Origin of the sequence: Aquimarina latercula DSM 2041 (genome assembly GCF_000430645.1) — a bacterium.
Lineage (GTDB): Bacteria > Bacteroidota > Bacteroidia > Flavobacteriales > Flavobacteriaceae > Aquimarina > Aquimarina latercula.
Genome location: NZ_AUMK01000013.1, coordinates 1 through 115,343, shown reverse-complemented (window position 1 = coordinate 115,343; position 115,343 = coordinate 1). Strand labels below are relative to the sequence as shown.

Annotated in this window: 92 protein-coding genes and 2 tRNA genes (1 of these 94 running past the window's edge); 43 read left to right on the top strand and 51 right to left on the bottom strand. The window is 33.3% G+C overall.

Annotated features, from left to right (window positions below; genetic code table 11):
* From H526_RS29140 to H526_RS0113220, 12 genes are all read right to left on the bottom strand, one after another.
* Window positions 1-704 carry the 5' portion of an energy transducer TonB gene (locus H526_RS29140; protein ID WP_027393452.1) on the bottom strand. Its footprint begins 40 nt before the window's first position, so the window shows 704 of its 744 coding nt (coding positions 1-704); its start codon is at window positions 702-704; its stop codon lies beyond the left edge, outside the window.
* A gap of 109 nt (window positions 705-813) precedes the next feature.
* Window positions 814-1,557 (bottom strand): energy transducer TonB, encoded by a 744-nt coding sequence (locus tag H526_RS0113270; RefSeq protein WP_027393451.1) that lies wholly within the window; start codon window positions 1,555-1,557, stop codon window positions 814-816.
* A gap of 112 nt (window positions 1,558-1,669) precedes the next feature.
* On the bottom strand, window positions 1,670-2,395 hold the full coding sequence (locus H526_RS0113265) for an energy transducer TonB (protein WP_027393450.1): 726 nt from the start codon (window positions 2,393-2,395) through the stop codon (window positions 1,670-1,672).
* Window positions 2,396-2,548: 153 nt separating this feature from the next.
* Window positions 2,549-2,899 carry a VanZ family protein gene (locus H526_RS29135; RefSeq protein ID WP_211237838.1) on the bottom strand — a complete coding sequence of 117 codons (351 nt, stop codon included), beginning with the start codon at window positions 2,897-2,899 and terminating at the stop codon, window positions 2,549-2,551.
* Window positions 2,900-2,933: 34 nt separating this feature from the next.
* Window positions 2,934-3,314, bottom strand: coding sequence for a glycine cleavage system protein GcvH (gene gcvH / locus H526_RS0113255; protein ID WP_027393449.1), 381 nt, complete (start codon window positions 3,312-3,314; stop codon window positions 2,934-2,936).
* Window positions 3,315-3,476: 162 nt separating this feature from the next.
* Window positions 3,477-10,607 carry a T9SS outer membrane translocon Sov/SprA gene (gene sov, locus H526_RS0113250; RefSeq protein WP_027393448.1) on the bottom strand — a complete coding sequence of 2,377 codons (7,131 nt, stop codon included), beginning with the start codon at window positions 10,605-10,607 and terminating at the stop codon, window positions 3,477-3,479.
* Between the two features lie 38 nt (window positions 10,608-10,645).
* A complete protein-coding gene (gene ruvA / locus H526_RS0113245; RefSeq protein WP_027393447.1) occupies window positions 10,646-11,227 on the bottom strand; it encodes a Holliday junction branch migration protein RuvA in 582 nt (193 codons plus the stop codon).
* Between the two features lie 132 nt (window positions 11,228-11,359).
* A complete protein-coding gene (locus H526_RS0113240; RefSeq protein WP_027393446.1) occupies window positions 11,360-13,672 on the bottom strand; it encodes an NADP-dependent malic enzyme in 2,313 nt (770 codons plus the stop codon).
* A gap of 139 nt (window positions 13,673-13,811) precedes the next feature.
* On the bottom strand, window positions 13,812-15,668 hold the full coding sequence (locus tag H526_RS0113235) for a trehalase family glycosidase (RefSeq protein ID WP_342667688.1): 1,857 nt from the start codon (window positions 15,666-15,668) through the stop codon (window positions 13,812-13,814).
* A gap of 102 nt (window positions 15,669-15,770) precedes the next feature.
* Complete coding sequence (locus tag H526_RS0113230) at window positions 15,771-17,489, bottom strand: sodium:solute symporter (protein ID WP_027393444.1); 1,719 nt, start codon at window positions 17,487-17,489, stop codon at window positions 15,771-15,773.
* Between the two features lie 199 nt (window positions 17,490-17,688).
* Window positions 17,689-18,615 (bottom strand): tRNA epoxyqueuosine(34) reductase QueG, encoded by a 927-nt coding sequence (gene queG, locus H526_RS0113225; protein ID WP_035085553.1) that lies wholly within the window; start codon window positions 18,613-18,615, stop codon window positions 17,689-17,691.
* Between the two features lie 228 nt (window positions 18,616-18,843).
* Entirely contained in the window at window positions 18,844-19,287 is a 444-nt protein-coding gene (locus H526_RS0113220; protein WP_027393442.1) for a GNAT family N-acetyltransferase, read from the bottom strand.
* An 88-nt stretch (window positions 19,288-19,375) separates the two neighbouring features.
* Here H526_RS0113220 and H526_RS0113215 point away from each other — a divergent pair, with 88 nt between their 5' ends.
* The gene (locus tag H526_RS0113215; protein ID WP_027393441.1) at window positions 19,376-20,008 is read left to right on the top strand and encodes a hypothetical protein; all 633 of its coding nucleotides are present in this window, start codon (window positions 19,376-19,378) and stop codon (window positions 20,006-20,008) included.
* A gap of 26 nt (window positions 20,009-20,034) precedes the next feature.
* Here H526_RS0113215 and H526_RS0113210 read toward each other — a convergent pair whose 3' ends face one another.
* From H526_RS0113210 to H526_RS0113160, 11 genes are all read right to left on the bottom strand, one after another.
* Entirely contained in the window at window positions 20,035-21,363 is a 1,329-nt protein-coding gene (locus H526_RS0113210; protein WP_035085551.1) for a cytochrome P450, read from the bottom strand.
* Window positions 21,364-21,388: 25 nt separating this feature from the next.
* Window positions 21,389-22,411 (bottom strand): Holliday junction branch migration DNA helicase RuvB, encoded by a 1,023-nt coding sequence (gene ruvB / locus H526_RS0113205; RefSeq protein ID WP_027393439.1) that lies wholly within the window; start codon window positions 22,409-22,411, stop codon window positions 21,389-21,391.
* A gap of 183 nt (window positions 22,412-22,594) precedes the next feature.
* Entirely contained in the window at window positions 22,595-23,296 is a 702-nt protein-coding gene (locus H526_RS31805; RefSeq protein WP_155839691.1) for a hypothetical protein, read from the bottom strand.
* Window positions 23,297-23,462: 166 nt separating this feature from the next.
* On the bottom strand, window positions 23,463-25,283 hold the full coding sequence (locus tag H526_RS0113195) for a cytochrome c oxidase subunit I (protein WP_027393437.1): 1,821 nt from the start codon (window positions 25,281-25,283) through the stop codon (window positions 23,463-23,465).
* A gap of 48 nt (window positions 25,284-25,331) precedes the next feature.
* Window positions 25,332-26,408 carry a cytochrome c oxidase subunit II gene (locus tag H526_RS0113190; protein WP_027393436.1) on the bottom strand — a complete coding sequence of 359 codons (1,077 nt, stop codon included), beginning with the start codon at window positions 26,406-26,408 and terminating at the stop codon, window positions 25,332-25,334.
* A gap of 33 nt (window positions 26,409-26,441) precedes the next feature.
* Window positions 26,442-27,788: a hypothetical protein gene (locus H526_RS0113185; protein ID WP_027393435.1), complete on the bottom strand. Its 1,347-nt coding sequence runs from the start codon at window positions 27,786-27,788 to the stop codon at window positions 26,442-26,444.
* A gap of 40 nt (window positions 27,789-27,828) precedes the next feature.
* Window positions 27,829-28,476 carry a c-type cytochrome gene (locus H526_RS29130; RefSeq protein ID WP_035085547.1) on the bottom strand — a complete coding sequence of 216 codons (648 nt, stop codon included), beginning with the start codon at window positions 28,474-28,476 and terminating at the stop codon, window positions 27,829-27,831.
* 5 nt (window positions 28,477-28,481) lie between these two features.
* Complete coding sequence (locus tag H526_RS0113175; RefSeq protein WP_027393434.1) at window positions 28,482-29,021, bottom strand: DUF3341 domain-containing protein; 540 nt, start codon at window positions 29,019-29,021, stop codon at window positions 28,482-28,484.
* A gap of 4 nt (window positions 29,022-29,025) precedes the next feature.
* Window positions 29,026-30,774, bottom strand: a complete 1,749-nt coding sequence (gene nrfD, locus H526_RS29125) for an NrfD/PsrC family molybdoenzyme membrane anchor subunit (RefSeq protein ID WP_081415621.1) — start codon at window positions 30,772-30,774, stop codon at window positions 29,026-29,028.
* 34 nt (window positions 30,775-30,808) lie between these two features.
* Window positions 30,809-33,922 (bottom strand): TAT-variant-translocated molybdopterin oxidoreductase, encoded by a 3,114-nt coding sequence (locus H526_RS0113165; RefSeq protein WP_027393433.1) that lies wholly within the window; start codon window positions 33,920-33,922, stop codon window positions 30,809-30,811.
* Between the two features lie 60 nt (window positions 33,923-33,982).
* Window positions 33,983-35,299 (bottom strand): c-type cytochrome, encoded by a 1,317-nt coding sequence (locus tag H526_RS0113160; RefSeq protein ID WP_027393432.1) that lies wholly within the window; start codon window positions 35,297-35,299, stop codon window positions 33,983-33,985.
* A gap of 223 nt (window positions 35,300-35,522) precedes the next feature.
* Here H526_RS0113160 and H526_RS0113155 point away from each other — a divergent pair, with 223 nt between their 5' ends.
* Window positions 35,523-35,975, top strand: coding sequence for an SPOR domain-containing protein (locus H526_RS0113155; RefSeq protein WP_081415620.1), 453 nt, complete (start codon window positions 35,523-35,525; stop codon window positions 35,973-35,975).
* 85 nt (window positions 35,976-36,060) lie between these two features.
* Here the strand turns inward: H526_RS0113155 and infB are convergent, their stop codons facing one another.
* The 3 genes from infB to rimP are packed head-to-tail and all read right to left on the bottom strand — an operon-like array spanning window position 36,061 to window position 40,629.
* Window positions 36,061-38,871 (bottom strand): translation initiation factor IF-2, encoded by a 2,811-nt coding sequence (infB, locus tag H526_RS0113150; RefSeq protein ID WP_027393430.1) that lies wholly within the window; start codon window positions 38,869-38,871, stop codon window positions 36,061-36,063.
* Between the two features lie 45 nt (window positions 38,872-38,916).
* A complete protein-coding gene (gene nusA, locus H526_RS0113145) occupies window positions 38,917-40,149 on the bottom strand; it encodes a transcription termination factor NusA (protein WP_027393429.1) in 1,233 nt (410 codons plus the stop codon).
* Window positions 40,150-40,161: 12 nt separating this feature from the next.
* The gene (gene rimP / locus H526_RS0113140) at window positions 40,162-40,629 is read right to left on the bottom strand and encodes a ribosome assembly cofactor RimP (RefSeq protein WP_027393428.1); all 468 of its coding nucleotides are present in this window, start codon (window positions 40,627-40,629) and stop codon (window positions 40,162-40,164) included.
* Between the two features lie 272 nt (window positions 40,630-40,901).
* Between rimP and H526_RS0113135 the strand changes: the two genes are divergently transcribed.
* Complete coding sequence (locus tag H526_RS0113135; protein ID WP_247666455.1) at window positions 40,902-41,735, top strand: universal stress protein; 834 nt, start codon at window positions 40,902-40,904, stop codon at window positions 41,733-41,735.
* Window positions 41,736-41,790: 55 nt separating this feature from the next.
* On the opposite strand, the gene H526_RS0113130 is transcribed toward H526_RS0113135, so the two are convergent.
* Window positions 41,791-41,863, bottom strand: a tRNA-Gln gene (locus tag H526_RS0113130).
* Window positions 41,864-42,077: 214 nt separating this feature from the next.
* On the opposite strand from H526_RS0113130, the gene H526_RS0113125 reads away from it, so the two are divergent.
* Complete coding sequence (locus H526_RS0113125; protein WP_027393426.1) at window positions 42,078-45,380, top strand: glycosyltransferase family 117 protein; 3,303 nt, start codon at window positions 42,078-42,080, stop codon at window positions 45,378-45,380.
* A gap of 33 nt (window positions 45,381-45,413) precedes the next feature.
* Complete coding sequence (locus H526_RS0113120) at window positions 45,414-46,061, top strand: polysaccharide deacetylase family protein (RefSeq protein ID WP_342667687.1); 648 nt, start codon at window positions 45,414-45,416, stop codon at window positions 46,059-46,061.
* A gap of 27 nt (window positions 46,062-46,088) precedes the next feature.
* Here the strand turns inward: H526_RS0113120 and H526_RS0113115 are convergent, their stop codons facing one another.
* Both H526_RS0113115 and H526_RS0113110 read right to left on the bottom strand, forming a co-directional pair.
* A complete protein-coding gene (locus H526_RS0113115; RefSeq protein WP_027393424.1) occupies window positions 46,089-46,385 on the bottom strand; it encodes a thioredoxin family protein in 297 nt (98 codons plus the stop codon).
* 82 nt (window positions 46,386-46,467) lie between these two features.
* The gene (locus H526_RS0113110; RefSeq protein ID WP_035085545.1) at window positions 46,468-47,706 is read right to left on the bottom strand and encodes a metallophosphoesterase; all 1,239 of its coding nucleotides are present in this window, start codon (window positions 47,704-47,706) and stop codon (window positions 46,468-46,470) included.
* A gap of 402 nt (window positions 47,707-48,108) precedes the next feature.
* On the opposite strand from H526_RS0113110, the gene polA reads away from it, so the two are divergent.
* Together polA and H526_RS0113100 are read left to right on the top strand one after the other, a co-directional pair.
* Complete coding sequence (gene polA / locus H526_RS0113105; protein WP_027393422.1) at window positions 48,109-50,931, top strand: DNA polymerase I; 2,823 nt, start codon at window positions 48,109-48,111, stop codon at window positions 50,929-50,931.
* 64 nt (window positions 50,932-50,995) lie between these two features.
* Window positions 50,996-51,820: a TerC family protein gene (locus H526_RS0113100; protein WP_027393421.1), complete on the top strand. Its 825-nt coding sequence runs from the start codon at window positions 50,996-50,998 to the stop codon at window positions 51,818-51,820.
* A gap of 82 nt (window positions 51,821-51,902) precedes the next feature.
* Here the strand turns inward: H526_RS0113100 and H526_RS0113095 are convergent, their stop codons facing one another.
* The 3 genes from H526_RS0113095 to H526_RS0113085 all read right to left on the bottom strand — a co-directional run bounded on the left by H526_RS0113095 (window position 51,903) and on the right by H526_RS0113085 (window position 56,460).
* The gene (locus tag H526_RS0113095) at window positions 51,903-52,355 is read right to left on the bottom strand and encodes a lipocalin family protein (protein WP_027393420.1); all 453 of its coding nucleotides are present in this window, start codon (window positions 52,353-52,355) and stop codon (window positions 51,903-51,905) included.
* Window positions 52,356-52,488: 133 nt separating this feature from the next.
* Complete coding sequence (locus H526_RS0113090) at window positions 52,489-53,685, bottom strand: serine hydrolase domain-containing protein (protein WP_027393419.1); 1,197 nt, start codon at window positions 53,683-53,685, stop codon at window positions 52,489-52,491.
* A 78-nt stretch (window positions 53,686-53,763) separates the two neighbouring features.
* Window positions 53,764-56,460: a DUF5916 domain-containing protein gene (locus tag H526_RS0113085; protein ID WP_027393418.1), complete on the bottom strand. Its 2,697-nt coding sequence runs from the start codon at window positions 56,458-56,460 to the stop codon at window positions 53,764-53,766.
* Window positions 56,461-56,733: 273 nt separating this feature from the next.
* On the opposite strand from H526_RS0113085, the gene rplM reads away from it, so the two are divergent.
* From rplM to asnS, 9 genes are all read left to right on the top strand, one after another.
* Entirely contained in the window at window positions 56,734-57,189 is a 456-nt protein-coding gene (gene rplM, locus H526_RS0113075) for a 50S ribosomal protein L13 (protein WP_027393417.1), read from the top strand.
* On the top strand, window positions 57,189-57,575 hold the full coding sequence (rpsI, locus tag H526_RS0113070) for a 30S ribosomal protein S9 (protein WP_027393416.1): 387 nt from the start codon (window positions 57,189-57,191) through the stop codon (window positions 57,573-57,575). The genes rplM and rpsI overlap by 1 nt, the downstream gene beginning before the upstream one ends.
* A gap of 132 nt (window positions 57,576-57,707) precedes the next feature.
* Window positions 57,708-58,553: a 30S ribosomal protein S2 gene (gene rpsB, locus H526_RS0113065; protein ID WP_027393415.1), complete on the top strand. Its 846-nt coding sequence runs from the start codon at window positions 57,708-57,710 to the stop codon at window positions 58,551-58,553.
* 163 nt (window positions 58,554-58,716) lie between these two features.
* Complete coding sequence (tsf, locus tag H526_RS0113060; protein WP_027393414.1) at window positions 58,717-59,679, top strand: translation elongation factor Ts; 963 nt, start codon at window positions 58,717-58,719, stop codon at window positions 59,677-59,679.
* Window positions 59,680-60,134: 455 nt separating this feature from the next.
* Complete coding sequence (gene pyrH, locus H526_RS0113055; RefSeq protein WP_027393413.1) at window positions 60,135-60,842, top strand: UMP kinase; 708 nt, start codon at window positions 60,135-60,137, stop codon at window positions 60,840-60,842.
* Between the two features lie 58 nt (window positions 60,843-60,900).
* A complete protein-coding gene (gene frr / locus H526_RS0113050) occupies window positions 60,901-61,464 on the top strand; it encodes a ribosome recycling factor (RefSeq protein WP_027393412.1) in 564 nt (187 codons plus the stop codon).
* A gap of 87 nt (window positions 61,465-61,551) precedes the next feature.
* Window positions 61,552-63,993, top strand: a complete 2,442-nt coding sequence (locus tag H526_RS0113045; RefSeq protein ID WP_027393411.1) for a DUF5686 family protein — start codon at window positions 61,552-61,554, stop codon at window positions 63,991-63,993.
* Window positions 63,994-64,078: 85 nt separating this feature from the next.
* Window positions 64,079-66,481 carry an efflux RND transporter permease subunit gene (locus H526_RS0113040; RefSeq protein ID WP_027393410.1) on the top strand — a complete coding sequence of 801 codons (2,403 nt, stop codon included), beginning with the start codon at window positions 64,079-64,081 and terminating at the stop codon, window positions 66,479-66,481.
* 680 nt (window positions 66,482-67,161) lie between these two features.
* Window positions 67,162-68,604, top strand: a complete 1,443-nt coding sequence (asnS, locus tag H526_RS0113035) for an asparagine--tRNA ligase (protein WP_027393409.1) — start codon at window positions 67,162-67,164, stop codon at window positions 68,602-68,604.
* Between the two features lie 9 nt (window positions 68,605-68,613).
* On the opposite strand, the gene H526_RS0113030 is transcribed toward asnS, so the two are convergent.
* From H526_RS0113030 to H526_RS0113015, 4 genes are all read right to left on the bottom strand, one after another.
* Entirely contained in the window at window positions 68,614-69,195 is a 582-nt protein-coding gene (locus H526_RS0113030; RefSeq protein WP_027393408.1) for a hypothetical protein, read from the bottom strand.
* Entirely contained in the window at window positions 69,195-69,659 is a 465-nt protein-coding gene (locus H526_RS0113025) for an ankyrin repeat domain-containing protein (RefSeq protein ID WP_027393407.1), read from the bottom strand. Before H526_RS0113025 ends, H526_RS0113030 begins: the two co-directional genes overlap by 1 nt.
* A 126-nt stretch (window positions 69,660-69,785) precedes the next feature.
* Window positions 69,786-69,974 (bottom strand): LytTR family transcriptional regulator DNA-binding domain-containing protein, encoded by a 189-nt coding sequence (locus tag H526_RS32650; RefSeq protein ID WP_027393406.1) that lies wholly within the window; start codon window positions 69,972-69,974, stop codon window positions 69,786-69,788.
* A gap of 243 nt (window positions 69,975-70,217) precedes the next feature.
* Window positions 70,218-70,976, bottom strand: a complete 759-nt coding sequence (locus H526_RS0113015) for a helix-turn-helix domain-containing protein (protein WP_027393405.1) — start codon at window positions 70,974-70,976, stop codon at window positions 70,218-70,220.
* Window positions 70,977-71,301: 325 nt separating this feature from the next.
* Between H526_RS0113015 and H526_RS0113010 the strand changes: the two genes are divergently transcribed.
* The 12 genes from H526_RS0113010 (at window position 71,302) to H526_RS0112950 (ending at window position 83,418) form a co-directional block, all read left to right on the top strand.
* The gene (locus H526_RS0113010) at window positions 71,302-71,697 is read left to right on the top strand and encodes a type III secretion system chaperone family protein (protein WP_027393404.1); all 396 of its coding nucleotides are present in this window, start codon (window positions 71,302-71,304) and stop codon (window positions 71,695-71,697) included.
* A 4-nt stretch (window positions 71,698-71,701) separates the two neighbouring features.
* Window positions 71,702-72,415, top strand: a complete 714-nt coding sequence (locus tag H526_RS0113005) for a PspA/IM30 family protein (RefSeq protein WP_027393403.1) — start codon at window positions 71,702-71,704, stop codon at window positions 72,413-72,415.
* A gap of 65 nt (window positions 72,416-72,480) precedes the next feature.
* Window positions 72,481-72,795 (top strand): YbjQ family protein, encoded by a 315-nt coding sequence (locus tag H526_RS0113000; protein ID WP_027393402.1) that lies wholly within the window; start codon window positions 72,481-72,483, stop codon window positions 72,793-72,795.
* Window positions 72,796-72,950: 155 nt separating this feature from the next.
* The gene (locus tag H526_RS0112995; protein WP_027393401.1) at window positions 72,951-73,682 is read left to right on the top strand and encodes a hypothetical protein; all 732 of its coding nucleotides are present in this window, start codon (window positions 72,951-72,953) and stop codon (window positions 73,680-73,682) included.
* Window positions 73,679-75,754: a flotillin family protein gene (locus H526_RS0112990; protein ID WP_211237837.1), complete on the top strand. Its 2,076-nt coding sequence runs from the start codon at window positions 73,679-73,681 to the stop codon at window positions 75,752-75,754. Before H526_RS0112995 ends, H526_RS0112990 begins: the two co-directional genes overlap by 4 nt.
* Before the next feature lie 212 nt (window positions 75,755-75,966).
* Window positions 75,967-76,218, top strand: coding sequence for a hypothetical protein (locus H526_RS0112980; RefSeq protein ID WP_155839690.1), 252 nt, complete (start codon window positions 75,967-75,969; stop codon window positions 76,216-76,218).
* Window positions 76,219-76,220: 2 nt separating this feature from the next.
* Complete coding sequence (locus H526_RS0112975; RefSeq protein ID WP_027393398.1) at window positions 76,221-76,475, top strand: hypothetical protein; 255 nt, start codon at window positions 76,221-76,223, stop codon at window positions 76,473-76,475.
* An 11-nt stretch (window positions 76,476-76,486) separates the two neighbouring features.
* On the top strand, window positions 76,487-76,846 hold the full coding sequence (locus H526_RS0112970) for a DUF3592 domain-containing protein (protein ID WP_027393397.1): 360 nt from the start codon (window positions 76,487-76,489) through the stop codon (window positions 76,844-76,846).
* 65 nt (window positions 76,847-76,911) lie between these two features.
* Window positions 76,912-77,391: a hypothetical protein gene (locus H526_RS32355; RefSeq protein WP_027393396.1), complete on the top strand. Its 480-nt coding sequence runs from the start codon at window positions 76,912-76,914 to the stop codon at window positions 77,389-77,391.
* Between the two features lie 30 nt (window positions 77,392-77,421).
* Entirely contained in the window at window positions 77,422-82,287 is a 4,866-nt protein-coding gene (locus H526_RS0112960) for a DNA repair ATPase (protein WP_027393395.1), read from the top strand.
* A 4-nt stretch (window positions 82,288-82,291) separates the two neighbouring features.
* Entirely contained in the window at window positions 82,292-82,861 is a 570-nt protein-coding gene (locus tag H526_RS0112955; protein WP_051336148.1) for a hypothetical protein, read from the top strand.
* A 254-nt stretch (window positions 82,862-83,115) separates the two neighbouring features.
* Window positions 83,116-83,418 carry a GIY-YIG nuclease family protein gene (locus H526_RS0112950; RefSeq protein WP_027393393.1) on the top strand — a complete coding sequence of 101 codons (303 nt, stop codon included), beginning with the start codon at window positions 83,116-83,118 and terminating at the stop codon, window positions 83,416-83,418.
* 465 nt (window positions 83,419-83,883) lie between these two features.
* Here the strand turns inward: H526_RS0112950 and H526_RS30900 are convergent, their stop codons facing one another.
* Window positions 83,884-87,072 carry a DUF5060 domain-containing protein gene (locus tag H526_RS30900; RefSeq protein ID WP_051336147.1) on the bottom strand — a complete coding sequence of 1,063 codons (3,189 nt, stop codon included), beginning with the start codon at window positions 87,070-87,072 and terminating at the stop codon, window positions 83,884-83,886.
* Between the two features lie 349 nt (window positions 87,073-87,421).
* Here H526_RS30900 and H526_RS0112940 point away from each other — a divergent pair, with 349 nt between their 5' ends.
* The gene (locus H526_RS0112940) at window positions 87,422-87,901 is read left to right on the top strand and encodes a MarR family winged helix-turn-helix transcriptional regulator (RefSeq protein WP_027393392.1); all 480 of its coding nucleotides are present in this window, start codon (window positions 87,422-87,424) and stop codon (window positions 87,899-87,901) included.
* A gap of 5 nt (window positions 87,902-87,906) precedes the next feature.
* Entirely contained in the window at window positions 87,907-88,380 is a 474-nt protein-coding gene (locus tag H526_RS0112935; protein ID WP_035085536.1) for a GNAT family N-acetyltransferase, read from the top strand.
* Between the two features lie 67 nt (window positions 88,381-88,447).
* Here H526_RS0112935 and H526_RS0112930 read toward each other — a convergent pair whose 3' ends face one another.
* A complete protein-coding gene (locus H526_RS0112930; protein ID WP_027393390.1) occupies window positions 88,448-89,302 on the bottom strand; it encodes a carbohydrate-binding protein in 855 nt (284 codons plus the stop codon).
* A gap of 28 nt (window positions 89,303-89,330) precedes the next feature.
* A complete protein-coding gene (locus H526_RS0112925; RefSeq protein ID WP_027393389.1) occupies window positions 89,331-90,146 on the bottom strand; it encodes a carbohydrate-binding protein in 816 nt (271 codons plus the stop codon).
* A 649-nt stretch (window positions 90,147-90,795) separates the two neighbouring features.
* Between H526_RS0112925 and H526_RS0112920 the strand changes: the two genes are divergently transcribed.
* The 5 genes from H526_RS0112920 (at window position 90,796) to H526_RS0112895 (ending at window position 95,925) form a co-directional block, all read left to right on the top strand.
* Window positions 90,796-91,527: a hypothetical protein gene (locus tag H526_RS0112920; protein ID WP_035085535.1), complete on the top strand. Its 732-nt coding sequence runs from the start codon at window positions 90,796-90,798 to the stop codon at window positions 91,525-91,527.
* Between the two features lie 647 nt (window positions 91,528-92,174).
* Window positions 92,175-92,969, top strand: coding sequence for a sensor histidine kinase (locus H526_RS0112910; RefSeq protein WP_027393386.1), 795 nt, complete (start codon window positions 92,175-92,177; stop codon window positions 92,967-92,969).
* A 41-nt stretch (window positions 92,970-93,010) separates the two neighbouring features.
* The gene (locus H526_RS0112905; RefSeq protein ID WP_027393385.1) at window positions 93,011-93,649 is read left to right on the top strand and encodes a response regulator transcription factor; all 639 of its coding nucleotides are present in this window, start codon (window positions 93,011-93,013) and stop codon (window positions 93,647-93,649) included.
* A gap of 210 nt (window positions 93,650-93,859) precedes the next feature.
* Window positions 93,860-95,320: an RNA polymerase factor sigma-54 gene (gene rpoN, locus H526_RS0112900; protein WP_027393384.1), complete on the top strand. Its 1,461-nt coding sequence runs from the start codon at window positions 93,860-93,862 to the stop codon at window positions 95,318-95,320.
* Complete coding sequence (locus H526_RS0112895; RefSeq protein WP_027393383.1) at window positions 95,320-95,925, top strand: hypothetical protein; 606 nt, start codon at window positions 95,320-95,322, stop codon at window positions 95,923-95,925. Before rpoN ends, H526_RS0112895 begins: the two co-directional genes overlap by 1 nt.
* On the opposite strand, the gene H526_RS0112890 is transcribed toward H526_RS0112895, so the two are convergent.
* The 12 genes from H526_RS0112890 to H526_RS0112835 all read right to left on the bottom strand — a co-directional run bounded on the left by H526_RS0112890 (window position 95,920) and on the right by H526_RS0112835 (window position 104,356).
* Entirely contained in the window at window positions 95,920-96,651 is a 732-nt protein-coding gene (locus H526_RS0112890) for a porin family protein (RefSeq protein WP_051336146.1), read from the bottom strand. The genes H526_RS0112895 and H526_RS0112890 overlap by 6 nt on opposite strands.
* A gap of 116 nt (window positions 96,652-96,767) precedes the next feature.
* Window positions 96,768-97,247 (bottom strand): ExbD/TolR family protein, encoded by a 480-nt coding sequence (locus H526_RS0112885; RefSeq protein ID WP_027393381.1) that lies wholly within the window; start codon window positions 97,245-97,247, stop codon window positions 96,768-96,770.
* 20 nt (window positions 97,248-97,267) lie between these two features.
* Complete coding sequence (locus H526_RS0112880) at window positions 97,268-97,885, bottom strand: ExbD/TolR family protein (protein ID WP_027393380.1); 618 nt, start codon at window positions 97,883-97,885, stop codon at window positions 97,268-97,270.
* Window positions 97,886-98,305: 420 nt separating this feature from the next.
* On the bottom strand, window positions 98,306-98,788 hold the full coding sequence (locus tag H526_RS0112875) for an ExbD/TolR family protein (RefSeq protein WP_027393379.1): 483 nt from the start codon (window positions 98,786-98,788) through the stop codon (window positions 98,306-98,308).
* A gap of 21 nt (window positions 98,789-98,809) precedes the next feature.
* The gene (locus H526_RS0112870) at window positions 98,810-99,418 is read right to left on the bottom strand and encodes an ExbD/TolR family protein (RefSeq protein ID WP_027393378.1); all 609 of its coding nucleotides are present in this window, start codon (window positions 99,416-99,418) and stop codon (window positions 98,810-98,812) included.
* 1 nt (window position 99,419) lies between these two features.
* Window positions 99,420-99,914: a phosphoethanolamine transferase domain-containing protein gene (locus H526_RS0112865; RefSeq protein ID WP_027393377.1), complete on the bottom strand. Its 495-nt coding sequence runs from the start codon at window positions 99,912-99,914 to the stop codon at window positions 99,420-99,422.
* Between the two features lie 114 nt (window positions 99,915-100,028).
* Entirely contained in the window at window positions 100,029-100,823 is a 795-nt protein-coding gene (locus tag H526_RS0112860; protein WP_027393376.1) for a MotA/TolQ/ExbB proton channel family protein, read from the bottom strand.
* Between the two features lie 82 nt (window positions 100,824-100,905).
* A tRNA-Ser gene (locus H526_RS0112855) sits at window positions 100,906-100,993 on the bottom strand.
* A 66-nt stretch (window positions 100,994-101,059) separates the two neighbouring features.
* On the bottom strand, window positions 101,060-102,094 hold the full coding sequence (locus H526_RS0112850) for an asparaginase (RefSeq protein ID WP_027393375.1): 1,035 nt from the start codon (window positions 102,092-102,094) through the stop codon (window positions 101,060-101,062).
* A gap of 59 nt (window positions 102,095-102,153) precedes the next feature.
* The gene (locus tag H526_RS0112845) at window positions 102,154-102,942 is read right to left on the bottom strand and encodes a TatD family hydrolase (protein ID WP_027393374.1); all 789 of its coding nucleotides are present in this window, start codon (window positions 102,940-102,942) and stop codon (window positions 102,154-102,156) included.
* Between the two features lie 92 nt (window positions 102,943-103,034).
* Window positions 103,035-103,772 (bottom strand): tetratricopeptide repeat protein, encoded by a 738-nt coding sequence (locus H526_RS0112840; RefSeq protein ID WP_027393373.1) that lies wholly within the window; start codon window positions 103,770-103,772, stop codon window positions 103,035-103,037.
* Window positions 103,769-104,356 (bottom strand): RNA polymerase sigma factor, encoded by a 588-nt coding sequence (locus tag H526_RS0112835; protein WP_027393372.1) that lies wholly within the window; start codon window positions 104,354-104,356, stop codon window positions 103,769-103,771. Before H526_RS0112835 ends, H526_RS0112840 begins: the two co-directional genes overlap by 4 nt.
* A 131-nt stretch (window positions 104,357-104,487) precedes the next feature.
* Here H526_RS0112835 and H526_RS0112830 point away from each other — a divergent pair, with 131 nt between their 5' ends.
* From H526_RS0112830 to H526_RS29115, 8 genes are all read left to right on the top strand, one after another.
* Window positions 104,488-105,531, top strand: a complete 1,044-nt coding sequence (locus H526_RS0112830) for a hypothetical protein (protein ID WP_051336145.1) — start codon at window positions 104,488-104,490, stop codon at window positions 105,529-105,531.
* Window positions 105,532-105,689: 158 nt separating this feature from the next.
* A complete protein-coding gene (locus tag H526_RS0112825) occupies window positions 105,690-107,669 on the top strand; it encodes a PKD domain-containing protein (RefSeq protein ID WP_035085524.1) in 1,980 nt (659 codons plus the stop codon).
* Window positions 107,650-110,253, top strand: coding sequence for a CHAT domain-containing protein (locus H526_RS0112820; protein WP_027393369.1), 2,604 nt, complete (start codon window positions 107,650-107,652; stop codon window positions 110,251-110,253). The genes H526_RS0112825 and H526_RS0112820 overlap by 20 nt, the downstream gene beginning before the upstream one ends.
* On the top strand, window positions 110,250-110,687 hold the full coding sequence (locus H526_RS0112815) for a retropepsin-like aspartic protease (protein WP_027393368.1): 438 nt from the start codon (window positions 110,250-110,252) through the stop codon (window positions 110,685-110,687). Before H526_RS0112820 ends, H526_RS0112815 begins: the two co-directional genes overlap by 4 nt.
* Before the next feature lie 223 nt (window positions 110,688-110,910).
* Window positions 110,911-111,870, top strand: coding sequence for a methionyl-tRNA formyltransferase (locus tag H526_RS0112810; RefSeq protein WP_027393367.1), 960 nt, complete (start codon window positions 110,911-110,913; stop codon window positions 111,868-111,870).
* 8 nt (window positions 111,871-111,878) lie between these two features.
* Window positions 111,879-112,256 carry a hypothetical protein gene (locus H526_RS0112805; RefSeq protein ID WP_027393366.1) on the top strand — a complete coding sequence of 126 codons (378 nt, stop codon included), beginning with the start codon at window positions 111,879-111,881 and terminating at the stop codon, window positions 112,254-112,256.
* 32 nt (window positions 112,257-112,288) lie between these two features.
* Window positions 112,289-112,861, top strand: a complete 573-nt coding sequence (locus tag H526_RS0112800; RefSeq protein ID WP_027393365.1) for a phage tail protein — start codon at window positions 112,289-112,291, stop codon at window positions 112,859-112,861.
* Between the two features lie 67 nt (window positions 112,862-112,928).
* Window positions 112,929-115,343, top strand: a 2,415-nt coding sequence (locus H526_RS29115; protein ID WP_035085522.1) for a beta strand repeat-containing protein, incomplete at its 3' end; no start/stop codon positions are given.

Sequence of the window (115,343 nt, the reverse complement as noted above, 5' to 3'; positions counted from 1 at the left end):
ACCTTAACAGGCTCTTTTCCTATCTTCCCAGGTCTCATATTCGAGAATTTTTTCACTACTCTTCTTGCTTCTTTTTCTAAAGCCGGGTGTGGCGCTCTAACCATAACCTCATTTATAACACCATCTTTATCCACTTGAAACTGAACGTGAATCCTTTGCAAACCCTTAAGACCATAAATTGCTCCTAGATCAGCATTAAACTTTTTTGAAACGATTCGTTTAATTTTACCAGAAAGACAAGATATTCTTTCATCATTAGTACTTAAACCTTCACATCCTGGATAAATAGGTGCTATTGCAACTTTATCAATGTCATAAATAATTTCCTCTTTATCAACTACATCAGAAATAGAATCAACCGGAACTTCTTTAGAGTTTGAATCACCTCCTTCTTCGATTAGTGCTTTTTCAAACTTTTGCAAAACAATATCATCATCGACCTTTTTTAGCTTTATCCAATCCGGCTCTTTTATCGTTTTTGTTTTAACTACAACCTTTTTCTCAGTCTTTTCTTCGACCTTAAAAACATCCATTGTAAAACTTACATCTTCCTTTTCGTTAGAGGCAACATCAGGAGGATCTACAACAGAAATAGAAGTATATGTCTGGAACATCACATAAGTGAATAATAGGCTTGCTATAAGCCCAATTTGAAAGTTTACCAATGTACTTTTTCGTACATTCGCATCATGCTTGTTACTCATACTATTTAGTTTTAACGTTACAATTAAAATCTGGATCAACAAGCATACCAAAAAAGAATCCCGTTTACGATTATCGTAACGGGATTCTCATATTATATATCAACTATACTTAATCCTGAATCTTAAATACTATAGGCAATTGATATTTTACCGTCACTGGTGTTTGACGTTGTTTTCCAGGAGTCATTGTTGGAAATAAACGAATTACTCTCTCTGCTTCTTTTTTTAGTTTTGGATGTGGGGCTCTTACTTGTATATTCTGAATCGTACCATCTGCTGCCACATCAAATAAAGCATATATTCTCTGCACTCCACTAAGTCCATAATCACTTCCTATACCCGTATTAAATTTTCTAGAAATGATTTTACTAATCTTCTCAGAAAAACAGGCTGCTTTTTCTTTATTCGTTTTTAAGCGTTCACAACCAGGAAAAATAGGCACATCCTCTACTACTGAAAAAGGTACATTCTCAGGAATTTCCTCCTCTTCCTTATCCTCTATTGCATCCGGATTAAATGAAGCTGTCTCCTCAGGCTCTTCATTCTTAAACTCTTCCGCTACATCATCTAAAGTCACATCATCTTCTACAACTTCAAAATCCGTTGGATCCGGAATAGGCACAGGTTTCTTTTGTGCAACCACTTTTTGCTCTGGCTCTTGATAAACCTCAAATGCTCCATCCCAAACAAATGACTCATCTTCTAAAACTACTTCTTTATCTGAAGCTTTATTGATAGGCTGTGAGGTGTACACCTCAAACATCACATAAGTGAATAATAGACTTGCTACAAGTCCAATCTGAAAGTTTACCAATGTACCCTTTCGCACATTAGCATCATGCTTGTTACTCATATTATTTAGTTTTAACGTTACAGTTAATTCTAAACACAACAAGCATACCAAAAAAAGAATCCCCTTTGCAAAAATTACAAAGGGGATCTAATATTTTAAAAAAGTATTTTACTTAATCCTGAACCTGGAAAACAATCGGTAAAGAATACAGTACACCTACTGCTTTACCTCTTTGCTTACCTGGTGTCATTTTAGGTAACATTTTTATAACTCTTTGAGCTTCTTTTTCTAATCTTGGGTGTGGTCCTCTCGCTTGAACACCAACAATCTTACCAGTTCTATCAATTTTAAAACGAACATATATTCTGTTCACTCCAGAAAGACCTAGTTCACTTCCTAATTCTGTATTAAATTTACGGTTAACAAATTTCTTAACCTTATCACTCATACATTTCTTCTTTGCAGTATTACCAGCTTCTTTTTCACAACCTGGAAAAACTGGTACGTTTTCAATTACAGCAAAAGGAACGTCCGCAATTTCTTCTTCCTCTTCAACATCTTCTACTTCTTCTACCTCAACAATCTCTTCTTCCTGATTAGTTTCCGTAGATTCTATAATAGTTTCCTCTACCTCTTCTTCATCCTCAACAACATCAATAATTTCTGGTGCTGGTGGTGGAGGTGGTGGAGGTGGTGGAGTATTTAAATTTTGAGTAATAGGAACTTCCTCTTCCTCTAATTCATCAAGGTTAACTTGACCTATGTCGATATTACTTCTATCATAGGTTTTCCACTCTATACTTTGCCAAGTGACAAACAAAACTAAAATTAGTCCCAATTGTAAAAATAAGGCACTTTTTTTGGTCAAATCTGCTTTCGGATTTTTCTTCGGTTCCATACTACAATGTTATTATATGATTGCTAAAATAGCTAATTTCTTTTGTAATTTCCAATTAAACGTAAAAATGTAAACCTAAAAATCCATTTTTTAACTTTTAAGCACACATCATATCTACTTCATAAAACGTGTAAAATGCCACAAAATCAATATTTACGACACTTTCATCCTAAAGCTAACTAATTTATTTTTAAGCACTACCATTACTATTACTGCCAAAATAATGCCAGAAGTATTTGCTAAAACATCATTCCAATCAGAATTTCTGTAGCTTGTTAATACAGCTTGAAAAAATTCCATTAACAATCCAAACAGGAATCCAAAAATAGCTGATAACCATAAACTCTTTGAAAAACTCATTGGTTGCTTTCTTGAAAAAAAGAAAGGTAAAAACCAAACAATTGCAAATACAAAATATGCTAAAAAGTGTCCGATTTTATCACTTCCTTCAACCTTAATATCAATTGGAATAAAAACTTTTGCTAAAGATAACCAAGTTATCACACAGGTATACAATACCGCTAGCACAAGCAAATATCTACGCACCGATAAGCTCTTTGTACCCATCAGCAGATAAAAGATCATCTATTTGAGATGCGTCTGCTATTTTAATTTTTACCATCCAACCATCACCATATGGATCATTATTAACTAATTCAGGATCGCTCTCTAAAGTCTCATTGAATTCTGTGATTTCTCCTGTTAATGGTAGAAATAAGTCTGAAACTGTTTTAACAGCTTCTACTGTTCCAAAAACTTCTTCTTGCTCCAGCTCTTCACCAACTGTCTCAACTTCTACATAAACGATATCACCTAATTCACCTTGTGCAAAATCAGTAATCCCTACTGTAGCTATATCTCCATCAATCTTGATCCATTCGTGATCTTTTGTATATTTTAATTCTGAAGGAATATTCATCCGAAATAGTATTTATATGTTGTTATTATTTTGAAGACGAAAATAAATTTATTTTATCAAATTTTAGAAAAACAGCTTTAAAATTTATAAAAATTTAATTATTCACTGATTGAATAGAAAAAAAGCAACAAATCTTTTCTAATATATTACAATCTATCCTTATTAGTTTCCAAAATTATACCTTAATGTAAAACCTCCTCTAATTGTAGTTTGCGGGAAAGCTGTAGAAATTGAATACTTAGAAAAAGTATGATCATAAAACAGTAACGCCGTTAAGTTTTTACTTAATGCGTAATCTGTGGTAAACTTAATACCATATATATCCTGTCCCGCAGTAACTTGCGTATTATCTATATCTAAATATCTAATTATCGTTTCATTCTGACGCAATGATAAATCAGCTCTAAAATTAAGATCACTTTTTAAAGTAGTCTTTTTCCCAGCAATCTTAGTAACAAAAGTTAGATCTTGCACCCTATACCCAAGACCTATAATATATTCATTACCCTGAATCTCCGTAAGTAAATTATTATCAAAACTTAGTGAAAGCGCTCGATCTTTTTTCCATTCGGCAAGAATTTTTATAGAATTTTTCATTTCCATATCTAGCCTAATCAATGGACTAAATTGCTCCGTAAGATTAACATTAGCATATAATTCAGGATTCTTAAAATTATCTCCTTGATCTAATTCATCTGGATTATTAGGATTAAATTCTAGGTTTGTCTGAAATTGATTAATCGTATAATTAGCGCGATATCCGTGTGCCATTGAGAACCTCTTGAAACGTTTTTTAAACCATTTTAAGTTCATCAAACCAGTATATTTAATATCCCAATTAGGTAGAGGAACATCTCGGAATGCTCCTTTCTGAACATTTTGAGGATCTGCTCCTGTATACGCTGCTAGGAACGCAGGCAAAAGAACCGCTTGATTCGTAGGACCTAGACCAACCGGAAAATTATTTCCAGTTCCTGGATCTATTCCTCTTTCCAGCGCTAAACGCCTTGCTATAATGAGCCTATTTTCTCGAAACTTATCGAAAGTTTCTGAGTTAAACTCGTCACTTTTCTTAAACGCAGTCCCAATTAACAAAGTGGAAACAGTATAGTTACCAAAAGTATTACCTGTTAAAGACGAATATGGATTATCTAAATTCATGTTCCCATCAAAATTATCCTCTACATCTAAATTAACTCTATAATTCTCCGTATATGTTTCGGAATAATTTCTATTGGCACTAATATCTATCTTAAGATCCTTAAGCAAGTCTACTGAAGCCTGTATATTCAATTGTCTTCCTTCTACCTCTCGATATTGCTGATTAAAATCCTGATACAAGGTTAACCATCCATTTCTTGCAGCTAAATCCCTTATCTCTGCTTGACTACCAAATGTAAAACCAACCGTAGGTTTTAAAGTTCCAACAAATCCTGGTTCACGAACATAACCTGGCAAGAAAATACCGTTATCCTGTTGATAATTAATATTAACTTTCTTAACCGCAGTCACCAGACCTATTGCAGTATTAAGCACTTTATCTCCTATAGTAAGTTTACCAGATTTCTTTTTAGTTCTTTTCTTGGAATCAGCTAAAGCCGGTTTAGCAGTATCTTTACCATCAGCTTCTTTTGATTGCTTCTTTTTCTTTGCTCTATTCCTTCCAGGTTTCTTCTTGGTTAAACCAACATATTTATACAAGGTTCCCATATCTAAAGAACCATTTACAGTATGAATATTTGCATTCTGTATTGTATTACCCAAATCAGGTATCCCATCCAGATTCTTCAGAGCTTCACTTCCTTTAGTCCACTGAAAATCTGCAGAATAAGAATATGTTGTTCTCAAGAATTTTAACAATGGAATTTTATTAAAAGGAATCTCATAATTAACCTGCAACTGTTGACTATGGAAGTTGGGATCTCCTACATCAAACAAACCACTCCAAACACCAATAGAATCATCTACATTACCATCATCATCGATAAAATTCTTTACAATTCTATTATTCGCCGAATTAAAACTAAAATTAAGTGATTTTGTTAAGTTGTAATTAATACCGAATTGCCAATCAAACAAGAAATTACGTTGAGTAAGTGCAGGCAACCTTAAATCATTTGGGCCTAGTGTTATATCTCTAAACACTTGCTCATTAAACTGTCTGGTAATATTAGAGTTAACTGAAATACTAGTCGGCAAAAGATTAAAGTTAAAATCCTTAATTAAATCAAAATACTTACTCCTACCTAAAAACTTTATCTTTTTAAAAGGTTCAACTTCTTTCGGCTGAAAACTAAAATCATATGTTCCACCTAAACGAACACTCTGATCCAATGAATTTTCTATTTCAAAATCATGATGATCAGTTTGATTGTATGTTCCCGAAAAAGCTAAATTTTCTACATCATAAGGCATTGGCTTACTATCACCAGTTCTATCTTTTCTAAGCCCTATAACATTAAAACTTTGTCTTTTTGTATAATTTACAGATTGTCTTCTTATTCTTTCTTTTTCTTCCGGATCTGTCTCATTATCCAACCTATCTTGTAATTCTAAATCTAAAAATTCTGGATCATATTGTGGTGTAATTAACTCTTCTCCTCTACTATAGTTAAAAGGCACTTGTAATCCCCATTTCTTAGGTAGTAATTGACCCAAGTTTACATTGGTAGTAAGATCGTACTGTTTAACATCTTCAATACTTCGTTCGTTTGGTCCTTGTTCTATACCCCCAAAACCTATTGTACTAATCCTACCAGAAGCACTAACGGTTGCAAAATCAGCTATATTAGCATCCATACTACCCACAGTAGCCCAACCTCCACGGTTTTTAAGATCACTTAAACGCATTTCGTTAAACCAAACAGAACCAGATTCATTTGTATTACTAGCGTTCTTAACTCCAACCATCATCACCTGAATATCACCAAAATTTGGATTTCCTTTTATTCCAACTCTTAGATTATTTGGTCCATCAAAAAAGTTAAGATTTGAACTATTTAAAGAACCATCTCCTATTACTGTGGCTTTTACTTCCTGAAGGAATTCTAAAGGAAGGTTTAATCTATTCCCTTCAGGCCATACTTGATCAGGAACCCTTGTATTCAAATCAGAAACTTGAAGCGGTAATTCTATCTGATAAAAGTTATTCGTAAAGTCATTACCCATCCTTACAAAAGCGACTAACTCATCATTTGCTAATGAAGATTGCCCAGAAAGGTTTTCTGCATGTAAGAATAGCTCAAGGTTTTCATATTGACGCATGTCTACATTAAAATTCTTGTAAACACCTCTAGAATCATCAGTTTGTAGATCATTTACTGTTAAAGCTAATGATCTTTCATCTTCTCTTATTGTGGTATTATTATTTATCAACTCTTCCCTTCTTACTCCAGGAGGAGTCACATAATTAAAAGTCTCTTCCTCACTAACAGAAGTTACCAAGACTTCATTATCCCCAAAAATATTTAATCCACTTGTAGGATCATTCGTAACATTTCCAAGCTGAACGTACCTTCTATAATCTCCTCGAACAAGATCCAACGTCGCAAATCTTAATATTACCGGCTCATCAAAATCAGTAACTACCATACGCATAAACCTGATAGACCTAAAATCACTAATATTCCTAGCATTCGTAGGCTCATAAATTGGAACTTTAAAACGAATCCACCTAGTTCGTCTATTTACACCATTAAGAATTGATCTTTCATTTATATCAGGTACATCATTACCTACACCCATGCCAGGGAAGATTGGTATTTCGTACTCAAAATAACTATCGATAGTATTCATAGTATTATCGCGATTCACATCCTCTGCTGTTGGAAACGTAGTATTACCCCTATCTTCATTAGAAACGCTGGTTGGCGAGTTCCCTTGTGTACCATTATAATCATTATAGCGCTGCACTATATCTCCTTCCGCTTGCAAAAAATATCTGTAATTATCATTTGCCGGATCATTAGGATCGAAATTGGGAAATGAAGCTATTTCTTCTGCATCACTCAATCCGTCATATCCAGCATCTTGATTTACTCTTGCTTGACCTTCTGAATCAAACGCATAAATCAAAGATTGACTAACCGGAACCTTACCAAAATCCGTAGGAGAAGTATCAGTATCCGTGCCATCTGCAGGGAGTCCATTTTCGTATTGCTTTCTTCCATCTTTTAAAACATCCTCACTAATATTACCAAGGTTAAAAACAATTGTACCACTTGTAGCTTGAGTTAATGGCTCTTGACCATCTCCCGGATCAAAAAATGGATCCATCAACCAAAATTCTATAAACTCAACATTAGATTGTTCAAAATTAGTAGATGTCAATTGACGAGTTATTCCTGCAAAATTATCTTCAGGATTCGGTAATATATTATCAGAAGCAGCTTGATCATTATAATTATAAGGACCACGTTCTGATGGTCTATAATGAAGATCTAAAGGGAATAACGACAATGTCTGTCCAGGCGGCCTATCTGTTTCAGGGAAAATTTCATCTAAAAAAACCCTTCTTGCTGGATTAAATTCTTCATCTTCATCGGAAATACCACTAGGCCTATCATTTGTATAAAATATGGGATCAACTGTATACCAAGATAAATCTGCTCTTCTAAATCCTGATTCAATTCCATCTAGAACTGCATCACTACTTCTAGAATCAAAACCAATTGGCACACTAGATAATTCCCAAGATAATGCAGAACTCACATCAATTTGTGTCTGCGCTCCTTCAAAATCATCTATATAAGTCGTTACTTTCCCTCCAAAATCCGCACCTTTGGGAGCACCAGCAATCAAATAAGCACCTTCTGCTCTAACAGAAACATTAGAAGGTACATCTGTATCTATATTAGGTAACTTATTAACCATCCTAGTTAGGAATGGAACTTCCGTAGAGTAATTAACATTAAAACCTAACAAGGTATTGTTTATAGGTTCAAAGTCGTAACTAGATTTCTGAGTAATCGGCCTTTCATTAAGATTTAAATAGGTTCCACCAAGAATAAAATTATCACTGAATTTATGCTCTATATTAACTCCTGTAAAACGTTTAGTTTGCTGTCCAAACACAGCATTATTTTCGGTAGAAACCTGAATTGGAGTATTAGAAGCCAATAGGGCTTCATCTAATATATTAACCCTACCTAATTGATAGTTTACAGTATAATCTACACCTTCTTGTAGCGTTCTTCCACCTGCAGTAACCGTAACAGATCCCTGCGGAACATTAAATGCTCCTAAAGGTATTCCATCTTGCCCAGAGGATTTATACCTACCTTTTAGTTGAAAATATTTATTTTCGGCAGCTTGTTGATCTGCTATTACTTTTGTCTCTGTATATAATTCTCTAAATACATATTTACTTTGATTTCCATTATAATTTAATGGATTATTATAATCATCAGGGTTAGTAATTCCGTCATTATCTAATTTATTAAAAAGATGCTGTCCGAAAGGTTCTACGGTTGTAAAAATCACTCTTCCATTTTCTGGATCAATGGTTAATCCAGGAACATAATCAAAGAAACCATCTCCCGAACCATCAGCTCCCTGCACTGGGTCATTATTAGGATTTAACCTATCCATATTAAAAACACTCAACAACCTTGTCTCTGCAACATCATCAGGAAGCACTGTTGTTGCACCCTCTGCCTGTGTAATATAATTCACTGGAGACGGATTGGTATACACTATATTTAATCTAAAATCTTCTGAATTTAATCTAAAAGCTCCTGTACTGTAGATGTTTTTCATCATCAGATCCCAAATCGGAAGATCTACATTAGTTATAGGACTTTTTAGCATTTTCACTACCAAACTATTACTAGAACCTGCTTCAATACCAGTACCTGAATCATCTCCGATAGTAGCATCCACACCATCATTTGCGAACTCCCCTACCTGAAACACTTCTCCTCCAACGGTGTATTGAAAAGCAACAGCGAGAACTTCGTCGTTATTTAATTTTTGATTTAAAGATATATACCCCAATTGTGTATTTAGCGTATACTCGCTTTGATTTAATTGTCGCGCATTTTCTAAAACCGCATAATCAAATCCCTCGTTAAATCCTGAGATTGCACCTGTAAAACCTTGTTGCACAGTTGGTATCTGACGAACAGCATCCGTAATAGGTCCTCCAGGACCTATTGCAGAAGGATCTAAATCATTATTTCCATTATCAGGAAAAGATCCTGCTGGCTGATTAAACAAAGAAACTGGTATTGTAAAATTACCCGTATCAGGAGATTCTCCTAAATCCTGAATTGCAACAATATTTCTCGCATCTGTTAGCGTTTGTGCACTCGTAGCTCTATTCGTTAACCAAACCTCTATCCTAGTAATTTGAATATTATTATTAATAAAAGGATAATTAGTTAAAGCTTGATCATAAGTATCTCTAAAATAATGAGATAAAAAGTAGTGCCTATTATCATCATACTCTAAAGCAAAAATTTCAAAATCTTCTACGGTTCCTCCTCCCTGAACATTTACGGATCTTGTTTCTGACCTTTGTTCAGAATATACAGCAGTAACACTAGTTTTACCAAACTGCAATCCAAGTTTTGCTCCAAAAAGACTCTGAGATCCTTGAATTAATGAGTTATTAATTGGCATTGTAACATTACCAATTTCGATACTTCTTATGATATCATCTTCCGTAGGAGTATATTCTAACTTTATTTGATTTTGAAAATCAAAGGTTGATTCTGTATCGTAATTTGCGGTAATCTGCAATCTTTTTCCAACTTTACCCAACAAACTAAGACTAATTCTTTGATCAAAATCAAACGTAAAATTACTTCTGTTTCTTGGTGAAAACGCTGGATTATCTTGTTTTGTATACAAAATTCCCAAATCCATTTCAACAGATCCCTGGGGTATTATCTCAATTTCATTTCCGCCGAAAATCGATTCAAAAAAGTTTGAGTTTACATAAAAAATAGGGAGAAGATTTTTACGCTTCTCTTCGCTCCCGTCTGTTTTTCCACTAAAAGCGCTTATTTTTTCTTTAAAGTAATCTCTTCTTTGTTCTTGTTCAACTAGAGCTTCAAATTCTTCTGGAGTAAGAAATAAGGGATACCTAACATTAAACGACCCTAACATTTCACGATATATATAGCGATTTGTTATTGGATCATACTCATACTTGGCAACTATACTATTAGGATCTGGTAAAGAAATTTCTCCTAAAGAAAATGTAGTACTTGTGGAATCTCTTACTGTTTCATTCTCTTGACCGAAAAGTACTCCCCCATATAGTGCGATTAAACAAACTAGTCTTTTCAAAAATTTAAAATATAAGGAATGTAATGAACTCAATGTTTTTATAAATTTTTTAGTGCTTGTTTAATAATATTTTCTACTGTTTCGTCGGGGCTAACCTTAAGAATTTTATCAACAACTTTTTCTGATTGTTTTCTATTAAATCCAAGGGTTTCTAATGCAGATAACGCTTCATCTTTATTAGTATTGTTTTGGGATACAGAAAGTTCATCAATATTATAAACTTTAAGAATTTTATCTTTTAGATCAATAATTACACGTTGGGCCGTTTTCGCTCCAATTCCTTTTATAGATTGTATGGTCCCTACATCATTAGATGCTATAGCATCTTTTATCTGATCTGGATGCAAAGAAGAAAGCATAGTTCTTGCTGTACTTGCCCCAATTCCGGAAACAGAAATCAAAAGTCTAAAAATCTCACGTTCTGATTTTTCTGCAAAACCAAACAATGTATGAGAGTCCTCTTTTACCTGTAAATGTGTATATAATTGTAAAACTTCCTGATCTGGAATTAATGAGAATGTATGTAACGAAACATGTAAAAGATATCCGACACCATTACAATCTATTACTACGTCTGTTGGATTTTTTTCTACAAGTCGCCCCTTGATTTGTGTAATCATTAGTCAAATGAGTGTTAAGCATCCAAAAGTAAGAAAATTATCCTACAAAACCGTTTAAAAAAATAAGCTTCAAAAACTTATATTTTTTGAAGCTTATTTTACTATTAAAATTTTGTAAATATCACTTAACAACTATACATCACTCGACGTAAGTGAGAACATCTCTTTTTCTCTTTTTTCCTTTTCTTGGGCATCTATTACAGCAACCGCTGCTACATTAACCATCTCTTCTACACTAGCACCTAACTGAAGTATATGAACTGGTTTTTTCATTCCCATCATTATCGGTCCTATGGATTCTGAGTTATTTAATTCTTTCAGCATTTTATACGTACTGTTGGCAGAATCTAAATTAGGAAAAACTAAAGTATTCACTTTACGACCGTTAAGCTTAGAGAAAGGGAATTTATCTTTTCGCATATCTCGATTTAAAGCAAAATCCATTTGCAATTCTCCATCTACAACTAAGTTAGGATAATAACGATGTAAGTATGAAACTGCGTCTTTTACTTTAGAAGCATTAGGATGTTTTGAAGATCCAAAATTAGCGTAGGATATCATCGCTATAACGGGGTCAACACCGAACATCTCTACTGTTCTTGCCGTCATTTGAGCTATCTTCGCTAACTCCTTAGAAGTAGGATCAATATTAATAGAAGTATCGCTAATAAACAATGGTCCTTTATTCGTCATCATTACATTCATGGTAGCAATCCTAGTAGCTCCTTTTGCCAATCCAATAAGTTCTAATATTGGCTTTAATACTGTTGGATAACTTCGAGAATATCCTGACAACAATGCATCCGCATCACCTTCATTAACCATCATCGCAGCAAAGTAATTACGCTCTCGCATCAATCTTTGAGCTCCATAAAGAGTTATTCCTTTTCGGCTATTATCTTGCCAATATTTCTGAGCATACCTGTTTTTTCTATCAATTTCTTCATCTGCCTTAGGATCGATAATCGTAACTCCTGCAGGATCGAAATCAAGCTCCTTCATTAACTCTGCAATAATATCTTTACGACCTAATAATATTGGAAAAGCAATTCCTTCTTCCTTTACTGTTTGTGCTGCCTTTAAAACATCTAAATGATCTCCTTCTGCAAAAACAACTCTTTTTGGGCTTAGCTTGGCGCGATCCATTAACAATCGCACCAATTTATTATCATTCCCCATTCGTTCTAAGAGCTCACTTTCATACTTATCCCAATCCTCGATCGGTTCTGTAGCTATGCCACTTTCTATTGCAGCTTTAGCAACTGCTGGAGGAACTTTGGCTATCAATCTAGGATCAAAAGGCTTTGGTATAATATAATCCCTACCAAAATTAAGTCTAGTTTCTCCGTATGCTATATTTACTTGCTCTGGCACTGGTTCCTTAGCCAAATCCGCCAGCGCTTTTACAGCCGCCATTTTCATTTCTTCATTTATACCAGTTGCCCTTACATCTAATGCTCCTCTAAATATAAATGGAAAACCAAGAACATTATTTACCTGATTAGGATGGTCACTTCTTCCTGTAGCCATAATAATATCCTTACGCGTTTGTACCGCTAAATCATATCTTATTTCTGGATCAGGGTTTGCCATGGCAAATACAATAGGGTCATTAGTCATTGACAACAACATTTCTGGATCCACTAAATTAGCCATAGATAAGCCTATAAACACATCAGCATCTTTCATAGCATCTGCAAGGGTATCAAGATTTCTATCTGTTGCAAATTCTGCTTTTTCTGGAGTTAGGTTATCTCGATCTTTACGAATTACACCTTTACTATCAGTCATTACTATATTTTCAGCTTTTGCTCCAAAAGCTTTATATAGTCTTGTACAAGAAACTGCTGCAGCTCCAGCTCCACTAACCACTATTTTAACTTTATCAATATCCTTTCCAGCGATTTCTAGTGCATTTAACAAGGCTGCGGCAGAAATAATAGCTGTTCCATGTTGGTCATCGTGCATTACCGGAATATCTAGTTCCTCTTTTAGACGCCTCTCTATTTCAAAAGCTTCTGGAGCTTTAATATCTTCTAGATTGATTCCTCCAAAAGTAGGTGCTATATTTTTTACTGTTTCAATAAATGCATCTACATCTTTAGTGTCAACTTCAATATCAAATACATCAATATCTGCAAAAATTTTAAACAACAACCCCTTTCCTTCCATAACAGGCTTAGAAGCTTCTGGACCAATATCACCTAGTCCCAAAACAGCAGTACCGTTAGATATTACCGCTACTAAATTTCCTTTTGCAGTATACTTATATACATTTGCTGTATCTTTTTCAATTTCTAAACAAGGTTCTGCTACACCAGGAGAGTATGCCAATGACAAATCCCTTTGAGTTGCATATTTTTTTGTAGGTACTACTTTGATTTTACCAGGAGTGGGTTTCGCATGATAAATTAGCGCTTCTCTTCGTTTACTTTCGATACTCATATTATATCAATAAAATTGTGTGCTATACAAAGGTACAAGTCTATGCGAGATGCAAAAGACAAAACTAGGTAATCTTTAAAAAAATTAAGGTTTCAAAAAACTTTGTAGTTTTTTGTGAATTATATTGTAGATTATATAATTATTTACCTCTTTTACTAAATATATCGTTAGGATCTACTAACTGATCTAATTGGGATTTTAGTTTTTCATCTAAAATATTTAATCCTAATTGATAAGATGCGTTCATCCACCCAAATCCACTTGGAGTTATATAATCAAATTCTGTCCCGACATTGCCATATTCTGCATATACTTTATGCGTACATTTTACTACATCATACTTTTCGGGAATAGTTCCGTTATAATTAACGGCGTTTTTTGTAATCATCCATAACCAGCGATAAACCAATTCTTGAGCTTCTTTTTCATAACCATAGTTTATAAGACCTCTCCATATCATCATCTGATGTGGTGCCCAACCATTAGGATAATCCCATTGACGTTGTGGTGCATTCGGATCTTCTTTATTAGAGATATCTGTAGTTGCTGCAACACCCCCTTTTTGAACTAAATTATTAAACAAACTTTCTACCAAAGAAGCAGCCTGATCTTTACTACTTAATCCAGCCCAAAGCGGATAATAATTAGTTGCTGATTCTATCTTTTGTTGTGTTTTAGACACAAAATTATAATCATAATACACCTTCTTTTCTTCATCCCACAACAGATCATTCATTATCTTTTTTCTTTTCCCTGCTTTTTCTAACCAAAAGTCAGATGAAAATTCTTTAGAATCAATACTAAACTTATCCTGAAATGCTTCTCTTATCAAATATGCTATATCCTGTTCGTATTTATACAAAAGACTATTAATCCCTACAGTATTTAAATGCACACACACATCATCTAATCTATTAGAAGTATCATGTCCGCTTTCTCTCATTGATCTATCATGGGTAAAATACAAATCAAGTTCTTCATCTATAATTTCGCCTGAATCATATTTCTCTACAAACTCATCTAAATTAAGCTTATGTTTTGCTGCATACTTATTTAATATAAAATCAAAATGTCCTTTTTCTGTTTCTGGTGGAATCCCAATTCCCTCTCCATAGAAACGACTTAACCCAGTACTTGTTAAACGAACATCTTTTTCTGACCAAACAGTTTCATATTCTTTAATCACCATTTTTAGATTATCTGACAACCAGTTTCTTGATACGTTTGGATTCTTCTGATATATTTCTCTTACTAAAGAACTAAAAAATGGAGGTTGTGTTCTGGTAAGGTAATAACTTCTATTAGCGTTAAGGATTTTACCATAATGTTCAATCTGATACCCAAAATTATCTGCCATAGACATGGCTAAATCTTCTCGACCATCAATTAATAATCCAACAGACTCAAAATAGCTATCCCAGCCATACATTTCATTAAATCTTCCTCCAGGAACTACGAAAGGTTTTGCTTTATAATTTCCGCTTTCATCTATCTTATGGGCTAGATTTAATATTCCAGAAACTTTATTTAATGTTTTTACATATGACGGAGTAATATTCTCTGGTAGCGTTATAACTTTTAACTTTGGAATATCTGATTTTATAGTTTCGAAATAAGTAATTGCTTCTTGATCATTAAATGGCACATAAAGCCTAAAAGTATCAGTTTCTGATTTAGTATCCTCTAATACTTTTGCTAATCCTTTTTTATCCACTGATCTTGTTAGATTATCCCAATATCTAGTTTTAATTAATCTTGAAATTCGACTACTTGGAGACTCAATAATTCGATCCAAAGAAATAGTATCGTTCTGATCTGCAATAGCCAATTCCTGAAGCAAATTAGACAAATGATAAGTACCTTCTATCAAGTTTATTTCTCCATATGAATCAATAAATTCGAATTGTTTGGGGCCTTTATCATCAATGGTTATTTTCTTATCACCATCTGTATCTTCTTGTAGAATCAACTTGTCAAGTATTTTTTGATGACCCAAATATTCAATTTTCTTATCTTTATTACAATTAAAAAGGAGTACCGAAAGTAAACACGTAATTAGAACCCTAAACTTAAAATTTCGCATATTTAATTATTTAATTTACCAGAAAAAACCGACTACAAGAGCCGTTATTACCAAAAGTATTACAGATAAAATTCTATAATTTTTATACCAAGGTAAACCTATTAGCTCCTTAGATTCTTCTTTAAACATTTCCTTTTTATAAGTATACTCCTTTATTTGCTCTTCTGATTGTGCTCTTGTCATCAAACTTACAATCATATGAAGAATGACACATATAACAAATAACCAAGTAGCTTTTGCCAAGAAATGTAATTCATTTATAACAGGTATCCAATCAAAAGTTTGTGATAAAATCATAAACACAGCCAAAGAAAAACCTGTTAATAAGCTTACAATTGAACCGTTTCCATTAGCCCGCTTCCAAAAAAGACCTAATACAAAAGTAGAAACTGCTGGAGGACATGTATAAGCAATCACTAACTGCAAATACGTCCACAAAGAATCACTTACACTTTCGATAAATGGAACCCAAGAAATAGCCAAAACTACTAAAATGACTGTTGTAATTTGTCCAACTCTCACTAGTTGCTTACTGGTAAGTTCAGGTTTTAGCTGTTTCACAAAATCCATAGTAACCAAAGTTGACGCAGAATTAAATGTCGCAGAAACGGATGACATCATTGCTGCCATTAGTCCTGCTACTACCAAACCTAACACTCCCACTGGTAATAATTGAAATAATAAAACTGGATATGTAAGATTTGGACAATCAGAAAGGTTGTTACAAATAGTTCCATCGGTTAACGTATAGTTCAAACTAGTAATATCCAAAGTACTAAATAGCAGTAATGCTAATACACCCGGAACCACCATAATAAAAATCACTGGTAATTTTAGAAATCCTGCAAACAATGCTCCCCAACGACCATGATTAAGGTCCTTTGCTCCCAAAACACGTTGCACCATAAATTGATTATTTGCCCAAAAATAGAACCCTAATAAAGGGACTCCTGTTAACAAACCCCACCAAGGCATAAACTCATCATTACTAGGCCTGACTAAACTAAATACTTCATCAGCATTGGCTGGTATATATTTCCCTTCATCTAAGCGATTCCCAAAATTAACATCTCCAGCAGATAACATAGTATCCAATTTTGCCATCATTCCTGACCATCCTCCTCCTAATTGATCAAAAGCAAAATATGTTAACAGACAGGAACCAATAATAAGCAATATTGCCTGAATAACCTCTGTTTGAATTACAGAATTCAATCCACCTGGAATAGTATATGCTGCAGCCGCAACTGCCAAAATAACCAAGATTAATGTAGAATCCATGGATGGGAACAATAGTGTCAATACAATTTTACCTACATAAAGTCCCGCTGCAGTATCCACTAAAATGTTACCGACTACGGTGATAAATGAAAAATAATAACGAGACCTCTTATCATATCTTCGCTCTAAAAATTCTGGCATTGTATAAACTCCGGATCGTAAATAAAAAGGAAGAAAGAATATTGCGAAAAAAATCAGTACTACAACCGCATACCATTCATAATTATAAACATTAATGTTGGTCTGATAAGCATCAGATGCAAGTCCAACTAAGGTAGAACTAGAAATATTTGCAGAAAACAATGCAATACCTACAATTGGCCAAGTCATTGTTCTTCCGCCTAAAAAATAATCTTCTGAACTTCCCCTTTTTGATTTTGATATTCCGTATATAATAATTCCGATGAGATACACTACAATTACTGTAATGTCGATATAAGATAATTCATTCATGTGTGAAATGTTTAGTACTTGATACTGTATTAGAATCTTAACTTAAACAATAAGACAAGTTAAAATTAGTCAATATTTTAGCTAAAAATCCAATGAATATACAAGTTTCTTAAAAAATTATTAACGTTTTGATACCAAAAACAGGTAAAACAATATATACAACCGTTTGTATTATCAAATCGTCAAACAATCAACATATTTATTTTAAAAACTGGATGTTCCTATGTAAGCCAGAAAATTTAGTTCGTTTCACTGCGGATTTTTGAAAAACTTTAGAAAAAACTTCTTGGGTAACTTCTTCCCAATCTTTCTTTGTCATCTCTAACAATTCTGGTTTAGGATTAAAAAGCGGTTCACTATGTGATTTAGAAAAACGATTCCAAGGACATACATCTTGGCATATATCACAACCAAACATCCAGTTATCAAATTTTCCCTTATAGTCCGAAGGAATCTCTTCTTTCAATTCAATTGTAAAATAAGAAATACATTTACTACCATCTACCACATATGGATCTACAATAGCCTGAGTAGGACATGCATCTATACAAGCAGTACATGTTCCACAATGATCTGTAACGGGTGTATCATATACCAACTCCAAATCAATAATCAATTCTGCTATAAAATAAAATGACCCAACTTTTTGAGTAAGCAGGTTACTATTTTTACCAATCCATCCTAATCCACTTTTTGCTGCCCAAGCTTTATCCAATACTGGAGCGGAATCAACAAAAGCTCTTCCGTAGACATCGCCTATCTCTTCCGAAATAAATTCTTGGAGTTGTTTCAGTTTTGATTTAATCACATGATGGTAATCTTGACCGTAAGCATATTTGGAAATCTTAGGAGCATCTGAATCTTTTTGCGTCTCGGAAGGAAAGTAATTAAGAAGTAATGATATTACACTTTTAGAATCCGGAACTAACTTTGTCGGATCGAGCCGTTTGTCGAAATGATTCTCCATATATGACATTTGCCCGTTCATATTTTTATGCAACCATTTTTCTAACCTAGGTGCTTCTTCTTCTAAAAACTCTGCTTTGCTTATACCACAAGATAAAAAACCAAGGCGTTTAGCTTCGGCTTTTATCAAAGATGCATATGTTTCAGATTTATTAATCATAAGCAGTATATCAAAACGTTTTTGAAAGCTTTAAATATATGGCAAGTTGTCTATAAAATAAACGATTACTTCCGGTTTAGCTATAAGTTAATTTTCTTTATTTTATTTTTTTTTATTCTTCTCTTATTAATACCAAATCATAAAGATTTGGATAATTTGCAAATAACCCCTAATCTTTTGGCTGAAAACTAACCTCTCTATCAGGGAACTATAGTTTAGCTTGTAAGCTTATTTCTTTTTACAAAGAAGTATTACTTCTTTTTCGTACTTATCGTCCGAGTTACACCATTCCAGTTTTTCATTCACTTCTTGAGGAACAACCTCTTTTTGATGTTTCTTAAATCCAAATTTGGAATAAAAACCTAGTAGATTTTCAAATGGTAAGCACCAAATTACAGACTCTTTATAAGGATTTTTGTCACATAGATTGCTCACAATATTTTCAGCAACCTTTAAACCTCTAAAATCAGGAAATGTATAAATCCCCCCAAGTTCGATATTGTTTTCATCAATCTTTACTAACCTTCCAAGTCCAGCGTTATTATTCCCGACCTTAGCAATAACAATAAATTCACTATAGTAATTAGATTTTACAAAACCAATTTCAGCATACTTCGAATTAATCCACTCGATTTCATTTTTGTCAGCTTGAACTACTGTGACTGTTTTCATATTTACTTGACTTACATACAACACAAAGATAAAACAACTCTATATTCATTTGGCAAATTGTATCTTTAGACATCAATTATTCAAGTACATGCGACAACTCTTTTTATATACTTTCTTTTTTATTATACATTTTGGTTATTGTCAACAAGAATTTCCAGCTTCTGAACAAGATAACTATTTTGAATTCTTACACCGTATTGCTAGCAAAGATTCAACAATTAATAATACATATAAGAGATATAAGTGCTCCGAAAATTTCTTCGGAACCATCGACTACTATCGAGAAAATGAAAAACTTCGTTTTATTATTCACGCCTATAAGCCCCACGCTTATGAGGATACAATTCTTGAATATTATTATATAGAGAATGACTCACTAAAAACAAATGCTGTGTTCAACTATATCATTAAATACAACACAAAAAGTTTTGAAAGTAAAAATGTTCAAAAATTTGGAGCTGAGAAAATTACAGAGATTCAAGAGGACCTAAGTATTTTTAGTCCCAAAATGAATTCATTAAATTGTTTTACAAGAATGCTCCCAAGTGATGGAGAGTCTTGGATTAAAGATGCTTATTTAAATAAGCTTACCCTTTACAAAAAAGCACCATGTAAGGAGGCTGCAGTCGAAATTCTTGACAAATATAACCAATTACGAAAGGCTGAAAAGAAACTAATCACTTACCATAGAACACTCGGATGTTTGTTCCATCTATGGTAATTCTTTTTAAAGATACTACTGATTTATTATTTATTTCTTGGAGTAAACTTCAGAATTGCATTTACTGGTTTCAAAGTAATCAATGGCTTAATCTCAATTTCTGATATGGATGTAGAAATTTTATATTTTCTGATTAATTCACTAACTGCATAAATCATTTCATACATCGCAAAATTACTACCTACACACATCCTTGGTCCTGCACCAAAAGGAAAATACCAATCAGAATATTTCTTTTTATTATCAGGATGAAAACGATCTGGATCAAAAACAGTAGGATTCTCCCAGAAATCTTTATGTCTATGTATCTCAAAAAATGAGATAAGCACTGTCGTACCTTTTGACAATTCTATATCATTAAACTCATCTTTCTCAATATTTACTCTATCCGAGAAATATGCTGGCGGGTACAAACGCATAGATTCTTCAATACATTGAGCAACATATTTACTCTTCTCGAATTGCTCCATTAAGGATAATTCTTCTCCGTCATATTTCGCAATTTCTGTATATGCTGATTCCTGAATTTCGGGATGTAATGCCAACAAGCTTAAACAAAAAGATAATGCATTAGAAGTAGTTTCGTGTCCTGCAACAAACAAAATCAATATCTCATCTATCAATCTTTCATTATCCATCGAACTACCATCTTCATATTTAGAACTTAACAACATGTCCAAAAGATCATCATATGTATCTTCAGATCTTCGTCTTTCTTCAATAATGGTATTCAATATATCTCTTGCTTCCTGGGTTAACGTAAGTGTGCTTTTTATTTGACCACTAAGATAAAACCACCATCTTTTATATGGCTGTCTAATTTCTCTAATTAAGGATTTTTGCGCAGCTTCCGTTATATGTTGTAATCTAGCCATAGTATTCCCAGTATCGGTATAGCTAAACAATGATTTTGCTACTACCTTAAAAGCCAAATCATTCATTAATGGATAAATATCCATAGAAACATTAGGCTCTATTCTGGACAGTTCTTCGCATATGGTTTCTCTAATGGTTTTTGCAATTACATCTATTTTCTTTTTATAAAATGCTGGCTGTATCAGTCTCCGTTGTCTTAACCAATGATCTCCATTGGAAGTTAACAAACCATTACCTATATACTTTCCTAAGTCTTTAGTTTGTAGTGGAGATTTATAATATTTTCTATGTTGATTTTGCAACATATGTTTTGCAAAACCTGCATCTCTGGTAAAAATAACAGAATTACCAAATCCTAAATTAACTTCGAAAATATCTCCATGTTTTTCAAAATTCTTATTATGAAATGGCAATGGGTTACTAAGAATATTTTTAGCATTCTTAAGAACTTTAAAAAAAGAGACTTTAGGGACTGGCATATTTTTAATACTTTTTATTATGAGACTAAAACAATCCTCCTTGGATTCCTCCTTTTACTCGTCCTAAATGTTTATAAGCTGCTTCTGTAACCTCTCGACCTCTTGGTGTTCTCATAATAAACCCTTGTTGAATCAAAAAAGGTTCATAAACTTCTTCAATAGTTTCAGCACTTTCACTTACAGCTGTAGCCAACGTAGTAATCCCAACCGGACCACCTTTAAACTTATCTATTAATGTCGTAAGAATTTTATTATCCATTTCATCTAGTCCATGAGCATCCACATTGAGCGCTTTAAGAGCAAATTTAGAAATCTCTATATCAATCTTACCATTACCTTTAATTTGTGCAAAATCACGTACTCTACGCAATAACGCATTAGCAATCCTAGGAGTCCCTCTACTGCGACCTGCTATTTCTATAGCCGCTTCTAATGAAATAGGAACATTTAATATATGAGCACTTCTTTCGACAATCGTGGCAAGTAATTCGGTTGTATAATATTGTAATCTAGATTGAATTCCGAAACGAGCTCTCATAGGTGCTGTTAAAAGACCTGACCTAGTTGTTGCTCCAACTAATGTAAAAGGATTTAAATTAATCTGTACTGTTCTTGCATTAGGACCACTTTCAATCATTATATCAATCTTATAATCCTCCATAGCCGAGTATAAATACTCTTCAACTATTGGGCTTAATCGATGAATCTCATCTATAAATAAAACATCTCGATCATCAAGATTGGTTAACAAACCTGCTAAATCACCTGGTTTATCCAAAACTGGCCCGGATGTTACCTTTATACCTACTCCTAATTCATTGGCTAAAATATGCGCTAATGTAGTTTTACCTAAACCTGGAGGGCCATGAAACAGTGTATGATCCAAAGCTTCATCTCTTAAATTAGCAGCTTGCACAAAAATCTTTAGATTCTCAAGAACCTGATCCTGTCCCGCAAAATCCTCAAATGCAAGAGGTCTTAATGCTCTTTCTATATCAAGATCTTCATTAGAGTAATTTTCACTTGAAGGATTCAAATTTTCGTTCATTACTAAAAGTATATTTTTTAAAGTGAATTCTGAATTATATTAACCGCATAAACAAATATACTAGAAAAAGAAAGATCGGCTTTAATATAACAATGCTTTACCCACTTAATTATTAAATTCAATATATAACAAATGAAATAGCTTAAAATTATACCTTGTAATAGATATCCTATAAATTATATGCTAAATAAAATTAGATCCTTTAGTTTCTTCCATTGGCTTAGTACTTACCAAGAACTTTAGATAAAATAACATAGCAATTACATCTACAGAATATATAATAGCTTCAAAAATGACATTGTTATAATATAACTCTTGAATAGGAACTAAAGCATTAACTAAAGCACAACTACTTGCTGCAATTAGTAGGTAGTAAGAATATTGATACTTATTTCTCAAGTAAATAATAAAACAACACCCTAAGAAGTAGAGTAGAGAAATAACTATTATTACACCATAACCAATAGCATCTTGAAAGCCAGGCATGGTCATATTAAAAATAGAAAGAGTAAGATAAATAACTAATAATACACCTATTACCACAGAAGGAGAAAGCATTTCTTTATACTTAATATCTTTTAAAGAAATAAACGGCAGTAACAAGTACGAGCATAAAAAGTAATACAACATCAATAATATGCTTATATATTCAAAATAAAGATCAAAATTCTTTAAAACAAGAACATCATTTATAATAATGATACCGATAATTAATGGATACAGCACACTTACCTTCTTCCTATTGTCAAAATAAATCCAAATCAGTGTTAAAGAAGAGATTGGTTTTATAAAAACCAACACTGAGTTCCCATAAAACAACCCACAAAAAAATACTACTACAATACTTATATAACAAAAGACATATGCCGGGGATAGGTAGCTCAATTTTGAATTTTCTATTTATACTCTAAAATAGCATTAAAATTATACTTAACAAACTACTTAAGTATACTTCTATATACCATTAATAAAGTAAAATAATATCCTCAAAAATAAATAAGCCCTTTTGAGATTAACTCAAAAGGGCTTATTTATTTTTATAATAGATCAGTTAATGATGCATTTCCTCTTCTCCGTCCTGTAATGGAGTGATTTGAGAAACATAATCCTGTCCAGGAATTACATACTCACCATCTTCTCTAGTTTTACTATAATCATAAGGCCATCTATATACATGTGGAATTGCTCCAGGCCAGTTTCCGTGCATATGCTCTACAGGTGTTGTCCATTCCATAGTATTAGATTTCCATGGGTTTTGAACCGCTTTCTTTCCGTAGAAAATAGAATGTATAAAGTTATAAAGGAATACCAATTGTGCAGCTGCTGTAATCAAAGCAAATACAGTAATTAAAACATTGGTATCCGCTAAATCATCAAAATATGGGAAATTACTGTTTGTATAATAACGACGTGGCAATCCAGCCATTCCAATAAAGTGCATTGGGAAGAAAACTCCATATGCCCCTATTGCTGTTACCCAAAAATGAACATATCCAAGATTTTTATTCATCATCTTACCATACATCTTAGGGAACCAGTGATATACTCCAGCGAATAAACCATACAATCCCGAGATACCCATCACCAAGTGAAAATGCGCTACTACAAAATATGTATCGTGCACATTAATATCAAGTGTACTATCTCCAAGAATAATTCCCGTAAGTCCACCTGTTATGAATGTAGATACTAGACCTATAGAAAATAACATTGCAGGATTGAGTTGTAGATTACCTTTCCATAATGTCGTAATATAATTAAACGCTTTTACCGCAGATGGTATTGCAATTAATAAAGTTGTAAACGTAAATACTGATCCCAAGAACGGATTCATCCCTGAAATAAACATATGGTGACCCCATACGATAGTAGATAAAAATGCAATTGCCAAGATTGAAGCAACCATGGCTCTATATCCAAATATAGGCTTACGCGCATTCGTTGCAATAATCTCTGATGTTATACCCAAAGCCGGTAATAATACAATATATACTTCTGGGTGACCTAAGAACCAAAATAAGTGTTCAAAAAGTACAGGTGATCCCCCTTGGTTATGCAATACTTCTCCGGCAATATAAATATCACTTAAGTAGAATGAAGTTCCAAAACCTCTATCCATTATTAATAATAATGCCGCCGAAAGTAAAACCGGGAAAGATACCACACCAATAATCGCTGTTACAAAAAATGCCCATATTGTTAATGGCATACGCGTCATTGACATCCCTTTTGTTCTTAAATTAATTACGGTTACCACATAATTTAATGAACCTAATAATGAAGAAGCGATAAAGATTGCCATAGATACTAACCATAACGTCATACCAGTACCAGAACCTCCGATAGCTTGCGGTAAAGCACTTAATGGCGGGTAAATAGTCCATCCAGCAGATGCAGGTCCTGCCTCTGCAAACAGAGATAAAACCATTATTACACTACTTAAAAAAAACAACCAATACGAAACCATATTTAAGAAGCCAGAAGCCATATCTCTAGCACCTATCTGCAATGGAATTAGAAGGTTACTAAATGTACCACTTAAACCTGCCGTTAATACGAAGAATACCATAATCGTACCATGTATCGTCACCAAAGCAAGATACATACTAGGGTCCATTACACCATCTTCTCCAAACTTACCTAATAAGACCTCAAAAACAGTAAATTTATGATCAGGCCATGCTAATTGCATTCTAAACAATAAAGACATTGCAATACCAATGATTCCCATAATCAATCCAGTAATCAAATACTGCTTGGAAATCATCTTGTGATCTTGACTAAAAATATATTTAGTTATAAATGTCTCTTTATGATGATGTCCGTGATCGTGATCTTCTGCGTGACCATCTACGTGTGCTATTGCTGACATACAGTTATTCTTTTAATAAAAATATAATAATTTCTCTTTTTCTCTTTCTTAGTTGCTTGCTTGAGCAGATAATTGCTCTTTAAATGTCTGTTGTGTTTTTAACCAAGCATTATAATCTTCTTCTGATTCCACTACAATCTTCATTTGCATATTGTAATGAGAAGCACCACAAATCTTGTTACATAATAAGTAGTAATCAAATTCGTAATTTTCTAAAGCTTCATCTCCTGCTGCAACCAATTGTTTGCTCTTTTCTCTTCTAATCTTATTAATAGTGGCTACTTTTTCTACCATAAACTCACTATTACGCATTTCATCAGAAGTTAATATCGGTGTATATGCAAACTCTGTAATCATACCAGGAACTACATTCATCTGTGCTCTAAAAAACGGCATATAAGCAGAATGTAATACATCCTGAGAACGCATTTTAAAGATCACTTTTCTATTAACAGGAAGGTGTAGTTCATTTACTATTTTATCATCCATCCCATAAGAATCAGATGCATCTAACCCTAAAGTATTAACACCTTCTATAAAACGAACATTAGCCTTTCCTAAAACATTATCTTCTCCAGAATATCTTGCTCTCCAATCAAATTGATATGCATATAATTCTATAATTAACGGATCACCTTCTTCCTCATCGATATTCATAATATCAGTCCAAGTAAACAATCCATATATAATCAATCCCGCTAAAACAATCACAGGAATAATAGTCCAAATAAACTCTAACTTATCATTATCAGCAAAGAATAATGCTTTGTTATTTTTATTTCCTCTATACTTATATGAAAAGAAATGTAACAATCCTTGAGTGATGATCTGAACAAACATAATCAACACCATAGATATTAACATTAACCTATCGTATTCAATCCCGTGCTCAGAAGCCGATTCTGGAAGGAAAAAACTATTATATTGAACAAAGCAAAATATGGTTAGGATATATATGAATACAACAAAAGCAAGCATTAACTTACCTTGTAAGTTATTATCCTTGTCGTTAGCTACTTGAGAGTTATCAGCTCCTTTAACTTGAGATAACTTCAATATTTTAGACATCTGCCATAAGGAGATTCCTATAAGTGCTATAACTACTATGGTTAAGAATACAGTCATTTTTTATCTATCTTCTTTTTTACGATCTAATTTTTAATAATGAAAGTGTTTACTTTCTTCAATATAAGGATTCCCTTTAGCTAATAATGGTGCTTTAGTAAGTGCTTTGAATACTATGTATAAGAATAATCCTAAAAACAACAATACCGCACTAATTTCCGTAACACCAATAAACCAAGATTCACCTACTGTAGCCGGCATTACCATATTAAATATATCAACATAATGTCCACATAAAATAATAATACCTGCCATCACTACAAACCAGTTAATACGTTTATAATCACTGTTCATAAGAACTAATAAAGGGAATATAAAGTTCATAACTAACATACCAAAGAATGGTAATTTATAATCCTCAATACGAGTTATAAAATATGTTACCTCTTCAGGAATGTTAGAATACCAAATCAACATAAACTGAGAGAACCAAAGATATGTCCAGAATATACTAACACCGAACATAAATTTCGCTAAATCATGAATATGACTATTATTCACAAATTCCATATATCCTTTAGACTTAAGGTAAATAGTTATTAATGCAATCGTAGTTATTCCTGAAACAAATAAACTTGCAAAAACATACCATCCAAACAAAGTACTAAACCAATGTGGATCAAAACTCATAATCCAATCCCAAGAAGCCATAGATTCTGTATAAATAAAGAACACCAAGAATCCTGCTGAGATTTTAAAACTCTTTTTATACCACTTGTTTCCAGTAGCATCTTCATCTTGTTTTCTAGAGTATTTTACCGCAAAATGACGATACAACATCCATCCTCCTAAGAAAATAGCCGCTCTAATTATAAAACCAGTTCCATTTAACCACCCAGATTTACCTTGAATTAATTTATCATGAGCAACTACCTCAGGATCGGCCCAAACAAATAAATGATTTACATGAAACCCTGATAAGGCCAGTATTACAAATAATATTATACCTCCAGGCACCAAATATGCTGTGATCGCTTCCATAACTCTAAAAAGTACCGGAGACCAACCTGCTTGCGCAGCAAATTGAATTGCATAAAATGCTAACACACCTAACGCAATCATAAAGAAGAAAAAAGCAGCTACATATAATGCTGCCCATGGCTTATTTTGCAATTGATGTAACGTATGTTCATAATGTGAATCTCCTCCATGCGCATCTTCTTTACCATGGGTTTCGGTTCCATGACCTTCAGATGCGTGTGAATCAGTTGTTGCCTGCGTATCACCATGTCCACCTCCGTGAGCATCGTGTGCTGCCATCATTTCTTTTACCTCTTCGATAGTATTAGGAGCAGAAAGGAAACCATAAGTTAGCCCTATTGCACCAATAACTACAAGAATGATAGAAAATAATCTTAATTTACTTGATAGCGTATACATATTTATATAATATCGTTATTCTTAACTTTTAACAAATGCACTAATGTGCGTTATCGTGGTTCTCTTCTGTTGTGTTGTGAGCAGTCTCTTCTACTTTTGCAGAAACCACTTCTGTATCAATACGAGCAGGTTTCCCTTCAAGATCAGCCTTTAACTTTTGTACATATTGTACAATCTGCCAACGTTCGTTCTCATTTGTCTGAGAAGCATATGATCCCATAGAATTAATACCATAATACATTACGTGATAGATACTCCCTTCAGTAATTGCTCTACCAATATCGTCGTAACTAGGAACACCAAGAATTTTTTCCCTTTTTACCAAGGTTCCTTTTCCATCTCCTTTTTCTCCGTGGCAAATCGCACAGTAAATATCATACAATGCTTTTCCACTCTCCTCATTCTCCTTAGTATATCGAATAGGGTTTCTTAAAGAATCTTTAGCTAACTGATATCCCTCTGGTGCATTCTTATAATCATAAGGCATCCAACCTCTTGGAACAGAACCCTCCGCAGGTAACATAGCTTCTTGACCTCCTGGAAAAACTCCATACTGGCCATAAGTTTCATAACCTACAGGCTCATACATATTAGGCATATATTGATAATTAGGTTTTGAATCTTTTTTACAAGAAACAATTGTAATCATCATTATTGCAACTACTATTATATTTAAACTATTCTTCATTATTACTAATGGTTATCTTCTTGCTTATCTATTACTTTAATCTCTACAGCTCCCGTATTGCTTAAGAAACTTGTCATCGCATCTACATCTTGATGACTTGCATCTATTTCCATTAAGAAATGATCATCTGTAGTTCTTACATCCGGATTTTCTGCTTCTTTAAATGGCCATAGTTTACTTCTCATATAAAAAGTTATAACCATTAAATGCGCTGCAAAAAACACAGTAAGTTCGAACATGATTGGAACAAATGCAGGCATGTTTTCGATGTAGCTAAAACTTGGCTTACCACCAATATTTTGTGGCCAATCCTCTATCATAATGAAATTCATCATAGTAATCGCTACTGTGAGTCCAACACACCCATACATAAAGGATGTTATTGCAAGTCTAGTAGGAGCCAATCCCATTGCTTTATCAAGACCGTGAACAGGAAAAGGTGTGTAAACCTCTTCAATATGATAATGTTCTCCTCGAACCTGCTTCACAGCGTCCATTAGGACATCATCATCCGTATATAATGCATGTATAACTTTAGATGCCATACTTCTAGTTGTTTTTTAATTTTTCAGCTTGCCCAGCCCAATCGTCACGTTGTGCTCGTCCTGGGAAAGACCCTGTAATACTATCTAATAAATTGTACTCTGTTTCGGTCATCTTACTTACCTGATCGAAAGTATAGATTCCAATTTCATTCAATTTTTTCTCCATTACTGGACCAATACCGTTCACTTTCTTAAGATCATCAGCTGTCTGTGTAGCCGAATCAAAAGTTCCTAAGTTACCTAATAAGTTATTGATATCATCTTGACTAGTATCCTCTAGATTCTTAACTTCTTCAGACACCTCTTCAACTATCTTTTCCTCAGATGTAATCTTAGCAGCTACTTTAGGCAACTCATCTCTATGATCAATACCAGCCTCTCTTAGCTTTTTATATTTCTCTCCAGAAGATTTCAATATTGTTTTTACTTCTGCTTGTGCAATTACTGGGAATGTACGTGCATACAATAAAAATAATACAAAGAAGAATCCGATCGTACCTATAAATATTCCAATATCTACAAATGTAGGAGAGAACATTGTCCAAGATGATGGTAAATAATCTCTATGAAGCGAAGTAACAATAATCACAAAACGCTCAAACCACATTCCTATATTTACTACGATAGATATAATGAATGAGAACATTATACTTCTTCTCAATTTTGGAAACCACATAAACTGAGGAGAGAATACATTACAAGACATCATCGCCCAATAAGCCCACCAGTAAGGACCAGTTGCTCTATTTAAGAAAGCATACTGCTCATACTCTACTCCAGAATACCAAGCAACAAACAGTTCGGTTATATACGCAACTCCAACTATTGAACCCGTAATCATTATTACAATGTTCATTAATTCTATATGTTGTATTGTAATATAATTTTCTAGGTTCGACACCTTTCTCATTATAATAAGTAATGTGTTTACCATTGCAAATCCAGAGAAAATTGCACCTGCCACAAAATAAGGAGGGAATATAGTTGTATGCCATCCAGGAATAACAGATGTTGCAAAGTCAAAAGATACAATTGTATGTACAGAAAGTACTAATGGTGTTGCTAAACCTGCAAGTACTAAGGAAACTTCCTCAAAACGCTGCCAATCTTTTGCTCTACCACTCCATCCAAAAGAAAGTATACCATATATTCTCTTATTAAATGGTGTAATAGCACGGTCTCTTATCATCGCAAAATCAGGCAGTAATCCAGTCCACCAGAAAACTAAAGAAACTGAAAGATATGTAGAGATCGCAAATACATCCCAAAGTAATGGAGAATTAAAGTTTACCCATAAAGATCCGAATTGATTCGGAATAGGTAATACCCAATATGCCAACCATGGACGTCCCATGTGAATTATTGGAAATAAACCTGCCTGAATAACCGAAAATATGGTCATCGCTTCTGCAGATCTGTTAATCGCCATTCTCCATTTCTGACGGAATAACAATAATACAGCAGAAATTAATGTTCCTGCGTGACCGATACCTACCCACCATACGAAGTTGGTAATATCCCACGCCCATCCTACTGTTTTATTAAGTCCCCAGGTACCAATACCTGTGGAAATTGTATAAATTATACAACCTATTCCCCAAAGGAAAGCAATAAGCGCGATAGAAAAGACAATCCACCAAGATTTATTTGCTTTTCCTTCAACCGGTGCAGCCACATCCACAGTTACATCGTGGTAGGTTTTATCGCCAGTTACTAAAGGTTTTCTTATAGGTGCTTCGTAATGAGACATAATCCTTTATAATTGAATTGATTCTTTATTTAGTTAATTAGGCTTCCGTAGTATTTCTTACTTTCGTTTGATACATAACATTTGGTTTAGTACCTACGTGTTCAAGTAAATGATACATACGATTATCCTCTGTTAATTTAGCGACTTTACTATCCTTATCATTTATATCACCAAATGTCATTGCTCCAGAAGAACAAGCAGCCGAACAAGCAGTTTGGAATTCTCCATCCTTAATTGCTCTTCCCTCTCTTTTAGCATCCAAAATTGTTTTTTGAGTCATTTGGATACACATAGAACATTTTTCCATAACCCCTCTTGAACGAACAGTTACATCTGGATTTAATACCATACGACCTAGATCATTGTTCATATGATAATCAAATTCATCGTTTTCATTATACAAGAACCAGTTAAATCTACGTACTTTATAAGGACAGTTATTTGCGCAATATCTTGTTCCTACGCAACGGTTATAAGCCATATGATTCTGACCTTGTCTTCCGTGTGATGTTGCCGCTACTGGACAAACAGTTTCACAAGGTGCGTGATTACAATGCTGACACATTACTGGCTGAAATGCAACTTCTGGACTATCAGAAGGAACTTCCATTTCACCAAATTCAGATAAAGAACTACCTAAACCAGAAATAGCATCTTTCTTATTATTATCACCTTCAAAACTTTCTTCTGAAGAATAATAACGATCAATACGCAACCAATGCATATCACGCGATCTTCTAATCTCAGACTTCCCAACTACAGGAACATTATTCTCAGCATGACAAGCAATAACACAAGCTCCACATCCTGTACAAGCATTTAAATCTATAGAAAGATTAAAATGATGCCCAACAGAACGATCAAACTCATCCCAAAGATCAACTTCTGGCGAAGTAACATCAAACTCAATATGATCTTTACTTACCTGAGGCATCTTGTTCCAATCTTTTGGATTGCCCGTATTAAATATCTCAAGAGTCGTTTCTTTAATAATATCTCCACGACCCATCAATGTATTATGTAACTGTACACAAGCAAATTCATGTGTACCCTCAGCCGCTGAAACAGAAACAGATTGTACCGCATTTTGATTCTGGTATAATGCAAATGCATTAACACCTACTTGCATTTCTTCTTTTACACCAACTATCTTACCGTACCCTAGAGCTAAACCAATAGTTCCTTGTGCTTGCCCTGGCTGAATGATTACCGGTGCAGTCACATTGACTCCATTCACGGTAACAGTTGCATAACTACCATTTAAAGCTCCATTCGCGACATTTTCATTCATCAAGCCATTAGCCTCTGCATCTGCTCTTGAAACTGTTAGATAATTATCCCAAGAAGCTCTGGTTATAGGATCGGGCATTTCTTGTAACCAAGGGTTATTAGCCTGTTGCCCATCACCTAAAGCAGTCTTCGTATATAATGTAAGTTCTAATCCATTTGATTTTGCAGTAGATAATCTCCTAGCAGCTGCACCAACATTAGGTCCAGCAGGCACCGCATCTACAACTTCTGCATCACCCTCTGGAGTAGCTATTGCTGTTTCCAAAGATTCCTTAGCTAGTACTGGTTTCACCAATACTCCATCGTGTAATGCCTGATTCCAAGAAGCACCTCCTAGTACACCTGTCCAAGCATCCTTAATATAATCGTTATAAGCAGCAGTATTACCTGTCCACTTCAATAGTGTTTCTTGAAATTGTCTAGTATCGAATAAAGGACGAATAGTAGGCTGCATTAAACTGTAGCTACCTTTCTTTAATTCTACATCTCCCCAAGACTCTAAATAATGAGGCGTAGTCGCAACATAAGTACACTCAGATGCTGTGGCATCATTATGCATACTAAATGCAACAGAAACGTCTACTTTTTTAAGACCTTCTTTAAACTCATTTGCATTCGGAAGAGAATATGCTGGATTAACACCTGCTATTAAAAGTGCACCAACAAGTCCTGCATTCATATCCTTCACCAACTGAGCTACCGCCTTAGCATTACCTTGACGAATTTTTCTTGGTGTAGTTTCATTAAATGCTTTACTACTAATATGCTTATTAATAGCTAAAACTAACAATTGAGCATCCACATCTTGAACACCAGAAACTACAACTGCATTGCTCCCTGCTTTCTGTATATGTTTAGCCGCTTTAACAACTTCGGCATCCAAACCAGCATCCAATGCTCCTTTGGATCCGGCACCAGTAACATATTTATATAAAGCTGCTAACACCTGTTTTTGCTGAGTAGGTGTTGCCTTTACTCGTTTATCTGCATTTGCTCCAGATAATGACATATTTGCTTCAAAATGGATATGTTTTGACATTTTTCCATTTTCAGGAACACGTCCTTGTGCATATCCACTGTCATATCCTCCTCCTTGCCAATCTCCTAAGAAATCGGCAGCTATACTTACAATAGTATTTACTTTAGAGAAATCATAATCGGCTAATGCTCTTTCTCCATACATCATTTCGTAAGCGTCTAATGCTTCACTATACGATATAGCATCATATACAACTTGAGAAACATTAGCATATTTTGCTTTAAACTCTGATATCAATTTAGATGTAGAAGGACTAGCAAATGTCTGAGTTAACAATACAATTTGTTTTCCCCCTAAACTATTAAGCTTGGATCCAACCTCTTTATCAAGGACATCCCAACTAATATCTTCATCTCCTTTTTTAGGACCTTGCAAACGGGTACTATCATACAATGATAATACTGAAGCATGAACTCTAGCATTTGCCTCTCCATTAGAAGTAGCCAGATTATTATTCTCTACCTTGATTGGACGACCTTCTCTTGTTTTTATTAAAACACTTGCAAAATCATAACCATCTGCAATAGTAGTCGCATAATAATTTGCAACACCAGGAACTATTCTTTCTGGCTGCACTACATATGGTATTGATTTAATTACTGGTCCTTCACAAGCTGCTAAAGATGCAGCCGCTGTACTAAAACCTACATATTTAAGAAAGTCACGACGTGAAGTCGAAGAACTTTCCAGAGATGACTTATCTCCTAAAAACTCATCCGCAGGAATCTCCTGAACGAACTCATTTTGTTGTAGCGTCTCAACAATAGAGCTATTTTCGTTTAGCTCTTCAACACTTTTCCAGTATTTCTTGTTTGATGACATATATAATTGATATTAGCTTCTTACTTATTTTTTCGCTTAAACGACGAATAAATCATTTTATTAATAGTGGCACTTACCACATTCCAGACCACCCATCTGAGCAGCTGTTAACTTATCCACTCCATACTTCTTAGACAACTCTTTGTGTATCTTATCATAATACTCATTGCCTTCCATTTTCACATTAGTCTCTCTGTGACAGTTGATACACCATCCCATTGTCAATGGAGCATGTTGATACATAATTTCCATTTCTTCTACAGGTCCGTGACATTTCTGACACTCTATACCCGCTACACTTACATGCTGAGAGTGATTAAAGTATGCAAAGTCTGGTAAATTATGGATACGCACCCATTTTACAGGCTCAGTTTCGCCAGTATAAGACTGAGAACTCTCATCCCAACCAACAGCCTTATATAACTTCTTAATTTCACCGTCATAAAACTCCTTCGAGTAATCAGCTGTTGCGGTACCTTCAGCAACCTCACTAATTGATTTGTGACAGTTCATACAAACATTAAGCGATGGAATTCCTGAATGTTTAGAAACTCTAGCAGAAGAATGACAGTACTTACACTCTATCTTATTGTCTCCTGCATGTATTTTATGAGAATAATGTATTGGTTGAATTGGCATATATCCCTGATCAACTCCAACTTGCATAAAATAACCATAAACAAAGTATCCACTAGCAAGCAATACAAATATTGCAGAAACCAATACTAAAAATTGATTTTGCACAAATGCTTTCCATATTGGAGTTCTAGCTTCTGCTTCAGGTAATTGTACACCATTTGCTTCTGCAAAATTTCTAAGTGTTTTATTAACTAAAAACAACACCACTACCAACATTAGAAACACTAACGCTAAAGCTGCTAAAATTAAATTAGAAGACACTCCGGAACCACTAGATTGACTTGTAACTTCACCAGGTGGCGGTGGTGGCGGATCAGCTTTTGGCACCATAACATATGCCAAAATATTATCAATATCCGTATTTGTTAATTGAGGAAAGGCATTCATCGGAGTCTTCTTGTACTCTTCAAAAATCGCAACTGCATCTGCATCTCCAGAAGCAATCATTGCCGCACTATTCTTAATCCAAGAATACAACCATTCTGTATCTCTTCTCTCGGTAACTCCAAACAATGCTGGACCTGTCATTTTCTTATAACGCTTGTGACAAGCAGCACATAGCGATTTAAATAACGCTTCTCCCTTTGCAACATCACCACCAGCAGTAGATTCCACAGCAGCGGCTTCAGTTAACACAGCTTCTTCCTGAGCAAAAACTGGATTCAATAAAGAGAACAAAAAAACAGTTCCTAAGAGTAGGAGTTTTGAGGCTGAATTTCGGTATTTCACCTGTTTCATATTATTAAGTAGAATTATCGTCTAAATTTTGGTATGGTTTTTTCATTATTTGTAAAAAATGATACAAAAACCACGTCCATTTAATTCGACAGCAAAAGTACTATAATAAGTCGATTTTAGAAATGTTAGCGAAGTGTTAAGTGGTAATTTATAATAATTCTAAATAATATTTTTAAAGGATTTTGAGTTATTAAACTTTACCTTTGTATCAAATCTATTTGTAATGAGAATTTTAAACAAAAAAAACAACCTTTTATTATTAGGTTTTTGTTTTACAGGAATCACCTATATAAGCGCACAAGATTCTACTAATTTGGATAATCCAACGGTTTTTACCACTGTAGAGATGACTCCACCAGCCGAACCAACCATTACTATCAACCAAGATCCACGAATCAACCAGCTGCTAAACATTAAAACCAAAATGGATAAAGACGGTGTTCTCAGTGAGAACTACAGGATTCAACTATATACAGGGGACCTAAAAAATGCAAACACAATTAGAAACAATGCAGAAAAGTCTTTCCCTCAATGGAGAGCAGACATCGTTTATGAAACTCCAAATCATAAAGTATGGATAGGTAATTATCGAAGTAAATTAGAGACGGATCGAGCATTAAAAGAGATAAGAGAAGAATTTCCTAACGCATTCCCTTTTAAACCAGAAAAAAAATAAATATCAAAATCCATATCACAAACATAAAAAAGCCTGATCAATATTGATCAGGCTTTTTTATTATAATCCTATATGTATGTCGGTTTTATAATTTTTTCTTCACAGCAACTTCCTGGAAAGATTCTATTACATCACCTATCTTAATATCATTGTAATTTTTAACCTGCAATCCACAATCATACCCTTTAGAAACCTCTTTCACATCATCCTTAAATCTCTTTAAAGAAGCAAGCTCTCCAGTATACACAACTACACCTTCACGTATTAAACGAATTCCAGCGTTACGTATAATTTTACCTGTTTGAACCATACAACCAGCAATTGTTCCAACTTTAGATATCTTGAATGTTTCTCTAATCTCAGCAGTACCAGTAATTTCTTCCTTCATCACAGGAGAAAGCATACCTTCCATTGCATCTTTTAGATCATTTATCGCATCGTATATAATCGAATATGTTCTGATATCGATTTCTTCTTTATCAGCAACCTGACGGGCATTACCTGCAGGTCTCACATTAAATCCTATTATAATAGCATCAGAAGCAGATGCTAGTAACACATCACTTTCTGTAATTGCTCCTACTGCTTTATGGATTATATTTACATGAATCTCTTCTGTCGATAACTTCTGGAATGAATCCGTTAACGCTTCTACCGAACCATCAACATCACCCTTAAGAATAATATTTAATTCCTTAAAGTCTCCAAGTGCAATTCGACGTCCAATTTCATCAAGCGTAATATGTCTCTGTGTACGTACTGATTGTTCTCTATGCAACTGAGCTCTTTTAGAAGCTATATCTTTTGCCTCTCTTTCATCTTCTAAAACACTAAACTTATCACCTGCCTGAGGAGCACCATCTAGACCCAAAATAGATACTGGTGTTGAAGGACCTGCTTTCTTAACGTTCTTACCACGTTCATCCTGCATTGCTTTAACCTTACCACTATTCTTTCCAGCCAATACATAATCTCCAACTTGTAGTGTACCTGTTTGTACTAAAATTGTTGACACATATCCTCTACCTTTATCTAAAAATGCTTCTACCACAGTACCAGATGCCAATCTATCCGGATTCGCCTTAAGTTCTAATATTTCTGCCTCCAGAAGTACTTTTTCTAAAAGTTCTTTAACTCCTTGTCCCGTCTTAGCAGAAATATCATGGGATTGAATTTTTCCACCCCAATCTTCTACCAATAAATTCATAGAAGCTAATTTTTCCTTAATCTTATCAGGATTAGCTTCTGGTCTATCTACTTTATTTATAGCAAAAACAATCGGAACACCAGCAGCTTGCGCATGACTGATCGCTTCTTTTGTTTGCGGCATTACGTCATCATCTGCAGCTATCACAATAATTGCTAAATCCGTTACTTGAGCACCACGAGCACGCATTGCTGTAAACGCTTCGTGACCCGGAGTATCTAGGAATGCGATCTTTTGACCATTTTCTAATTGAACACCGTACGCACCAATATGCTGCGTAATACCACCACTTTCTCCTGCTATTACATTCTCTTCACGAATATAATCTAACAGAGAAGTTTTACCGTGATCAACGTGTCCCATTACAGTAACAATAGGTGCTCTAAGTACAAGATCTTCTGGAGCATCTACTATTTCTTCTATTGATTCTTCAATATCAGATGTTACAAAATCAACTTCATATCCAAATTCATCTGCAACAATAGAAAGGGTTTCCGCATCCAAACGTTGGTTCATAGTCACCATAATACCTAATGACATACAAGCTGATATTACTTGAGTTGTAGGAACATCCATCATCGTCGCCACCTCAGAAACCGTAACAAACTCAGTTACTTTAAGAACCTTACTTGCTTGTTCTTGCTGAGCCACATCATCTTCCACTTTTTGGCGATGCTGATCACGCTTATCTCTACGATATTTAGCTGCTTTGGATTTATTTGATTTCCCTTGAAGCTTCTCAAGAGTTTCTCTTACTTGTTTTTGTACTTCTTCTTCACTAGGCTCCTCCTTAACTACAGCAGGTCTCTTTCCTTTTCCTGGACCTCGGTTTGGACCTCGATTTCCTGGACCACGCCCACGATTACCACCTTGTCTATTACCTGGTCCTCCAGATTTAGCTCCTCCACCATCTTTGCTAATTCTTCTACGACGTTTTTTTGGATCGCTATCCGAAGACTTCGATTTATCTTCTTTCTTTTTTGGAGGCTTCTGAAACTTAGTTAAATCAATTTTTTGACCAGTAAAATTCGGACCATCCAACTTCTTATACTGAGTTTCTACCTTTACAGGTTCTCCCTGAGGTTCCGGTTCTTTAGAAGCAGGAGATTCCTTTTTAGCCGGCTGCTCTGCTGGTTTAGAAGCTTTCTTTTGTTCCAGATCTATCGCTGCAACTTTAGCTATTTTTATACCTTTTTTAGCAGGCCTATTAGAAACCACTTCAGGAGCCTTTTCTTTCACTTCCTCTTTCTCCTTTTCAACTTCTTTTACCTCTTCTTTCTTAGGAGCTTCTTCTGTTGCTGCTTTTTCTTCGGGCTTCTCAACAACTTCTTCTTTCTTATCCAATTCTATTTTACCTACTTGTTTCGGTCCAGTCAATTGGGCTTTGGCTTTCACAACTTCACGAGCTTCAGCGCGCTTACGTCTCTCCTCTTGTTCCGTTTCAATCTGCACTCTGAGCGCTTCTTTCTCTTTTCTTTTTTCCTCACCAACCTCTTTTGAAGCTACCTTCTTACTCTTGTCTGTCTGGAACTCATCAAACAACAGCTGATAGATCTCCGAAGAAATCTTTGTGGTAGGACGCGAGTCTATCTCATGACCTTTTGAATTCAAAAAGTCAACAGCCCGATCTAGCGAGATATTGAATTCGCGTAATACCTTATTTAATCTCATTGTTTTTGCTTCAGCCATAAATGCCTTATTATTTTATGCTCAAATATAAATTAATTGAAGTTATTAATCTTCAAATTCTGATTTTAATATTCTAATAACTTCACTAACAGTCTCTTCTTCAAGATCTGTTCTTTTTACTAAGTCTTTAATATCTTGCTCCAAAATACTCTTAGCTGTATCTAATCCTATTTTAGCAAATTCTTCTATAATCCAAGAGTCTATTTCATCAGAAAATTCTGATAATTCAACATCTTCTTCAACCCCTTCTCTAAACACATCAATTTCATAACCTGTTAATTGACCAGCCAATCTAATATTGTGTCCTCCACGTCCGATTGCTTTAGAAACTTCTTCTGGCTTCAGCATAACTTCTGCTCGGCTACCCTCTTCATTAAGCTTAATAGAAGTTACTCTTGCTGGACTTAAAGCCCTAGTAATAAACAACTGAAGGTTATTCGTATAATTTATAACATCAATATTTTCATTACCAAGTTCTCTTACGATACCGTGGATACGAGATCCTTTCATACCAACACAAGCTCCAACTGGATCAATTCTATCGTCATAAGAGTCTACAGCTACTTTAGCTTTTTCTCCTGGTATTCTAACAACTTTCTTAACAGTAATCAAACCATCAAAAACCTCTGGAATCTCAGACTCGAACAACTTCTCCAAAAACAATGGAGATGTTCTAGACATAATAATTGCTGGTTTATTACCTTTTAACTCCACAGATTCAATAACCCCTCTTACATTTTCTCCTTTTCTGAAAAAATCTGAAGGTATTTGTCTATCCTTTGGTAAAATAATCTCATTACCCTCATCGTCTAACAAAATAATCGCTCTATGACGAATATGGTGCACTTCTGCAGTATATATCTCTCCTTCTAATTCTTTAAATTGCTTATAGATATTAGTGTTATCGTGTTCATGAATTTTAGAAATTAAATTCTGACGTAAAGCCAAAATTGAACGTCTACCTAAATCTATTAACTTCACTTCTTGAGAAACGTCTTCTCCTATTTCAAAATCTGGTTCTATTTTTTGCGCTTCAGAAATTGATATTTCCTGATTTCCATCCTCAACTTCACCATCAGCAACAACCACACGGTTTCTCCAAATTTCTAAATCCCCTTTATCAGGATTTATAATGATATCGAAATTATCATCACTACCAAATTTCTTTTTTAATGCATTTCTAAACACATCTTCTAAGATCGCCATTAGCGTAACACGATCGATTAACTTATCATCCTTAAATTCTGAAAATGACTCTATTAATGCGATATTTTCCATATCAATTTATAATTAAAATGTTATCATAACTTTAGCTTCCTGTATTTCATCATAAGAAACAGAAGCCTCCTTTATTACCGTTATTTTTCCTTTCCCTACTGGTTTTGGCTCTCTTGCTTTCCAAACCAAATCTATACTATTATCAGACACAGAAACCAACTCTCCTTCAATAGTATTACCACCTTCGGTTTTTACCTTTAATTTTCTACCTATATTCTTTTTATACTGACGTCGATGAACTAAGCCTTCAGAAACTCCAGCAGACATTACTTGTAAAGAAAAATCTTCTTCTTCTCGGTCTAAATTATGCTCAATCGCTCTGCTTAAAGCTATACAATCCTCTACAGTTATACCACCATCACCATCAACAATAATCTCTATGATGTTACCAGGATGTATTTTTTGACTGATCAAGAAAAGCGAAGGCCTTTCTTCTAGGGCTTCTGCTAATAAACTTTGAACTTTATCTTTTAATAACATAGGCAGATAAAAAGAGGGGACTTTTCGTCCCCTCAATCTGGTTTTTTAATTTCAACGGTGCAAAGATAGTAATAATATCTTAGATTCAAAATCTACTTAAGAATGAATTTATTCGTAAATTTAAATGACTGTTAGCTTATTACAACCTAACGATTTTAAGAATCATAGGGGAAATACATTTTTTAATCTACAGTTTACACAAACAAAAAAATAACTAACCTAAACCAAGTGCTACTTGGATATTGATAAATTTCTCTTAAACACACTTAACCATGATTAAAAGAATTCTAGTACCTACTGATTTTTCTACTCAAGCAGAAAGCGCCTTAAAGGTAGCAGCGCAAATCGCTAAAAAGAACGATTGTCAGATCTATCTTTTACATATTTTAGAAATGCCAGTTCATCTGGTCGATTTAATGTCTTCTGGAGCTTCCGCTTCTGCGCCGGAAGCCATATTTTTTATGAAACAAACACATAAGAAGTTTGAAGAAGTTTTAGCTAGTGACTACCTAAAGGATCTAGAAGTAATCGAAACTGTTAGTTTTGAAGATGTTCTCCGTGGAATTATGGATTCGTGTGACAAGAATGATATAGACATGATTATAATGGGTTCCCACGGATCCTCTGGGTTTGAAGAATTATTTATTGGCTCTAATGCCGAAAAAGTAGTTCGAACTTCAGAAAAACCTGTGCTTGTAATTAAAGAAGATTGTGACATCTACAATGTTAACGACCTTGTGTATGCTACTAATTTTGATGATGAAGATAAACCATCATTAATATCAGCGCATGAATTTGCTAAACAACTAGAAGCAAAATTACACTTAGTGTGGATAAACACAGCAAATAGTTTTAAAACAACTAGAGAAACGGAAGAAAAAATGAATCTAATGATTGCTGATCTACCTATTGACAACTACTCACTAAATATTTACAACGACATCAATGTAGAAAAAGGAATTTTAAATTTTGCAAATTCTGTAGATGCAGGCCTTATAGGAATTAGCACACACGGAAGAAAGGGATTATCTCACTTTATTAATGGAAGTCTTGGAGAAGACGTGGTAAACCATGCTAAAAGACCCGTTCTAACCTTCAAAATATAATTTAATCTTACTTATAAATAAAAAAGAGCTACACATTATATGTAGCTCTTTTATGTTGGTCTACTAGGGCTCGAACCTAGACTCTTCTGGACCAAAACCAGACGTGTTGCCAGTTACACCATAGACCAATGCGTCATTGCGGGTGCAAATTTAATATATTCTTTTTGGTCTGCAAACATTTTTTTAAAAAAATATTCATTCTTTAGTTTTTATCCTATTTATTGAGCCAGTTTTATTTATCACTTATCCAAAATATAAACTTCTGTTAAGCGTTTGCTAAAAAAACTAATAGAGAAGTATTTTTATTACTAAATTCGCCACACGTTATAACAGTTATATCTTATGAGCACATTCAACTTTAAAAAGTGGAATAAAATATTAGGATGGGTAGTTTTTGGAATCGCCCTTTGTGTATACTCCTTAACCGTAGAACCAACAGCTAGTTTTTGGGATGCAGGTGAGTACATAGCTACATCTTCTAAATTACAAGTTGGACATCCGCCGGGAGCACCTCTATTTCAAATGATAGGCGCTTTTGCTTCCATATTTGCATCAGACCCCACGCAGATAGCGCTTGTTGTTAATATGACTTCTGCTTTCGCTAGTGCTTTTGCCATTCTTTTTATGTTCTGGTCGATCACTATTCTTGTCCAAAAATTAATTATAACGGAAGAAAGTTTTACAGATGGTAAAGCTTTAGCAACCTTAGGAAGCGGTTTAGTTGGGTCTTTGGCATTTGCTTTTACCGATAGTTTTTGGTTTAATGCAGTAGAAGCAGAAGTATACGCAATGGCTACTTGTATTTTATCTGTATTGTTTTATTTAGGATTACTCTGGGAAAGAGACATGCACAACCCGAGAGGTAACCGATGGTTAATTTTAATTGCTTTTATTGCTGGACTTTCTTTTGGAGTTCACTTTATGGGATTACTTTCCATACCAGCAATAGGGTTGTTATATTATTTCAAAAACTACAAAGTTACTATCAAGAATTTTATTACTGCTAATATCGTAGTAGTTGCAATACTCCTATTTATATTTAAGTTACTACTTCCCTCCACGTTAAAATTGTTTGGATGGTTTGAGGTTACTTTTGTGAATAGTTTTGGAATGCCATTTAACTCAGGGACTATATTTTTAGGCCTCATTATAGCAGCGGCATTTTATTTCATTCTTAAATACACGCGCAAAAAGGAATTCCCTTTAATCAACTCTGCTGTACTATGCGTGTTATTTATATTCATTGGTTTCTCTTGTTGGATCATGCTTCCAATAAGAGCTAATGCTGGAACAGTCATAAATGAAAATAATCCAAACAATGCTCGTGAATTACTCGCTTATTATAACCTAGAACAATATCCAGAAACTCATCTATTTTATGGACCACAATTTACTGAAATATATGCCGGACTCGATGAAGACGAACCTTATGAAGATGACAAACCTAAATATGAGAAAAATCTAAAAACTGGGAAGTACGATATTGTAAACGACTGGAAAAATGCTAGACAAAACATAGATGATGATCATAAGGCATTTTTACCAAGAATGTGGAGTACCGAGCATATTTCCAATTACATGGACTTCACCGGACCGATTAGGTTCACTATAAAACCAGAGTACCAAGATGAATCCGAATTACTTGAAGCTGTTACGCAATTTAGAAGAGAATATGCGGTAGGTAAATTAGACAATGACGACTACAATGAATTCTTACGCTCCTTTGGTGATTATTTAAATGTAGAAAAACCATCTTTTGCATCTAACGTTTTATATCTCCTTGAATATCAAATAGGATATATGTATTGGAGATATTTTATGTGGAATTTTGTGGGTAGACAAGATGATAATCAGGGAAAATATAGCAATCTAGAAGGTAATTGGCTTAGTGGAATTAAATTTATTGATGAAATACATTTAGGATCTCAAGACAATTTACCTGAGGATGTATTAAAAAACAAAGCTCGTAACACCTATTACTTTTTACCATTATTGCTTGGTCTCATTGGTTTTGTGTTCCAAGTACAAAAGGATAAGAAAAATTTCTGGGTGCTATTAGCTTTTTTCTTATTTACAGGATTGGCCCTAAAAATATATCTTAACGAAAGACCTTTTGAACCAAGAGAAAGGGATTATGCCTTAGTTGGTTCATTTTATGTATTCGCTATATGGATAGGTTTTGGAGTATATGCATTATTCGACATTCTTAAAAACTCATTAAAACCAAAATTACTAGCTCCTCTAGTAACTACAATATGTTTACTCGCCGTACCCGTTTTATTGGCTGCTCAAAATTGGGATGACCACGACCGTTCGAATCGATATACAGCACAAGCTATGGCAAAAATGTACCTTCAATCATGCCAAAAAGACGCTATACTTTTTACAATAGGTGATAATGATACATTTGCATTATGGTATGCTCAAGATATAGAAGAATACAGAACTGATGTAAGAACAGTAAATACTAGCTTATTTGCAACAGATTGGTACATCGATCAGATGAAAAAAGCTGCATATGATGGTAAACCAATCCCATCTCAGTTAACACACGAGTTCTATAGGTTTGGAAACAATGATGCTATTTATTACAAACCAGTCACTAATGATACTATGCTTATCAAAAACTGGATGCGATGGATTGAGACTGATGATCCTAGAACCAAAGGTGACTTACAAAATGGAAAACAAGTAAACACTTTTCCAACGAAACACATAAGAATTCCTGTTGATAAAGAAGCCGTTCTTAGAAATGGAATCGTATCACAAAAAGATGCTCATCTTATAGTTCCTTATATAGATATACATTTAAAAGGTGATCTACTATTTAAAAATCGATTGCTAATGTTAGACATGATTGCTAACAATAACTGGGAAAGACCTGTATATTTTACTGGTGGGAGTTTTGGTGATGATGATTATTTATGGATGAAAGATTATTTACAATTAGATGGTGTTACCTATAAACTAGTTCCTATTAGAACTCCAATAGACAAACGAAACCCTTATGACATGGGACGTATTGACACAGATCTTATGTATAACAATGTTACTAGCTGGGATTGGGGAAATAGCGAAAACCCCAACATTTATCATGATCCTGAAACTCGAAAAAACGCTATTACTTATCGTAGTAATCTAGCTAGATTAGTAGAAGCATTGATTAATGAAGGCAAAAAAGATAAGGCTAAAACAATTCTAGACCTTGGGATGGAAAAAATGCCAATAGAATTCTATGAGTATTACACGCTATTAGAACCATATGTAAGTGGATACTACGAAGTAGGAGAAAAAGAAAAAGCGCGTGATTTATGGAATAAAATCGCAAAAAAATATCAAGAACAATTGACATACTTCGGGAGCCTTACTTTAGAACATCAATATGAATATGCTAGTGAGATAGTAAGTAATGTAGAAAGATATAGAAGTGTTGTAGATCTTCTAATAATCAATCAAGACAAAGAAATGATTGAAGAAAAGGCTGAAGAATTTAATAGATACCTAAGATTATTTACAAGACTTTATTCTGAAGATGAAGAGTATGACAATCAAGATGTTTTGGAAGATCAAGAGCAAGATTTGCAAAAAGAACTTCTAGATAGTCAAAAACCATTAGACACTTTAGAAGAACTACCAAAATCATAACACAACTGAGCCTTTTAACTAAGGCTCTTTTTTTTGATAAATTTGGATTTAATACCTAATAAAACGCCTAACAGTATTAAGTTACTATTCCCCAACTATACTTGGGATTTCTACACTTGCGAAGAAAAGAAGATTTATCTAACCTTTGATGATGGCCCTATTCCCGAAGTAACCGATTTCGTATTAGATCAACTAAAACTGTATAACGCAAAAGGCACTTTTTTTTGTATTGGTGAAAATATTAGGAAAAACCCAATGATTTTTAAAAGAATAATTTCAGATGAACATAGTATTGGTAACCACACTATGAACCACTTGAAAGCGAGGAAAAATAGCTTTTCTACATACATTGAAAATGTTTTAAAATGTGAAAATGAAATTTTAGAACACACTAAAATTAACCACAAACTGTTTAGACCTCCTTATGGACAATTAAATAAGCGTAAATTATCAGAGTTAAGGAAACTAAACTATGAAATTATATTATGGGATGTGTTATCCAAAGATTGGGACAAAAATACCTCACCAGAACAATGCTCTATTAATGTCGTTGCAAACGCAAAAAAAGGTAGTATTGTTGTTTTTCATGATAGTATTAAAGCATTTAAAAACCTTAGGGTAGCATTGCCTAAAGTACTTAAGCATTTTTCTGAAAAAGGATTTATATTTGAAAAGATTTAATCTTAATCAATCTAAGAAAGTTCTTTTTTAAACATACTCTTTCATAAGACCTATAAGCGTGTTCGCATCTTGCTCTCCGCTTTGTCTCCAAACCATTTCTCCTTCTTTATAAATCATTAATGTAGGAAGACCTTTAATACGAAGCGCTGTAGCCAACTCCTCATTTTTATCCACATCTATCTTTATCACTTTAGCTTTATCGCCAAGAGCAGCAGCCACATCCTTTAACACAGGATGCATGGATACAGAAGGTTCATTCCATTCAGTATAAAAATCCAGCAAAACCGGAACCTCAATACCTATTAACTCTCCAAACTTTGACATGTTCTAAAAATTTTATTATCTAACTATGCTATACTAACGAACAAAGCTGATATATAATTGTAAATATAACACTTTCTTCGAATTATGCGGGTTTAGGACCTTTTCTCAATTCTATAACAGTAATTTCCGGCCAAATCCCTACTCTTCCGGGAAAGGCATGAAAACCAAACCCTCTATTTACATTAAGATAACGCCCCATATCATTATACATACCAGCCCATTGTTTATAAACATACTGTACAGGACTCCACTTTAAAAACCCAGGGATTTCTATTCCAAACTGAAATCCATGAGTATGCCCACTAAGCGTTAAATGATAATGATTATCATGCTTTTTTACCTCATACTCCCAGTGAGATGGATCATGACTTAATAAAATTTTAAAATCTTCTTTGGAAACACCATTCGATGCTTTTGCCAAATCTCCTGCCTTTTTAAAATTATGCCCCCAATTCTCCACACCGACTATAGCTATTCGGTCATCATCTTTTTCTATAAACGAATTATCATTTAACAACAATTGAAAATCAATTTTAGAATGCACTTCTTTAATAGCTTCAAAATTAGCTTCTTTTTCTTCTTCTGAATCCCAAGTTACATATTCACCATAATCATGATTTCCCAAAATAGAATATTTCCCAAAAGAAGGTGTTTTTAAACCCTTAAAAATATCAATCCAATCATCCATTTCACTAGCCATAGTATTTACAATATCCCCAGTAAAAACTAATAAGTCAGTTTGCTGCTGATTTATTAAATCTACAGCATATTCAATCTTTTCAACCTCATCAAAACTACCAGAATGAATATCCGATATCTGAGTTAACCGAAAACCATCAAATGCATTTGGTAAATCATCAAAATATAGAACATGATTAATAACTTTAAAATTATACTTACCTCTAAATATACCATGCACTAATCCTGCAAAAGGTATTGCAGCTACCCCTAAAGCTATTTGACTTATAAATTTTCTTCGACTTGGTAAATATTGAGTCGCATTTCCGTCAAAAAATGTATTTGTAAGATAAGTATACCCTGCTACGCAAAGCCTTATAATATCCTCCCCAAACATAAACAACACTAAAATCAACTTAGGAACTAAGGTGACTAACAACAAACCACTTGCTCTTAATGAATATTTTGTAGGACCTACACTTCTATCGTAGTTAGCAAAAACATATATAACATACCCTATTATGAGTAATGAGATAATCAAATATACTATTTGGATCCATTGATTTTTTGATAAAGTGCGAATTACTTGATAAGCATATAATTCTATTAAAACATAAAGCACTAAAGGAATAATCCAACGCATATTAATTCTAAGTTTTATTTACTTAACAAAACTATCTCACCTTTTGTCAATCATAAGTATATTTAAGTAAAAATTAACTGTTTATCACTGAATCATTATAAAATACTATCATTACTAAGATACACATATATCAAACACCATAAATCTTAGAATTTTCTTTCATATGTATAATTTTTATTCGTACCTTCGTTCAACTATTTAACTATAGGGATGTACAAAAAAAATCTACTTTATTCATAAAATATTACTATCGTATTTATAGCAATTGATAACATTGTTATCAATTTTATTTTGGGGCGAAATGCCGTCATTCATTGACGGCATTTCTTATTTAGTATAATTTTGAAACGATTTTCAGCAATCTTCTTTTTATATTGCATTTCTAAAAACTGAACATACACTATGTCACAAAAACGTCTTTTTCTTCTGGATGCATTCGCACTTATTTTTCGCGGATATTATGCTTTAATTAAAAATCCAAGAATCAACTCTAAAGGGCAAGATACCTCAGCAATTATGGGGTTTGTAAATTCACTTTTTGATGTAATCAAAAGAGAAAAACCAGATCACTTAGCAGTTGCATTTGATAAACAAGGAAGCAAGGATCGTTTAGAGATATTTCCAGAATATAAAGCTAACAGAGACGAAACTCCTGAAGCTATAAAAATAGCTGTTCCTATTATACAGGAAATCTTAAAAGCAATGCATATCCCTATTATTGAAAGAGCTGGAGTAGAAGCTGATGATTTAATCGGAACCATTGCTAAACAAGCCGAAAAAGAAGGGTACCAAACATATATGGTTACACCTGATAAAGATTATGCCCAATTGGTGTCCGAAAACATTTTTATGTATCGCCCAGCTCGCATGGGCAATGGTATTGAAATCTGGGGAATACCCGAAGTACAAAAAAGATTTGAAGTAGAACATCCAGAGCAGGTGATTGATTACCTTGGAATGATGGGAGATGCTGTGGATAATATTCCCGGCTTACCAGGAGTTGGTGATAAAACTGCCAAGAAATTCATTGCTGCTTATGGATCTATGGAAGGTCTTTTTGAGAATATAGATCAGCTAAAAGGCAAGATGAAAGAAAAAGTAGAAGCTAATCAAGAGTTAGGGCTTCTTTCTAAAAAATTAGCAACGATTATCCTCGATTGTGATGTTACTTTCGATGCAAAGGATTATGAAATTTCTGAACCGGACGCAAAAAAAGTACAGGAAATTTTTGAAGAGCTCGAGTTTAGAAGATTGACTGATCAATTCACTAAAATCTTCTTTCCATCTGAATCTTCTACCCCAACAAAGACTACTTCTTCAAATAAGCAATCGGAACAAGCTGGTGCGGGTCAATTTTCATTGTTTGGTGGCAATCAAGATACCAATACTGCTACAGATTCATTTTCTAGTAGAAAAACAATTGCAAATACAGAACATTTTTACCAGAGTGTAGCTCCTGGAATGGCAATGAAATTATTTATTCAAAATCTACTTAAGCAGAAAAATGTTTGTTTTGACACAGAGACAACTGGACTCGATCCTCTTACTGCAGAATTGGTAGGAATCTCATTTTCTTGGGAAGCAGGAAAAGGGTTCTACATTCCTTTTCCTGAGAATCAAAATGAAGCTCAAGAATTAATCGAACAACTAAGACCTTTTTTCGAAGATGAAAATATTACCAAAATTGGTCAAAATTTAAAATACGACATCAAAGTATTAGCCAAATATAATCTAGATGTAAAAGGAAAATTGTTTGACACTATGCTAGCTCATTATCTAATCAACCCAGATATGAGACATAATATGGATGTCCTTTCAGAAACCTATCTTAATTACACACCAGTTTCAATAACTGAGCTGATAGGAAAAAAAGGGAAAAACCAATTATCTTTCAGACAAGTTCCACAAGAAAAGCAAACGGAGTATGCAGTGGAAGATGCCGATATTACATTTCAACTTAAAGAACACTTTACTCCAGAACTTAATGAAGCTAATATATTATCTCTTTTTGAAGACATAGAAGTTCCTTTACTAAGAGTTCTAGCAGCGATGGAGATAGAAGGAATTAATCTAGACAATGAATTTTTGCAGTCATTATCAGAAGAACTGAACAATGACATTAAAACGTTAGAAACTGACATATATAAAGAAGCTGGAGAAGAGTTTAACATTGCTTCGCCTAAGCAATTAGGAATCATTCTTTTTGAAAAAATGAAATTGGTCGACAAACCAAAGAAAACAAAAACTGGTCAATATTCTACCGCAGAAGATGTTTTATCGTACCTAGCTAAGGATCACAAAATCATTCAAAACATACTAGATTATCGTGGGTTATCTAAACTAAAAAGCACCTATGTAGATGCATTACCTAACCAAATTAATGAATCTACAGGTCGTGTACACACAGATTATATGCAAACTGTAGCCGCAACTGGGCGACTTAGTTCTAATAATCCTAATTTACAAAATATCCCGATTAGAACAGAAAGAGGAAGGCAGGTTAGAAAAGCATTTATTCCAAGAGATGCTGAACACATTCTATTAGCAGCCGATTATTCTCAGATAGAATTAAGAATCATTGCTGCATTAAGTGAAGAAGAAACGATGATCAATGCTTTTAAAAGCGGAGAAGATATTCATGCATCTACCGCAGCAAAAGTTTTCAATGTACCTATTGAGGAAGTTACTAGAGAACAACGTAGTAATGCTAAGACTGTAAATTTTGGAATTATATATGGCGTCTCTGCATTTGGACTGAGCAATCAAACCGATCTTTCTCGAAGTGAAGCCAAAGAACTTATTGACACCTACTACAAAACCTATCCTAAACTACGTAATTACATGAGCGAACAAGTAGATTTCGCTAGAGAAAATGGTTATGTCCAAACAGTATTAGGAAGACGTCGTTATCTTAAAGATATTAACTCCGCTAACGCCGTTGTTAGAGGAGCAGCAGAACGAAATGCAGTAAATGCACCAATACAAGGTAGTGCTGCGGATATTATCAAAATTGCAATGATCAATATTCACCAAAAATTAAAAGAGGATAATTATAAGACAAAAATGCTACTGCAAGTACATGATGAATTGGTTTTTGATGTATACAAACCTGAATTAGCAAAAATACAATCTCTTATAAAATCAGAAATGGAAAATGCATATACACTTGCAGTTCCTTTAGATGTAGATATGGGGTTAGGAGAAAATTGGCTAGAAGCCCACTAACCTGTAACTGCACTTAGTATTATTATATTCATATTTAATAACATAACCAATCAACACTTATTTTATGGAACAACTTTTTACCGTTGAAAGTCTCATTACCCTATTAATGCTTGTACTACTGCAAGCGGTTTTAGGATTTGATAATCTCCTTTACATTTCTTTAGAATCAAAAAAAGCACCTCCAGAAAAACAAAGTTTCGTAAGAAAAATGGGAGTTGGATTAGCAATTGTACTTCGTATAGTTTTGCTTTTTGTACTTATGTCTGTAATACAATTTTTCCAAGAACCTTTCTTTAGTCTTCATGACAATAACATTCTTGAGTTCGAATTTAATGTCCATAGCTTAATTGTTCTTGCAGGAGGTGTATTTATTATATATACAGCAATCAAAGAAATTTGGCACATGATGTTACTTAATGAGCACGAAGAAATAGAAAAAGATGATAAAAAAGGTTCTATAAACAAAGTTATCTTATGGATCGTAATTATGAACTTGGTTTTTTCTTTTGACTCTATTTTAAGTGCAATGGCGTTAACTAGCGATATGGAATATGTACCGCAACTTGTTTTGATGTCTATAGCAATTGTACTAGGCGGTGTTTTAATGATCGTTTTAGCTGATAAAGTATCTAACTTTCTTCAGAAAAATAGAATGTATGAAGTATTAGGGCTTTTTATATTATTCATAGTAGGTATTATGCTATTATCAGAAGGAGGTCATTTAGCACATCTCCATATTTTTAATAATGAAGTTACACAAATGAGTAAAACAACATTCTATTTTGTAATTGTTGTACTTGTAATTGTAGATATTGTGCAAGGTCGTTATCAGAAAAAACTATTAGCAGAAAAGCAACACCAAGAATCACTAGCAAAAAAAGACAAGTAACTCCTTTTTTTAGTAAAAAGAAATAAAAAGCGCTTCCCTGTTTAAGGAAGCGCTTTTTATTTTAACCACAATAACAAATAACTTATTGACGCGTAAAAACTAAATCTACAGCTCCTAAGTCTTCAACTTCATCTGTAAAAGAAAGTGTTGTCTCTGTAAGTGTAATCATCACTGTTCTTGGATCCATTCCAGTTGGAGTAAATGTTAATTGACCACTTGCTAGAGCCCATTCACCTGTTACCTCAAGTATAAGACCTGTGCAGTCAGCAGTAACTACCGGAGGTAAATCTGGAGTTACATTAACATCAATCTGTGTGACATTTTGATTATATGTGTTATCATCACTTACCACAATTGTATCTTCAAAACAAGGCAATTCTTCTAATAAATTAGTAGAAGCATTTCCGTCCATATCTAAATCAACTGGCAACGCTCCAGAAGCAGAAGTAAGCTCCCAAGTTCCAACTAATGAGACCATATCCGGGACCACATCCTCTCCATTGTCGTCATCGGAACTACAAGAGGTAAAAAACAATGCAATAGAAATAGCAAAAAGAAAAAAAATTAGTTTTCATGATTTTTGAGTTTTAAATATTAATAACGATTTATTGTTCATTCTAGCATTTGTAAAATACACCTTATTTACTTGAAAAACAATTCATTACTCACTACCCTCCTATTGTTGCAGTAAAAAAATCATAGTAATTTAAAAATGTTGGTATTACTGGACCATTAAAAGTATTAGGCCCATTAAACAATACGCAAACGCCTATCTTATTTTCTGGGTCTATCATTAATTGCGTTTTATACTGATTTACATTTCCTCCATGATAGACAACCTTTCTATCTCTGTAATCTAAAACCCTCCATCCTTTTGCATAATAAGAGTCAGAAACACCATCCCACAAATTCACGTACGTATCTTTATCACTTGTGCAGATCATCGGATTAAATATTTCTATTAAGCTTTCTTTAGAAATAATATCAGGACGATTTCCAAGTAGCACTTTTAAATATTCTGCCATATCAGAAATAGAAGCATTAACCCCTCCAGCGGCAGCAACATTATAATAGTTTTCATGAAGATTTGTTAAATAATATTTCTTAGAATAATGATTCCATTTATGTGGTAACGCAACATTAGGGTTTTTCTTAATATCTGAATAACTACTGGATGCATTTTTCATTCCTGCAGGCACAAACAATCGTTCTCTTAACAATGCTTCAAATGACTTTCCCGTATTATTCTCCATCACCTTCTCTACTACAGAAAAAACAGCATTCTGATATTCATATTCAGTGCCTTCTTTAGCTACAACACCATTCCTTTTAAAGTTTGCAATAATGTTCTGCAATGACATCCCTTTATGAATCAATTTAGAATTAGTATACTTATATAATCCTGACGTATGAGACAACAAATGATTAACAGTAAGTCTTTCTGCTTGTGCTTTATCTCTTAAGTTAAATATACCTACTGATTTTTTAACATTTTGCTTCCACTTAATCTCATTATTATCAGCCAAATTTCCAGCTAGCACTGATGTAACTCCTTTTGATAGACTTGCTATTCTAAATACCGTATTCACATCTACAGAATCAGTTGTATGGATCTCTTTTACACCAAAACCTTTTTTGTACACAACTGTAGAGTCTTTAACAATCACTATAGCAGCTCCAGGACATTCTGAAATATTAAAATTAGTTGCAAAAAACTTCTCGTAATGATCCAAAAAAAGTGACAATGAATCTTTTTTAGTTAACACAGGCTCTGGATCAGTAACAACAACCTTTTTCTGTTCAGTTTTAGAAGTAGTACATCCGATAATACATATAGAAACAAAAAGCCCTAAAATTTTTTTCATATTATAATCTTCTTAAGTATTGCAAAATACACGTAAAAAATCTTGATGAAAAACTTTCTTAAAACCTTTTTAAAAATTTTATAATACGAACCTATAAGTAGCCTTAATCAAAAATGTGTTTTCTGGTTGCTGACCAAAAATCTGATTGTCTAAACTCCTAAAAAGATGATCTCCTGGATCACCCAAGCCATTAACTCCTTGTGACCATACAAGAAAAATCTCTGATCCTGGTATATACTCCCAACGTAAAACCAAATTCGATCGAAACTGTACAAAAGCAAAATCAGGATTATCAATAGTATAATCTATTACGCCATCTAAGTTTTCATCCACAGAGTATAAATCATCCGCAAAAGAAATTTGATTATCATTATACAATGTAACTCTCTCATTTAAATCCGAAGCAATAGGATTATTCACATAATTAAAATCTGTATAGGTACCTCTGGAAATAAATGGTTGTCCATAATATTGAATAGTAAGATTAGGGTTGATATTATAATTTAGACGAACACTTGCGCTTAATGTCTGCTGATCGATTCTAGCGGTTATATATCTTGGGGTACCTGCAAAATCTACTTCTGTTACATACTGAGTTTTATTAGGATTCCTCTCGAATTCTGGATTTAAGGAAATACTTAATGCATTAAATGGTTGGTATCTCATCCTTAACACATATCTATGAAAGGTAAAATTATTTTGTCTAGCGCCAGAATTAACATACCCCATAGTAAAATTAAACTTTTTCCTACTGTCCGAACCAAAAAACAGAAAGGCAAAATTCTCTTCAGAAAATCTCCAGCGAGGACCCCCTCTTAATACTGTGTTTGTATAAATTCTGGGCTTATGAGCTGCTCCTACTTCTGTCCACCAGTTATTTTTATAGTTAATAAAACCATTAAACTCATATTGAATTCTATTAAAATTTCCTTCAAAATCAAATGCCGAAGTTTGCTCAAAATTCAGATTTGCTCTTCTATAAAATTTAGTAGGTTTTAAAAACAAATATCTAACATTAGCAAATTGTCTGATATCATCAGCTTGCCTTAAAAACCCAACGTCATTTAACTCTAATTCTGGCGACCTCCAAAAAACCCCTCCGGTATACCTCCAATTTCCACCACCTGATTTACCACCGATAAGCTTACCGCCAGTACCCGTAAGTGAAGTTCTATTAGGATCTACTTTTACATGATCTGCATCTACTCTTTGAAAAAGATGTGTTAATTCATTTTGGGTCGCTTCTATGGCTTCTTTAGACCCTTCTACATGACTTGTTACTAAATTTCCTTCGACAAAATACTTTCTATCTTTCCAATTATGTCTAAAATCTAATCCTGCGGTATATGCTGATTTTCTTAAAAAATTTAGATTATTTTCTCTTAACCCAACTAATTCTGAAGTCTCATCGGTATTAGGATCTTCATAATCAATATTCAAAATATCACCGAGATTTCTATTCGTAGCCGTAAAAATACCTCCAATATACGTATTACGATCATTAAAATCTTTCTGAACTCTACCAACAAAATAATTTGTCAAAGGCTCTACAATAGTTTCGCGCCTGTTACCATCGGCGTCTTCTACTTTCGCTATTTCTCGCTGTGTTACACTTTCTAAGACTCCGATTGACCAACCATTCTTTGTTTTTCCACTAAACTTAGCAGCACCTAATATTGTTGTATTAGTTGGCCTATCAACAAACTCTGTATTAATAGGACTAGATCCTATAGAACCTTGTGGACTTCTTCCAATTCTTCTGGAATAAAAGACATTATCTTGACCATTCGCAAAACGATAATCAAAAATATTTTTATTCTCCACAAAAAACGGTCTTTGCTCTCTAAAAAATATCTGAAAACCATCCAATGCTATAGCCGCAGGATCTGCTTCTACTTGTCCAAAATCAGGATTCACCGTTAAATCCATTGTAAGATCATTAGTAATCCCAATTTTAGCATCTAATCCTCCATTCAATTTAAAATCATCTCCATCTCTAAAGGGGTTACCATCTTCTTCGGGGAAAGTGTCATATTGAGTAACAACAAACGGTTGAATCTCTAACTGTTTTTGCGGCTCTATATCAATTAATCCGTGTAACTCGCCAAACTCACTAACCCATCCAGGCGCATCCTGAGGTACTCGCTGCCATACAGATCGCTCTTCTTTTCTAAAAAATCTTCTGTTTACCTGTAAACCCCATATTTGTTCTTTACTCTTACCAAATTTTAATTGACTTAAAGGAATCTTAACCTCTGCTGTCCATCCTTGATCATCTATATTAGTTGCTGTATACCAGATAGGATTCCAACTACCATCCCAATTATTACCATTATCAGATATAAACTCATCTCCTTTTACACCTGCGGCAGTAATTGTAAAAGAGAAGCCTGTTCGTTTATCATGATAACTATCTAAATTAATTTCTACCCAATCTCCAGCAAAACCATCCCTTCTAGATAATCTCTTTTCTATTTTGTCGGGTTCTGTATCATAACATCTATAAGCGATATATAGGTATTTTTGATCATACAAAATTTTAAATTTTGTTTGTTGACTTGGAGGTGTATTCTCATCTGGCTCATTTTCAATAAAATCTCCAGACCATTCTACCAGATCCCAACTAGATTCTTCAATTAATCCATTAATTGTTGGTGCTTCTGAACCATTTAGAGGTTTCGTAGTATAAACTCTTTTTTTCACCACTGTAGAATCTTGAGCATTCGAAAACAGTGTAAAAAGAAGGAATCCTAGCACATGGATCGCGTACTTCATGTTGATTAGTTTTGTTGATTGATGTTTAATACAGGACATAAATTATGAATCTTTGTCACAGTTACTATCTATATTTAGTAAAAAATTAACACCAAAAAGATATTTTAAGTTTAAAACCCATAAAAAATCATCAGAAATTGATCTATCTGAAAACCAACGCATCATAGACACAAAATAATATCAATTACCTGTTTGCTATATAAATATATAATTGTACATTTGCACCCCTATTTTATATAGGAAAGGAATGTTTAATTAGTAAAATTAGTTAGTGTGGACACATTAAGTTACAAGACAGTATCTGCAAATAAGGCAACCGTTTCTAAGGAATGGTTACATATAGATGCTGAAGGACAGACTTTAGGACGTCTATCTTCTGTAGTAGCAATACTATTAAGAGGAAAGCATAAGCCTAACTTTACCCCACATGTTGATTGCGGTGATAATGTAATTATTACAAATGCCGAAAAAATCAATTTAACAGGAAAAAAGTGGACTGATAAATCGTATATCCGTCATACTGGTTACCCTGGAGGGCAAAGAAGTCTTACTGCTCAGGAGTTATTTGACAAAAACCCAGAGCGTTTAATCGAAAAAGCGGTAAAAGGAATGTTACCTAAAAACAAATTAGGAGCAGCTTTATTCCGTAATTTAAAGGTACATGCTGGAGCAGATCACAAGCAAGATGCTCAGCAACCAAAAACTATTAACTTAAAAGAATTTAAGTAATGGAAGTTATTCACAAAATTGGTCGTAGAAAAACGGCTGTAGCTCGAGTTTACCTTAAAGAAGGTTCTGGAAAAGTTACGATCAACAAAAAAGATCTTAACGATTACTTTCCTACCGCTACATTACAATACAAAGTGAACCAACCTTTTGCCCTAACAGACAATGAGGAAAAGTTCGATGTAAATGTAAACGTATATGGAGGTGGTATCACAGGACAGGCTGAAGCAATTCGTCTAGCAATATCTAGAGCGATGTGCGAGTTAGATCAAGAAAACAGAGCAACCCTTAAACCAGAAGGTTTATTGACAAGAGACCCAAGAATGGTAGAGCGTAAGAAATTCGGACAGAAGAAAGCTCGTAAGAAATTCCAGTTCTCTAAACGTTAATTTATTAAAACAGTATTTGTTGTTATCCCCGATTTTAGGGAGGTTAGTTTAGCATCTAAATATTCAAGGCCTTATCAAAAGCGATAGCCACTTGAATATTGCTAATTCAACAGAACGTAAACTATTACAAAAATGGCAAACAATATCGAAGTAAAAGACTTACTTGATGCAGGTGTACATTTTGGTCACCTGACAAGAAGATGGGATCCTAATATGGCACCATATATTTATATGGAGCGTAATGGAATCCACATCATCAATTTATACAAAACAGCTGCAAAGATTGACGAAGCAAGTGAAGCTTTAAAGAAAATCGCAGCATCTGGTAGAAAAATTCTTTTTGTTGCTACCAAAAAACAAGCAAAAGAAATCGTTGCTGAAAAAGCAGCAAAAGCAAACCAACCTTACATCACTGAAAGATGGCCTGGTGGAATGCTTACTAATTTCGTTACTATCCGTAAAGCCGTAAAGAAAATGGCTGCTATCGATAGAATGAAAAAAGATGGTACTTTCAACACATTATCCAAGAAAGAACGTTTACAAGTAGACCGTTTAAGAGCTAAATTAGAAAAGAACTTAGGCTCTATCTCTGATATGACTCGTCTACCTGGTGCATTATTTGTTGTAGATATTACTCGTGAGCATATTGCGGTAAAAGAAGCTCAGAAATTAAACATTCCAATTTTTGCAATGGTTGATACTAACTCTGATCCACGTCAGGTTCAGTATGTAATCCCTGCAAATGATGATGCTTCTAAATCAATCGACAAAGTAATGACTTATGTAAGTGATGCTATTATCGAAGGATTAAGTGAAAGAAAAGCTTCTAAAGAAGCTCCTAAAGCAGATGCTTCAGCAAAAGCTGAAAAAAAGGCACCTGCTAAAGCTGAAACTCCAGCAGCACCTGCTGTAGAAGCTCCAGCTAAAGTTGAGGAAGCTCCAGCAGTAGCTGAAGCAGCCAAGCAAGAAGAAGAATAAACATTCATTGATTGCTTTCAATCATTAAGAATCATATTATTAAAGAATAAGTTACAAAACTTAACTTTAATATAAATTAATGAGTCGTTTAGTTCTTTACTTTCACAATAGTAAAAACTAAGCGACTTGTTTTTTACACAAACACATTAAATATTTAAACGATATGGCAAAAATTACAGCCGCAGAAGTAAGTAAATTACGTAAAGCTACAGGTGCCGGAATGATGGATTGTAAAAAAGCACTTGTTGAAGCTGATGGAGATTTTGACAAAGCAATAAAAATCCTTAGAGAAAAAGGACAAAAAATAGCTGATAAAAGAGCTGACAGAGAATCTTCTGAAGGAGCAGTTATCGCAAAAGTTAATGACGCTAAAAATAAAGGTGTAATTGTTTCTCTTAACTGTGAAACTGATTTCGTAGGTAAAAACGACTCTTTTGTTTCTTTAGCAAAAGAATTAGCAGAATTAGCTCTTAACAGTTCTTCTAAAGAAGAATTATTAGCTGCTGATTTTAACGGAATGAGTGTTCAGGACAAGCTTATTGAACAAACAGGAGTAATCGGTGAAAAAATCGAAATTGGAGACTTTAAAGTTTTAGAAGCTCCTTTTGTAGGGTCTTATATCCACGGTAATAAAATTGGTGCTCTTACAGGATTATCTTCTAGCATTGATTCAGCAGAAGCTCTTGCTAAAGATATCTCTATGCAGGTTGCATCTATGGGTGCAACTACATTATCTTACAAAGATTTTGATCCAGAATTTGTAGCATCAGAAACTCAAGCTAGAATCGCTGCTATAGAGAAAGAAAATATTGAGCTTGGTAGACTTGGTAAAACATTAAAAAATGTTCCTCAGTTCATCTCAAGATCTCAGTTATCTGATCAAGTAATAGCTGAAGCTGAAGAAAAACTTAAAGCTGAACTTAAAGCAGAAGGAAAGCCAGAGCAAATTTGGGATAGAATCCTTCCTGGTAAATTAGAAAGATTTATTTCTGACAACACTACTCTTGATCAAGAGCAATGTCTTCTTGATCAAAACTTCATTAAAGATGAAAAGAAGACTGTTGGAGACTACGTAAAAACATTAGGCGATGTTTCTGTAGTAAGTTTCGAAAGAATCTCTCTATAGTCGAACACTAAAAATAAGGATTAATTTCCTGTGTTAAAAATCAAAAACCGCTTCGATTGAAGCGGTTTTTTCGTCATTTTTCGAAATACTTTCTAGTAGTTTCCGAAACATTTTCTTTAACATTTTGGACCCCTCCAAAATGCTACCCCAAAAAAGACTAACTCCCCAATCAGTCTAGAATACAAATCACACTTTCGTGAATTTGTAAGTTCAAAAAACGCTTCTTCACTATTTCAAAAATATTCCTCATCTCCCTCTGTTATGTTTTCCTTTGGCAAACCTATGACATTCTTAAAGACCAATCAATAGGGGCGTCAGGGGAAAAGAACCCTTTTTTATTAGTCATTCGATATTTACAATACTCTAAAGCTTTTATTTTTAGATTTACCTTTACTTAGTAAAGTATTTTCTAAATTAAGAATATCATTATATTTGCACCACAGTTCAAGCAAATGATGAAATACAACAGAATATTACTAAAATTATCAGGAGAAGCCCTGATGGGAGAACGTCAATACGGAATCGATCCTAAAAGACTAGCAGAATATGCTAACGAAATCAAACAGATAACTGATAGAGGTGTAGAAGTTGCCATTGTTATAGGAGGCGGTAATATTTTTAGAGGTGTTGCAGGAGCCAGCAAAGGTATGGACCGAGTGCAAGCCGATCATATGGGAATGCTTGCAACTGTAATTAATGGATTAGCATTACAAAGTGCTTTAGAAGATGCCGAAATTCCAACAAGGCTACAATCTGCAATAAAAATTAATGAAGTAGCTGAGCCGTTCATCAAAAGAAGAGCGATTAGGCATTTAGAAAAAGGAAGAGTTGTAATTTTTGGTGGAGGAACCGGTAACCCTTATTTTACTACAGATTCTGCAGCAGTATTAAGAGCTATAGAAATTAACGCCGATGTTATTCTTAAAGGAACAAGAGTAGATGGAATCTACACAGCAGATCCCGAAAAAGATTCTCAAGCCACTAAATTTGATTTTATTACATTTGATGATGTTTTAAGCAAGGGACTTAAAGTTATGGATACAACCGCCTTTACGTTAAGCCAGGAAAATGAATTACCTATCATAGTTTTTGATATGAATAAAACAGGAAATTTATTAAAGGTCATTTCTGGAGAATCTATCGGAACAAAGGTAAATCTGTAACAAGACAAAAAGTGGCTCGTTTTTTGATCAACTAAAAAAAGAAAAGAATTATATTACGATGAACGAAGAAGTAGATTTTATTCTGGATTCAACTAAAGAATCTATGCAGGGTGCTATCGCCCATTTAGAAAAACAACTAATTGTTATAAGAGCAGGAAAAGCATCACCAGCAATGCTTAGTGGTGTTATGGTTGAGTATTACGGAAATCCTACGCCATTAAACCAGGTAGGAAATGTAAATACACCAGATGCAAGAACAATTACGATCCAACCATTCGAAAAATCTTTAATTCAAGAAATCGAAAAAGCAATTTTGATAGCTAATCTTGGTTTTAATCCTATGAACAATGGAGAAAGCGTTATCATTAGTGTACCGCCTCTAACCGAAGAACGTCGTAGAGATTTAGTAAAACAAGCGAAAGCAGAAGCAGAAGACTCAAAAGTTGGTGTACGTAATGACCGTAAAAATGCCAACAATGAAATTAAAAAATTAGAAAAAGATGGTTTATCTGAAGATATGGCAAAAAATGCCGAATCAGATATTCAACAATTAACTGACAGTTACATCAAAAAGATTGATGAAATGTTATCAGTTAAGGAAAAGGAAATTATGACTGTATAATACTTTTTCAAAAACAATAGTATACAAAAGTGTTTTAAGAACAAAACACTTTTGTATATCTTCAATTACTATGAATCAAATCGGATAATGCAAAACAAACTCTTCTGTTTATTATTTTTTACTCATTTTGTTGTACTATCTCAAATTAGCATTACCGGAAAAGTAATTGATCAAAGCACCAACCAAGCATTACCGTTCGCTACGGTAAAAACGGATCATAATTCATATGCACTAACCTCATCGACTGGAGAATTCGTAATACGATGCGAAAGTTATCCAATAAACTTAACTGTTAGCTACATAGGGTACACTACCAAGAACTTCTCCATTAAATCAGAAGATATTGTTAAGGTAGAAATACAGCTTTCTCCTAAATCAGAAAATCTAGCAGCAGTAAAACTTGATATCCCAGGAAGCGTTGCTTCTAATATTATCAAACAAGCTATATCAAATAAAACAAAAAACAACCCTAACAAGGCATTAAAAAGTTATAGCTATAAAACTTATAATAAATTTAAAATTACTGAAGATAATCAGGCTACGTTTGAAACTCCGGACACTACAAAAGTAGATATGGAACGGATTTTTAATGACGCACATTCTTTTCTTTCAGAAAAAGTTAGCCTACATGAGTTTAATAAGGGGCGTGATGAAAAAGAAAGCGTTCTTGCTTCGAGAATGACAGGTTTTAACAAACCAGTTTACAATGTTCTAGGCATTAAAATTCAATCCAATTCGCTGTATAAAGAAAACTATGTAATCTTTAATAACAGATATGCTGGACCTTTATCCAATAGGGCCCTCAAAAACTATTATTATAAAGTTTTAGATACTACCCAAGGAAAAAGGCCTGCATACGTAATTCTATTCCAACCTAGAAGATCCAAAAGAATTGCCAGTTTAGAAGGTGTTTTATACTTAGACATGGAAACACTTGCTATCCAAAAGGCAGTAGCAGAACTAAGAGGAGAACTCAATGTCCTAGTAAATCACGATTTTAAATATGATCCAAAAGAAAAATTATGGTTTCCACTAAATCAAGAAGTTACCATAAGACCGGGGATCGGAAAACAGAAAGTAACTTTGTTTGGTGGACAAATATCTGTCGGTAGATTAGGGAATGACAAGAAAAGTTTTACCGGCAATAATGATTTTCTAATTTCAAAAACAGATTTCTTTGACTACAATACCAAAAAAGATGTCAAAATTAAACTGCAACAATCTGCTATAGAAATAGATCCTGAAGCCACTACCAGAGATGAAGATTATTGGAATAAATATCGAACAAGTGCAATTACAGCAAAAGATCTAAATTCTTTTTCAATAGTAGACAGTATTGTTCAAGCTCAAAATATTGAAAGAAGAATAGACGTTATTCAAAGTTTTAATATTGGGTATTATCCCGTTGGTTTTTTTGACTTTGACCTAACCTATCCTATAAAATATAATAATTTTGAAGGTTTACGTTTAGGAATCGGAGGTTTAACCAATGAGAAATTCTCTAAACGATTCCGCACCGAAGGATACTTAGTTTATGGATTTCGAGATGGAAGGTTTAAATTCGGTCTTGGCGGCGGTGTTTTACTTAATAAAGATTCAGGATCTTGGTTAAACATAAATTACACAGATGACCTCAAAGAAGTTGGAAGTTTCTTTTATCTAACCGACAGACGTGTTTATTCTTTATTTGAACCACGCTTAGTAAATATTGATTTTTATTATAAACACAGAACCTGGAGCACAAGCTTACAACATAGAATTTTACCTAAATTATTATCCGAAACTCAATTTTCTGTAAGTAACATTGATCAAACAGGAGGCTATACATATCTCAATAATGGTAATTCCTTCTCCAGCTACAAAACAGCAGAATCCACAATTGCACTTAGATGGAGTCCATTTAGTAAATTCTTAAAAACTCCTAGTGGATTTAAAGAAATACAAGATGGTTATCCAAAAATAACAGCTCAATACACCCAAGGATACAAAGGCGTATTTGATAGTGATTTTAACTATAGTAAAATTGGAGTCAAAGCGGAATACATTATTAACCGTCTTAATCAATCGAGCACTAGTTTACTTCTTGAAGCTGATATTGCCAGCGGAGATATCCCATTAACACATTTATACCACGCATATCCCAATGCCCCAACAAAAGAAACTATCTTTCAGAGGTTTTCTGTTGCAGGACGAAGAAGTTTTGAAACCATGTATTTTAGTGAGTTTTTTAGCGATAGATTAGCTACACTGCAGGTCAGACACCGATTAAGGCCTTTTAAAATAGCTAGTTGGCTAAAACCTGAAATGGTTTTAATAACTCGATACGCTATTGGAGATGTAAGTAATCGTGATAAGCACCAAGGAGTTAATTTCAATTCCCTACAGCAAGGATATCAAGAATCTGGATTCGAAATAAATAAGCTTTTTGCTGGCTTTGGGTTGAGCTTTGCCTATAGATATGGGGCATATCATTTACCAAAACTAGAAGACAATATCGCTTTTAAATTCACTTTTTACTTAAAGCTTTAACTCATTATTATTTATTCATTTTCTTTTGAATATTTTTTAAGTATTAAAACCTCAAATTCTTACATTTGCACAAGGAAAATAGAGAATGGCAAAGTTATTAACTTTCGGGTTTTGGAATACATTGGCTGGAATTATACTCCGTAATAGAGCAGCTATATTTATAATTATTATTGGAATTACAGTTTTTCTAGGTTTTCAATGGAAAAATATGCGATTTTCTTTTACAGAAGCAAATCTTCTTCCAGATGATCATGAGGTAAACATAAAGTATCAAGAATTTCTAGAGAAATTTGGTGATGAAGGCAACCTTATTGTTATGGCCGTAAATGATAGTTCTCTATTTACTCCAACAAAATTAAAGGCCTGGAATGATTTTAATAATTCATTCAAACAATATAGTGAGATTGACCTCGTGATTTCTGTAAGCGATCTAAAAACGCTTAAAAAGAAGGATAATCCAGCTAGATTCGAGCTAGTATCTTTTATAAAAGATAGTATTTATACAGATGAGAAAGTTTCTGCATATCAGCACGAACTCTTTAACAAATTACCTTTCTATGAAGGATTAATCTACAGCAACAAATCAAACACCATACAGAGTGCTATTTATTTAAACAAGGATATTGTTAATACAATTGTTCGAAAAAAGTTTATTGAAAATACTTTAAATCCAAAAATCAAAGAATTTGAAGAAAAATTCAATATGGATATAAAAGTATCTGGTATGCCATATATCAGAACTATGAATTCTCAAAACATCATGGATGAGATTCAAATATTCATTTTAGCAGCATTGCTAGTCACCTCCTTAATCTTCTTTTTCTTTTTTAGATCGTTTAGAGCCACTTTTATTTCGATGACAGCAGTTATCATAGGTGTTATGTGGGCATTTGGTCTACTAGGCTTATTAGAATACGAGATTACCGTTCTTACGGCAATTATCCCTCCTCTTGTAATCGTTATTGGAATTCCCAATTGTATTTTCTTAATAAATAAGTATCAACAAGAAATAAAAAAACACGGAAATAAAGCTAAATCATTACAACGTGTTATTACCAAAGTCGGGAACGCTACCCTAATGACCAACGTTACTACCGCAGCTGGTTTTGCAACCTTTGCTCTAACGGAGAGCAAACTACTAAAAGAGTTTGGTATTGTCGCTGCGCTAAACATTGTTGCACTATTCATATTATGCTTATTAGTAATAACCATTATTTACAGTTATATGCCTCAACCAAAAGAAAGGCATTTAAAACATCTAGGTAAGCGATGGGTAGAACGACTTGTAAACTGGATGGAACACGCTGTTAAAAATCGAAGAATCACTATATACACATCCTCTTTAATCATCCTTATAGCTAGCATAATCGGTATTTACACGATTAAAGTTTCCGGAAGTTTACTAGAAGACATGCCTAAATCGGCTGGGTTTTTCCAAGACATTCAATTTTTCGAAGATGAATTTGATGGTATCATGCCATTAGAAATATTAATCAACACAAAACGTAAGCAAGGGGTTCTAAAATTACCAACCTTACGTAGAATGGAGCAACTGAGCGAATTAATCGAAGAAACACCAGAATTATCTAAACCTATATCAATAGTCAATTTAGTAAAATACGCTAAACAGACTTATTATAATGGAAATCCAAAATACTATCAGTTACCAACAAGTCAAGAACGAAATTTTATTCTGCCTTATGCCAAAAGCTTTGAATCCGAAGCTGGAGCTATGAATAGTTATGTAGATTCAACAGGGCAATACGCCAGAATTACCACATTCATGAAAGATGTTGGAACTGAAGAAATGGAAAGAATAGAGGCCAATCTAGCACCAAAACTAGAAAAACTATTCCCAAAAGATAGATATGAAGTTACATTTACTGGTAAAGCTCTAATATTTCAGAAAGGAACCACCTATTTAGTTTGGAATCTTATCTTTTCATTAGGATTAGCAATTGTCTTGATCGCACTTTTTATGGCATGGATGTTTAGGTCATTTAAAATGATCATTATTTCCCTTATCCCAAACCTACTACCATTACTTATGACAGCAGGTTTAATGGGGTTTTTAGGAGTTCCAATAAAACCATCTACAATATTGGTTTTCAGTATTGCTTTTGGTATCTCTGTAGATGATACAATTCATTTCTTAGCTAAATACAGACAAGAATTAAAATCTAACCATTGGAGGATTCGTAAATCCGTTTTTGCTGCTTTAAAGGAAACTGGCGTAAGTATGTTTTACACATCCACAGTTTTATTCTTTGGATTTTCGGTATTTATGATCTCAAGTTTCGGTGGAACTAAAGCACTTGGAGGATTGGTATCTGCTACATTACTTTTTGCAATGTTAGCCAATCTTTTACTACTCCCTTCTTTATTACTTTCTTTAGAGCGAAGTATAGCAAATAAGAAAACCTTAAAAGAACCTGCTTTAAAAATTATCGCAAGTGATGAAGAACTTCTTGAAGAAGAAGAACAATAATATTGCTATAATTTAATCTAAAAAAAGAAGTCTCACTAGTAAACTAGCGAGACTCTGTGTAAGATAGATTACCCCAAAACCTATCGAACTAAACTTAACGTAAACACAATCGTCATAATTGCATATGCAATATACATCCCCTTTTTGTATTTTGAAACCCATTCATGGGGGGGAATTCCCCCTTTCGATAAAATAAACAAAGGTTTAACTTTTTTTTTGTAATCCAAAATTGGATTAAAAAACCATAATCACTTTGTAACTAAATACTTAAAAAAAAATATTTTGTAAGAATTTTTCACCTTCTTTTTGAAAAAAGCAATAAAAAAAACTATTTTTTCCCCAAAAAACTATACTTTTACGGTTTTTACATAGAATTCATCTAGAAAAAACCGTCGGATTATATAATCGCTTAAAATCACTCTATTTTTGTTATCACAAAAAAATGAAATTCAAGATCTATAGAATTTAAGTATTTTTTGAAGAGTAAGACTATGCATCAATTCGATTAAAAATTTATCTTTGCTACCTTGAATTTTTTAACGGATAATCTGGAATAAATTCAAATTTAGGTAGTTCCCTAAAAAGTATAGAAATAAAAAGTAACGCAACTATATTATTAAATAGATAATATTGATTGTGTATTGCATCCAATAGATGTAAAACATACAAAAATAAGATTGATGAAACATACTAAAGTAATAGACGTACTACAAAGTGATCAGCTATTGCAGCCTGTCTGTGTAAAAGGATGGGTTCGTTCTTTTCGTAATGATCGTTTTATAGCGATAAATGACGGATCAACAATTAAAAATATTCAATGCGTAATTGAAGATAATACAATAGATGCTTCGATTATAGAAAAAATAAATATCGGCGCTGCACTTTCAATTACTGGTACGTTAACAGAAAGTGAAGGTAAAGGCCAACGTGTAGAAATAAAAGCTACAAGTATTGAAATTGAAGGCGAAGCTGATTCTGAAGAATTAAAACTAACTATCCTTTCTCCTAAACGTCATAGTTTAGAAAAATTAAGAGAGCAAGCTCATCTTAGGATTCGTACCAATACATTCGGAGCAATTATGCGCATGCGATCGAAACTATCGTTCGCTATTCACGAGTATTTTCAAAAAAATGACTTCTATTATGTACATACTCCTGTAATTACTAAAAGTGATGCAGAAGGAGCAGGAGAAGCTTTTAAAGTAACGAACCTTGATCTTAACAACATCCCAAAAGATGGAAATGGCGAAGTAGATTACAAACAAGATTTCTTTGGAGGAGAAACAAACCTTACAGTATCTGGTCAATTAGAGGCAGAAACTTACGCAATGGGATTAGGTCAGGTGTACACTTTTGGACCTACATTTAGAGCAGAGAATTCTAATACTTCTCGTCATCTTGCAGAATTTTGGATGGTAGAACCTGAGGTTGCTTTTTGTGATTTAGATGGTAATATGGATCTAGCAGAAGATTTTATAAAATATGTTATTCAATTTGTTTTAGATAACTGCCAAGACGACCTTGCATTTTTAGAAGAACGATTAGTTCAGGAAGATAAACAAAAACCTCAAGCGGAAAGAGCAGAAATGCTACTTAGAGATAAGTTAAAATTTGTTTTGGAGAATAATTTTAAGCGAGTTAGTTATACTGAAGCTATTGAAATATTAAAAAACTCTAAACCTAATAAGAAAAAGAAATTTAAATTTCCAATTAACGAATGGGGTGCAGATTTACAAAGTGAACACGAACGTTTTTTAGTTGAAAAACATTTTAAATGTCCAGTAATATTATTTGATTACCCAGCTGATATTAAATCTTTTTATATGAGACTTAATGAAGATGGAAAGACAGTGAGAGCAATGGATATTTTATTCCCAGGAATTGGAGAGATTGTAGGAGGTTCTCAGCGTGAAGAAAGACTTGATGTGCTTAAAGAAAAAATGGCAGCTTTAAATATCCCTGAAGAAGAATTATGGTGGTATTTAGACACACGTCGTTTTGGAACTTGTAAACACAGTGGTTTTGGACTAGGTTTCGAAAGACTTGTATTATTTGTTACTGGAATGGGTAATATTCGTGATGTAATACCTTATCCAAGGACTCCATTAAATGCAGAATTCTAAAAACATAGTTTAATTTCTATGTTTCTTTAATAAAATCTCAGAAATTAGATCATAAATCACCTTTTGATTACCATCTAGTTCCTGAGATTTATTTTTTGCTTTTTGAATTTTTTCGTAATGTGGGACCTTTCCTGTTTCTGCCAATAACCTCATTGCATCCTCAAAAAAGTCATCCAAAATAGGCATTACGTACTCACTTGCGGTATTAGTATCCCTAAGTCGAATAAACTTCTTTGTATACGCCAAAAACATCTGGGGATACTTCGCAAAAGTAATAATTGCTTCCGTAAAATTTTTCTTGACCTCCTCAGAGGTAACCGAATTTCTAAATTTTAATTTTGTGTTATCAATATGCTTTAGAGTATACAGAAGTGCACTTTCTTTTATAAAATTACCATAATCATTTACAGAGTAATAATAAATCTCCATACCGACATTGGTATTTATTATTAATACTTCATCTCCAATACTATCTTTTAGAAACGACTGAAAAGTAGCTACAGTGGATGAAGACATTAACAAACGCCTTTTTATATCGGTAGAACGAATATTAACGGATTTTATATATTGTACAACTGAATTAATACTCATTAAATTACATTCGATAATTCTGAAAAATCAATTCCCTGATTCTCAGCATGCATTGCTGCAGTATATCCATTATTATCCTTAACACCAACGTCTGCTCCATTTTGAATCAACAATTTTATAATTTCTTTCTGACCAAAAGTTGCTGCAAATATTAAAGCGGTTGCATCATTATAACTTTTGATATTAACATCAGCACCTGAAGAAATCAATAGTTCTGCAATATCATAATGCCCTTTAAAACAAACACCCATTAAAGCGGTGTTTCCAGAAGCATCTTGTTCGTCTATATTTGGATTATAACTAATAATAAGTTTAACAATATCCAGAAAACCGTAATAAGTAGACAACAAGAGAGGCGTAGATCCTCTTTGGTCTTTTGTGTTAACCAAACTACCATCTTTAGCAAGAAAGGTTCGAACACTTTCTAAATTCTGTGATCTGATCGCATCAAAAATTGTATCCATTGAAATAAAGTTGCAATAATTTTAACAAATAAGCCAAATACGCTTAATAACAACTGAAGATATCAAAAAAAATATCAGCAACATTCTAATTAGGAGAAATTTATAATTTACAAGGCAAAACTTAGGCTAAAATCTATTTTTAAAATGACTCTCTATTGTTTCTATATATTCTATATGCACTATTTGACTCCTATTAATCCTAAAAAACTTTTTAGGGTTTATCTGATCAGTTAAAACTCCTATTTTTTCTAAAATCGGGTGAGTTTTACCTGATGAATCAGTCGCTACACAAAAATTCCAAAAAGCTACTATCAAACTTACATCGACAACATTTAACAACTGAATACCTTTAGCACTTTTTATAATGAACCGCCAGTTATACTAATTTTACATATATTTAATTGCTGATCTTAATATATTTTTAAAATCAGAAATGTTATCATTTAGAAATTTTTCTCCTTCCAAAACAGAATGGGATCAATAATGAAAAATAGATTCTAAAATAAAAAAGAGGAGCATTCACTCCTCTTTTTTATTTACGTGTTATGAATAAAATAATTATCCTAATTTTTCTTTCATCCTAAATAATTCTTGTTCGATCATTTGCAACTTACCTTCCATACCATCTGCAAATTCAGGAATACGTTTGCAAAACACATAGCGTACTCGCCACATTTCTTTTATTTCTGAAATCGGATACTCGTCATCCTCAATGTTTTTATGATCTGCGCGTAATACCACGCTATTTTTAGTAATATATAATCTTCTAAAGATTAATTTCGAGTCCGTTAAAGCAACTACCAAAGTTCCATTATTCAATTTCTTAATAACATCTGATGGTACTTTTTCTCCAATCACGATATCTTTTGGATAAAATCCTTGATCATGATTAGTCATTTCTAAATTCAATACGGTATACCCTCTAAAAACCTTAGCTGGATTTAACGGTAATTGAATCGTAGGAAGCTCTTTTATAAAATTATCTTTATTATATAATGATATATACTCCCCAGATGTACTTTCAGTAATACAAGGAATTAGTGCAAACTGTTCACGTTTCACATCTTCTGCGTATGTAGTTAGATCTCCCTTAAACTTTAAAAGCTCATTTACGGTCAGTTCACTAGTTAGCAACTTATCTATTTCAATGCTAAAATAATTAGCTATTTTAATAATCGTATCTATCTTCGGTTCACTCCTACCTTCCTCATAAGCCCCTAAAGTGCCTCTTTTTAAGTCGAAAAGCTCCGCAAAAGCTTGCTGACTTAAACTTTTTACACTTCTAATTTTTTTAATATTTTTTCCAAAAAATGACATTTTTGCTAATTTTATTTGCAATTATAAAAATTTATCGTACTTTTACACTAACAATATTAGCTAATATATTTAATAAATGCTAATTTTAGTAGAAATACTTTTAATAAGTGTATTGATTTTGGGCAAAATCAAAAAACATACTAAAAATTTTAGCAAATAACTAATTCATTAATCATAAAAAATAACATACCCATGATATCCGCAGTGCAATACATTGTCAATTTAGCCGTCGATATAGTAGAAAAGTTATCGTACTTTTTGTAATATTGATATAAGGTCAGAAACAAGAAATAAATTACTAATAATCAATCAAAACAACCATCACATGCAAGATCACTTCCAACTGGTGAAAGATTACTTATTGAAACTTAATTTTAACATTATTCACGAAAATAGTGGCGATGGAATTATTATGATCAGTAAAGAAAATGAAGGAATTAAAAATCTAATTATTGGTGTCGCATTACCAATTTTGATTATTGAACAACATATTTTCAATATAAAAAACAAAAACGAACTAGTATACCGCAGTTTACTTCAAAAAAACAGGGATATCGTTCACGGAGCATTTGTTCTGGATGAAACTGGAGAAAAAGTAATCTTTAGAGATACCCTACAGTTAGAAAACTTGGATTTAAACGAATTAGAAGGAACCCTAAATTCTTTAAGTCTACTATTAAGTGAATACTCGCAACAAATTATAAATTTTTCAAAATATTAATATTATGAACTTTTTCAAAAGACTATTTAAAATAGGTGAAGCAGAAGCACATTCTGCTATAGATAAGATGGAAGATCCAATCAAAATGACTGAACAAGGAATCCGAGATATGAAGGTTGATCTCGAGAAAAGTCTAGAAGCTTTAGCACAAGTAAAAGCTTTAGCTATTCGATCTAAAAATGATACCGAAGAGTTTGCTGCAAAAGCTGAAGATTATCAGCAAAAAGCTATGCTTATTCTTAAAAAAGCACAAAGTGGAGATTTAGAAAGTGCAGAGGCCGATCGATTAGCAAAAGAAGCATTGATTAAAAAGGAAGAATCTTTACAACATGTAACTCGTGGTAAACTTGAAACCGAAAAATTTGATAGTTCTGTATCTCAATTAGAAAAGAATGTAGGCGAGATTAAACAGAACATAAGCAAATGGGAAAATGAGTTAAAAACGCTAAAAGCAAGAGTAAAAGTGTCTGCTGCCACTAAAAATGTGAATAAACAAATGGCAGAAATCGATAGCTCTAGTACAGTTTCTATGTTAGAAAGGATGAAGGATAAGGTAAATCAAGAAGAAGCGTTAGCAGAAGCTTATGGAGATATTGCCAATGCATCAAAATCTATTGATGAAGAACTTGACAAAGCAGTTGATATCACAAAAACAAATGCAGAAGATGATTTAGCGAAGCTAAAAGAGCAATTAGGTCTGAATGATAAAAAGAAATAGAAGTGATTAATAATCAGCTACTTTTAGTCTAATCAGCAAAGTATTAACAAAAAAACTAATAAATCATGGTAACATCTACGACAGAAAAGATACCTAATAAAGAAGTAATTCAAATTTTAGGAATAGCAAGAGGAAGTACAGTGAGAGCAAGAAATATTGGTAGAGATGTTTTTGCAGGGCTAAAAAACATAGTTGGTGGTGAAATTGAAGAGTACACCAAATTGCAAGCACAATCTAGAGAGCAAGCATTACAGCGAATGAATCAAGATGCGCAACGATTGGGAGCAGACGCAGTTATTAATGTTAGACTCACAACCTCAATGGTAATGCAAGGAGCATCGGAAATCTTAGCGTATGGGACAGCAGTAAAACTTAAATAATTGGGTTATGGAAGCACTATTTGTAATACTGTTTTGGGCATTCATCATAGTAACCCTGGTATGTTTAGCGATTAGAAGAATTAAGATATATCAAACGGAAGATTTTGAAAAGAGGGATAACTAAAGAACTATTAATTAACTAAACAACTAAAACATTGAAAGAATTAGTAGAAATAGCTTTTTCGCCGGTTAATATTGGACTAACAATTTTTGTAATTGTTCTAATTCTTTATTGGATTCTCACCATCCTATCTGGCTTAGACTTTGATCTAGATTTTGATGTGGAAGTTGACATTGATGTTGATGCAGATATAGATATTGATGCGGACACAACATTAGACTCAGGAAATGTTTCAATTGATGATTTTGCTAACGCAGAGTTGAAGAAAGAAACCGTTGTTGGAGGAAGAAGACGAAAACTAAAATGGTGGCAAATCATTTTAGTCTATTTCAACTTCGTAGAACTTCCTTTTATGTTCACTTTTACCTTCTGGATATTTAGCTGGTGGTTTTTAACTTTTATCTCTACATATTACACTAATACATATGCAAATAACATTGGTATTATACTCTTTATAGCAATGATAATACCGGCTTTGTTTATAACCAAAATAGGAACATCTCCATTTAAAAGCTTCTTTAAACATTTAAACAGAAAAGGGGAAGAATCTTTGGATCTTTTAGGAAGAATTGGAGTATTACAAAATAAAATTCAAGGAGATAAAATCGGTACGGTTAAAGTCAGAATAGACTCAAGTCCCATCAAAGTTGACGTTAAATCTATTGACGGTAAATTAATCGATGCTGACGAAAAAATTATAATAATAGATCATAAAAAAGAAGAAAACATTTATCTAATTCAATCAAACAAAACCATTAACATATGATAACACTAATCACAGGAATAAACATTGTCGTTGGAATAGTAGTTGGGATACTATTTTTATTTATCGTTTTCATTGCAATTATAGCAATGTTTTATAGGAAAATACCACAAGGAGAAGCTATAGTTAAAACTGGATTTGGAGGAACAGCTGTAGCATTTGACAAGGGGATGTATATAATACCGGTACTTCATAAGGTGGAAATCATGGACATCTCAGTAAAAAAAATTGAGATAGATAGAATGGGAGCTGATGGACTTGTTTGTAAGGACAATTTAAGAGCAGATATTAAAGTGGCATTCTTCATAAGTGTTAACAAATCAAAAGATGATATTATTGAAGTAGCGCAAACAATAGGGTGCGAAAGAGCATCTAATATTTCTACTTTAGAAGAGTTATTTGGTGCTAAATTCTCTGAAGCACTAAAAACGGTAGGAAAAAAATTCAACTTTGCTGATTTGTATGAAGCAAGACTTGAATTTAGAGATGAGATCAAAGAACTTATACGAAAAGATTTGAATGGGTATTTTCTAGATGATTGCGCAATTGATTACTTAGAACAAACACCTGTAGAATTCTTAAAGCCTGACAACATTCTGGATGCAGAAGGTATCAAAAAGATTACAGAATTAACAGCTGCTCAGAATGTAAAATCTAACCTCATCAAACGTGATGAAGAAAAAGTAATCCGCAAACAAGATGTAGAAGCTCGTGAGGCTATCTTAGAATTAGATAAACAATTAGCCGAAAAAGAAGAACAACAACGAAGAGAAATCGCCAACATCAAATCTCGTGAAGAAGCAGAAATACTAAAAGTGTCAGAAGAAGAACGTTTAAAATCAGAAACTGCACGTATTGCTACAGAAGAAAAAGTAAAAGTTGCCGAAGAAAATATGCAGCGCCAGATCATCGTAGCAGAAAAAAACAAACAGCGTACTGATGCCGTAGAAACGGAAAGAGTAGAAAAAGATAGAATGTTAGAGGCTACAGAACGCGAGCGTATCGTAACCTTGGCTCAGATCGAAAAGGAAAAAGTAGTAGAAGTTGAAAAGAAAAACATTCAAGATGTAATTCGTGATCGTGTTACCTTAGAAAAAGGTGTGGTAGAAGAGCAAGAAAACATGAAAGATATAGAGGCTTTTAAAACTGCTGATCGTGAGAAACAAGTAAAAATTACTATAGCAGAAGCGAATGCAGAAGAAGCATTGATTACTACAATCAAAGCTGCTGAAGCGCAAAAAGAAGCAGCTAAGCAAAAAGCAGAAGAAATTAATATCGAGGCACAAGCACAAAAAGAAGCTAGTGAAAAAGAAGCTGAAGCTCGTAAAACACTTGCTGAAGCAACTGCCAAAGAAGAAGCGACTATTGGTATGTCTGAAGCACAAGTAATGCATGCAAAAGCAGATGCTAACGAACGTCAAGGATTAGTAGAAGCAAATATTATAGAGAAAAAAGCGAAGGCTGAAGCGGCTGGTATATTAGCTAAAGCTGAAGCAATCAAGGAAGAAGGATTAGCAGAAGCTGAAGTAATTAAAGAAAAAGCAATTGCAGATGCTGCCGGAATCGAAGAGAAAGCAGAAGCTATGAAAAAACTTGATGGTGTTGGTAAAGAACACGAAGAGTTTAAATTGCGATTAGACAAAGAATTACAAGTAGACTTGGCTGAAATAAACATCCAGAAAGAAATTGCAGATGCACAGGCAGAAGTAATCGGAGAAGCACTTAAAGCTGCTAACATCGATATTGTAGGTGGAGAAACTATGTTCTTTGATCAAATAGTTGGTCAAATAACTAAGGCCAAAGGATTTGATAGACTGGTAAAACACTCTGATAATATTCAGGATGTAAAAGATGCTATTTTAGGAAGTGATGATGTAAAAGGAAATCTTTTAGAAAAAGTAAAAGAATTTGCTACCAAATACGGAGTATCATCAAAAGATATCAAAAACCTTACAATCGCTAACATTTTGATGGATCTAAAACAGAAATCTAGCAATGAAGAAGAAAACACTTTATTCAGTAACCTGTTTAATCTAGCAAAAGGACTAGGGTTATCAGACCAGAAATTGAAATAACATTCATAAAAATTCTCCTCCCTTATTTGGAGGAGAATTAAATCCGCTTAAATGTGGAAATAAAACAGTAGGAATCTGCAATACTTTATGAATACCATCATAAATACATTTTTAGACCCATAAAAGTCAATCCCAGAAAGTCTCGAACTCCCTTTGGGGTAGCGAGTGATTGACTAGATGGGATTTGTTTAACTTTTAAATACGGTTTAATTATGAGCATAGCAGCCATGGTTGCTTCGATTAAGTTTAATGATCGAAGAAATAGAAGAGAAGCCTTTAGTAATATAAGCGGCACTATAGACACCAAAAGTCAAGGCATTAAAATAGAACCCGTTTCTGAAGAAACTTTGAAAGAAATCAGAGATAAGCTAAAAAAACAAAGATTAACAGTTTTTAAAAAGCAATTAATAGTTTCTGTGTTTTTGGTAGTTCTTATTACATCCTTCATAATATACATAGTTTAGTTATGGGAGGATATGGCCATAACTTAAGCAATCTTCTTAAAAACAGTAGAAGAAAAGAACGAAAAGCCTATGATGGATGGACAGAAAGTGACGAAGAAAGTCAAGCGATCAAAGTAGAACCTATTTCTGAAGAACAATTGCAAGAAATTAGAGATAAATTAAAAAAACAACGACAAGCACTATTTAGAAGAAGATTGATTGGTTTTGGGTTGATAATGCTTTTGGTTGTTGGAATTATAGTTTATACATCTATTTAAAAGATAAAATTATGAACAAAAAATTTATAGGATTAATAGCAGTTTTATTAATGGCAATTGGAGTTTTAGCATTCAACACCTATTATAAAAAAGAAGGGTTGATAAAAAATGGCACTAGCACAATCGCGGTAATAGAAAAAATTTCGACAAACAAAATTGACAATGAATTCTCACCCACTGTAGAGAATATTCATGTCAAATATAAATACACAATTAAGAATAAAGATTATACGAAAACACAGGAGATTTCAAGACATGAACACGATTTGTATTTCTCTAAAACTGGTAAAATAGGAGATTCTGTTATGATAATCTATGATTCTGAAAAACCTACGAATTCTAGAATTGAAAAAATTAAACTCAAGAAATAGTTTTGTAAACTCAGCGTGACATCGGAACTAAAGATTAAATAAAAATCTTTACAAAAATAAGAGATATGAGAACTGACATTCATTATACAGAGAAGCAAAAGTTTAGCCAATCTTGGTTATGGCTGTCAATACTCGTTTCTGGAATCGTAGCTTTACTCTATCTATTTAATAACAAAGATGTAGGAACTACTACCCTTGTAATCACTGCTTCCTCTTTTGCATTAGTAATTTTAATTTTTGCTTTAATGAAGTTAGAAACGCAAATAAAAAATGACGGAATTTACATCCGATTTTTTCCATTTCATATTAAATTCATACAGTATGATTGGGGTAGTATTAAACAATTATATATTAGAAAATATGACCCAATATATGAATATGGTGGATGGGGAATAAGAATGAATATTAGAGGAAAAGGCAAAGCCTTTAATATTTCTGGAAATATAGGATTACAATTGGAATTCCTAAACAACAAAAAATTATTAATAGGTACCAATAAACCTGAGAAACTTTCTGAAGCTTTGAAAAAAATTGGCAAACTTTAATCGACGCTAAAAACACGTAGAGTAACAACTATGGAAGAAACCAACACAAATAACATACAACTAGACGGCGGAACCTACGAGATCATCCAAAACCGTTTGCAAAAACAAAAAGGAGAACTCCAAAACCGTTTAACACAATTAAATGATGCAAGAAAAGAGGTTTTTGGTAGTGTAGAAACAAAGCTTATTGCTAATAATCGTATCAATACAGAGAATAACTGTATTGCAAGAGATATTGTAACTATAGGAAAGTTTTGTCTTTTTGGATACAATGTACATTTTGGATTACGAACGGAGATAAAATTAGATGATGTATTTAGTATTTACACATACGCTGATGATCACTTTATAAATAAAAAATTAGATCTTATCAACGATGCTGTTTTTATTGATGATTTCACCAACTTATATAAATACTACAGAAACACCATCTTCTCCAAATTCGCTATTGTTGGTAATTACCTACACATGGTCTTTCAGCTAAGCGAAAGTGTTTCTGACATAAAAACCTTTAAATGGTTAATAAACGAAGACACACTTACCTATGTGGATAATCGTAGTGAACATGAGTTTAAATTTCCAAAACAATATGAATTCGAATGGGTCGAAGTCACACGTGATATGCATCGGTATGGAACACACCCACATATTTCAATTTTAGACAAAGTATTTGTAGAAACTGTAGGTGGAGATCTTACCATTAAAATAGAAGATAATACCGATGATGGAAAAGGAATATATGATGAAGCCGTAGAACACGTAGATCAGACACTTGATGATGGTCAATATCGATATGCCAATCTTGGCAATTTAATTGCGTTAGAGATTAAGCCGTTCCAGGAAGCTCCTAGATATTTTGTGTATAATCATAAAGTACAAGAGGTTAAAAAAATTGAATGCATTAAGGATGCCTGTGTATTACTGCCAGATGATCAAGGAATTATATATCCTAATGGATATTACTTACAATCTGGGGAAGTAAAAATATTCACCAATGAGATTTCTGATGTACAATTTCAGGAAAAAATCAGCTCCCCTAATGGAGAGGATTTCTTATATGTATTCTATGAAAGTGAAAAAGGGTTATATACCTTAATGTCCTATAATGTTATAGAACAAGAAGTAAAAACTCCTATTATCTGTAATGGTTTTACGATTTTACAAGATGGCGAGTTATGTTATTTCAAGACGGAAGATGAGCAAACTAAACACCATGTTATTCAGATATGGCAAACACCGTTCTTAAAAGGAAATGAAATCCCTTCAGAACATACAGATACTTTATTATATAAAATTGGTAATAAAGATATTGTAAAGGCAATGGCAGAATGTCACGCCCTCATTACATTATTAAATAAAGAGGATAACTATGATGGATTGTATGATGATTTGGCCAAATCATCCAGTGATATTATAGATAGTTATTATTGGATTAGAGAAGATGATACATGTAGATTAGATATCCCATTAGGAGAAATTAGTAATGCGGCTAATGCGGCTATAGATGAGTTCGAAAAAGTAGTACAGCTTAGAAGAACCGCTGCCAATGTAACTAAAGAAACAAAAACAGCCGCTGAAGGTATTTTTGGCAAAATAAAAAGTAGTTCTTTTCGATCTATTGATGATTTTGTACAAGTATTATCTCAACTACGAACTTTACGTGGAGAAGTTATTGGTTTAAATGATATAAGGTACATTGACAAGCAATTTATTACCGATCTTGAAACCGAAATTGCAGAACAAACTGATAAAATCTCTAAGCGTTGTGTACAATTTCTGCTTGATGATAAAGCATTATTACCATACCATGCTCGCGTAGAAGAAAAGCAACAAGAGTTAGAAACCATCAAAAAAGTAATAGATGCTAAAAAATTAGAAGATGAAGTAAATCAAATTGCTAAAGATCTGGAAATGTTGATTGATATTGTGTCAAATCTACAAATCGAAGACACTTCGCATTCTACCAAAATTATTGATAATATCTCTTTAATTTTTGCAACTATTAATCAGCTAAAAGCTGGTATCAAGAATAAAATAAAATCATTGGGAAGTAAAGAGGCTAATGCCGAGTTTGCAGCTCAGTTAAAACTTGTAGATCAGAGCATTATTAACTATCTCGATATAGCAAATACTCCCGAAAAGACAGACGAATTATTAAATAAAGTGTCTGTACAACTAGAAGATTTAGAAGGAAGATTTGCCGATTTCGAAGAGTTTATTACTCAGATCATTGAAAAACGCGAAGAAGTATACAATGCGTTTGAAGCTAGAAAAAACAGCTTGATCGAAGCTAGAAACAAAAAAGCTGTTGCCCTTGAAAACGCGGCAAACCGAATATTAAAAGGTGTAACCAAAAAAGCATTAAGTTTTGATTCTACAGCCGATATTAACGGATATTTTGCATCTGACCTAATGATCAACAAACTCCGAGACATCATTACGAATCTAATGGAGTTAGACGATGCAGGTAAAGCAGAAACTATTGAAACTGCTTTAAAAGTTGCTAAAGAGGATGCAACAAGAAAACTAAAAGACAAACAAGATCTTTATGAAGATGGTGAAAATATTATCAAACTAGGAAAACATAAGTTTGGTGTAAACAAACAACCATTAGATCTAACAATTGTATATAAGGACAGTACATTACAATACCATCTAACAGGGACTGATTTTTATCAAGAAATTAAAAATGAAACCTTACTAAAATCCAAAAAGTATTGGGGTCAAGAATTAATTTCTGAAAACCAGGTGATCTATCGTTCTGCATATTTAGCGTATAAATTATTTACTACTAAAAAAGACGAATTAGCAAATTTAGGAGAGAATGAATTATTAGAACTTATAAAATCCGAAAGTAGTAAGAACTATGCAGAAGGGTATGTAAAAGGAGTTCATGACGAAGATGCTGCAATGATTCTAAAAGTTTTGGTAAACAAAAACAAGGATCTTGGTTTATTACGATATGACTCACTATCTAGGTCGTATGCGCAATACTTTTGGCATAGTTTAAATACTGAAAAGAAATCCTATTGGAATGAAACTATCAAAGCCTCTGGAGAAGTTTTAAAAATCTTCTCAGATAGTACAGAATATAAAACTGTACTTAAAGATTTAGAAAACGAAATTGTAATTTTCGCTGATGAAGCAAAGTTATTTGACAAAAAATATAAAAATACTATTAGCAATTATCTTTTTGATGAATTACAAACAGATGACATCTTTTGCATTAGTCAAACTGCAAATGAATTACATGATTCCTTTTTAACTGAATTAAAGAAGAAAAAGGTACTTACCAAATTTAAGAAGTCATTAGAATTAACAAATGAAAAAAGTCAGAAAGATTTAATACGCTTAACATTACAATGGATAACCGCCTATCTAAAAACACATCATCCTAAGAAAATTGAGTATGCACAAGAAATTGTTTGTGTTTTATTATATAAAAAGGAATCAATTTCAGAAGTAGTACATGTAAATCCTTCACAAACTATAGAAGGTTTAAATGGAAGTCACCCTACTATTAATGATGGTAACTTTGACTTTAGTTATCACCAATTTATTACTGAATTATCAGATTTCGCTACTATAGAAGTTCCAGCATTCGAAAGATATCGAGAAGCAAAACACACAGTAACCGAAAACTTGAAATCAGATCTTAAACTTGAGGAATTTAAACCTAGAGTATTATCATCTTTTGTGCGTAACAAATTAATTGATCAAGTCTATTTACCATTATTTGGTGATAATCTTGCCAAGCAATTAGGAAGCGTTGGAGATAATAAACGAACGGATAGAATGGGAATGCTATTATTAATTTCCCCTCCAGGTTATGGTAAGACGACTTTAATGGAATATATGGCTAATCGATTAGGATTAGTATTTATGAAGATTAATGGTCCTGCTATCGGTCATGAAGTTACCTCTGTAGATCCAATGGCAGCTAATAATTCTGCAGCAAGAGAAGAGTTAAAAAAATTGAATTTAGCCTTCGAAATGGGCAATAACGTAATGTTATATTTAGATGACATTCAACATTGTAATCCAGAATTTTTACAGAAATTCATTTCACTAGCAGATGGAACTCGTAAGATTGAAGGCGTCTACAATGGAAATCCTAAAACCTATGATTTACGCAGTAAAAAATTCTGTGTGATTATGGCAGGAAACCCATATACAGAAAGTGGAGACAAATTCCAGATTCCTGACATGTTAGCCAATAGAGCTGACATTTATAATCTGGGAGATATTATTGGTGATACAGCAGATTTATTTAAGTTAAGCTTGATCGAAAATGCATTAACTTCCAATCCAGTGTTGCACCAGTTGAGCAGTAAATATTTCGAAGATATTTATGGCCTAATTGAAATGGTCGAATCTGGAACGCAAGAAGGCATAGAATTACAAGGAAATCATACCAAACAAGAAGTACAGGATTATCTAGCGGTATTAGAAAAAGTAGTGACAATTCGAAATACAGTGATGCAAGTAAATGCCACCTATATTAAATCAGCAGCGATGGAAGATTCTTATCGAACTGAACCTTCGTTTAAGTTACAAGGATCCTATCGTGATATGAGTAAACTAGTTGCCAAAGTAGTTCCTATTATGAATGAGAAAGAATTACAAACCTTACTCCTATCTCATTATGAAAATGAATCTCAGACATTGACTAGCGCCGCAGAAGCAAACCTTCTTAAATACAAAGAATTAACTAACACTATTGTTGATGAAGAAACTGTACGTTGGAAAACCATCAAGGAAACCTTTGTAAAAAACAATAAACTAAAAGGGTTTGGTGATAAAAACGAAATGGCGCAAGTATTAGCCCAGATGATGCAATTTAGTGAACATTTATCTGGTATTCAGGAAGTATTAAAAAAGGGATTAGAAAAATAGTAATATGATAAGGTTTAAAACAATAGTCGGTTCCGTAATTTTGTTTGTTTGCATTTGTTCTCTAAACGGTTGTACCAGAAATGATAACACACAATTAGTTAAAGATTATTACAATCAACTGAACCAGAGTAACTATTCTGAATTATCCGAATTTATTGGAGATAGTATAACTATTAGCGAAGGTGATTATAACATGAACTATTCTACAAACGATTACTATCAATTCTTTCAATGGGACTCTGTATTCAATCCTAAATATGAAATATTAGCCATTAAAGAAATTGATAACAAAGTAGAAATAAGTATCTCCAAAACATGTACTCGAATTGAATTTCTAAACCAAAAACCTCTCATCTCTACGGAAATAATAGAAATCAAAAATCAAAAAATTTCCAAAATCAAAAATATAGAAATGGACTCTGATTTTAAGCTTTGGAATATTAAGAGAGGTCAAATGGTAACTTGGATCAAAAAAAACCATCCAGAATTAGACGGTTTTATATATGATCAGACCAAAATAGGTGCACAAAACTATTTAAAAGCAATAACGCTATACAAGAAATCTAATAACTGAAAGATTTTGGAAACAAAAAACGAAATAGTATAAGTATTAATACGAATCGTATACTTCAAGAAGTATTTAATAAAAACCTGAACAAGTAATCAAGCTATAATAGTATTATTTTAAGCTTAATTAAACAACACAACTACTCATATGAAAAATTGATGATATTTTTAATCCCAACCTAAGCTGGGGTGACAAAATAAACCTCAAACAATCATAAAACTTGTCATTCCGGCGAAGGCCGGAATCCATAACACATACGCATGTTAAAACCGGAACATCAATACTCAGTATATATTCTCTCTAATAAGAAAAATGGAACTATATATATTGGAATAACAAATAATATAGAAAGAAGAATTTTTGAACATAAGAATAAATTAGTGGAAGGTTTTAGTAAAAAATATAATCTAAATATTTTAATCTATTTTGAAGTTTTTAGAAACGTTAATGAGGCTATATTAAGAGAAAAGAGATTAAAAAACTGGAATAGGCAATGGAAAATAAACTTAATAGAAAAAGAGAATCCAAATTGGACTGATCTAGCAAAGGATTGGTATCCGTAAAATAAATTATGGATTATGGATTCCGGCCTACGCCGGAATGACACTAATTTACACAATGTGGTTTCATTTATAGCTTTTAATCATTAAAGATTATTCATCTAACACTATTAATACACGATTACCTTATCCTTAAAAGAATTTTCCTTTAGATTTTTATAGATCAAACATTCGATACTTTGCAGAAATTGTAGTAGAATTTGAGTTTGAAAATAAAACTAAAGGGAAATAAAACAGCACTTTTTTCTTAAAAAAAGTGTAACCAGATTTCTTTATTTCAAATACATTAATTTACCACCTTATACTAATTCTTATATGATATTAGCTTAGATGGAATTAAACTATTTTGAAGTATAAATTAAAAAGAAACGATATTACTTTATTATTAATTTATACACATAAAAAAAAGGGCTGAAATTACTAGTAATTTCAGCCCTTTCAGAAAAATAGTTAGGTAGTTAGTTACCTCTACTGTTTTATAAACTTTAATGTATTCTGATTTTTCCCATCTCTTAGTACCATAAAATAAACCCCAGAAGGGATTCTAGATATATCAACAGTATTACTTTCAGATTCCGAAATAGTTATAGAAGACATAACTTTTCTTCCCGTAATATCGTAAATAGCCGCTTTTCCTTTAGTCAGTCCTTGTATATTAATAATATCCTGGGCTGGATTAGGATATAAACTAGATTCTTGAAGATCAAAATCTTCTACGGATAATGCACAGTCAACCAAAACTTCATCCGGTCCTGTTCCCGTTGGTTTGGTATAAGTTTGCGATAATACAAACTTATCCATTTCTACTCCATCTTCTCTCATAGAAAAAGAAATAGTATGTATTCCAGCAGATGGAACATCTATATATATTAGTTCGGCTTCTCCACAATGGTTTGCATTAGTTCTTTGTTTACTTTCCCAAGTCCATTGATTTTTTCCAGCACACCACTGCATTCGCTGTCCTGATGCTGGCCAAGTACCATTAATTCCAACATGAATTCCATTATCTTCGGATCCTGTGGAATATAATCGTACCCATACAAAATACCTTCCAGGAGTAGTAAATTTCACTTTGTAATCCAAAATACCAACCACACCAGGTGTATTAGAAAAACTTTCTCCATTAACTAGTGGATCATCGTGCGTAACTCTTGTATCTGGTAAAATTTCCAAGTAACCATCTCCACTAGCAGAAGCATGGTGACTAGGGTCTGGATCTGGTGTTGGCGTAGAAACAGTTCCATCTTGAAAATACCATTTTCGCTTATCCGTTTTTGACTGGCTTTCAAAATGCTCTGCCTCCACAGCAACGATTCCGTTCTCTTCTAGAGCCACACAACTATTACTTCCATCTCCATCTCCACCACCTCCGTCGTCATTACAATCTAATTCTAACATAAGTCTTGGAGCATTCGAACCTTCTTTAGATGAAAAAGAAACATCATTCCCTCCTGTTTGTTTAATTACCAAAGAAACTGTTTCTCCTGCACTAATTCCAGATAAATTCCATTCATACGATTGACCTTCACTATATGTTGTATTCAAAGAGCCTAAAAGAGCTCCTTCTTCAGGTTTATTGCTATTCGACAAGGTACTTTCTGTCCAGTTATTTGATGTTCCTTTATACACTTCGATAAGTCCATTACCTCCATCTGTACTAACAGAAAGTTGAAGTTTTACTCCCGTAATAGTTTCTGATGGAGTTGGCACCACAAACTGTAAATAAGACACTCTATTACCACTTTCTACTCTCAAGTCTGAAGTATTAAACAACGTAGTTCCTTGCAAATAAGCATCCTGAGAAGCCGAAACATTTTGTAAATTATTACAATCTGTTCCATCAGATTCTCCCTTAATTAAAGCTACCCAGTCATTATTGTCTGGTGCTGAGATCGAACTAGACACTGTAGTTGCACTACTTAAACTCCCACCTGATCTTGGGTTATACCATTGCACTTCCCATGTTCCTGAAGGCAAATCAATATTAGTAGATCCTCCATCAGGGAGATATACGGCATAGACTTCACCAGCTTTAGCAAAAACATAATCATTACCATTAGAAGTAATTTCATCTGCACTTATCATTTCTGTCAAGTAAGGCTGTAAATAATTATTGAAGAAATCAAGAGCATATCCTCCTTCTTTATACTTATTACCTCGTTTCCTATGATCATTTCCATTGATATCTCCATCATCATCTGTATAACCACTATAATACTCTACTCCTGTTCCTCCAGCCATTAATGTAGCCCATAAAACATCTTCTCTTACTTCTTTGTCAGAAACTCGAATTCCTTCTCCAGCGCTACCTTGTTCATCATTAGCAACGATCCATTTTTTACCAGCATTTCTTGATTTTTCAAGCCATCTTCTTACATCATTATGCACATTACTTTTATTAGTCTGTATGGATGCTCCTGTAAGCTCAGAACTAGATCCTAGTAATGGATCATATCGTTGATCTTGTTGATTCGGGTATGTATGTATTACTATATTGTGATCATAAGGGTCTAAGTCTTTAATGTAACTAGCTGTACTTTTTGCAACATTATCAGTAAGCGTTGTTTCTTCGGTAAGGTTCCAATTAAGTGCTAAATGATGCCCAAAACGAGCAATCAGCTCTCGATAATATAATTTTCTTTCTCTTCCAAAACCATTTCCATCCATCAAATTATCATTTTCAGTTTCCATGGTTTTAAAATGTAGATAAATACCTTTTTTATCAGCATATTCCATCACTTTTTCCCATTGTGCCATCTTAGAAACATCAAAACGATCTTTATTCACTTTACTCCACTGCTGATTTCGCGCAGTATTTCCATATTCCTCAAGAGACACTTGTAAAGTATGCGGAAAAACTGCTCCTCCATCTCCACTCGAGTTCCAAGTCAAAAAAGACATTACATTAGCACCTTGCTCGGAAAGATAGTTTAACATTCCTAAAATCTCTGTTCCCTTATCATTGCCCCAAGTATAAGTGCTTGCATCTGCGGCAACATAATCTTGTTGATGTGGTTGCCAGGTTTTACTTCCTATCTTGTTTAAATTATTATTATAACTAGGTGTAGCATCAAAATCTACATAATTCAGCGCATTTTCTGGAGAGTCAGCTCCTGCCTTTATAAACCAAGGACCATTAGGGTTATCTGGATCAGTTCCTATATGCTTTAAGTAATGTTCTCCTACATATTTTAACCTTCCTAGGTCTTTACTTCTAAAATCCCTTCCTAATTTATCAGATTCTATCACGTTAAAAGACCCTGTCACTCCATCCATAAATCCAGCACTAGATCCACCGGCATTAATAGCCACATCAGATCCTGTAGTAAACTGGGCGGACCAATTCCAAGTTCCTATTTGACTAGGACTAAAATGTACTTGCCAGATATTACCCGCATCACAACTGGAATCAGCAGCATCAGAACATCCCGCATAAAAACCTGGAACTACATAACTCAAACTTCCATTAGTAAATGTTACATCCAATCTATAATCCGAAAATGGATTTGTAGTTGCAGATTCTGAAGTATTAGGCCCTTCAAAAGATAATGTGATTTTATGCCAACGTTTTAGTTCTCCTTGAGGATCTTGGGCACTGACAGCAAGTACACTAAATACACATAGTGCAATAAGTTTTAATCGAGTTGAAATAATCATTGTGTGGTTAATTTTAATATTGAGTTCTTTTTAATTGACTCCGAAAAATTTACGAATTTAAAATCCCTAATTCTCAGTTATAAGTTCAGTTATATTCAAAAAAAGTGTAATTAAACTATAACGTAATCAAGCACACTATAGTGTGCTTTGTCTACCTCTAAATAGTATTCGTAAACAAAAAACCAATATTCGCAAACATTTGATTATTATTCGAATAGAGCCTATAAAGATCTGTTTCTTCAGAAAAATCTAACTAAAAAACTTGTACCTCTTTAGATATAAAGCAATTCATATTTTTTAATAGTTCTAAAAAATGTTTACTTTTACATAAGCACTTATATAAATACTTATGAAAGATTCTTTACAAGAATTTGGAGAATTAGGTTTAGGTTCCAGATTAAATAGATTAAGTGAATACTTAATGAAAGAAACTCAAATTATATATAATAGATTACAGATAGATTTTGACCCCTATTTATTTCCAATTTTTAAAATTATCGTGGATCAAAAAAACACTACAACTTCAGAAATACAAGAACAATTACAATATACACAACCAGCGATCACACAAGCTATAAAAAAGCTTCTAACAAAAGGGTTAATTAAATCCGAAGTAGATAAAACCGATAAAAGAAAAAAACTTTTCCAACTATCTCCCAAAGGTAAAAAAACACACGTCCAGCTCATTCCTGTCTGGGATGCTATTGACAAACAAGTAAAATGGCTTACCGAAGGATCTTCTATTAGTTTAACTCGTCATTTAACGTATATGGAAAATCAGTTTAAAGAAAAATCTTTAAGTAAACGCATATTAGAAAACATAAAATAATCACTATGGACTCCAAAGGACAAATAGAAATCATCCCGTTTGACTCAAAATACTCAAAAGACTTTTCAGACCTCAATGTTGCCTGGCTAGAAAAATATTTTGTAGTAGAAGCTCACGACGTTGATCTTTTAGAACGATGTGAAGAAACCATTATCCAAAATGGAGGATATATTTTCTTTGCTAAGTCTAATACTACAATTGCAGGAACATTTGCACTCATCAAAAAACAAAATGGAATTTATGAATTAGGTAAAATGGCCGTTTCACCAGAATTTCAAGGACAACAAATAGGGCAAAAATTGATGTCATTTTGCATAGATTTTGCAGAAAAACAACACTGGACAAAAATACTTTTATACTCTAACACTGTCCTAAAAAATGCAATTCACATATATAAAAAATTCGGTTTTGTAGAGATTGATTTAGAAAACGATTCTCCTTACCAACGAAGCAATATTAAGATGGAATTAAAATTTTAAATAAAATAAAGCCCGCCTTACAAACACACATGTTAGGCGGACCTTTTCATTAGATAAACGTCTCTACTTAATTACTAGAATTTATGGTTATTGTATAATTTTTTCCGTAATTATTATCCCAATATTCCTTCCCGTTTACTCTGTAAACTACCGCATATTCCAGTTGATTTTGTGAAGCATTCAACCCCACATACCCTTGCCACCTTTCTATACCAAAATTGTTAGGACTCTGTATTGTATAAAATGGGCCATTTGACCAAAACTGTCGATATATCAATGGCAAATACTTTTGGGTTTCCCATCCATCAGAAGAATAAACTACTCCAACTTCTTTGTTAGGAGCTAGATTTCTAACGTCTACCGTAATACTGAACCTATTTTTATCTTCATAAGGAGAATACGAGAAGCTTGCAAAATCAGTATCTACGCTAACATTAAGGCTTGCGTCTGCAAAGAAAGCACCTTCTGTACGTGACATTGAATAATTAGACCCATTATTGTTATCCCAATATGTAACTCCATTAACATCGTACCTTATAACAAATTCTTTATCGTATACTTGATCAACACTATATCCTCCTAAACTATATGTGCCAGACCAAATCTCATTTTGACCATTATCTATACTCCTATCATATGCTAATGGTATTTCGTCCCAACTTCCATCTAATTTTTGATGATATACATTCACATTCTTATCGTAGGCCAAGTTTGCTACTTTGACCGTAAATTTTCTAGTATAGGACTGATAACCTCTATAGAAACTATAGCTTGTCCAAGCTTTTGTAAGCTTTACAGGACTTAAGTTTTTAAGAAGCGGATCATTCTTAGTTATAGTGTCTTTTTGGTTGTCAATAAAATCATCTTCTGTGTTACAAGATAGAACGACTAAACTGATAAATAAATAGAAATACTTTTTCATTATAAATGATTTGTGTTTATATAGTTGATTAATAATTAACTTTATTTAAGGTGTAATTATTTCCATAATTATTATCCCAATATTCTTCTCCATCCACTTTATAAACAACAGCAAATTCAATAGATTGCACATCATCCGGGACTCTAATAGATGTATTATAAATATCAACATCAAACTGATTTGGACTCATAATATAATGCGCATAGCCAACCCTAAAATATCTTTGATACGTTAGTGGAGCAATACTTTTTGTTACCCAATTATCCGTAGTGTAAACAACCTCTGCTGTAGCCACTGCTCCATAATTACGCTTAGCATTTATATTGATAACAAAAGATCTTCCCGCAGATCTTGTAAAACTTTTATTTATCTCAACTTCTGTTTCTGAAGATAAATAACCTCCAGTATTTACCAACATACTGTAGTTCTTACCTTGATTATTATCCCAATATGTTTCTCCATTTACTGTATATTTTACTACAAAATCTGTACTATAGATTTCATTGTCAGGAGTAACCTCTCCAACCCAAATCTCCTCATCATCTCCAATAGATTGTTCATATGCAAGGGGAATATCAGTCCAATTACCATCATTCATTAGATGATGAATGGCTACTTCTTTTTGATATGCTAAATTTTTGATCTTTACTTTAAACTTCCTTTGATAATTTATCTGCACAGGACTGCTTCTATTCGCTGTCCAAGCACTCAATAATTTTACGTTCCCAGAACTACTTTTTGAAGCTAGTTCAATCGATTTTGATTCAAGGTTCATAGTATCTATATCCGAAGTACAAGAATATAGAGCTAGAATCACACTTAGTACTACATAAATTTTTCTCATAATTTTGGTTTTAAGTTTTTGTTGTTAAGACGATAATTGCAAAAAATACTTTTCGAAAAGTTTAGTTCTTAGCTTTTGCAGCTACTATGAAGTAAGCGAAGAAAAATTCCCTTAACAATTTCAAGGGATATTTTTAACATATTTTTTAACGAAAAACGTTTTCGAAAAGACTAGATTTTAACTTTTTTTTGTGCTTTGTTTTTTTGGAATTATGGAGTGTAATTATTTCTGCTTTTTAAATAAGAAAACTATTGTTGATATCGAAAATATTTCGTCTTAATTCCGAAAATATTTAGTAAGTATACCCAATAAAAATTGGCAAAACGCAAACAAAATTAGTTTTATAGTTCTTATCAAGAAAAAATACTCCTACAATAAAAAACCACCGTTAATCCACTTTTTATCAAAGGGGTCTTTCCCCCTTTTTTTCAAAAAGACAAAACAAAACACTATCCATTTTAGCGCAACAAAGCCACTGTAAATCAAGACTTTCTTTAGCTCAATTTGCAATTGTAGCCGTTCTAAATTTTTTAAAACTATTTAAAATGGTATTTTTAATTCATAAAGCTTAACAAAAATTAAGTTTTAGCTAACTAATATTTTGGTTAAAACCAAAATCACACAAATACTTATTAAACCTATCAAAAAAATGAAACTACAAACTAACCCTATCAAACAGTTCCTGATAATTGCTTTTGCATCTTTATTAGTGATTTCCTGTAAAGACAGTGTACAGACTAACACAGCAGAGGTAGAAAAATTTAAAACTACTATCAAACAAAAAGACAGTGTTATTAACGAGCTAAAGAGACAATTAGGCAATATCTCTAATGACAAAAGGGCTCCTGAAAACATCATACAGTCTGGTTTTGCTAAGAAGATTTATCATTTATACAATGACAGAGAAGATCTAATTAACGAAGTTGTTGGAAAAGATGGTGTAGGTGAACCGTTTAAAGCAACACGATCATTATTTTATGACATCGATGAATTACAAAAATACATTCGATATGTAAAAACAAAGTCTCGTAAAGCTGGAGAGAAACCATCTGGATTTAGATTCTATTTTGCATTATACCCAGAAGATTATGTTAGAAATAAAGAAGATAAACGATATGCTAATAGACAAACTTTTTTCATTGCACCTACGAAAGCAGTAAAGGATGCTGCAGGAAACATAGAACACTTAGGATATACACTAGACAACAATTTTAAAGTAGAATTATTAACCGAAAAAATTGGGTTGGATAGCAGAATCGACAAAGATGGAAATATCCAAAAAGGAAGCTTTTTTAGCTTCAATACCGCGATAGAGGATGAAGAAAATAGCTTGATTGCAAATGAAATGGCAGGTTCACCACCTAAAGGAAATAAACAATAAAAATCTACAATGTTAAGTAATGATTTTCTAACTTTTTTAATAAAGATCTCTGTAGGGTTTGAGGTATTAACAGCAATAATTGGGATAATATTTTATAATAAATATAAAAATGATTCATTCCTCAAATATTTCATCTTCCTCATTTCCTATGTCGCTATTAATGAGGTTGTTGGTCTTTATATTAAATTAGATAATGATGTAAATACTACAATAATTTATAACATTTATAATGTAATAAATTTTACTTATTTATTTTTTCTTTATCGACATTTTTTAGTAAGCACAAAAAGAAAAAAAATTGTTTTAGTATTTGCATTATTATATATCGTTACTTTTATTATTAACGGTTTTATTTTTGAAAATTATTTAAGGGAATACCAAAGATTACCTTACATAGTAGCAGCAATATTTTTATTAATAACTATAATCTACTATTTTATTGAAATTTTATATTCGGAAAAAGTTTTACACGCAAAAAAAAATCTTCTTTTCTGGATAAGTGTTGGGTTTCTTATTTATTTTGTAGGTAACCTACCCTTTAGGATTCTAAGCAATTATTACACTCAACTTACTGATGCAACAATATTATTTCTAGTTAAATTTACTTTAACCATGATTCTGAACACCTGTTTTATAATTGGATTTATATGGAGCGACAAGAAATAGCCTTATTAATTGCCAGCGTAGTACTTGTAGTAATTATCATTTTAATGATTACACTATTTCTAATTTTCCAAAAAAGAAAAAACAGTTTATTGCTACATCAAAAAGAAGCAGAAAAAAAGTTTGAAAGAGCTATTGCTGAGACCCAAATAGAAATACGAGAAGAAACTTTGCGTAATATCAGTTGGGAATTACACGATAATATCGGCCAACTACTTACCTTAGCAAAAATACAGGTAGACGTAGCTAAAGAAGATCCTAAAAGACTTCCCGAAGTAACGGAAACGATCACTAAGAGTCTTACAGAGTTAAGAGCTTTGTCTAAATTGATCAACCCTGATGCTATTAAAAGTTTAAGCCTTACAGAAGCAATCGCTCTTGAGGTAGAACGTTTTAATAGATTACAATTTATTGAAGCTACCTTAAGCAGTAATACCGAGGTAAGAGCGTTAGATGATAAGGCGGAGATAATTATTTTTAGAATATTACAAGAGTTTTTTAGTAATACCATCAAACACTCTAAAGCCTCTAAACTTAATGTAAACGTTCGGTATGATCAGGAAAAACTGGTCATTGATGCAAAAGACGATGGCGTAGGATTTGACATGAAAGATCTTAAATCAAAGAAAAAAACTGGTATAGGATTATGTAATATGCAAAATAGAGGTAAATTAATAAATGCAGAAGTTAGCCTAAACTCTGCTAAAGGTAAAGGAACAGCTATTAACTTGATGTACTATTATAAAAAAATAGAAACAGAAGAGGAAGACAACTTATAATAAAGCCTAAACAACAGGTTTTTCACACAAAACATATACCCATGAAATACTCAGTAGTTATTGTAGAAGATCATATCTTATTATCCCAGGCATTAGCAGGGTTAGTAAATGGATTTTCTAAATTCAAAATATTGTACCTGTGTAAAAACGGACGCGAACTACTCACGAGACTAAAAGATCCAAAAAATATCCCAGATATTGTACTTATGGATATCAACATGCCTATCATGAATGGAATCGAAACCACAATTGCACTAAAAGAGGAATATCCAGACGTTAATGTACTCGCTCTTTCTGTAGAAGAGGATGAAAAAACAATTCTTAAAATGCTTAGAGCTGGTGCCAAAGGATATTTACTAAAAGACACTGAAAAAAGTATTTTAGAAAATGCATTAGTCGAAGTACAAGAAACAGGCTTCTATCACACCAAAGATGTCACTAATTTATTACTAGGTTCTCTAAATCCTAAAAAAGAAAACAAAGTTGTACTAAAAGAGCGTGAAATGGAATTTATTAAACACGCCTGCACGGAAAAGACGTATAAAGAAATAGCTAGCGATATGTGCTTAAGTCCCAAAACAATAGAAGGCTATCGGGATTCTATTTTTGAAAAACTACATTTAAAAAACAGAACTGGTTTGGTAATTTATGCAATAAAGAATAAAATTTTTATTCCGTAATTTCTGTAATCTATCATTATAACGATTGTAAAAAATCTTCTTGATTAAGGTAATAAATCGATTTTGGCGCGTTTATTGATCAGTTGCATAAAATAGTTTTATGTAACACATATAAAACTATCATCTTTTTAAGAAAACTAACCATCGATTACCTACAGAAATACGCCGTATTTTGTTTATTTTTGTGAGTATAAGAACATTGACATTTTTATGCTAAAGCAACAATTAAATTTTAAACTTTCTCAAAAACTTTCACCTCAACAAATACAGTTGATGAAGCTAATTCAGCTTCCAACTCAAGCTTTTGAACAACGTTTAAAGCAAGAAATGGAAGAGAATCCTGCGCTAGATAGCGGTAAGGAAAAAGCTGATGAATACGAGGATGCGTTTAGCAACGAAAATACGGGTGAAGACGATTACGGTAACGAAAAAATAGAAACCGACATCAATGTAGATGAATATCTTAGTGATGATGAAATCCCTAGTTATAGATTAAGCTCCAACAACTATAGTGCTGATGACGAAGAAAAAAATGTTCCATATGCATCAGGAACATCATTTCATCAACATTTGGTGAATCAATTAAATACCTATCGATTTGACACAGAAGAGCGTGAAATTGCAGAGTTTTTAGTAGGAAGTATTGACGAAAGTGGTTATATCAGAAGATCTGTAGCTGATATTTTAGATGATCTTGCTTTTACTCAAAACGTATATACTACCGAAGAAAAAATTGAAAGTATTTTCAAAACGGTACATCAATTAGATCCGGCAGGTGTTGGCGCAAGAAATCTTCAAGAATGTTTGTTGATCCAACTCAATAGAAAAGAAACTACCATACCGATCAAATTGGCAACAATGATCTTAGAAAAATCTTTTGATCACTTTAGCAAAAAGCATTATGAAAAGCTTTTGACTAAATTTGATATCAACGAAGATTTATTAAAAGAAGCAATTGAAGAAATCGAACACCTTAATCCTAAACCTGGTGGAGCTTACGCAGGAAACAATAAACTCATAGAGCATGTAGTCCCAGATTTTACTATTAGAATTGCAGAAGGTGAGTTAGAACTTACACTAAATGGTCGTAATGCTCCGGAATTACACGTATCTAGAGAATATAACAATATGCTTCAAGGCTATAAAGCTAGTAAAGAGAAATCAAAATCTCAGAAAGATGCGGTCATGTTTATTAAGCAAAAATTAGATGCTGCCAAGTGGTTTATTGAAGCGGTTAAACAGAGACAGCAAACACTTTTTTTAACAATGAGTGCAATAATGCACTACCAACAAAGTTATTTCTTAAGTGGAGACGAGCGTAATCTTAAACCTATGATCCTAAAGGACATTGCTGATGAGATTGATATGGATGTAAGTACAGTTTCGAGAGTAGCGAATAGTAAATATGTGGATACACCATACGGAACCAAATTAATTAAAGAATTTTTCTCCGAATCTATGACCAATGATCAAGGAGAAGAAGTTTCTACAAGAGAAATCAAAAAAATACTGGAAATTACAATAGGAGAAGAAGACAAGAAGAAACCGCTTACTGATGAGAAGTTAGCTAAAATTCTAAAAGAAAAAGGATATCCTATTGCCAGAAGAACTGTAGCCAAGTATAGAGAACAATTGGATATTCCTGTTGCCAGGCTACGAAAAAAGATTTAATGAACTTTTTACTAAAAAGTATTTCTTATATTTTTCACCCTATATTGATGCCAATAGCAGGCTCAGTTATTTATTTTATTACCGCTCCAAGGTTTATTCCAGAAAATATTATTCAAGCTAAAATTTTTGGACTGGTGGTAGTCACAATACTTATCCCAATCGTGCTTTATTTCTTTCTTCGTACAATTGGTGTTGTAACCTCTATCCACCTAGAAGATGTAAAGCAGCGTAAGATTCCTCTACTTTTACAATCATTAATACTACTTTTAGTAGTTAAGATGATTATAGATGCATACAATTATCCTGAATTATACTTTTTCTTTCTTGGTGCATTATTGTCATCTTTAACAGCAATTTTTATTGTATTTTTTGATATAAAGGCTAGTTTACACATGATTGGTTCTGGCGCAGTAACCATGTTTACTATTGCGTTGAGCATTCATTTTGAGACAAACCTTATACTTCTTATTGCAGCAATGATTTTTGCCAATGGTTTAGTAGCCACATCAAGATTACATTATAAAGCGCATACGAACCTTGAACTCACATTAGGTTTTCTGATTGGTGTAATTCCCCAATTGACTTTAATTAATTTTTGGTTATAAGATATAGAACATCAGACCTATCTTAGCAGTAGTTAGACCAACTTCTTCATTGCCAATCTTTGCATTATCATTAAATAGAGGGTTTAGACTATAATAAAAATGAAAATTAAATGTATTCCAACCAAAAGTAAAGGTTGCGCCTACCCTCCAACGATTTAATTCATCGATTTTAGTTTGTCTAACTCGATTTCCCGGTTGTTCAAATTTAGCATCAAAATAATAAAGGTAACCAATCCTTAGCCCAGTATAAATTCTCCAAAACTTATGAGTTTCCGGCACAGATGTTCTCCACCTAAACTCTAATGGTGATTCTACGATATGAGTAACGAATTTATTTTTATCAAAATCAACACCATCAAGACTACTAAAAATACTCTGTCCAGAATCTAAGTCTTCACCTATAAAAAGATTTTGACCATATGTATTTACAGAATATCCTAACCCTAACCCTATAGCTATATTTCTTTTCTTATTTATTGGCATATCCCTAGTATACCCCAAATGCAAGCCTCCAGAAAATCCTGATTGACTTATATCAGAAGGAGTATTCCAAAGCAAATTAAAAGTAAAACCCGCATAAAATTGATCTTCTCTATATAAAGAATCTAGCACTTCTTCTTTTTGCAAACCTAGCGTATCCACCTCTTGAGCATATCCAGAAATCGTAGCTATAGAAGCACACACAACTACCAATAGTTGCTTAACTTGATTAACATATTTATACATCAAACTCATATAGTTCACTAAAATAAATCTATTTCTTTAGAAATAATGGCACTTTTTAAAAAAGAATAAGAATTCCACGAGTACTCATGGAATTCTTATAAACATCCTTTACTACATCATTCTAAATTTTTAATCGCATCACCTGTTTGTGTGGTATAATTAATCTTAAGCATTTGAACGGATCTTAACTCATTTTTGATATCACCTACAAGTCCCATTTTAGTACTCTTATCAACTTTTAAAGCGGTCGTTAAATATGGTCTCAATTCTTTTGGTTTTGACTTCATCTCCTCCAAAACAAAAGGTTGGATTTCTCGAATATCAGCAAATTTATCATTAAGCTGAACTCTAGCTTCAGTACCAATATTTTTATATCTAGAACTAGGTTTTCCTGCATAAATATGTATTACCATATTCTTTTTATCCAACTTCTCTACCTGATCAGCATATGGTAATTCGTTTTTAACAATCAACGTATCCTTACGCATAACAGTCGCAACCATAAAGAAAAACAGTAGCATAAAAACAATATCTGGTAAAGATGCTGTAGAAATTACTGGTAAGCTTGCTTTTTGTTTATTTTTAAATATAGACATAATCAATGGTTTTTAAATTATTATAATGAAGCAGTAACTGGTTCAGCTTCTGAAAGCTTTTCTGGATACATTAACCTAATTTGTTTTATTTGATCCTTAAGAAGTGTTTTATCACCGGAATAATTAGCATCCTTAAGATATGCTTTCATTAACTTAAAAGACATCCCATAGACCCTAAGAGCCTCCCTATTCCTTAATTCCTCATATGCACTTATAAGTTCATTCTGAACTGCTATATAAGTCTCATAGTTCGTCTCTCTACTATTTACAAGAGATATAACTGCTTTATCAGGATTGTCCGAAGACTTAGGGTCTCTTGCCCCTTTGCAATAGCTACAAGACTCTGCTTCTACTCCACCACCGTTATCTAAAAAGGCGATTGCTGCCGTTTTCAGATCTTTTAAAGCCAAAGGTCTCTTCTCTACAAATAATTCATTTAATTGATTTAGCTCTACTCGAAACAAATTTTTCTCTTTAATAAGGATATTACTCTGTTTATCCTCTGGTGGCGGAGGCAACCTTCTACTAATACCATAATCAGTCTCAATCGTAGTACTTACTAAAAAAAAGATCAATAATAAAAAGGCGATATCCGCCATGGATCCTGCGTTTACTTCTGGTGCTAATCTTCTAGCCATAATAATTTATATTTAGTTAATAATTACTTACTAAATCACAGGTGATATTATTAAAAACAAGTATTTGGAAATCCAACAATGCTACTCTACAAAATCACATAAGAGCAATTCGTGTAAAACATCAATTAGATTGTAACCGTATATTTCTATCAATTCAATATCACAATTTGGAAGGTTAGATATTGATCATATGAGCAGATCACAGTTACATCATAAACAACAATTGTTATGCCACTATAGCGTATTAGCAGAGAAGAATATCAAAATAATTATAAACCCTTAAATATAAATAGCAAGTAAAACTATAGAAGATCATATTGGTTTTGAAGAATATAATGGCTAATTTATGAGGTATTAAACAAAAAAAAACCTGCTACTAGAGCAGGTTTTTTTTAATATATTAAAGTAAATCTTTAACCGTTACTGTATATTACCGGTAGCTTCACCTTGTCTTGTGGTATAGTTAATTTTCAGCGCTTGAACTTCTCTCAATTCTTTTTTAATATCGCCAACAAGACCCATATTTGTTTCTGTATCCACTTTTAGAGCAGTAATCAGAAAAGGAACTTCCTCTTCCCTTTTAGCAGCTCTTTCAGCTAAAATAAAAGGTTTGATATCACTTACTTCAGCAAATTTATCATTTAACTGAATTCTCGCCTGAGTACCAGCACTTGCTGAATATCTCGAACTTGGCTTTCCAGCATAAATATACATTACTAAGTTTTTCTTATCCAACTTTTCTGTCTGATCAGCTTGAGGTAATCTATTTTCTATTTTAAGATTATTCTCCCTCATTACTGTTGCAACCATAAAGAAAAACAGTAACATAAATACGATATCAGGTAAAGACGCTGTTGAAATAGCGGGTAATTCACCACCTTTTTTCTTTTTAAACTTAGACATAATTACGTTTTTATGTTTTACTTATTTCTTTGGTTCTGCTTCAGATAGTTTTTCAGGAAACATTAACTGTATCTGTTTAATCTGATCTTTAAGTCTGTCTTTACTACCTGAGTAATTCACATCCTTAAGTTCTGATTCCATCTGAGTAAATGACTTTCCATATAATCGCTCTGACTCTCTATTTCTTAGTTCTGTATATGCCGCAACTAATTCATTTTGCACAGCTATATACGTACCATAACTAGTTTCCCTGTTATTACGTAGAGAGATTACAGCTTTCTCCGGGTTATCCGAAGAACTTGGACTTTTTTCTCCTTTACAGTAGCTACAAGCTTCATCACCGCTTCCTCCACCATTATCCAAAAAGGCAACAGCAGCAGCACGTAAATCCTCCAACTTCATTGGAGCTTCCTCTACTAAAAGGTCATTATTTTTGTTCAATTCTACCACAAAAATATTTTTTTGCTTAAGAATTGGAGGCTCAACGGTTTCGTCCAAAGGCGGTGGTAACTTACGACTAATACCTCTATCCGTATCAATGGTTGTAGTAACCAGAAAGAATATAAGAAGTAAAAATGCAATGTCCGCCATAGATCCTGCGTTAACCTCAGGTGCTGATCTTCTTGCCATATTATTTACCTATTAATTTTTTAACTCCAGATAATGCCATCATACCGACAGCTATTGCTGCTAAAAAGTAGAAGGCATAAATACCAGTTCCTACTAATTTAGATCCACTTGCTGAAAGCACTTCTCCGTCTTTCATCGGTGTTTCAACTCCTTCAGCCATAGCGTATCCTATACCAATCACTACCAAAAAAGCAACGATTCCTATACCAGCTTTCTTAAGACCTGCAGGGTTTTTAGCTAATGCTGAAAAAACTGCAACTAAAGTTGCTATTACAATAATAACAAAAATTACTAAAGTAAGATTGTACATAGGGCTAACCAATGAAGTAGCTTCTGCGAAAGCCGATGAAGAAGTATCTTTCACCAAATCCTTCGCTTCTGTAATACCATAGTTATCCATAAGTGTTGTAAAATTACCATTCATTAAGAACAATAATATAGCACCTATTGCACCTACCGCGAGAACAACGTATGATAATATTTTTGAAATTTTCATGTGACTAATTTTTTACTGAGCTGTTATTATACATAACAACTATATAATTAATAATAAATGTTTTTATACTCTATCGATTTTATTAATCTGAAATAAAATCTAAAAAGGCATTTACTATTTTTTGTTTTTGTAAGCTACTAACATATCGATTAAAGTAATCGATGCATCTTCCATATCATTTACTATACTATCGATCTTAGCAATAATGTAGTTATAAAATACCTGAAGGATAATTGCAACAATAAGTCCAAATACCGTAGTAAGAAGTGCTACTTTAATACCACCTGCTACAAGAGATGGTTGCATATCTCCCGCTGCTTCAATTTTATCAAATGCATCAATCATACCGATTACTGTACCCATAAACCCAAGCATTGGTGCAAGAGCAATAAATAAAGATACCCAAGATACATTCTTCTCTAATTGTCCCATTTGAACACCTCCGTAAGCTACTACTGCTTTTTCCGCAGCATCAATACTTTCGTCAGCTCTATCAAGACCTTGATAATATATAGATGCAACAGGTCCTTTTGTATTTCTACAAACTTCTTTTGCCGCTTCTACTCCACCACTATTTAAAGCATCTTCTACATTTTGTTGAAGTTTCTTACTATTCGTAGTAGATAAATTTAAAAAGATAATTCTTTCAATTGCTATCGCAAGACCAAGAATCAAACATAAAAGAACGATTCCCATAAAACTAGGACCTCCTTCTATAAAACGTTTTTTCAGGTTTTGGTGAAAGGATTCCTCCGCTGCTGCAGGCTCATCTGCATCCTGAATAGTTGTTGTTACTGGAGCAATTAATAATTGCACGTTTGCCGTTAACTGGGCTGGAGCAGTAGCTGCTTGTATATTTCCAAAAGCCATTACTGTTGCGATTGCCAGAATAGAAAATAGTCTTTTCATTGCGCTGATTCTTAATTTTAATTAGTTAAAGGGTTAAAGATAAAAAAATATTACAAAATCCATTAAAAATTTAATAATAATGCAGAGAGGAAGGGATTCGAACCCTCGATACGCTTTTGACGTATACACACTTTCCAGGCGTGCGCCTTCGACCACTCGGCCACCTCTCTAAAAATTTTTGCCTAAAATGGTTGAGCAAATAACAAAAAAAATGTTAACTACTAAAATTTGGGGCGTTAATTTTCTGACATTTCACCTCGCAATGAGGTTTCATAAATGGTTTTGAGGACTTTAAGAGGTAATTTTTCTCCTAGTAAATACATTAGTTTCGCTATTGCTGCCTCTGTTGTTATGTCTTTTCCTGATATAACTCCTACCTTTTTTAACGCAACGCTAGTATCATACTTCCCCATTTCCACACTTCCACCTACACATTGTGTCACATTTATTACAGGTTTTCCTTGTTTTATCTGTTCAGAAATAATATCCAAAAACCAAGATTTCGTCGTTGTATTTCCTGACCCATAAGTCTCAATAATTGCTCCTTTTATCGATTCTGAAGAAAAAATACCCTGTAAGATGGCTTCATTTATTCCAGGAAACATCTTAATCACTACAATATTATTATCAAAATGTGTATGATATACCATTTTCTTTCTACGATTAGTTACTCGTAAAAAAGAAGTGTTCACTTTTAAATGCACTCCAGATTCCACTAATGTAGGATAATTAAGAGATTGGAACGCCTTAAAATGCTCCGCATTTATTTTTGTGGTTCTATTTGCTCTAAGCAATTTATACTCAAAATACAGTCCTACCTCTGTCACTACAGGCTTTCCTTTTTTTTGTAAAGCTGCTATCTGCACCGCAGTAATTAAGTTTTCTTTAGCGTCTGTTCGAAGATCACCAATTGGTAATTGTGATCCCGTGAATATAATTGGTTTCCCAAGATTTTCGAACATAAAACTTATGGCAGAAGCCGTATAAGACATCGTATCACTACCATGTAGTACCACAAATCCATCATACATTTCATAATTACTATTTATAATACCACCTAATTCTTTCCAACGCTCTACATCCATGTCGGAAGAATCAATTGGCTCTTTGAAACTTTTAGTTTCAATATTACAATCTAGCTGTTTTAATTCGGGTATTTTTAGCAGTAGCTCATCAAAATCAAAAGCAACTAAAGCTCCTGTTTCGAAATTTTTAACCATACCAATAGTACCTCCAGTATAAATCAATAAAATATTTGGTGAATTCTTCATTGCAAAACCTCCATTTGTTGGTCTGACAAATGAACAAAAATAAAATTAAAACACATTCACTATATACCGAATATATCCTTGGAGTTTTTGGTTGTTATGCTTGCTATTTCTTCTGGTGACTTCTTATAAACATCGCATAATTTTTCTACAACTTGAACTAAATAAGAACTCTCATTTCGTTTACCTCGATATGGAACTGGTGCTAAATAAGGGGCATCTGTTTCTAGAACAATATGTTCTAAAGGAAATTCATTTAAGAATTTATCAATTTTTCCATTTTTAAAAGTCACAACACCTCCAATACCTAATTTCATATTATATCCTATTGCACGTCTGGCATCATCAATTGTACCAGTAAAACAATGAAAAATCCCAAACAAATCTTCGCCTTTCTCGGATTCTAAGACCTCGAAGACTTCTTCAAAAGCTTCTCTACAATGAATAACTATTGGCAGTTTATATTTTTTAGCTAATTGAATTTGAGATCTAAATGATTCTTGTTGTTGTTTAATAAAAGTTTTATCCCAATATAAGTCTATACCTATTTCTCCTACAGCATAAAACTTTCGATCACCCTCGTTATCCAAACGTTTTTTTATCTCTTCTTCTACATGTTGAAGTTCTTCTTTGTAATTTTCTTTAACATGAGTTGGATGCAACCCCATCATTAAAAATACATTATTAGGATATTTTTTTTCAATATCATACATGGATTGGGTGTATCCCGAATCAATAGCTGGCACAAAAAAACGTTCTACTCCTGCAGAAATTGCTCTTTGCATCATTTGATCTTGATCTTCTTCAAAAGACTCACTATAAATATGGGTATGCGTATCGGTAAGTATCATGCCGCAAAAATAACCAAAATTTACACAAAGAATTTTGCATAATTACAATTAAAGCATGCTACGATTTAAAAACGAATACATAGTAAATTAAATCATATTTGTTTAAGCAACTCTTGGGCTTTCTGATAATCTTCGGCTTCATTAGGTAATTGTTTCAATAGTGACTTACATTGATCTTTTTCTCCTTGTTTCAATTGGTTCAAAGCCTCAAACCAAATCGCTTTATACCTATATACAGACTTCCCATTTTGTAATTTACCAAAAACCTCGGAAGCTTTTTTATACTTATCCTGTTCTACTAAGGTAATCCCTAAATAAAAATTATACTCAGAATTATCAATATCATTTTTCAATAACTCAGAAAGATGTATCTCTGCTTCTGAATACTCTGCAGAATTAAATGCATCTTCAGCTTTTTTAATCAACTCATCATCAACACCTCTCTCTGTGATTGATAGTTCCGGAATTGATACAAAATCATTATATGAGGAACCCGTTTTCACAAAAGTATACACACCTAAAAGAATTGCTAAACTTGCTGCCACAGCATATCCCCAAGAAGGAATTTTTAATACCTTGGTTTCTTTTTGAGTTTGTTTCTTTTCAAAAAATGATTCTCCTATACTTTTTAGGTTATTTTCCAAATCAGCTCTTTCTTCATCAGCATTAACGTTAGCTTCTAAATAAGAGCTCCATCGTTTATAAAGTCTAAATTCTTCAGCTACAGATTTATCTTGCTCTAAGATTTTAGAAAATATTTCTTGCTCTTCTACAGAAAGCTCATTGTTAATTTTACCTTCAAAAAGCTCGTATTTTTTTTCTGGGGTCATAACAAGTTTTTTATTTTATTATACTTAAGAGAGCTTTGCATCATTTTTGTTAATTGACCGATACATAGAGATTTTTTCTTTCTGACATACCCATAAGATTGTCCTAATTTTTCAGCAACTTTTTCCATTGATTTTATAGTAAACGTTGCTTTTAACAATTCTTTACAAGCATTTCCTAATTCGTTAAATATCTCTGCAAAAAGTGCATTCTTAGCTTCAAAAATCATTGTTTCTTCTACATACTGCATGCTCTCATCATTTATAGATACAACCTCTTCGTTAATTGTTACCTTATTTACAGAATTCTTTTTTAGTTCATTAAGCCATTTTCTCTTGCAGAGCAAAAAGAAATACGCATCAAAGGGACAAGTAAGTATTAATTTCTTTTCTCTAGCCTGATTATATATTGTAATCAACGTTTCCTGAATGATGTCCTGAGCATTGGAATCATCTCCACTATTCTTTTTTATATAGTTAACGACTTTTGGTGCAAATTTTTGATACACCTCTTTAAGCACGATACTATCATTATCCAAGAGCGCTTGTATATATTTTTGATCTGAATGTGCCTGGTTTTTTTCCATAAACGATTTGTCTGGACAACTAAATTAAAAAAGTTTTTAAGAAAAAGGGTAACAAAAAATCAATGGTGTTGATATGAAGATGTAAACAATAAAAATAAGAAAGTCCGAAACGGATATTAAAAACAAAAAACATGAAAAAAAATAGTACAACAATTACTTTACTGAAAAATAGTAAGAAAGTAAAACAGACAATGACTCATTTTTTATTCTTGGGGTTCTCTATTTTGCTATTGGCCAGTTGTAGTAAAAATGATGATAATGACATTATCATTACGCAACCAATTTTAGGAGGATTAGAATTACAAACTGAAATATTAGAAAATAGAGAAGACGCTTTACAAAGTTTTACCTTAAACTCTGGAGGTGCTGGAGAAGTATATGGAGAAGACGGTACCATTTTATATTTTCCTGCTAACAGTTTTTTAGACCAAAATGGAGATCCGGTAACAGGAGTAGTAGATATAGAATTAATTGAAATCTATAACAAAGCAAAAATGTTACTTACTAAAATGCCAACTAATGGAAAACGTCCTAATGGAGATGTAGAAACACTGGTGTCAGGTGGAGAGTTTTACATAAACGCAACTCAAAATGGAGAACAATTAGAACTTGCTAATGACTTTATGCTTTTTGCTCCAGCAGATGAATTTGATGAGGATATGAGAATATTTAATGGTGAAGATAATGACTGCGATGGTGAAAATTTAGAATGTGATATTGTGTGGGAAGAAGATGAGCAAGCAGGTTTAGAACCAATGCAAAGAGAAGGTCCTAATGGGCAAGGAGTAAGCGGATATGGAGGTTTTCTTAGTAATTTTGGATGGACAAATATTGATCGTTGGTATAATGATCCAAGGCCAAAAACAATGCTACAAGTTGATGTACCAGAAGGTTTTGACAACACCAATAGCAACGTATATGTATCCTATGATGGAGAACCTACTGCGCTAGCCTTATTAGACATCTATGATCCAGAAACAGGTCTTTTTTCTGAGCATTACGGATTAATCCCTATAGGCTTAGAAGTTCACATTATTTTCGTATCCGTTCAAGATGACCAGTATGTTTATGCAATCCAAGGAACTACTATAGAGGAAAATCACTTAGAAATAATTGGAACTACAAATACTGGAACCGAAGCAACATTAGTTGCATTAATAAACGATCTCCCGTAAAAAACTCACACTGGAATATGCATATTAGGTAATGGGGGTTACAGCAAATTTCAGCAAAAATTCCGGAAGGGTTTACTTTCCGGAATTTTAATTCACTAAGGATATAAACTTAAGTGATTTAACTTTTTGTTTATCTTTATTAACACTAACAAAAAATCATGAACAAATCTGCGGCTTTAATATTCATTATATTTTTTCATTTTTTCTGTAATGGACAAACAATAATTAATGACACTATCGCCAGAATAGCTCCAATATCTCACGAAATACAGGGCAATCAAGTAATTTATGGAGCAAAAATGCCCGTTCTTAATCAAATCGCTGGTGCACCAAAAGCCTTTTACACCTATTATTGGGAATTCGGTGATGGCACGTATAGTTTTAAAGAAAAACCAACACACTCTTACAAAAAAAATGAAACCTACACAGTTAAATTATGGGCCACTAATAATTATGACAATGGAAAACCGCCCATTAGTAGACCAAAATCTGTAACAATTACAGACACAAAAGATGAAGCTTCCATTGAAAACACATCTCCGTTTAAAGAAGATCAAGATTTAATATTAAAACGAAATCGTGAACCAATTCCTAATCAAGAAATGGTGTTTATTACTAGCTATAAAAACAATAACAATTATGCTTCTAGCGGAAAGCTTTACTTATTTTATAATGATCGTCAATTTAAAAATGACAATTTCATATTAGAAGATACTCGGTTACATCATGGAGAACGAATTACACCATTAGATCTTATTTCATCTAATCTTCCTGAAAATGATAGCCATACTTTTTTAGCTTCTAACAACACTTCTTTTTTGTATAACAAAACTCTTGTTGCACAGGACACCACTAAACGAAAAAATCTACCGCTTACATTAGAAGAATCAAAAGCTTTATATCGAAATTATCAAATAATAGAGTTTGACGATATGAAACCTGGAGAGGAACGAAATATTTTCCGAACATTGCAAACCACTCCAGAAATGATTAAAGACACTAGTGCAATTGTCACATTAAAAAGTGTCTATGTTCCTGATAATAATTTTGATAACCATACTGTAAAAGACACTGAAATGGAAATTGTCACTTCACATGACCCTAATAAAATGTCTTCTAATGGCTGGTTAATGAATTATCGATTAGTAAGGTTTAAAAAGCTAAAATTCAAAGTACGATTTCAGAATAACGGAGAAGGTCCTGCTAATACTATTAAATTAGAAGTTGACACTCCAGAAATGTTTGACAAGTCTACTTTAAAAATAGATAGCATGTATCCCGAATGTCCAATTTGTCCAAAAGAACGGGAGGTGAACTACAGCTGCTTAGATACGATTCTAAAAAAGGATAAAATTATTTTTCAATTTAATAAAATCTACCTTCCTGGAAGTGAGCAAAAAAACGTAGAGGAGATTGACTCCACCAAAGGTTTTGTAAAGTACTCTATGAAGTTTGGTAAGAATTTTCATAAAAAAAAGACCCGAAGCAGAACAGCAATATATTTCGATAAAAATGAACCTATTATTACCAATTATGCCACCACTAGATTCTCTCCAGGAATTTCTATCGGAGCAAAAGCCGGTTACATCTTAGTTCCTGAATTAAATAGACAGAGAGAATACTTCGTTGGCGCAACGCTATCGCCATTTAAATCCTACCGAATGTACTATCAAGCAGAATTATTATTTTCTTCTGCTTCTTATGATGATATCCAAAATTTTGAAACTAATACCATAAATCCAGATGGATCCAGAAACTTAGTAAGATTTTCAGAATTAAATCAATTTAACAATATATCTATATACGCCGTACCAGGATCGATTAGATACAATTTTAATAATTATCTAGCAATGGGTGCTGGTTTACAATTAAAATTAGATATGACCAGCAGTAATGACCAAGAAACCACAGGAGAAGCTTTTATTATCGGCAACAACGGAGATCTCAACCCTAATCCAGATCTAAACTCTTTTGTAGAAAACACTATAGATGATAGTTTCACAAATCTACAAACAGGAGTATTCCTAGGTATGAATATCGGAGCTGTTCGTATCGGCCCCAGTATTGGAATTCGATATGTTTATAATTTTGATACTCCAAACTCTCAAATTCAATTCTATGGAATTTGGAAGTTTTAGAAGCATCATTTTGCTGTTTATTTTACTATACTTTGGAGATTTTGCAGCTTATTCACAGCAAAAAAACAAAACTTCGGATTTTTTATACCATCAATTAGACCAATTCCTTTCGGATCCTACCGCTTCTAATTTAAATAGACTAACTAAAATAATTAATTCAAAAGAAAACCAACTACAGACTACCGAAGATAAATTAGCCTGGATTATAATAAATACAAATATCGGTTACTATAACACACATTTTAATAATCTATCAGTTGCAATAACCTATTATGAAAAAGCCTGGAAAGTTTTTCAAGACAACAACATTAAAAACTACGATATTGTTGAAAACTGCCTGCAGCCTTTAGGAAACTTATATCTTAAAATCGGTGATTTACAAAAAGCAAAAAACACAATAACAAGCTATTTATATTTAGCAGAACAGCAACAAAATTTACCTCAGGTAATTTCAGCAATTACAAACTTATCAATCGCATACAATAATCAGAGTAATTACCAACAAGCTATAACAATACTTCAAAAAGGAGAAAAAATTGCTTCTAAAAACGTAAACATTTTAATCAATTTAGCGACGAATTACCTAGATATTAACGAACCAGAGAAAGCCCAAAGCTATGCCCTAAAAGTAATAGCTATTGATCCTTCGCAAACTAATGCTTATCAACTATTAGCAGCAATCGCGTTGGAAAATAACGATATACAAAATGCTCAGCATTATATAAACAGAGCAAAAGTTCAACTATTAGAACAATCAAATACTACAACTAGAGATCTTGCAAAATTACAATTAGCTTTTGTAGATATTTTGCTTTCTAAATCTTCATTTACCGAAGCAATAGAAATTATAAAAGAAATTTACAGTATTCTTTTACCTGCATATTCTAAAAAAAACGATATCCCCAAAAAAAAACATCTTATTGCAGACAGAATTCTCCTTAAAACTCTTGATGTACAAGCATATATTTACGAACGATTAAACAAACCTATTTTTGCAATTGAGTCTTATGAAGCTGCTTTTATAGTAAATTCTAAATTAAACACAGTATATCCATTACAGGACACAAAAATAATTCAGCACAGTCAAAATCGAAATCGGACGGAACAGTATATAGATATTTTATATTCTTTGTATAGGAAAACCAAAAACATTAAACATATACATAGAGCATTTGAAGCAGCTGATAATTCTAAAGCACCTTTTGTAAACGAAGCACAACTATCAAAACAATTACTATCCGCATATAAAAATGATTCTTTAGTAAAGAAAAACAAACAACTAACATATCAACTTGCATCCTACGAAACCAGCATCTTACAAGAAAAACAACAAGCTGATAACGCTGATATTGAAAAAATTCAAAAATGGACCAATCTACATAACAATAAATCTATTAAGCTTAAGGAATTAAAGACCATATTAAAAGAAAAATACCCCGAACTATTACCCCCTCATAACACCATATCTATTCAAAAACTCCAAGAAAAGCTAAAACAAGATGATATTACTTTAATCGAATATTTTTTCGGAAAAGAAACCACATATCAGTTTAGAATTGATGCTCACTCTATCAGTTTACAAAAAATTGGTAATAGTGAAAATTTTAGAAAAACTATTAAAAGTTACATTTCCTATTTTAATACCCCTTCAGCTATTAACGATGATGTGATTTCATTTTCAGAAAGCAGTTTTAATGTGTATAAAATTTTAAAAATCCCAAGTTCTAAAAGAATACTAGTTGTTCCTGATGGATTGTTAAATTTCATTCCTTTTGAAACATTACTTACTAAAAAAACAAGTTCTTTTAGTTTTCAAAACATGCCATTTTTATTAAAATCTAGTGTTTTGGTTTATGAAAACTCCGCCAGTAAATACGTGAGGTCTATTAAAAACACAAACAACGATAGAAGCATATTAGGGATATTTCCTGTTTTTGAAAAAACCAACCTAGAACTTCCTTTCTCAATAAAAGAGCAACAATATATTGAACAAAAATTTAATGGTACTTTTCTCAAAAAAGAGAATGCGACTTATAGAAATTTTCTTAAAGAATCCAAAAGCCATACTGTTTTACACCTATCAACCCATGCTGAAGCTGGAAATTTTTCTAGACCTGCTTCTATACAATTTAGAAATCAAAACATCCCAGTAAATCAATTATATGGACTAGCATTAGAAACAGACTTAGTTGTTCTTAGTGCTTGCGAAACTGGCATAGGTACTCTAATTTCGGGAGAAGGACCTTTGAGTATCGGTAGAGGGTTTCAGTATGCAGGAGTTCCTAACGTGTTATTTTCGCTGTGGAAGGTTAATGACAAAACTACTTCTGAACTCATGAACTATTTTTACCAAAAACTATACGCTACTAATTCGAACGCAGAAGGATTACATAACGCAAAATTAGACTATCTCAATTCTAAAAAAATCTCTAATATTCAAAAATCACCGTATTACTGGGCTGCATTCATTTATTATGGTGCATACCAGACTCCAACCTCAACCAATTATAACTGGATTTGGATAACAGGTGTTTTCTTATTAATTATACTATTTTTGTTTGCGATCCGACAAAAAATAAAATGACTACACTACGCCAATTCCTAATTAACAAAGAATATCAACGTATCAGACTTGTATACACCAAAACAAATCATTTTGAGGTAAAAGCAAAGCTTAATGGTATAGAAGGAAATTTTATTTTAGATACGGGAGCGTCTAATTCATGTGTAGGTTTTGATGCTGTGGAAAAATTTAATCTTTTTGCTCAAGATAGTGATGTAAAAGCAGCTGGTGCTGGCGCGACCGATATGGTTACTCAACTTTCTAAAAAAAACACATTACAATTAGGCAAATGGTCAAAAAACAATGTTTCCCTTGTTTTATTTGATCTAACACATGTAAATACTGCTTTAACCGCTCATCAAGCCGAACCTGTTGATGGAATAATTGGCGCTGATATTTTAAAAAAAGGAAAAGCAGTAATTGATTACGAACGAAAGTGCGTATACTTAAAATAACCTACCATTCCACTTATTAGATCATTTTTCTCTACTACATATTTGTCTGGTTAGCTTAACCGATCTTCCTAAACTTTCTTAAAACAAGAATACACTCCTAAGTATTTTTCACCACAAAGAATTGCTTAATAGGATTTTTTTAAATTCAGGTGATTCTACGTATACCATATTTTTTATTCTTCACATAACTTTGATTCAAAGGGAAAATTACAACTATCTATTTATGAAAACAATTCTCATCGGAGCATTTCCAATTTGCCTATCTATCTACAAATATCTTTCTGAAAATGAAATGTTAAGCGCTATCTGTTTTGAAGAGTTGGTAGGACAAAATTCAAACAATTTTTGGTCCAATTCCATACAAAATGAAGGATATGAAACATATAGAATTAACAAACAAAATATTCATACAGATTTTAGAGAATGGTTAAAAAATAAAAATCCTGATTTAGTATTAGTTTGTGGTTTTTCTATTAAGGTCCCCGAAGATATTTTGGCAATTCCAACATACGGGTTCTTAAATGTACATTTTGGGAAATTACCTGAAAATAAAGGCCCTGATCCATTATTCTGGTCTATAAAACAAGGAAAAAAACAAACTGCAATTACTATTCATCAAATGAATAAGGATTGGGATACTGGTAAAATTCTATTAGAACAACCTGTTCCTATAATTCCCGGCGAAACGTTGGGAATGGCTAATTCTAAAATGAGTTACATGCTTGGCGAGCTAACTAAAAAAGCATTAGAACTAATAGTAGATGCTAAAAATCTAAGATTACAATCGAATGAAGGAATAGCATACTATAACAGACCTACCGAAAAAGATACCACAATATCTTGGGAGACACAAACTGCTGACGAAATAGAAAATCTGGTGAATGCTTGTAATCCCAAATATGGTGGAGTAACCACTTACTACCAAGGATCACCGATAAAAATAATAGAAGTTTCTCCGGTAGATAGTCAACCCATATTTGGTAAAACCGCTGGAGAAATTGTACATGCACATCCTCAAGAAGGACTATATGTATACTGCAAATACGGGAAAATATTAAGAATAAATATAATCAGCTCGGATGCAGGTGTTTTATCTGGAGCTAAATATGTTCACCTAGGTATAAAGCAAGGGCATTACTTTCAAAGCAATTTTGAACAAAAAAAAGAATTAATAATCAAATAATCGATACTATGTACACATTAAATGTAACCAATAATTATAGCTATAATGTACCTGCAAGTAATGCTAAAACAGTAGCTAAAGATGGGGGAAAAACAACTTTTGAAAAACAAGGAAGTCTTCTTTTAGAAATTCCTGGAATAGGAACTCTAAACTTTATTGATCTAGGAGATAAGAAATTAGAAGGTCATCCCGATATTACCGAAACTTGGGGAGTTTTAATTAGAGCAATAACAACTGAGGCATACTATAGATACGAAGGAAATGGTGTTTTGAACCTTGAAATAGACAAATTGGGAACTTCAACTTTAAACACTGATAATGGTTCATTGGTACAAATTAAACTTAGAGAACTTAGCATTGAAACAAAAATGAATCTAGCAATATAACAAATAAAAATAAATACTAAATACATACAATTATGGAAGGAACAATAGGGCAAATAATGCCTTGGGGACCTAATTGGGCTCCAAGAAACTGGTTTTTATGTCAGGGACAATTATTATCTATATCACAGTATAATGCTTTTTTCTCTCTTATAGGAACCATTTACGGAGGAGATGGAAGAACAAGTTTTGGTTTACCTGACTTAAGAGGTCGTTCTGTAATCGGTAGCGGTAGTGGACCAGGATTACAACCTTATAACATAGGTGCTAAAGGAGGGGTCGAATTTGTAACCTTAAATCAACTAGAAATACCAACGCACACCCATACAGCAACATTAAATGGCTTATCTGCAAGCATCAATGCAAATGAAGAAGATGTGGATTCCGCTGATCCAAATGGCAGATATTTTGGAGTTGCAGAAACACCAACTATATATAATAGCACAGCTCCTGATGGAACTATTAAAATGGGGCCAAATAGCATTAGTATCGATGGAAATATATCTGTTGGATTAACGGGAGGAAATCAATCTCATGAAAATCGGGCACCTTTTCAATCTTGCAATTATATTATTTGCTATCAGGGAATATACCCCTCCAGAAATTAATGTTTTAATCCCATGTAAGCTTGTTTTTCAAAAAAATAAGCTTACATTTAATACAAACAAAACGTAAATGAAAACAATACTACTTAAAATATTATGTCCGTTTGCACTTGGATTAATTTCAAGTATTTGTTATAGTCAAGTCGGCACTAATTTTTCTGAACCCACGGCAGTTTCTGCCGTTTACTCTGATCCTAATACCACCACACATCAACTTTCTAATAATGTTAGTCAACCAACGGTAGAATACGTTTTTGGAACAAATGGATCTACAGAATTAGGTTTTAAAACAAGATTTATAGCTACCAGAACTGGTACTTCGGGAAGTTCAGGTTTATCAGATGGTGATCTAATTGGAGTGGTTCCAGGGACAACATTTCAAAATGGTGCGCCATCTACAACCGGAGCAGCTGGTTTCTTAATTGGATCAGGGAATGTATTTATGATCGAAGATCCAGACGGTACAATTCAAATAGAATTCGACGAAGTGGATCTTTCAAGTACCATAAATCCTCAATTGAGTCTAAAATATGGTATAAGATCTGCTACTTATGAAAATACTGATGGAGCAAATGATCGTTTTTTTGTAGCATTACAAGTTGATGGCAACCCAAACTTCGTAACAATTGTAGATTCTGATGGGGATGGAACAGAAGGGGGAAATAACGCTACGGGAAACGATATTGACGGACAACTTACAGAAGGAAGTGAACAAACAATCAATTTTAGCTTAGTACCGTACATTGGAAGTAAAGTCAAACTTATTATAGAAGCCGACTTTAATGCTGCTAGCGAAGAAGTCGCGATTGATGACATTGTCTTTTCTGAAGGGTCGATTGCTACGAGTAACAACGCTCCAATAGCAACAGCGCCATCCGCACCAACAGTATTAGAAGACGCTATTAATGTTGCTTTAGCAGATAATATTCTGGTCGCAGATACTGATGGAGATGATCAAACTGTAACTTTTACCATTACAGGTGGAACGGTTACATTAGGTACAGCAGGAATTACTTTTGGCGGTAGTGGTAATGGATCTGCTAGTTTTACCGCTGCAGGAACCTTAGCAAATATTAATGCTGCGCTAGATGCCGCAACCTTTACACCGACTCCAAATCTTAACGGCACTAATGCTGGAACAATTTCGTTTACTACTAATGATGGTACGGATACATCTAGTCCCGCAAGTGTAACTTTTGATATTACAGCAGTAAATGACGAACCAAGTTTTACTGCAGGTGCTAATGAAACTATTAACGAAGATGCAGGTGCACAAACCGTAAATGGATGGGCAACTGCCATTGATGATGGGGATGCAGATGCTACACAAACACTTACCTTTACAGTAACAGATGACAACAATGCTTTATTTAGTGTACAACCAGCTATTAATGCAACGGGTAATCTAACTTATACTCCTGCCACAAATGCTAATGGTTCTGCAACCGTAGATGTTGTACTCTCCGACAACGGAGGAACTGCTAATGGTGGTGATGATACGTTTGCAACACAGCAATTTATAATAACAGTAAACGCAGTTAACGACGAACCTAGTTTTACTGCTGGAGCAAATGAAAGTATAAATGAAGATGCAGGTGCACAAACTGTAAATGGATGGGCAACTGCTATCGATGATGGAGATGCCGACGCAACACAAACGTTAACATTTACAGTAACAAATGATAACAATGCACTGTTTAGCGCTCAACCGGCTATCGATGCAACTGGAAATCTAACCTATACACCTGCTGCAAATGCTAATGGATCTGCGACAGTAAGCGTTGTACTATCGGATAATGGAGGAACTGCTAATGGTGGTGATGATACGTTTGCAACCCAGCAATTTACAATAACCATAAATGCCGTTAACGACGAACCTAGTTTTACTGCTGGAGCAAATGAAAGTATAAATGAAGATGCAGGTGCACAAACTGTAAATGGATGGGCAACTGCTATCGATGATGGAGATGCCGACGCAACACAAACGTTAACATTTACAGTAACAAATGATAACAATGCACTGTTTAGCGCTCAACCGGCTATTGATGCAACTGGAAATCTAACTTATACTCCTGCCACGAATGCTAATGGTTCTGCAACAGTAGATGTTGTACTATCGGATAATGGAGGAACTGCTAATGGTGGTGATGATACGTTTGCAACACAGCAATTTACTATTACTGTAAACGCAGTAAACGATGAACCAAGTTTTACTGCGGGTGCTAATGAAACAATTAATGAAGATGCAGGTGCACAAACTGTAAATGGATGGGCAACTGCTATCGATGATGGAGATGCCGACGCTACACAAACATTAACATTTACAGTAACAAATGATAACAATGCATTGTTTAGCGCTCAACCGGCTATTGATGCAACTGGAAATCTAACTTATACAACTGCTGCGGATGCTAATGGAACAGCAACAGTAGACGTTGTACTATCAGATGATGGTGGAACTGCGAATGGTGGCGATGATACCTTT

Coding starts and splice junctions, on each gene's coding strand:
- H526_RS0113270 (WP_027393451.1), bottom strand. CDS start 1,557: ATGAGTAACAAGCATGATGCTAATGTGCGAAAGGGTACATTGGTAAAC.
- H526_RS0113265 (WP_027393450.1), bottom strand. CDS start 2,395: ATGGAACCGAAGAAAAATCCGAAAGCAGATTTGACCAAAAAAAGTGCC.
- gcvH (WP_027393449.1), bottom strand. CDS start 3,314: ATGAATATTCCTTCAGAATTAAAATATACAAAAGATCACGAATGGATC.
- ruvA (WP_027393447.1), bottom strand. CDS start 11,227: ATGATTACACAAATCAAGGGGCGACTTGTAGAAAAAAATCCAACAGAC.
- H526_RS0113240 (WP_027393446.1), bottom strand. CDS start 13,672: ATGAGTATCGAAAGTAAACGAAGAGAAGCGCTAATTTATCATGCGAAA.
- H526_RS0113230 (WP_027393444.1), bottom strand. CDS start 17,489: ATGAATGAATTATCTTATATCGACATTACAGTAATTGTAGTGTATCTC.
- queG (WP_035085553.1), bottom strand. CDS start 18,615: ATGATTAATAAATCTGAAACATATGCATCTTTGATAAAAGCCGAAGCT.
- H526_RS0113220 (WP_027393442.1), bottom strand. CDS start 19,287: ATGAAAACAGTCACAGTAGTTCAAGCTGACAAAAATGAAATCGAGTGG.
- H526_RS0113215 (WP_027393441.1), top strand. CDS start 19,376: ATGCGACAACTCTTTTTATATACTTTCTTTTTTATTATACATTTTGGT.
- H526_RS0113210 (WP_035085551.1), bottom strand. CDS start 21,363: ATGCCAGTCCCTAAAGTCTCTTTTTTTAAAGTTCTTAAGAATGCTAAA.
- ruvB (WP_027393439.1), bottom strand. CDS start 22,411: ATGAACGAAAATTTGAATCCTTCAAGTGAAAATTACTCTAATGAAGAT.
- H526_RS0113195 (WP_027393437.1), bottom strand. CDS start 25,283: ATGTCAGCAATAGCACACGTAGATGGTCACGCAGAAGATCACGATCAC.
- H526_RS0113190 (WP_027393436.1), bottom strand. CDS start 26,408: ATGACTGTATTCTTAACCATAGTAGTTATAGCACTTATAGGAATCTCC.
- H526_RS0113185 (WP_027393435.1), bottom strand. CDS start 27,788: ATGTATACGCTATCAAGTAAATTAAGATTATTTTCTATCATTCTTGTA.
- H526_RS29130 (WP_035085547.1), bottom strand. CDS start 28,476: ATGAAGAATAGTTTAAATATAATAGTAGTTGCAATAATGATGATTACA.
- H526_RS0113175 (WP_027393434.1), bottom strand. CDS start 29,021: ATGGCATCTAAAGTTATACATGCATTATATACGGATGATGATGTCCTA.
- H526_RS0113165 (WP_027393433.1), bottom strand. CDS start 33,922: ATGTCATCAAACAAGAAATACTGGAAAAGTGTTGAAGAGCTAAACGAA.
- H526_RS0113160 (WP_027393432.1), bottom strand. CDS start 35,299: ATGAAACAGGTGAAATACCGAAATTCAGCCTCAAAACTCCTACTCTTA.
- H526_RS0113155 (WP_081415620.1), top strand. CDS start 35,523: ATGAGAATTTTAAACAAAAAAAACAACCTTTTATTATTAGGTTTTTGT.
- infB (WP_027393430.1), bottom strand. CDS start 38,871: ATGGCTGAAGCAAAAACAATGAGATTAAATAAGGTATTACGCGAATTC.
- nusA (WP_027393429.1), bottom strand. CDS start 40,149: ATGGAAAATATCGCATTAATAGAGTCATTTTCAGAATTTAAGGATGAT.
- rimP (WP_027393428.1), bottom strand. CDS start 40,629: ATGTTATTAAAAGATAAAGTTCAAAGTTTATTAGCAGAAGCCCTAGAA.
- H526_RS0113135 (WP_247666455.1), top strand. CDS start 40,902: ATGATTAAAAGAATTCTAGTACCTACTGATTTTTCTACTCAAGCAGAA.
- H526_RS0113125 (WP_027393426.1), top strand. CDS start 42,078: ATGAGCACATTCAACTTTAAAAAGTGGAATAAAATATTAGGATGGGTA.
- H526_RS0113115 (WP_027393424.1), bottom strand. CDS start 46,385: ATGTCAAAGTTTGGAGAGTTAATAGGTATTGAGGTTCCGGTTTTGCTG.
- H526_RS0113110 (WP_035085545.1), bottom strand. CDS start 47,706: ATGCGTTGGATTATTCCTTTAGTGCTTTATGTTTTAATAGAATTATAT.
- polA (WP_027393422.1), top strand. CDS start 48,109: ATGTCACAAAAACGTCTTTTTCTTCTGGATGCATTCGCACTTATTTTT.
- H526_RS0113100 (WP_027393421.1), top strand. CDS start 50,996: ATGGAACAACTTTTTACCGTTGAAAGTCTCATTACCCTATTAATGCTT.
- H526_RS0113090 (WP_027393419.1), bottom strand. CDS start 53,685: ATGAAAAAAATTTTAGGGCTTTTTGTTTCTATATGTATTATCGGATGT.
- H526_RS0113085 (WP_027393418.1), bottom strand. CDS start 56,460: ATGAAGTACGCGATCCATGTGCTAGGATTCCTTCTTTTTACACTGTTT.
- rpsI (WP_027393416.1), top strand. CDS start 57,189: ATGGAAGTTATTCACAAAATTGGTCGTAGAAAAACGGCTGTAGCTCGA.
- rpsB (WP_027393415.1), top strand. CDS start 57,708: ATGGCAAACAATATCGAAGTAAAAGACTTACTTGATGCAGGTGTACAT.
- tsf (WP_027393414.1), top strand. CDS start 58,717: ATGGCAAAAATTACAGCCGCAGAAGTAAGTAAATTACGTAAAGCTACA.
- pyrH (WP_027393413.1), top strand. CDS start 60,135: ATGAAATACAACAGAATATTACTAAAATTATCAGGAGAAGCCCTGATG.
- frr (WP_027393412.1), top strand. CDS start 60,901: ATGAACGAAGAAGTAGATTTTATTCTGGATTCAACTAAAGAATCTATG.
- H526_RS0113045 (WP_027393411.1), top strand. CDS start 61,552: ATGCAAAACAAACTCTTCTGTTTATTATTTTTTACTCATTTTGTTGTA.
- H526_RS0113040 (WP_027393410.1), top strand. CDS start 64,079: ATGGCAAAGTTATTAACTTTCGGGTTTTGGAATACATTGGCTGGAATT.
- asnS (WP_027393409.1), top strand. CDS start 67,162: ATGAAACATACTAAAGTAATAGACGTACTACAAAGTGATCAGCTATTG.
- H526_RS0113030 (WP_027393408.1), bottom strand. CDS start 69,195: ATGAGTATTAATTCAGTTGTACAATATATAAAATCCGTTAATATTCGT.
- H526_RS0113025 (WP_027393407.1), bottom strand. CDS start 69,659: ATGGATACAATTTTTGATGCGATCAGATCACAGAATTTAGAAAGTGTT.
- H526_RS0113015 (WP_027393405.1), bottom strand. CDS start 70,976: ATGTCATTTTTTGGAAAAAATATTAAAAAAATTAGAAGTGTAAAAAGT.
- H526_RS0113010 (WP_027393404.1), top strand. CDS start 71,302: ATGCAAGATCACTTCCAACTGGTGAAAGATTACTTATTGAAACTTAAT.
- H526_RS0113005 (WP_027393403.1), top strand. CDS start 71,702: ATGAACTTTTTCAAAAGACTATTTAAAATAGGTGAAGCAGAAGCACAT.
- H526_RS0113000 (WP_027393402.1), top strand. CDS start 72,481: ATGGTAACATCTACGACAGAAAAGATACCTAATAAAGAAGTAATTCAA.
- H526_RS0112990 (WP_211237837.1), top strand. CDS start 73,679: ATGATAACACTAATCACAGGAATAAACATTGTCGTTGGAATAGTAGTT.
- H526_RS0112980 (WP_155839690.1), top strand. CDS start 75,967: ATGAGCATAGCAGCCATGGTTGCTTCGATTAAGTTTAATGATCGAAGA.
- H526_RS0112975 (WP_027393398.1), top strand. CDS start 76,221: ATGGGAGGATATGGCCATAACTTAAGCAATCTTCTTAAAAACAGTAGA.
- H526_RS0112970 (WP_027393397.1), top strand. CDS start 76,487: ATGAACAAAAAATTTATAGGATTAATAGCAGTTTTATTAATGGCAATT.
- H526_RS32355 (WP_027393396.1), top strand. CDS start 76,912: ATGAGAACTGACATTCATTATACAGAGAAGCAAAAGTTTAGCCAATCT.
- H526_RS0112960 (WP_027393395.1), top strand. CDS start 77,422: ATGGAAGAAACCAACACAAATAACATACAACTAGACGGCGGAACCTAC.
- H526_RS0112955 (WP_051336148.1), top strand. CDS start 82,292: ATGATAAGGTTTAAAACAATAGTCGGTTCCGTAATTTTGTTTGTTTGC.
- H526_RS0112950 (WP_027393393.1), top strand. CDS start 83,116: ATGTTAAAACCGGAACATCAATACTCAGTATATATTCTCTCTAATAAG.
- H526_RS30900 (WP_051336147.1), bottom strand. CDS start 87,072: ATGATTATTTCAACTCGATTAAAACTTATTGCACTATGTGTATTTAGT.
- H526_RS0112940 (WP_027393392.1), top strand. CDS start 87,422: ATGAAAGATTCTTTACAAGAATTTGGAGAATTAGGTTTAGGTTCCAGA.
- H526_RS0112935 (WP_035085536.1), top strand. CDS start 87,907: ATGGACTCCAAAGGACAAATAGAAATCATCCCGTTTGACTCAAAATAC.
- H526_RS0112930 (WP_027393390.1), bottom strand. CDS start 89,302: ATGAAAAAGTATTTCTATTTATTTATCAGTTTAGTCGTTCTATCTTGT.
- H526_RS0112925 (WP_027393389.1), bottom strand. CDS start 90,146: ATGAGAAAAATTTATGTAGTACTAAGTGTGATTCTAGCTCTATATTCT.
- H526_RS0112920 (WP_035085535.1), top strand. CDS start 90,796: ATGAAACTACAAACTAACCCTATCAAACAGTTCCTGATAATTGCTTTT.
- H526_RS0112910 (WP_027393386.1), top strand. CDS start 92,175: ATGGAGCGACAAGAAATAGCCTTATTAATTGCCAGCGTAGTACTTGTA.
- H526_RS0112905 (WP_027393385.1), top strand. CDS start 93,011: ATGAAATACTCAGTAGTTATTGTAGAAGATCATATCTTATTATCCCAG.
- rpoN (WP_027393384.1), top strand. CDS start 93,860: ATGCTAAAGCAACAATTAAATTTTAAACTTTCTCAAAAACTTTCACCT.
- H526_RS0112895 (WP_027393383.1), top strand. CDS start 95,320: ATGAACTTTTTACTAAAAAGTATTTCTTATATTTTTCACCCTATATTG.
- H526_RS0112890 (WP_051336146.1), bottom strand. CDS start 96,651: ATGTATAAATATGTTAATCAAGTTAAGCAACTATTGGTAGTTGTGTGT.
- H526_RS0112885 (WP_027393381.1), bottom strand. CDS start 97,247: ATGTCTATATTTAAAAATAAACAAAAAGCAAGCTTACCAGTAATTTCT.
- H526_RS0112880 (WP_027393380.1), bottom strand. CDS start 97,885: ATGGCTAGAAGATTAGCACCAGAAGTAAACGCAGGATCCATGGCGGAT.
- H526_RS0112875 (WP_027393379.1), bottom strand. CDS start 98,788: ATGTCTAAGTTTAAAAAGAAAAAAGGTGGTGAATTACCCGCTATTTCA.
- H526_RS0112870 (WP_027393378.1), bottom strand. CDS start 99,418: ATGGCAAGAAGATCAGCACCTGAGGTTAACGCAGGATCTATGGCGGAC.
- H526_RS0112865 (WP_027393377.1), bottom strand. CDS start 99,914: ATGAAAATTTCAAAAATATTATCATACGTTGTTCTCGCGGTAGGTGCA.
- H526_RS0112860 (WP_027393376.1), bottom strand. CDS start 100,823: ATGAAAAGACTATTTTCTATTCTGGCAATCGCAACAGTAATGGCTTTT.
- H526_RS0112850 (WP_027393375.1), bottom strand. CDS start 102,094: ATGAAGAATTCACCAAATATTTTATTGATTTATACTGGAGGTACTATT.
- H526_RS0112845 (WP_027393374.1), bottom strand. CDS start 102,942: ATGATACTTACCGATACGCATACCCATATTTATAGTGAGTCTTTTGAA.
- H526_RS0112840 (WP_027393373.1), bottom strand. CDS start 103,772: ATGACCCCAGAAAAAAAATACGAGCTTTTTGAAGGTAAAATTAACAAT.
- H526_RS0112835 (WP_027393372.1), bottom strand. CDS start 104,356: ATGGAAAAAAACCAGGCACATTCAGATCAAAAATATATACAAGCGCTC.
- H526_RS0112830 (WP_051336145.1), top strand. CDS start 104,488: ATGAAAAAAAATAGTACAACAATTACTTTACTGAAAAATAGTAAGAAA.
- H526_RS0112825 (WP_035085524.1), top strand. CDS start 105,690: ATGAACAAATCTGCGGCTTTAATATTCATTATATTTTTTCATTTTTTC.
- H526_RS0112820 (WP_027393369.1), top strand. CDS start 107,650: ATGGAATTTGGAAGTTTTAGAAGCATCATTTTGCTGTTTATTTTACTA.
- H526_RS0112815 (WP_027393368.1), top strand. CDS start 110,250: ATGACTACACTACGCCAATTCCTAATTAACAAAGAATATCAACGTATC.
- H526_RS0112810 (WP_027393367.1), top strand. CDS start 110,911: ATGAAAACAATTCTCATCGGAGCATTTCCAATTTGCCTATCTATCTAC.
- H526_RS0112805 (WP_027393366.1), top strand. CDS start 111,879: ATGTACACATTAAATGTAACCAATAATTATAGCTATAATGTACCTGCA.
- H526_RS0112800 (WP_027393365.1), top strand. CDS start 112,289: ATGGAAGGAACAATAGGGCAAATAATGCCTTGGGGACCTAATTGGGCT.